Raw genomic sequence first — 90,596 nt, forward strand, 5'->3', positions numbered from 1 at the left:
GCGGCACGACATCTTCGTCGAGGAGCGCCACTGGGAGGCACTTCGCAAACCTGATTGCCGCGAGATCGATTCCTTTGACGACGAGGACACCGTCTATCTGCTTGCGCTGGAGGGGCGGCGCGTCATCGGCGGTCACCGGCTCTACCCGACCACCAAGCCTTCAATGATGAGCGAAGTCTTCCCGCATCTGGCGGCGGTGCGCGGCTGCCCGGCGGATCCGCTGGTCTGGGAATGGTCGCGCTACTTTGTCGTGCGCGATCGCCGCGACGGCGCGCTCAACCTGCAACTGATGGCGGCGGTGCAGGAGTTCTGCCTCGGTCAGGGGATCGCGCAAGTCAGCGCGATCATGGAAACCTGGTGGTTGCCGCGCTTTCACGAGGCCGGCTTCATCGTGACCCCGCTCGGTCTGCCGGCTCTGGTGGAGAACGCATGGACCATGGCGGCGACGATCGACATTCGTCGGGAAACGCTCGATGCCCTGCATGATCGCATCGGCATGCCATCGATCGTGCAACAGCACGGCCCGCGTCTGGACGCCGTCGCCCGTGCCAACCTCTGCGGCCTCGCCGCGCAACGAAAGAGCGCTTGAAATGTCGAACATGATGCGGAACAGCCAGATCATGGCGCAGACCAAGGACGAGAATCTCGGCTACATGTCCGACATGGCGCTCGAGCTTGCGCAGATGGCGGAAGACACCGGATTGGGGACGCTCGCCTATCTGTTCCGGATGGCGGCGCTGGAGGCCTCGACGGCCAACAGCGTGCTCGCTGAACCGGATAACCTTTCCCGGCAGATGACGTCGCACTAGGCGCCATCCTTCCTGACGTTGCGACGAATTTCACACCCTTCCTCCGGCAACGGGGGAGGGTGATCGTTAGGGTGCGGCAGGTTGACCCATCCCGCGCGGCAGCCTTCTTGCACGGCGCTTTGCACGGCGGCGCTCGATCGCATGCATCGGCATGCAACAAAGTGCATGTTTGGTGTCAAATCGCTCTTGCCTCGGAACGATACTGCCATTACCCATTTTTCCGCCTTGTACAGGCAGGGGGAGCTCTTTCACTGATGGCGACCGTGTTCGAACATCGGCGCGAACCTGCGTGTGCCTGAAAGAGTTTTGATGCTGCTCGTCGTCGAACAGTTCTTGAACGGATTGCAGTTCGGCCTGCTGCTGTTTCTGCTCGCCGCCGGCCTGACGCTGGTGTTCGGGATCATGGATCTCGTCAACCTCGCGCACGGCTCGCTCTACATGATGGGCGCCTATTTCGCCGCGACCTTCGCAGCCTGGACCGGCAGCTTCCTGCTCGGCGCGCTGCTGGCGCTCGGCGCGACGCTCGTGCTCGGCATCGTGCTCGAGATGACCGCGCTGCGGCATCTCTACGGACGCGACCATCTCGACCACGTGCTCGCGACCTTCGGACTGATCCTGTTCTTCAACGAAGCCGTGCGGCTGATCTGGGGGCCGGCCGGCCTTGCGCTGCCGCTCCCGGCCTGGCTCACCGTGCCGGTGCCGATCCTGCCCGGCATTCACTATCCCGCCTATCGCCTCGCCATTATCGCGGTGGCGCTGCTGGTCGCGCTCCTGCTCTATCTCGGCGTGATGCGCACCCGCATCGGCATGCTGATCCGTGCCGGCGCCTCCAATCGCGAGATGATCGGCGCGCTCGGCATCAACATCAAGCTGCTCTACACCCTGGTGTTCGGCCTCGGTGCCGCGCTCGCCGGCCTTGCCGGATTGATGCAGGCGCCGATCCTCACCGTGCAGATCGGCATGGGCGAGAACATCCTGATCCTCGCCTTCGTCATCATCGTGATCGGCGGCATCGGCTCGATCCGCGGCGCCTTCCTGGCCGCGATCTTCGTCGGCATGATCGACACGCTCGGCCGCGCCTTCCTGCCCAATCTGTTGCGGCAGGTGCTGAGCGGCGCCGCGGCCTCCACCGCCGCGCCCGCGCTGTCGTCCATGCTGATCTATCTGCTGATGGCGATCGTGCTGGTGGTGCGGCCGGAGGGGCTGTTTCCGGCCAACCGTCGATGAAGACTTTCACTGTGAGCAAGGCCGTCACGGCCCTGATGCTGGCGGGCCTCGTGCTGCTGCCGCTCTATTCGCAAGCCTCCGGCAACATCTTCATCCTGACGCTGTTCACTCGCATCGTCATCCTGGCGCTGGCGGCCGCGAGCCTCAACCTCATCATGGGTTTTGGCGGCATGATGAGTTTTGGCCACGCCGCCTATCTCGGCATCGGCGGCTATGCGGTCGGCATGCTGGCGCAGGAAGGCGTCGGAAGCGGCTTCATCCAGTTTCCGGTCGCGCTCGCGGCCTCCGCTACTTACGCGCTGGTGATCGGCGCGCTCTCCCTGCGCACCCGCGGCGTCTATTTCATCATGATCACGCTCGCCTTCGCGCAGATGGCCTATTACGTCGCCTCGGGGCTGGCGCGTTACGGCGGCGATGACGGCCTCACCATTTACAAGCGTAGCGACTTCTCCGGGCTGATCAATCTGTCGAATCGCACGCAGTTCTATTATCTCTGCCTCGCCTGCCTGTTCGGCGTGGTCTTCCTGATCTGGCGCATCGCCAATTCGCGCTTCGGTCTCGTCTTGCAGGGCCTGCGCTCCAACGAGCAGCGCATGCAGGCGATCGGCTTTCCCTCGAAACGCTACCAACTGGTCTGCTTCGTCATCTCGGGCATGATGTGCGGCCTCGCCGGCGCGCTGCTCGCCAACAATACCGATTTCGTCAGCCCGGCCGTGATGTACTGGACGCGTTCCGGCGACCTCATGGTGATGGTGATCCTCGGGGGCATGGGCACGCTGTTCGGTCCGGTCATCGGCGCGGTGGTATATTTGTTGCTGGAAGAGTTCTTGTCGCAGCTCACCGAATACTGGGCGCTGATCATGGGCCCGCTGTTGCTGCTGGTCGTGCTGTTCGGCCGCGGCGGCATCATGGGCCTGCTCGGGAGGCTCAACCGTGGCTGAACCGCTGCTCCGCGTCGACAAGCTGGTGCGCCGCTTCGGCGGCATCATTGCCACGGACAACGTCTCCCTCGACGTCGCGGCAGGTGAGCTGCACGCCATCATCGGCCCGAACGGTGCTGGCAAGACCACGCTGATCAGCCAGCTCACCGGGCATCTGGAGCCGCATTCCGGCAGCGTCTCTCTCGGCGGTCGCGACATCACCTACTTGCCGGCCTATCGCCGCTACGCGCTGGGCCTGGCGCGTTCGTTCCAGATCACCTCGCTGCTGCTTGATTTCACCGCCGCCGACAATGTCGCACTGGCGGCGCAAGCGCATGCCGGCACCTCGTTCAGCTTCTTCGCCGATGCGCGCAAGGAAAAAGGCCTGCGCGATGCCGCGCATGCCGCGCTCGACCGCGTCGGTCTCGCCCATCGTGCCGATGTCCTGGTGTCCAGGCTCAGCCATGGCGAGCGTCGCCAGATCGAGCTTGCGGTTGCGCTGGCAAGCAAGCCGAAGCTTTTGCTGCTCGACGAGCCGATGGCGGGTCTCGGCGTCACCGAGTCCCAGCGCATGGTGCAGCTGCTCCAGGAGCTGCGGAAGGAAGTTTCGATCGTGCTGGTCGAGCACGACATGCCCGCGGTGTTCGCGCTCGCCGACCGTATCTCGGTACTGGTCTATGGCCGCGTCATTGCCTCCGGCGATCCGGCCGCGATCCGCGCGAACGAGGACGTCAAGCGCGCCTATCTCGGCGAGGCGCATGTGGTGACGCACCATGTCTGAAAAAGTTGCGGCTGACACGCTGCTCGAGGTCGACGGCATCGAGACCTGCTACGGCCTGTCCCAGGTGCTGTTCGGCCTGTCGCTGTCGATCAAATCAGGCGAGATGGTCTCGCTGATGGGCCGCAACGGCATGGGCAAGACCACGACCATCCGCTCCATCATGGGCCTGACGCCGGCGCGCGCGGGCACCATCCGCTTCGCGGGCTCGGAAGTGCGGACGCAGCCGTCCTACCGAATCGCAAAACTCGGTGTGGGCCTCGTCCCCGAGGGACGTCAGATATTCCCGAACCTCACCGTGCGTGAAAATCTGGTCGCGGCCGCCGCCGATCGCTTTGGCAGCGCCAATCCCTGGACGCTGGCGTCGATCTACGTGATGTTTCCGCGCCTCGCCGAGCGCGCCTCCAACATGGGCAACCAGCTCTCCGGCGGCGAGCAGCAGATGCTCGCCATCGGCCGCGCGCTGATGACCAACCCGAAGCTCCTCATTTTGGATGAAGCGACCGAAGGCCTCGCGCCGCTGATCCGCGAAGAGATCTGGAACTGCCTGTCGTTGCTCAAGAGCCGGGGACAGTCGATCCTGGTCGTCGACAAGAACGTCGACCACCTCGCCCGCATCTGCGACCGCCACACCATCATCGAGCGCGGCAAGACGGTGTGGAGCGGCACTTCCGAAGAGCTGATGGCGGAACCCGATCTGCAGCACAGATATCTGGGAATTTGAGCCTCCGCTCTCTCCCGTCGTTACGTGCGCAGCGAAGCAATGACGGGGAGAAAGCCGAGGTCAAAACACCTCGAAATATTCGCGATGCTCCCAGTCGGTCACCTCAGACAGGAAGCGGTCGATCTCGGCGTTCTTGATGTGGGTGTAATAGTTGACGAACTCGGCGCCGAGTTTTTCGCGGAAGAACGGATCGTCCTTCAGCGCGCTGACCGCATCGCGCAGGGACTTCGGCAAGAGCGGCGCCTTGGTCTCGTAGGGCGTATCGGCGGACGGGCCGGGATCGAGCTTGCGGTCGACGCCGTCGAGGCCTGAGAGAATCTGCGAGGCCATGTAGAGATAGGGATTGGCGGCGGGCTCGCCGATGCGGTTTTCCAGGCGCGTGGCGGCATCGCCGGCCGCGCCGAGCACGCGGATCATCACGCCGCGATTGTCGCGGCCCCAGATCGCGCGGTCCGGCGCCAGCGAATAGGAGCGGTAGCGCTTGTAGCCGTTGATGGTCGGGGTGGTGAACACTGTAGATGCGCGGGCGTGATCGAGCAGGCCGGCGAGCCAGGCCCGGCCGAACGCGCTGAGCGGTTCGCCGCCCTCCTTGGTCGTTTCCTTGGCCATGAACTGGTTGTCGCCGCTCGTGCGGGAGACGACCGATTGGTGGAGATGCCAGCCGCTCGCGAACAGGTTCGGCAGCTTCGGCCGGCACATGAAGGTGGCGTGATAGCCGTGGCGGTGCGCGATCTGCTTCACGGCAGAGCGGAACAGCACCATATTGTCGGCGGGCTCCAGTCCTTTCTTCGGCGCGAAGGTGAATTCGCACTGACTTGGCCCGAACTCGACCTCGACCGAACGCAAGGGCAGCCCGAGCGCGACGATGTCACGCCGCAAAATCTCCAGCACCGGCTCCATCTGATCGAAGCGCTGCTCGGTGAGGTACTGATAGCCGTGGCTGAGCAGGCTCACCGAGGGCGGCGTGCCTGGCTGTCCCGCATCCTCCGGGCGCATATGCGCGTCGTCGAGCTTGAAGATGTGGAATTCGACCTCGAGGCCCGCCACGAAATCGTGGCCGCGGCGTCCAAGCTCGTCGAGCGCCTTGCGATAAAGCGCGCGCGTCGCAAACGGCACGGGACGGCCGTCATTGAAATAAAGATCGCAAAGCACCCAGCCCGTCGCCGACGCCCATGGCAGCACGCGGAACGTGGTGGGATCGGCGACCATCAGCACGTCGGCCGCGCCCTCCATCTCCTTCATGCCGAAGCCGCCGCCTGACGTGAACACCGGAAACACCGTGCGGTGCGAGGTGTCCTTGGCGAGCATGGTCGTGGTGATCGAACAGCCGCTTTCCAGTGAGGCGATCGCCTCGGAGGCGATGATGGTCTTGCCGCGCAAAATGCCGTGCTGGTCGGGGAAGGCGAGGCGGATGACTTCGAGATTTTTCTCCTCGACGAGACGGCGCATGCGCGTCGCCGCGTCCTTCTGCTCATCCGACCACAGCGCATGACGCGCGACGAAACTCACTATGTTTGCTCCTTCAGTCACCGATGCACGACGGGTGCAAGACGCCTGCCACATTCTCCGTCATTGCGAGCGCAGCGAAGCAATCCAGTATCCCTCCGCGGAGACAGTCTGGATTGCTTCGCTTCGCTCGCAATGACGAGGATGGGCCGTCACCCTTACTCCGCCGCCGTCAGCCGATGCACATTGTCCGCGATCTCCTTCGGCACCGGTGCCGTCCACGGCGCGCCGCGGCGGCGCTTGACGTCGACTTCCATCCAGTAGGTCTCCCAGCCACGTGTCGGCCCGATGCCGTCCATGGTCGCCGGACCCTGGATGCTGCGTGCGGTGCTCTCGTCGAGATGCAGCATCGGCTTCTCGCCGCCCGCGACCTTCTCGATCTCCTGCCGCAGCAGGCGGCGGTATTGCACGATCGCCTTGTCGCTCGTGCCGAGGTGCTCCTTGGTGCGGTCCTGAATCGCGCCCATCGACTCCACCGCCCACTGGTCGTGGACGTTGATGTCGGTGCCCATGCCGGTATAGGTCGCCGTCTGCTGCTCGTGCGGATCGAAGCCGTAATCGTTGTTGCTGTTCTTGCGCGATTTGTAGTCGGGCAACTCGTAAAGCTCGAGCCGCTGGTCGCGCATCTTCTGCTTGTCGACCGGGTTCGAATAGCTGGTGAAGATCGCGTACCAGTAGCAGTTCTCGTCGTCGACCGGCACGTGCCACTGCGTGATCGTCATCTCCGTGCTCATGGGGATGACGAAACCGTGCGGGAAGAGCTGGTTGGTGACGCGCACATGCGTCCGCTCCTCGTCGATCTCGCGCAGCGCGATCAGCCGCAGGCCGTATTCGGTGTGCTCGACATTGATGATCGGGCGGTCGTACTCGCGCAAAATCTTCGTCATCGGCAACTCGCTGCCTGCGGAGGCGCCGCGGAACTGCTTGCCATACGCCGTGGACGTGTCCTCGTCCTCGAAGAAGCGATGCAGATAGGACGCATGCGCGGGATCGATGCCGACTTCGAGTGCCTGGAGCCAGTTGCAGGCCATATGGCCTTTGAACGCAAAGGTGTGGGTGCCGGGCGCGACAAAGCAATCGAGTTCGGGAAATGCCGGCGGTTCACCTTCGCCAAGCCAGGCCCAGAGGATGCCGCTCTTCTCCACCACGGGATAGGAGCGCTGGCGAATGTTCTGGCAAAGCTTTGAGTCCTTCGGCTCGGCCGGCGTCTCGATGCATTGTCCGGTCGCGTCGAACAGCCAGCCGTGGAACGCGCAGCGCAGGCCGCCATGTTCGAGCCGTCCGAAGGCGAGATCGGCGCCGCGATGCGCGCAGTGGCGATCGATCAGGCCGTAGCGTCCGGTCTCGTCGCGAAACAGCACCAGGTTTTCGCCGAGCAGCTTGACGGGGCGGATCGGACGATCGCCTTCGAGTTCGTCCACCAGTGCCGCCGGCTGCCAATAGCTCCGCATCAGCTTTCCGCAAGGGTTCTTCGGACCGGTGCGTGTGATCAGGTCGTTCTGCTCCTGGCTCATCATGGCGAGTGCATCCTTGTGGAGTGGCGTTTGTTCGCCTATTGAACGAATGGGCGAATTATGACATGCCTTGGATCGGCAGCAAGCACTATTTTGCAGGAATGTCCCGACGCCATGCCCAAGCTGAAGCGAAGCGAGAGCGACGATCGCGCGACGGATTTCGTCGAGAGCCTCGATCGCGGCCTGCGCCTGCTGCAATGTTTCGGCACCGCGGCCGGTCCGATGACGCTGAGCGATCTCGCCCGCGCCGCCGATCTTCCGCGTGCCACCGCGCGGCGCATGCTGTTCACGCTCCAGCGCGGCGGCTTCGTCGCCGGCGACGGCAAGCTGTTCTCGCTGACGCCGCATGTGCTGACACTGGCCGCATCGTATCTGCGGTCCAGCCAGCTCGTCACGGTCCTGCAACCGGTGCTCGATCGCGTCGCGACAGCGGCCAACGAGATCTGCTCGCTCGCGGTGCTCGACGGCGATGAGGTCGTGTTCATCGCGCGCAGCAGCCCGGCGCGCATGTTCTCAGGCGGGCTCGAAATCGGCTACCGCCTGCCAGCGTTCTGCACCTCGGTCGGCCGCGCCATGCTCGGCCAGCTCGACGACGCCGAGCTTGTTGCGCGCCTGAAAGCGATAAAGCGTGAGGCGCTGACACCGCAGACGGAGACCGATCCCAAGGCGTTGCTCGCGCGCATCGTCGCCGACCGCGCGCAGGGCTATTCGCTGGTCGATCGCGAAGCCGAGCCGCATTTCCGCTCGATCTCGGTCCCTGTCCGCCGCTACGACGGCGTGATTGTCGCCGCCATCAACATGGGCGCTCATGTCGACCGGGTGCCGGCGCAGGAATTGGTCGGCCGCTTCCTGCCGCTGTTGCGGGACGGTGCGGAGTCGGTGCGTTCGCAGCTGTTGTAGCTGAGGCCAGGAGAGCAAAAGCCCAGAGAGCAAAGAGGTGGGTTTCGCTCGTCCTGCCTGGCAGGCTATAATGCGCGCGGCAAAAAAGAGAACAGGGAGGACGCCATGCACCATACCATGGTTCCCAGTGATCGCGTGGAGCATGTCGCCGTCTACGGGCGCGGCGGCACCAAGCTCGGCACGATCGAGCGGTTGATGCTCGACAAGGTGAGTGGAACGGTCGCCTACGCCGTGATCAAGACCGGCGGGCTGCTCGGCACCCACCATCATTATCCTCTGCAGTGGAGCGCACTGAGATATGATCCAGGACGTCAGGTCTTCCAGGTCGAGCTGACGCCGGAGCAACTGAGCAGCGGCCCCTGCGAGGTCGATGGCGATGAATTCGACTGGGGTGACCGCTCGCGGCCTTACCCGCATCCGAATTACTGGTCGATCTAGTCGCGTCGCAAGTCTCATAGTCCGGGTCAGCGAAGCGGTGCCCGGAACGCCACACGTCGGCCTTGATCGACGCTTTTACGGCCGGTTGCGCATCCAGTCGGCGAGGCCCGACAGCGCGCGGTCAAGATCCTGCCGTGCGACAGCGTCCACGACAGTTTCCTCCAACGCGACGCGCATGCAGAGCATCCATGCATCACGCTCGGCGTCGCCGATGGCAAAGCCGATGTGGCGCTGGCGCAGCCGCGGGTGGCCCTTCTCGACCGAATAGAGTTTAGGGCCGCCGGTCCATTCGGTGAGATAGCGCTTCAGCACGTCCCTGATCGCGCCGAGATCGGCGGCGTGCATCGCGCGGATGACCTGCGCCTCCGGCAGTGTGTCCATGCGATCGTAGAAGCGATCGACCAGCCGATCGATCGTGGCACTGCCGCCGATCCGCTCGAACATCGAGATTGCGACGTCGCTCTCGGTCATCCGCGTTCCGGCCTACAGCGCCACGCTGCGCAGCCCAAAGCTGCGGGCTTCGTTCTGCAGCACCGGCCGCACCGCATCGATCAGGCGCGCCGCGGCGGCATCGACGGAAAGTCCCGCCGTGTTCACTACCGCCGTCGCGCGCGCATACAGCGGCTCGCGGCTCAAGAGGATGTTGCGCAGCTCCGCCATGGCGGAGCGGTCGTCGGCCATCGGCCGCAAATCGCCCTGACGGCGGACGCGGGCCATGTGCTCCTCGGGCTCGGCCTTCAGCCAGATCGTGTAGAACGACGACAGGATCTGGTCGAAGGTCAAGGGCTCCGAGACGATGCCGCCGCCGGTCGCCAGCACCATCAGCTCGTTCCGCGCGAGCAGCTGTTGCAGCGCCGCCTGCTCCATGCGGCGAAAGCCTTCCTGGCCGTAGAGCGCGATGATCTCGGCGACCGAGAGGCCGTTCTGCTGCTCGACCTCCTTGTTGAGCTCGACAAAATTCCAGCCGACCTTCTTCGCCAGCATCCTGCCGAGCGTGGACTTGCCGGCGCCCCGCAGGCCGATCAGCGCGATGCCGCAGAACGGCGCGCGCCGCGGCGCCGATGCGCTGCCGCCGGCGAGCAAATCCTTGGCTTGCGCGATCTGCGCAGGCGTCGCCTTGCGCAAGAGATCGCGAAACATCTGCCAGTCCGGGGTTGGATCGGCCGAGGGAAGCAAATCTTCCAGATGCGCGCCCATCGCGTCCGAGACGCGGCGCAGCAGCACGATGGAGACGTTGCCCTTGCCGCTTTCGAGCTGCGCGATGTAGCGCTCCGAAATTCCTGATACCTTGGCGAGCACTTTGCGCGACATGCCGCGCAGCGCGCGCATGGTGCGCACGCGCTGGCCGAGCTGTTCGAGAAATCGGGATTCGGCGTCGGGACTGTCGGTCATGGACTACGGATCACGGGCCTTCTTGAGCGGATGTCCTGCGGCGCATATTAGTGAAACATAGTGCCTGCTGGCATTGACAGCAAGCCGCCACAGTGTCTTTCTATGAATTATAATTCTAAATTCGGGGGAGAAGTCCGTGAGCGAGGGATCCTATAACGCGGTGACCTGGCTGCTCGACCGGAACGTCGAGGAGGGTCGCGGCAACAAGACCGTGTTCGACGACACCGTCTCCCGGCTCACCTATGGCGAGCTCCAGCACCAGACCCGCCGCACCGCCAACATGCTGCGCCGGCTCGGCATCCGCCGCGAAGAGCGCGTGGCCATGATCATGCTGGATACGGTCGATTTCCCCGTCGTGTTTCTGGGTGCGATCCGCGCCGGCATCGTGCCGGTGCCGCTGAACACGCTGCTGACATCAGATCAATACGCCTACATCCTCGCCGACTGCCGCGCGCGCGTGCTGTTCGTCTCCGAGGCGCTCTATCCCGTCATCAAGGACGTCGTCGGCCGCATGCCCGATCTCGAGCATGTCGTGGTGTCCGGCGCCAAGCTCAACGGCCACAAGCAGCTCGCTGAAGAGCTCGCGGGCGAGAGCGACCAGTTCACGACCGCCGCGACGCATCCCGACGAGCCGGCGTTCTGGCTCTATTCCTCAGGCTCGACCGGCATGCCCAAGGGCGTGCGCCACATCCATTCGAACCTGCAGGCGACCGCCGATACTTACGCGAACCAGGTGCTTGGCATCCGCGAGAACGACGTTTGTCTTTCTGCGGCAAAGCTGTTCTTCGCCTACGGCCTCGGCAATGCGCTGACCTTTCCGATGTCGGTCGGTGCCACCGTGGTGCTCAACAGCGAACGGCCGACGCCGGCGCGCATGTTCGACCTGATGAACCGCTACAATCCTTCAATCTTCTACGGCGTCCCGACATTGTTCGCGGCGATGCTCAACGACGAGGCGATGAAGAGCGAGCGTGGCGGCAAATCTTTGCGCATCTGCACCTCGGCCGGCGAGGCGCTCCCTGAATCCGTCGGCAACAGCTGGAAGGCGCGCTTCAACGTCGACATTCTCGACGGCGTCGGCTCGACCGAGCTGTTGCACATCTTTCTGTCGAATGCGCCTGGCGACATCAAATACGGTTCCTCCGGCAAGCCGGTGCCGGGCTATGCAGTGCGGCTCGTCAACGAGGCCGGCCAGGATGTCGCCGACGGCGAGGTCGGCGAGCTGTTGGTTGACGCGCCCTCTGCCGGCGAGGGCTACTGGAACCAGCGCCACAAGAGCCGCCGCACCTTTGAAGGTCCGTGGACCCGCACCGGCGACAAATATGTCAGGGATGGCGAGGGCCGCTACACTTTTTGCGGTCGCGCCGACGACATGTTCAAGGTCTCCGGCATCTGGGTCTCGCCGTTCGAGGTCGAGAGCGCGCTGATCACGCATCCCGCCGTGCTGGAAGCCGCCGTGGTGCCCGAAGCCGATCCGGAAGGGCTGCTGAAGCCGAAGGCCTTCGTCGTGCTGCGTCCGGGCGCGACGACGACGGACTTGCAGGAGATGCTCAAGGACCACGTCAAGCAGAAGATCGGCCCATGGAAATATCCGCGCTGGATCGACGTGGTGGACTCGCTGCCGAAGACGGCGACGGGCAAGATCCAGCGGTTCAAGCTGCGGGACGGGGCGAGCTGAGCGCGCGGAGACGTCTCGTTCTCATTGCTGGAAGAAAATGCGCATGACCGACCTCACCCCCACCGGCTTCCTCAGCATCGGCAACGCCAGCCTCGACTACAAATGGCTCGCGCCACAAACCGCGGACGCACCGACCATCGTCATGCTGCATGAAGGCCTCGGCTCGGTCGGGCTCTGGGGCGACTTCCCGGAAAAGCTGCAGCAGGCGACCTCCGCCGGCATCTTCGTCTATTCGCGTGCGGGCTACGGCCAGTCGAGCAAGGTCGTGCTGCCGCGGCCGCTCGACTATATGGAGCGCGAGGCGCTGGACGTGCTGCCGAAGGTGCTCGATGCGATCGGCTTCAAGCGTGGCCTCCTGCTCGGCCATTCCGACGGCGCCTCGATCGCGACGATCTATGCCGGCGCGCATCAGGATCATCGCCTGAGCGGGCTCGTGCTGATCGCGCCGCATTTCATCGTTGAGGACATCTCGGTGAAGTCGATTGCGGACATCAAGACGGCATTCGAGACCACCGATCTGAAGGCAAAACTCGCGCGCTGGCACAAGGACGTCGACAACGCCTTCCAGGGCTGGAACGGCGCCTGGCTCGATCCGAAATTCCGCGACTGGGATATTTCCGAGTCTCTTGCCTACATCCGCGTCCCTTTGCTGATCCTGCAAGGCCGGAATGATCAATATGGGACATTGCGTCAGCTCGAAATCGCGCAGGATGAGTGTTATTGTCCGGTAGATTTGAAAGTCATTTCAGACGCGGGACATTCCCCGCATCGTGAAGCGCCGGGGGCGACGCTTGACGCTATTGAGCAATTTGCAAAAGCCGCCCTGCGCGACGATCAGGGACTCCAGGGACGCGCCGCATGACGTTGCGGAAGGCACATCGATGAAATGTGCCGCCGATCGCGAGTGATCCAATGCGCGCGCTGAACTCGCGCAGCGCTTTCCGGTCCCGGCGCTGACGGCCTGCTTCAAGCCAAGCTCGGCAGGCCGCAACTGTCCAAAGCCGACTGGATCGCGCTCAGCGCCGGCGCGTGATCCCAGCGGGTGTCATGAAACAAAGTGCATGCCTCGTCCGTTAAGGGCTAGACGCGCCCAAAAAAGTGCACTATTGTGCATCTAACGCGACAGCCAACACGCATAATCAAGCTCAAGGGTGGCTCATGGCCGGGGAAGATCGGCGCCTCGCAGGCGGCGCGACATTCATCGATTTCCAGACCGAACCGTCCCGCTACCGGCACTGGAAGCTCGCTGTCAATGGTGACGTCGCCACCCTGATCATGGACGTCGACGAGAATGGCGGCCTGTTCGAGGGCTATCTGCTCAAGCTCAATTCCTACGATCTCGGCGTCGACATCGAGCTTGCCGACGTGGTGCAGCGGCTGCGCTTCGAGCACCCCGAGGTGAAGGTCGTGGTGATGCGCTCGGCCAAGAACCGCGTGTTCTGCGCCGGCGCCAACATCCGCATGCTCGCGGGTTCGACTCACGCCCACAAGGTCAACTTCTGCAAGTTCACCAACGAGACCCGCAACGGCATGGAAGACTCGTCGGAAAATTCCGGCCAGCGCTTCATCACTGTCGTGAACGGCTCGGCCGCCGGCGGCGGCTATGAGCTTGCGCTGGCCACCGACTACATCATGCTCGCCGATGACGGTGCGTCTGCCGTTGCCTTGCCCGAAGTGCCGCTGCTCGCGGTGCTGCCGGGCACCGGCGGCCTCACGCGTGTGGTCGACAAACGCAAGGTGCGCCGCGACCATGCCGACTTCTTCTGCACCATCGAGGAAGGCGTCAAGGGCAAGCGCGCCGTGCAATGGCGCCTGGTCGACGAGATCGCGCCGAACAGCAAGCTCGAAGGCAGGGTTGCCGAGCGCGCCAGGGAGTTTGCGGCTGCGTCGAAGCGCAACGGAAGCGGCAAGGGCATTGCTCTCTCCCCGCTCAAGCGCGTCATCGACGAGACCAGCCTGCGCTATGGCTTTGTCACCGTCGATATCGACCGCGCCGCGCGCATCGCCACGATTTCGATCAAGGCGCCTGAAGCCGCGCCGCCCGCCGACATCGACGGCATGATGGCGCAGGGTGTCGCGTTCTGGCCGCTCCAGGTCGCGCGCGAGATCGACGACGCGATCCTGCATCTGCGCATCAACGAGCTCGAGATCGCCATGCTGGTGTTCAAGAGTCACGGCGATCACGCCCATGTGCTCGCCTGCGATGCCTTCCTCGAAGCCAACAAGGCGCATTGGCTGGTCAACGAAATCAGGCATTACTGGAAGCGCGTCTTGAAGCGCATCGACGTCACCTCGCGCACGCTGGTGACGCTGGTCGAGCCCGGATCCTGCTTCGCAGGCACGCTCGCCGAGCTCGTCTTCGCCGCCGACCGCTCCTACATGCTGATCGGCACGCGCCAGGGCGACAACCGCCCGCCGCCGTCGATCGAACTGTCAGCGATGAATTTTGGCCCGTATCCGATGAGCCATGGCCTGACGCGGCTTCAGTCGCGCTTCCAGGCCGACCCGTCCGACGTGCAGCGCGCGGAAGCCACGATGGGCACCGCGCTCGACGCCGAGCAGGCGGAAGAACTCGGTCTCGTCACCTTCGCGCTCGACGACATCGACTGGGACGACGAGGTCCGCGTGTTCCTGGAGGAGCGCGCCAGCTTCTCGCCCGACAGCCTCACCGGCATGGAAGCGAGCCTCCGCTTCGTCGGCCCCGAGACGATGGAGTCGAAGATCTTTTCGCGCCTGACCGCGTGGCAGAACTGGATCTTCCAGCGCCCCAACGCCGTCGGCGAGGAGGGCGCGCTACGCCGCTACGGGAGCGGCCAAAAGCCGAAATTCGATATGACGCGGGTGTGACGACTTTCGTGTCCCGGGCGCGCTGCGGCACGAAGTGACGCTGCGCAGAACCGGGACCCATTACGGACCGGACAATAGGTCCCGGCTCAGCAGTGCAGCACTTCGCGCCGCACTGCATCCGGGACAAGAGATCGCAAGGAGCACGGCCATGAGCATGAACATCATGAACGTCGACTACTCGACCAAGATTCCGAACAACGTCAATCTCGCCGAAGACCGCCAGGTGCTGAAGGCGCTGGAAGGCTGGCATCCCGGCTACATGGATTGGTGGAGCGACATGGGGCCGGAAGGTTTCCAGGAGTCGCTGGTGTATTTGCGTACCGCCTACTCCGTCGATCCGCGCGGCTGGGCCAAGTTCGACTATGTGCGGATGCCCGACTATCGCTGGGGCATTCTTCTGGCGCCCCAGGAGGAGAATCGCGTCGTGCCGTTCGGCGAGCATTTTGGCGAGCCGGCCTGGCAGGAAGTCCCGGGCGAATATCGCGCCATGCTGCGCCGTCTGATCGTGATCCAGGGCGACACCGAGCCTGCCTCGGTCGAGCAGCAGCGCCACCTCGGCAAGACCGCGCCCTCGCTGTACGACATGCGCAATCTGTTCCAGGTCAATGTCGAGGAAGGCCGTCACCTCTGGGCGATGGTCTACCTGCTGCAAAAGTACTTTGGTCGCGACGGACGTGAAGAGGCTGACGATTTGTTGCGCCGCCGCTCGGGTGACGCCGACTCGCCGCGCATGCTGGGCGCCTTCAACGAGGCGACGCCGGACTGGCTGTCCTTCTTCATGTTCACCTATTTCACCGACCGCGACGGCAAGATGCAGCTGCACTCGCTGGCGCAGTCCGGCTTCGATCCGCTGTCGCGCACCTGCCGCTTCATGCTGACCGAGGAAGCGCACCACATGTTCGTCGGCGAGACCGGCATCACCCGCGTCGTGCAGCGCACCTGCGATGCGATGCGCGAAGCCGGCATCACCGATCCGTCCGACATCGCAAAAGTCCGCGCGCTCGGCGTGATCGACCTGCCGACCATCCAGAAGAAGCTGAACCTGCACTATACGCTATCGCTTGATCTGTTCGGCTCGGAAGTCTCGACCAACGCGGCCAACGCCTTCAACACCGGCATCAAGGGCCGCTATCACGAGACCCAGATCGACGACGATCACCAGCTCAAGAACGCGACCTATCCGGTGCTGAAGTTCATCGACGGCGAGATCAAGCTGGTCGACGAGCCGGCGCTGACCGCGCTCAACATGCGCCTGCGCGACGATTACAGCCAGGATTGCGTCAAGGGCATGCTGCGCTGGAACAAGGTGATCTCGACCGCGGGCTATCAGTTTGAGCTCAAGCTGCCCAACGTCGCTTTCCACCGCCATATCGGCGAGTTCAAGGCCATCCACGCGACGCCCGACGGTCTGCTGATCGACGACGCCAATTGGGCCAAGCGCAAGGATGATTGGCTGCCCTCGACCGCGGACGGCGACTTCATCACCTCGCTGATGCAGCCCGTCACCGAGACCGGCGTGTTCGCATCCTGGATCTCGCCGCCGAAGGTCGGCATCGACAACAAGCCGGGCGATTTCGAGTACGTGAAGATCGAGTCGTAGGGGTCAGGGTCTGACGCTCTCGCAATACAAATGGTGTCATCACCCGCGAAAGCGGGTGATCCAGTATTCCAGAGGCAGCGAGGCCTAGAACCGATAGGCCGCAGCGTACTGGATGCCCCGCCTGCGCGGGGCACGACACTGAGTATGAGGCGAGGGCACGCCGCCCTCGCGGCAACCCTCAGCTATCCCACCCGCTCCCCTTGATCCCCGGGTTTGCGTAAACAATTCCACCATCCACCGCGATGGTTGCGCCCACCACATAGTCGCCCGCGCGCGAGGCGAGATAGATCGCGGCACCCGCCATGTCCTCGTCGGTGCCGATGCGCCCCGCGGGCACGCGGGTCGAGACCTCGTCGCTGTGGTCGCGCGCGGCGCGGTTCATGTCGGATTTGAACGGGCCCGGCGCGATCGCGGTGACCACGACATGGTCGGAGATCAGCTTCACGGCCATGCGCCGCGTCAAATGGATCAGCCCGGCCTTGCTCGCCGCGTAGGAATAGGTCTCGCCCGGATTAACGAAAATGCCGTCGATCGAGGCGATGTTGATCACCTTTGCTGGCCGCTCTGCCGAGGCCGCCGCGCGCAGCATCGGCGCCAGCGCCTTGGTCAGGAAGAACGGCGCCTTGAGGTTGAGGTTCAACACCTTGTCCCAGCCGCTCTCCGGAAACTCGTCGAACTCCGCGCCCCAGGCCGCGCCCGCATTGTTGACGAGGATGTCGAGTTTTGGCTCGCGCTTCCCAAATTCACTCGCGAGCAGCTCGGCGCCGGCCAGTGTCGAGATGTCGATCGGCAGCGCGATGCACTCGCCGCCATACTGCGCGGTGAGCTCGTTCGCGGTCGCTTCGCAAGGCCCGGCCTTGCGTGCGGTGATGTAGACCTTCGCCGCGCCGGCGCTGAGAAATCCCGCCGCGATCATCTTGCCGATGCCGCGCGAGCCGCCGGTCACCAGCGCGACGCGGCCTTTGAGCGAGAACAGATCGTTGAACATGATGCCTCCCTTGGTTTGGGCTGGTTGTGAGCGGGGTGGGGAGGGGAGTCAACTCAGCTCGTCATCAGCTCCGCCCTCATCCTGAGGAGCGCGTCAGCGCGTCTCGAAGGATGCGGGCGGCCCATCCTTCGAGACGCGCTCCTTCGGAGCGCTCCTCAGGATGAGGTCTGAGTGTGCGGCTGGATCAAGCCGCCGCGATCTTTCGAAAGCCATTCCACATCGCGGTCGCGGCGCCTGAGGTCAGCACCGGCAAAATTCGCGTGTCCTGGTAATTGCCGTTGAGCGAGACGCGTGGCAGCGCGGTCATGTGGCCGGCGTTCTCGGCGAACAGCATACCGGGCCGCGTCGTCACCGCGGTCTTGAAACCGGCGGCCGCCGCAAGGGCGAATTCACGCTCGCCTGCGGCTTGGCGGTCGCCATAGGGATAGGCAAGATGCTGGACATTGCGGCCGAGCGCCTGCTCGATCCGCGCGCGGCTCACGGCTATCTCTTGCGTGGCGATCTCTTCGCTTTGCTTGGCGAGATTGCAATGGCTGATGGTGTGGGCACCGATCGTGACCAGGGGATCGGCGGCAAATCTCTTCACCTCGTCCCAGGACAGGCAGAGGCCGCGGCACAACGCCGCCATATCGACGCCGTACCTGGTGCAGAGCGCCTCGATCTCGCGCTTGAGATCGTGCTCGCCCGGCAATGCACGGAGCCAGTCGTGCACACGGTCGAACGCCGCCTGCTTGGCAGCCGGCGTCGTCGCATCGAGCCGCAGCGCGGCATTGCCGATTTTGACCTCGATCTGCTCGGTCTTGGCGATCACGGCTTCCAGCGCCTCCCACCACAGCCGCCCCGTGCCCTCGGCGAAATCGCTGGCGACATAGACCGCCAGAGGCGCGTCAAATTCGCGCAGAACCGGCAGCGCATAGTCGAGATTGTCGCGATAGCCGTCGTCGAGCGTGAAGGCGGCGAAGCGGCGGTCGAACCGGCCCCGCACCAGCCGCTCATGCAGCTCGTCCATGCTGACGATGTCGATCTCGTGCGAGCGCAAATGGCTGAGCGTGGCGCGCAGGAATTCGGGGGTGACTTCGAGATGCCGGTTCGGCTGGAATGCGGCGTCGCGGCCCGGCCGCACGTGGTGCAGCATGAAAATAGCGCCGACGCCCGACAAAAGCGGCCGCAACAGGTGGTGCGCCCCGCTGAAATAGAGTGCTCCCAGCCCGGCGCGGATGACGTTGTTTCGGAGTTGTTTCATGACCGGCGGGCGGACTCTGGCATTCCGGATTCAACTTACGGAAGAACCCTTGAAGAAAAAGTTATTCCAATTGTCCATGCGGGGCCTTTGGAAGGGCGTCATTTCCGGTTTGACAGCCTGCCAAGGGTTTGTTTTGTCTCCGGTTCCAGAGTTCGGGTCGTCGAATGCAGAAGCTTTTCAGGTGGGCCAGCAAATGGTGGCCGGGGTTAATCCCGCTGGCCGTCATGTGGGGATTTGCGGCCTGGAATAATACCTTGCCGGTCGAGGCGGACCTTTCCGCCCGGAGTTCGGCCGCCCTCAAGGACACCGTTCTGGACAAGACCCGGATCGCGGTGGACGGCCGCGACGTCAGCCTGGCCGCGGACGCGTTTTCCGAGGAGGGGCGGCGCGACGCCGTGGTGGCGGTCGAGACCGTCCCCGGCGTGCGCCTGGTCGACGACCGGACCCGCCTCGTTCCCGAGGCCAAACCCTTCGCCTGGAACGCCGAACGCGACGTGGTGCGGGTGACGCTGTCAGGCTCCGCGCCCTTGCCGTCGATCAAGGGCCGCCTGACCGAGGCGGCCCGCAAAGAGCTCGGCGGCGTCGAGGTGGCCGATCAAATGGGGCTGGCGCGCGGCGCGCCGCCGCGGTTCGAGGCGGCTGCGACGCTGCTACTCGACCAGATCGGCAAGCTCAAGGACGGCAAGATCACGATAACGGACACCAAGGTCAATCTGTCGGGCATGGCGCGCGACCTCGGCGGCCGCGAAGCGGTCGCAGCCGCGCTCAAGAACCTGCCCGAGGGCTTCTCGATTGCTGCCAACGACGTCAAGGCGCCGCCCTACGTCTTCCAGGCCTACAAGGATCCGGTGGCCGCGACGGTGACGCTGACCGGTTATGTTCCCGACAACAATGTCCACACGGCAATCGTCACCAGCGCGTCGCGGAAATTCTTCAACGAAAAGGTCGTCGACAATCTCAAGGCCAGCCTCGGCGCGCCCGGCGCCTTCAACCCCGCCGTGGTCGCAGCGCTCGGCGGGCTGTCGCGACTGTCGACCGGCACGCTCGTCGTATCCGATCGTGAGGTAAAGCTGTCGGGCGATGCGCTCTATGAAGGGGCCGCCAACGACATCCGGGCAGGCCTCGGCAAGGATTTCCCGAAAAACTGGCAGTACAAGCCGGAAATCACGGTGAAACCCGCGGCCGGCCCGGTCGACGGCACCGTGTGCCAGCAATTGTTCTCGGAGCTGCTGGCCAAGGCCAAGATCCGCTTCGGGGCGAAGCGCGCCGACATCGATCCGGATTCCGCCGGCATTCTCGATCATCTGATCGAGACGGCGCTGCGATGCCCCACCACCAATATCGAGGTCGCCGGGCATACCGATGCCGACGGTGAGGACGCCTTCAACCAGGCTCTCTCGCAGAAGCGAGCGCAGGCGGTGATCGATTATCTGGTCAAGGCCGGCCTTCCCGCCAGCCGCTTCACCGCGGTCGGCTATGGCAGCACGCAGCCCGTCGCCGGCAACGCCACCGAAGACGCCAAGGCGCAGAACCGCCGCATCGAATTTCTGGTGAGGTGACGATGCCCTATCTCGTCTCGTTTCATCTGGGCTGGTTGATCGGCTCACTACTGCTCGGCTTTTGCATGGGCTGGATCTCGGTGGTCCAGCGCGGCAACGGCACCTCGAAAGTGACCGCGCGCTGGCTCGCCATGCTTGCGGCCGCCCTGGTCGCCGTCTCGTTCGCGCATGTGGTCCCCGGCCGTTTCGGCTACTGGCTCGACCTCGCCCTGATCATGTTCGCCTGCTATCTCGTCGGCTGCACCATCGGCGCCTGGCTGCGCGACCGCGTGGTCTCGCGCACCGCGCCGCCGGCCGCTCTATGATGTTGCCGTGCCCCCTGACCACGGGAGTAAGGGGGCGGACTGCGCGGCCGTTCGGCACATCGGAAAACCGCGATCAAGCGCTCAAGTCACCCCTCTTTCAACAGGTGGGTGCGGCCCATAGATTGACGTCGGCTTAAGCCGTGACGGAACATTGTGCGGTCGAAATCATCAAAACTTCATGGCGACTGCGCAGGATCGCCATGGAGATTCGCGTCAGTCTTGCCGCCGAAAGCGCCAAACCGTGCACCAGGAGCCCGCAACCCTGTCTAAAATACTGAAGGCACGAGTTTTTGTTCGAATTGCCGAATTCCACTCCGCCCGAAAACGCGCTAGGGGAGAGGAAGGGGGCCTGCGCGATGCCGGAGCCGGCGGCGAAGGTTCGTTGAGCGCCTGCGTGTCGTCCGCCTGTTCGCCGGCCTCCCTGGCCGCTGAAGCGTTGTTCGAGGTTTAGATGCTGGAAGCCATACGCAGAGCGATGTCGTTTCTGCGCCAGAAGCAAATCCTGCATAAGCTTGGAGTTGTGATCAGCGTCGCGGTCATCGGCATCGCTTGCTACGTGCTCTACCACATGCTGCGCGGCATCGATGTCAACGAGGTCCTTGAAGCGATCAAGAGCACCGAGCCGAGCCAGATTGCGATGGCGGGGCTGTTCGTCGCCGCGGGTTATTTCACGCTGACCTTCTACGATTTGTTCGCCGTGCGCGCGATCGGCCACGCCCACGTGCCCTATCGCATCAACGCGCTCGCCGCCTTTACCAGCTATTCGATCGGCCACAATGTCGGCGCCAGCGTCTTCACCGGCGGCGCAGTGCGCTACCGCATCTATTCGGCCTACGGCCTGAACGCGATCGACGTCGCAAAAATCTGTTTCCTCGCCGGCCTGACTTTCTGGCTTGGCAATGCCGCCGTGCTGGGCCTCGGCATCTCCTATCATCCGGAGGCCGCCGCGGCGATCGACCAGCTGCCGCCGTGGCTGAACCGGGCGCTGGCGATGATGATCATCGTCGGGCTGGTCGCCTATGTGGTCTGGGTCTGGACCCAGCCGCGGATGGTCGGCCGCGGACCCTGGACCGTGATGCTGCCGGGCGGCCCGCTGACGCTGCTCCAGATCACTATCGGTATCATCGATCTCGGCTTCTGCGCGCTCGCGATGTACGTGCTGGTTCCGGACGAGCCCAATCTCGGCTTCGTGGTGGTCGCGGTGATCTTCGTCTCGGCCACCTTGCTCGGCTTTGCCAGCCATTCGCCCGGGGGCCTTGGCGTGTTCGACGCCGCCATGCTGGTCGGCCTCTGGCAGATGGACCGCGAGGAACTGCTGGGCGGCATGCTGCTGTTCCGCGTGCTCTATTATCTGTCCCCCTTCGTCATATCTGTAGTCTTGCTGACGTTTCGCGAGGTTATCATCGGCGCACGATCGAAACGTTTGCAGCAGGCCGCGCTCAAGCTCGACCCCGGCCCCGCGCCTGAAGCCGCTTATGTGAGAAAGCGCAGCGACAGCGGTGCCTGACCGGCGCAAGTCTTGAGCCTAAAAGCCCCTTGGAGAAGCCCGCCCCGATGGCGATCGACGCCCCATCGTCTCCCACCGCCCGGCCCTGGTCCGACCGGCTGCGGCACTCGACCATCATCCTGATCGCCGCAGCGCTGGCGCTGTCGGTGGTGGTCTCGCTCGGCGAATTGTCGATGATGCGGGCGGCGACAGTGTTCCTCTGCATCGCGGCCGCAGCGCTGATCCCGTGGCGCCTGCACGATACTGCCGCCTCGCGCGAAGACACCCGCCGCGTCAACCCCGTCGAGAGCGCGGCGGTGGCCGCGGTTGTTGCCGGAATGCCCGATCCTGCGGTGCTGCTCGACCGTGCCGGCCGCGTCATCCATCTCAACGCTGCGGCCGCCCAGCTCGCGCCGGCGCTGCGCCGGAACGAGCTGGCCCAGTTCGCGCTGCGTTCACCGGAGATCATCACCGCTCTGCGCGAGTCGATCGCGACCACCGAGCCGCGGCGCGCGACCTATCTCGACCATGTCCCGGTCGATCGCTGGATGGAGCTGACCATCACGCCGGTGCCGGTGCCGACCACCTTCGGCGGCGCCGACAAATGCATGCTGATGACCTTCCACGACCAGACGCCGCTGCGCCGGGTCGAGGAAATGCGCGCCGACTTCGTCGCCAATGCCAGCCACGAGCTCCGCACGCCGCTGGCCGCACTGTCCGGCTTCATCGACACGCTCCAGGGCCAGGCCAAGGACGATCCCAAGGCGCGCGAGCGCTTCCTCGGCATCATGCACAACCAGGCCACCCGCATGGCGCGCCTGATCGACGATCTGCTGTCGCTGTCGCGGGTGGAACTGTCGGCCCATGTGCGGCCCGATACCCTGGTCGACCTGCTGCCGATCATCTTCCAGGTCGCCGACGGGCTCGAGCCGCTGGCGCGGGAACGCCGGGTCGAGGTCGAGACCCATCTGCCGGAGACGCCGGTGATGATCGCGGGCGACCGCGAGGAGCTGCTCCGCCTGTTCGAGAATTTGATCGAGAACGCGCTCAAGTACGGCGCCTCGGGCGGCCGTGTCGTCGTGTCGCTGACGTCCAGTCCTGCCATTGATGGAACTCAGGAAATCCGGGTCCTGGTCCGGGATTTCGGCCCCGGCATCGCGCCGGAGCATTTGCCGCGGCTGACCGAGCGCTTCTACCGGGTCGATATCGGTGACAGCCGCTCGCAGGGCGGCACCGGCCTCGGATTATCGCTGGTGAAACATATTCTTAACCGCCATCGCGGCCGGCTTTTGATCGAAAGCGTGCCCAAGCAGGGCGCCACTTTTACCGCCTGTTTTCCCCAGGTGAAGGCCTTGATCCAGAGCTGAAATACAAGCGATTCCAATTGCTTGTCTCCGTCATCCAGCTGTCACGAAAGCTTCGTAAAAGCTCAGCTGTCCGCTCCTAAAGGAGCGGCACGGGGAGCGCGATCGGGCGCGGATGGCGCTTCGCTCCCCTGCATGGAGACCAACATGAATTTCCTCAAAACGATCGTCGCTGCTGGCTTGGTCGCCGCATCGACGACGGCGGCCTTTGCCGCCGATATCACCGGTGCCGGTGCGACGTTCCCGTTCCCGATCTATTCGAAATGGGCTGACACCTACAAGAAAGAGACTGGCAACGGTCTGAACTACCAGTCGATCGGTTCCGGCGGCGGTATCAAGCAGATCCAGGCCAAGACCGTGACCTTCGGCGCCAGCGACGCGCCGCTCAAGGCCGAGCAGCTCGAAAAGGACGGCCTCGTCCAGTGGCCGATGGTGATGGGTGCCATCGTTCCCGTCGTCAACATCGAGGGCGTGAAGCCCGGTGAGATGGTGTTCGACGGCGAGACCCTCGCCGGCATCTATCTCGGCAAGATTACCAAGTGGGACGACGCCGCGATCAAGAAGCTCAATCCGAACCTGAAGCTGCCGTCGGAGGCGATCACCGTGGTCCGCCGTTCGGACGGTTCGGGCACCACCTTCAACTTCACCAACTATCTCGCCAAGGCCAGCGCTGACTGGAAGAGCAAGGTCGGTGAAGGTACCGCCGTCGAGTGGCCGGTCGGCGTCGGCGCCAAGGGCAACGAAGGCGTGTCGGGCAACATCAGCCAGACCAAGAACTCGATCGGTTACGTCGAGTACGCCTATGCCAAGCAGAACAAGCTGACCTACACCGGTCTCGTCAACAAGGCCGGCAAGCCGGTGCAGCCGACCGTCGAAGCCTTCCAGGCAGCCGCCTCCAACGCCGACTGGGCCAAGGCTCCCGGCTACTACGTCATCCTGACCGACCAGCCCGGCGAGAAGTCCTGGCCGATCACGGCGGCGACCTTCATCCTCATGCACAAGGACGCCACCGACAAGGCGGCCTCGCAGGAAGCCATCAAGTTCTTCCGCTGGGCCTTCAAGAACGGCGGCAAGGCGGCTGAAGAGCTCGACTACATCCCGATGCCCGAGGGCGTCGTGACCCTGGTTGAGAAGACCTGGGCTGCCGAGATCAAGAGCTAAGCTCGCGATGCTCGTGTCCCGGACGCGCTGCAGCCTGAAACGCTGCCGCGCAGAGCCGGGACCCACAACTGTGCCCCGGATCAGCGTCGCATCCGGGGCGCGGACCAACAAAAAACGTACACTATTTGGTACAGGGGATCGGCGTGGCAGAGATGGCCGTTCAGAGCGATATAATCGACGACGCCGGACCGTATGATCGCGCCAAGGCCTTGAGCGCGTTCAAAGTCGGGGACGTCACCTTCTACTGGATCACGCGGCTCTCCGCGATCTCGGTGCTTCTGATCCTCGGCGGCATCATCCTGTCGCTGATCGTCGGCGCCTTTCCGGCGATGAAGGAATACGGTCTCTCCTTCCTGTGGACGCAGCGCTGGGCGCCGTCCGCCGATCCGCCGGTGCTCGGCGCGCTCGGGCCGATGTACGGCACGCTCGTCACCTCCTTCATCGCGATGCTGATCGCCATCCCGGTCGGTCTCGGCATTGCGATCTTCCTCACCGAGCTCTGCCCGCAATGGCTGCGCCGCCCGATCGGCATGGCGATCGAGCTGCTCGCCGGCATCCCCTCGATCATCTACGGCATGTGGGGCTTCTTCGTGTTGGGTCCGTTCCTCGCCAACACATTCCAGCCCTTCATGATCAAGATATTCGACGGCGTGCCGGTGCTGGGCGCGATCTTCGCAGGTCCCCCGTCCTATCTCAGCCTGTTCAATGCCGCGCTGATCCTCGCCATCATGGTGCTGCCCTTCATCACCTCGATCTCCGTCGACGTGTTCAAGACGGTGCCTCCGGTGCTGAAGGAAGCCGCCTACGGCGTCGGCTGCACCACCTGGGAAGTCGTCCGCAGCGTGGTGATCCCCTACACCCGCGTCGGCGTCATCGGCGGCGTCATGCTGGCGCTGGGCCGCGCGCTCGGCGAGACCATGGCGGTGACCTTCATCATCGGCAACTCGTTCCGCATCTCGACGTCGATCTTTTCGCCGGGCACCACGATCTCGGCGGCGATCGCATCCGAGTTCGCCGAGAGCGACGGCCTGCACCAGTCCGGCCTGATCCTGCTCGGCCTGCTGCTGTTCGTGCTGACGTTCTTCGTGCTCGCGGGCGCGCGGCTGATGCTGATGCGTTTGGAAAAGAAGGCGGGAAACTAACGCCATGAACCCGATCTATTCACGTCGCCGCCGCAAGGACTTCGTCATCCGCGGGCTCTGCATCGCCGCGACCGCATTCGGCGTCACCTGGCTTGCGCTGATCCTGATCACGCTGCTCTACAACGGCCTGGCTGGCCTCAATGTCCAGCTGTTCACCGAGAACACGCCGCCACCCGGATCGAACGAGGGCGGCCTGCTCAACGCAATCGTCGGCTCGCTGATCATGACCGTGATCGGCGTCGGCATCGGCGCGCCGCTCGGCATGTTCGCCGGCACCTATCTCGCCGAATACGGCCGCAACGACCGGCTGACCTCGGTGATCCGCTTCATCAACGACATCCTGCTGTCGGCGCCCTCGATCATCATCGGCCTGTTCATCTACGGCGCGGTGGTGGTGCCGATGCGCGGCTTCTCGGCGATCGCCGGCAGTCTCGCGCTCGCGGTCATCGTCATCCCGGTGGTGCTGCGCACGACCGAGGACATGCTGCTGCTGGTGCCGAACGCGCTGCGCGAGGCGGCCTCGGCGCTTGGCCTGCCGCGCTCGCTGGTGATCAAGCGCATCGCTTATCGTGCTGCCCGATCGGGTCTCATCACCGGCGTGCTGCTTGCGACTGCCCGCGTCGCCGGCGAGACCGCGCCGCTGCTGTTCACCGCGCTGTCGAACCAGTTCTTCAGCCTCGGCCTGAACAAGACGATGGCGAACCTGCCGGTCACCATCAACAACTTCGTGCAGAGCCCCTACGCCTATTGGAAGCAGCTGGCCTGGAGCGGCGCGCTGCTCATCACCCTGACCGTTCTTGCCCTGAATATTGGCGCGCGCATCCTTGGCGCCGAGAGGACCGCAAAATGAGTGATCTTTCCGTATCGATGAGCGCGGCCGGCGGACTGCCCCACGCGCCGGTGCTGCCCGAGGCGCCCCCCAAGGTGACCGTGCGCAACCTGAACTTCTATTACGGCGAGCACCACGCGCTGAAGAACATCAACCTGACGCTCGGCGCCAATCGCGTCACGGCGTTCATCGGCCCGTCGGGCTGCGGCAAGTCGACCCTGCTGCGCATCTTCAACCGGATGTACGACCTCTATCCGGGCCAGCGCGCCACCGGTCAGCTCATGCTCGACCAGACCAACATCCTCGACCCCAAGCTGGACCTCAATTTGCTGCGCGCCCGCGTCGGCATGGTGTTCCAGAAGCCGACGCCGTTCCCGATGACGATCTACGAAAACATCGCGTTCGGCATCCGTCTCTACGAGAAGATATCAAAGTCCGAGATGGACGGCCGGGTCGAGAAGGCGCTGCGCGGCGGCGCGCTGTGGAACGAGGTCAAGGACAAGCTCAACGCCTCCGGCCTGTCGCTCTCCGGCGGCCAGCAGCAACGCCTCTGCATCGCCCGCACCGTCGCGGTGCGGCCCGAGGTGATCCTGTTCGACGAACCCTGCTCGGCGCTCGACCCGATCTCGACCGCCAAGGTCGAGGAGCTGATCCAGGAGCTTTCCGAGGACTACACGATCGCGATCGTCACCCACAACATGCAGCAGGCGGCGCGCGTCTCCGACAAGACCGCCTTCATGTATCTCGGCGAGCTGATCGAGTTCGACGACACCAACAAGATCTTCACGTCGCCGACCGACCGGCGCACGCAGGATTACATCACCGGCCGGTTCGGCTGAGGAGACGCGACATGGGTTCTGAACATACCGCAAAGGCCTTCGACACCGACCTCCAGGAACTCACCCGGCTGGTTGCCGAGATGGGCGGCATCGCCGAGCGCATGATCGTCGATTCCGTCGACGCGCTGATCCGCCGTGACGTTCCGCTCGGCCAGCGCGTCGTCACCATCGACACCGAACTCGACGCGCTGCAGAAGCGCATTGAGGAGCGCGCCGTGCTCACCATCGCCCGCCGTCAGCCGATGGCGGTCGATCTGCGCGAGATCGTCGGCGCCATGCGCGTCGCAACCGATCTCGAGCGCATCGGCGACCTCGCCAAGAACATGGGCAAGCGCGTCGCGGCGCTGGAGACGGATTTTCATCCGCTCAAGCTGTTCCGCGGCCTGGAGCACATGACAGACCTCGTGCAGCAGCAGGTCAAGTCGGTGCTGGACGCCTATGCCGCACATGATTTGCCGGCGGCGATGGCGGTGTGGAAGGGCGACGAGGAAGTCGACGCCATCTGCACTTCGCTGTTCCGCGAGCTCCTCACTTACATGATGGAGGATCCGCGCAACATCTCGTTCTGCATCCATTTGATGTTCTGCGCCAAGAACATCGAGCGGATCGGCGACCACGCCACCAACATCGCCGAGACCGTGTTCTACATGATCGAGGGCCAGGCGATCACCGACAAGCGGCCGAAGGGCGATATGACGACCTTCGCCAGCTCGATACCGAACACCTAGGGAGCAACGACCCAGATGGGCGCACGCATTATGGTGGTTGAGGACGAGGAAGCCCTGACCGAGCTTCTCCGCTACAACCTCGAAGGCGACGGCTATGACGTCGAGACGGTCATGCGCGGCGACGACGCCGACACCCGTCTCAAGGAGCACATTCCCGATTTGATCGTGCTCGACTGGATGCTACCGGGCCTGTCAGGCATCGAATTGTGCCGGCGGCTTCGCACCCGTCCCGAGACCAAGCAGCTCCCGATCATCATGCTCACCGCGCGCGGCGAGGAAAGCGAGCGGGTGCGGGGTCTTGCGACCGGCGCCGACGATTACATCGTCAAGCCGTTCTCGGTGCCGGAGCTCCTGGCGCGCGTGAAGGGCCTGCTGCGGCGCGCAAGCCCCGAGCGGCTCGCCGCCGTGCTCGCCTTTGGCGACATCGAGCTCGACCGCGACAAGCGCCGCGTGGCGCGCTCGGGCCGGCCGATCGATCTCGGCCCGACCGAATATCGCCTGCTGGAGTTCTTCCTGGAGCATCCGGGGCGGGTGTTCTCGCGCGAGCAACTGCTCGACAGCGTCTGGGGCCGCGACATCTACATCGACGAGCGTACCGTCGACGTGCATATCGGCCGCCTGCGCAAGCTGCTCAATCTGGGCCGCGAGCAGGACCCGATCCGCACCGTCCGCGGCGCCGGCTACGCGCTGGATGATCGTTTTGCCAAGGCGGAGCAGCAGGCGTAACTCGCTTCAAGCTCCGCCGTCGTTCCGGGTCGGCACGCGCTTTTGGCACGCTTGTCCGGGACGACATCACGTGGGCCGAGGCGTCATCGTGTGACGGCGCCGCCCTTGCAGTCAGCTAAATCCGCTAGCTCAGCGCGGGCCCGGCTTCACTGGTGCGCGGCGCCGATCCGACGCCGGCTGATATGCGACGCGCGAGTGCTGGGCGCAATAGGGCAGCCCGGAAAGCGCCTTGCCGCCGCAGAAGAAGAAATCCGGCGTCGAGGGATCGCCGACCGGCCAGTGGCAGGTCGCCTCGTTCAGCTCGAGCAGCGATAGCCGCTGGCTCATCGGCACCACGTTGTCGTAGGTGACCGGTTCGGCCTCCACTTCGACCTCGAAGGCCTGTGCCAGCGCGGTGTTGCCGCGCGAGATCGGACGGGTCACCCGCATCATATGCTGCGCGGGGCGCGCCTTGCGCGGCCGGGGCGCTGCCGATGAAGGGCTCTTGGCGCGACCCGACAGGCCGAGCCTGTGCACTTTGCCGATCACGGCATTGCGGGTCACATTACCGAGCTCAGCCGCGATCTGGCTGGCCGAAAGTCCGGCCTCCCAGAGCTTTTTAAGCTGCTCGACGCGATCATCGGACCAGGTCAAAACTGTCATTGCACCCTTTCCCTCGCTGCCGGCCTGCCATCCTGGCGCCTCGCAGCGAATGCCTAAGCCTTTAAAAACCCGTGCCGCCAGAATCCCTTAAGGCTCGCCGGGCGTGACTAGAACGCCCGAACGTTTACGCCGGTACATAAGGACTTAGAGATCAGAACCACTGCACGAGATGTCGTATCTGACAATCCAAACGCTACAATATGGCGTGACTCCCGCGCAAGAGTCCGCCGACTCGCTTCCACATGTTCCGTGGTGAAATCCGCGAAATCAGCACCGCAAGACTACGGATTCAGCGTTTCGCGAGGCTTTCCGGGGCGGCATTGACACCCGTCTTCCCAAGCATAAGATAGTGACACGTGCCGCCCCGAAAAGGCGGCACGTTTCGTTTTCCGGGCCGGTCAATGGTGCGTTGCGCAATGCACGCGTCACACCGTCCGCAACATCCAAGTGACATCATGACCAACAGCGCAGCGCCGCATTTGCTCCCCGTTTTCGCCAGAACCGACCTCGGTTTCGAGCGCGGCGAAGGCTGCTGGCTGATTGCGATCAATGGCGAGCGCTATCTCGATTTCTCCTCGGGTGTCGCGGTGAACGCGCTCGGCCATGCCCATCCCGCGCTGGTCAAAGCGTTGCAGGAGCAGGCCACGAAGCTCTGGCACATGTCGAACCTGTTCCAGAGCCCGGATGGCGAGAAGCTCGCCAACCGCCTCTGCCATGAGAGTTTTGCGGACTTCGTGTTCTTCTGCAATTCCGGCGCCGAGGCGCTGGAGGGCGTGATCAAGCTGGTCCGCCATCATCACTTCTCCCAAGGGCATCCGGAACGTTACCGCATCATCACCTTCGAAGGCGCGTTCCACGGCCGCACGCTGGCGACGCTGGCCGCGACGGGATCTGCAAAATATCTGGAAGGTTTTGGTCCGCCGATGGATGGCTTCGACCAAATCCCGCATGGCGATATCGAGGCCGTGAAGAAAGCGATCGGTCCGCAGACCGCCGGTATCCTGATCGAGCCGATCCAGGGCGAGGGCGGCGTGCGCTCGGCAACCCCGGCCTTCCTCAAGGCGCTGCGCCAGCTCTGCGACGACAAGGGCTTGCTGCTCGCGTTCGACGAGGTGCAGACCGGCATGGGCCGCACCGGCGATCTGTTCGCACACCGCCGTCTCGGCGTGACGCCCGATGTGATGTCGCTGGCGAAGGCGCTCGGCGGCGGCTTTCCGATCGGCGCGGTGCTGGCGACCGCGGATGCGGCGGCCGGCATGGGGCCCGGCTCGCACGGCTCGACCTTCGGCGGCAATCCGCTCGCGATTTCGGCTGCGAACGCCGTGCTCGACGTCATGCTCAAGCCCGGCTTCTTCGACCACGTGCAGAGAATGTCGCTGCTGCTCAAGCAGAAGCTCGCCTCCGTGATCGATCGTCATAGCGATGTCGTCAGCGAAGTGCGCGGCGAGGGCCTGCTGATCGGCATCAAGGCGGTGGTGCCTTCAGGCGATCTCGTTGCAGCCTTGCGCGAAGAAAAACTGCTCACTGTCGGCGCCGGCGACAATGTCGTGCGTTTCCTGCCGCCTTTGATCGTCACCGAAGCCGAGATCGAGGACAGCGTTGGGCGGCTCGAACGCGCCTGCACCGCGTTGTCCGGCAACAAGCGGGCGGCAAGCTGATGAGCAAGTCGCCCAATAAAGCACCGAAGCACTTCCTTGATATCGACGCGCTGCCGCTGTCGGAGCTCAAGAGCATGCTGGCCGCGTCCTCCGCGATGAAGGCGAAGCAGAAGGCGCATCAGCCGGTCAGGCCGCTTGAAGGCAAGACGCTGGCGATGATTTTCGAGCGCCCCTCGACGAGGACGCGGGTGTCGTTCGATGTCGCCATGCGCCAGCTCGGCGGCGAACCCATCATGCTCACCGGCGCGGAGATGCAGCTCGGCCGCGGCGAGACCATCGCCGACACCGCGCGCGTGCTGTCGCGCTATGTCGACGCCATCATGATCCGCATTCTCAATCACGATGCCCTGCTCGAGCTCGCGGCGAACGCCACCGTCCCTGTCATCAACGGCCTGACGCGGCGTTCGCATCCCTGCCAGGTGATGGCTGATCTCATGACCTATGAGGAGCATCGCGGCCCGATCGAGGGCAGGACTGTGGCCTGGACCGGCGACGACAACAACGTGCTCGCCTCCTGGGCGCACGCCGCCGAACGCTTCAAGTTCCAGCTCAACGTCGCGACGCCCCCGGAGCTCGCGCCGAAAAAGGCGATGCGCGATTTCATCAAGGCGACCGGCGCGCCGATCATGCTCGGCAGCGATGCCGAAGCCGCCGTGCGCGGCGCCGATTGTGTCGTCACCGACACCTGGGTGTCGATGGGCGACAAGGAAGGCGAGCATCGCCACAACGTGCTCAAGCCTTATCAGGTCAACGCCCAGCTGATGTCGCTGGCCAAGCCCGATGCGCTGTTCATGCACTGCTTGCCGGCCCATCGCGGCGAGGAGGTCACCGACGAGGTGATCGACGGTCCGCAATCCGTCGTGTTCGACGAGGCCGAAAACCGCCTGCACGCGCAGAAGGGCATTCTGGCCTGGTGCTTCGACGCGGTGAAGTAGGCGCGGGGCGCGCGGTGAAGGCGAAGTCGGTTTGTTTCGCCGTCCTGGATTTCGCCGGGACGGCACCGAACTTGCAGTATCGTGTGTAACTATAACTGCGCCCGGAACACGCGGCCCGCGCCCCCTTCCATTTCCGCCCTCCGACCCCAGATAAAGCGCCATGATTTCCCAATCCCCTGACATGAAAACCGGGCCCGAAGGCCCGGTTCGCGCACCATCCGCGGTTCCGGTCGACGACGCCGTGCTGCCCTACGAGGTCGACGCGCTCGACGTGCGCGGTCGCCTGGTGCGGCTTGGTCCGGCGCTTGACGATATCCTGACCAGGCACGATTATCCGGCGCCTGTCGGCAAGCTGCTCGGCGAGGCCATCGTGCTGACCACGCTACTCGGCTCGGCGCTGAAGTTTGAAGGCCGCTTCATCCTCCAGGCCCAGACCGACGGTCCGGTGTCGTTCCTGGTCGTCGATTACATGGCGCCGGATCGCCTGCGAGCCTACGCACGTTTCGACGCCGCGCGCCTCGGCGATGCCAAAGATTCCGGGGCGCTGCTGGGCCACGGTCATCTCGCCATGACCGTCGACCAGGGGCCCGAGATGAGCCGCTACCAGGGCCTGGTCGCGCTCGACGGCGGCAGCCTGGAAGACGCCGCTCACGAATATTTCCTGCGCTCCGAGCAGATCCCGACGCGCGTGCGTCTCGCCGTCGGCGAAGAGTGGCGTTCGAACGATGGCGGCAAGCATCGCTGGCGCGCCGGCGGCATGCTGATGCAGTTCCTGCCGAAGGCGCCTGAGCGCGCGCGGCAGGCCGATCTGCATCCCGGCGATGCGCCCGAAGGCGTCGAGGTGCATAGCGTCGCTGAAGACGATGCCTGGGTCGAGGCGCGCTCGCTGATCGAAACCGTCGAAGACGTCGAGTTGATCGATCCCGAGCTCTCCGGCGAGCGGCTGCTCTACCGTCTCTTCCACGAGCGCGGCGTGCGCGTGTTCAATCCACTGTCCTTGAAGGCGCAATGCTCCTGCTCGCGCGATGCAGTCGCATCGATGCTGAAGAGCTTTTCGTCCGACGATCGCGCCGCCATGGTCAAGGACGACAAGGTCGTCGTGACCTGCGAGTTCTGCTCGTCGGTGTACGATTTCACGCCGCACGAGGCCGGCGTGGAAGACGCTTGAGGCATTGGACCGTGTCGCCATCCGGGTCCCGGCTCCGCGCAGCAACGCTCGCGCGTTGCAGCGCGTCCGGGACACGAGAGTAATGACGCCGTCGGGGAAGCCGCGCCCCAAAAGGCCGCGCCGCCGCCTACCTCAGTTCAACACCCGCTTGTTGTCCGGGCTGTCCAGCGAGAATGTCGGCACCTCGACCTCGAAGCGTTCGCCGCTGGCGCTGACCATCTGGTAGCGGCCGGTCATGAACCCCGAGGCGGTCGTGAGTGGCACGCCGGAGGTGTATTCGAAGCGTTCGCCGGGGGCGAGCGTCGGCTGCTCGCCGACGACGCCCTCGCCCTTCACTTCCTGCTGCCGGCCGGTGGCGTCGGTGATGATCCAGTGTCGCGTCTTGAGCTGCACGGTCTCGTCGCCGGAATTGATGATGACAATGGTGTAGGACCAGAAATAGCGGGAGCGGTCGGCCGACGACTGCTCCGGAACAAAGTTCGGCTCGACGGTCACTTCGATCTGGCGGGTCACGGCGCGGTACATGATTGCCATCATACCGAAATCCGCCGGGGAACCAAACGCCGGAGGCGGCCTTGTGACATCGTCCCGCCAGAATTCGAAAGGAAGTACACATCCAGGTGTATTTTCAGGTGTATTTGCAAGTGTACTTGCATGTGATGCGGTCGCTTTGCGAGATGACGGCCGGACCGGTACACTCCTTGCCACGTCTTACCAAGTCGCGATTTTGCGGAAGGGTTTTTAGGCCCCGATGACCATTGCCGACCAAGTGACGGGATCGATGATCGCGGGAACCGCCAAGCCTGTGCAGGCCAAGCCTGCAGGTGCCAGGCCGCGCACGGCCTCGCCGGCTATTTCGCTGCCGGCCATCGGCGAGCGCGAGCTCCGGCTCGATCTGTTCCGCGGCCTCGCGCTGTGGCTGATCTTCATCGACCATTTGCCGCCGAGTCTTCTGACCTGGTTCACGATCCGCAATTACGGCTTCAGCGACGCCACCGAGATCTTCATCTTCATCTCAGGCTATACCGCCGCCTTCGTCTACGGTCGGGCGATGCTGGAGTCCGGCGTCGTCGTCGCCACCGCGCGCATCCTGCGGCGCGTCTGGCAGATCTATGTCGCCCACGTCTTCCTGTTCACGATCTTCCTTGCCGAAATCTCCTACGTCGCGACCAGGTTCGAGAACCCGCTCTACACCGAAGAGATGGGCATCATGGACTTCCTCAAGCAGCCCGACGTCACGATCGTGCAGGCGCTGCTGCTGCGCTTTCGTCCCGTCAACATGGACGTGCTGCCGCTCTACATCGTGCTGATGCTGGCGCTGCCGTTGATCCTGTGGCTGATGAAATGGCGCCCCGACGTGACGCTCGGCCTCTCGGTCCTGCTCTACGCGGTGACCTGGGAATACGACCTCTATCTGTCGGCCTATCCGAACGGCTTCTGGGCGTTCAATCCCTTCGCCTGGCAATTGCTGTTCGTGTTCGGTGCCTGGTGTGCGCTCGGGGGAGCGCGACGCATGTCGCGCATTCTGGCTTCGCGGGTGACGATGTGGATCTCGATCGCCTATCTGGTCGCGGCATTCTACGTGACGCTGACCTGGTATGTGCCGCAGCTGTCCCAATTCATGCCGAAGCTGCTCGAGCAGTGGATGTATCCGATCGACAAGGCCGATCTCGACGTGCTGCGCTTCACGCATTTCCTGGCGCTGGCCGCGATCACCGTGCGCGTCCTGCCGCGGGACTGGCCGGGCCTGAAATCGCCCTGGCTGCGGCCTCTGATCCTGTGCGGCTCGCATTCCCTGGAGATATTCTGTCTCGGCGTCTTCCTTGCCTTTGCCGGCCATTTCATCCTGGCCGAGGTCGCGGGGGGCCCGGCCCTGCATGCGCTGATTAGCCTCTCGGGAATCCTGATCATGTGGGCCATGGCCTGGGTGATTTCGTGGTACAAGCGCGTGGCTGACAAAAGCGGTTCGAAAACCAAAAGCGCCGTCGGCAGCGCCGATATGGCGGGAGGGGGCTGATGAAGGCGAAGGTTTTCCTGAGCCTGATCCTGCTGTGCGGTGGTCTCGCCGCGCCTTCGGCGCGCGCGGGCGATGCTGCGCCTGCTGCTTCGGCCGCGCCTCCAGCCTGCGAATTGCCGTCCTATCTGCTCACCAGCGAAAGCCAGCTTCCCAAGGTCGCCGATGCCGTCAAGGCCGGCAAGCCGCTCGAAATCCTGGTGATCGGCAGCCGCTCGACCACGATTCCAGCCTCCGAGGACGCCTCCTATCCGGCGCGGATGCAGGCCATCCTGAAGGACAAGCTGCCGCCGTCCGAGGCCGTGCACGTCTCCGTAGAAATACAGAGCAAGAAGACAGCAGAGGAAGCGGCCACCAGCTTCGTTAAGCTGATGGAAGCAAAGACGCCTACTTTGGTCATCTGGCAGACCGGGACTGTCGATGCTATCCGAGCCATCGATCCCGATGATTTTCGTAGCGCGGTAACCGAAGGGGTTGCTGCGCTGCAAAAGGCAGGGGCTGACGTCGTCTTGATGAATTTGCAGTACAGCCCGCGCACCGAAACCATGATCTCGGTGCCGCCATACCTCGACAATATGCGGGTGGTGGCGCAGGAGCACGATATCCCGCTGTTCGATCGTTTCGCGATCATGCGGCAGTGGAATGATCAGGGGCAGTTCGACCTGTTCAGCCCGTCGCGCGGGCTTGAGCTGGCGAAACAGGTCCATGATTGCCTTGGCCGGGCGTTGGCACAGTTCGTCATCGACGCTGCCCATCTGGAGCCGGCCCAGCAGCAAAATTGAGGTCTAGCGTTAATGAGTTCTCTCCGCCCTTTTTGCCTGACGGCATGGCTGGCTGCGCCCGCTGCGGCGGCGTTGCTGTTGCTAACGCCTGTATCGCAGTCGCGCGCGCAGGCGCAGGCAACGCCGGCCCCACAGCAATCGGCTAATCCCGCTTCCGCTTCACCGTCCCAGACCACCGTCGCCGCGACGTCCCCCGACCAGCGCGGCATCACGGCGCGCGCCATCGACAAGGTGAAGCAGGTCGCGAAATCCGCCGGCGACATCTTCAGCCGCGTCCCCTGCCTGTCGCCGAAGGGCGGCGCGAAGGCGATGGGCACGCTGCCGCATGTCGCGGGCAAGCTCGTCGCCGGCCAGCCCGTCGTCATCGTCGCGTTCGGCTCGTCGTCGACCGCAGGATTCGGCGCGAGCTCGCCGGAGTTCAACTATCCCAATCGCCTTGCCGCGCAGCTGCACCGGCATTATCCGACCGCCGATATCACGGTCGTCAATGCCGGCGTCGGCGGCGAGGACGCGCCCGAGATGATGAAGCGGCTCCAGAAGGCGGTGATCGACGTGCATCCGGATCTCGTGATCTGGCAGGTCGGCACCAATGCCGTGCTGCGCAATCTCGATCCCGGCGAGACCGCGAAGATGGTCGAGGACGGCATCGGCCGCATCCAGGCCGCCGGCGATGCCGACGTCGTGCTGGTCGATCCGCAATATTCGCCCGCCGTCAACCAGCGCGCGGAGAGCGCCGGCAAGATGGTGAAGCTGCTCGGCAAGGTCGCCGAGCTCCGTCACGTCGGCATCTTCCCGCGCTTCGAGGTGATGCGCGACTGGCACGAAAAGCAATCGCTTCCGGTCGAGAGTTTTGTGATCGCCGACGGCCTGCACATGAACGATTGGGGCTACGCCTGCTTCGCCCAGCTCCTCGGCGACGACATCATCCGTTCCGTCGGCCAGATCAAGCTCGGTGTGAACGTGCCGGCGGACGTGCGGACGTACCGACCGATGTAATGGTCGTCCCGGCCTAGTGCGCAATTGCGCACGGGGGCCGGGACGACCAGCACCTCACGCCTTCTCCAGCGCCGCGGTCAGATCTTCGATCAGATCATCCGGATGCTCGAGCCCCGCCGAGAAGCGGATAAAACCCTCGCTGATGCCGAGGGCGGCACGATCCTCCGGCTTCAGGCGCTGATGCGTCGTCGTGGCGGGATGCGTGACGAGGCTCTTGGCGTCGCCGAGATTGTTCGAGATCTTGGCCAGCTTGAGCTCGTTGAGCGCGCGGAACGCACCCTGCTTGCCGCCCTTGACCTCGAAGCCGACCAGCGTCGAGCCGCCGCGCATCTGCTTCTTCACCAATGCAGCCTGCGGATGATCGGCGCGGCCGGGAAACACCAGCCGCGAAATCTTCGGATGGCTCGCCAGCACGTCCGCGATGCGCGCCGCCGTCTCGGTCTGCGCGCGCACGCGCACGCCCAGCGTCTCCAGGCCCTTGAGCAGGACCCAGGCGTTGAACGGCGAGATCGACGGCCCGGTCTGGCGCATGAAATTGTGGATGTGCTCGGCGATGAACGCTTCCGAGGACAGGATGATGCCGCCGAGGCAGCGGCCCTGGCCGTCGATGTGCTTGGTCGCGGAATAGACCACGACGTCGGCGCCGAGCGCGAGCGGGCTCTGCCAGATCGGGGTGGCGAACACGTTGTCGACGATCAGCCGCGCGCCGCCGCTGTGCGCGATCTCGGCAATCCCGGGAATGTCGAGCACGTCGAGCGTCGGATTGGTCGGGCTCTCCAGGAAGAACGTCTTGGTGTTCGGCTTCACCGCGCGCTGCCACTGGTCGAGATCGAGCCCGTCGACCAGCGTCGTCTCGATGCCATAGCGCGGCAGCAAATCCTGCACGACGTAGAGACACGAGCCGAACAGCGCGCGCGAGGCCACGACGTGATCGCCGGCCTTGAGCGGCGCCAGGATCGCGGTCGTCACCGCGGCCATGCCGGTCGCGGCCGAGCGCGCCGCTTCGGCGCCTTCGAGCTCGATCATGCGGCGCTCGAACATCTGGATGGTCGGGTTGGAGTAGCGCGAATAGATGAAGCCGGGGTCCTCGCCCTTGAACCGCGCCTCGCACTCCTCGGCGCTGTTGTAGACGTAGCCTTGGGTCAGGAACAGCGACTCCGACGTCTCGCCATATTGCGAGCGCAGGGTACCGGAATGGACCAGACGGGTTTCGGGACGGTATTGTGCGGTTGGCGCCGGGGACTTCGACATAGGACCTCCTCTGCGTGACCATCGAAAATGGTCACAAAAAAACCGGCCTGGAATATCTCCACGGGCCGGGATCACAGAGGTCCCCGGCCTGTTTAGCGACTTATTTAACGTGGCTGCAAGCCGGCCGGCTCAAATCACCACGGGATAAGTCATGCTCATATTCCGCAATGCCCTTTCCGTCAAGACGTCCATCGGATAGCCGTAAAACGCTAGTATTTCCCGCATGTCGGGATGCATTTGCCCCCCTGATGAGGACCCTCGGTTGACTTTCACGGTTGCCGCCGACGCCAATGGTATCCTGCCCGACCGCATGATCGCGGCAATGGCGGAGGGCGGTCTCATCCTGCCCGCATACGACTTCGTCGAAAGCCAGATCCAGCCGGCAAGCCTCGACCTTCGCCTCGGCGACATCGCCTATCGCGTTCGCGCCAGCTTCCTGCCCGGTCCCGGCGCCACCGTCGCCGAGCGCATCGACGAGTTGAAGCTGCACGAGTTCAGCCTTGCCGACGGCGCGGTGCTGGAGACAAACTGCGTCTACATCGTGCCGCTGCTCGAAAGCCTCGCGCTGCCGCCGGAAATCGTCGCGGCCGCCAACCCGAAGAGCTCGACCGGCCGGCTCGACGTTTTCACCCGCGTGATCGCCGACGGCACCCGCCGCTTCGACATGATCGGCGCCGGCTATCACGGCCCGCTCTATGCCGAGATCAGCCCGAAGACGTTCCCGGTGCTGGTCAGCGAGGGCTCGCGCTTGTCGCAAGTACGCTTCCGCACCGGCGATGCCATCCTCAACATCGACGAGCTCGAGGCGCTGCACGCGACCGAGCGTCTCGTCGACGTCGACGATGCCGATCTCACCGGCGGCGTCGCGGTGTCTGTCGATCTCTCCGGCGAAAAGAGCGGCGGCTTTGTCGGCTACCGCGCCAAGCGCCACACCGGCGTCATCGACGTCGATCGCCGCGCCGGCTACGCGGTTGACGATTTCTGGGAGCCGATCGCGGCGCGTCCCGACGGCAATTTGATCCTCGATCCCGGCGAGTTCTACATCCTCGCGTCGAAAGAGGCCGTGCAGGTGCCGCCCGATTACGCCGCAGAGATGGTGCCGTTCGATCCGCTCGTCGGCGAGTTCCGCGTGCATTACGCCGGATTTTTCGATCCCGGCTTCGGCTATGCCGGTGCGGGCGGGCTGGGATCGCGCGCCGTGCTCGAGGTCCGCTCGCGCGAAGTGCCTTTCATCCTCGAGCACGGCCAGATCGTCGGCCGGCTCGTCTACGAGAAGATGCTGGCCCGCCCCGACGCCATGTACGGTCAGCGCATCGGCTCGAACTACCAGGCACAGGGCCTGAAGCTGAGCAAGCACTTTCGGGTGTAGTGATCATCCGGGCCACGAGGTGTTGACATGACCAATTCATCCCAACTGGACGCACATATTGTCAACGACGTCGCCGACGCGCTGATCTATTCCGATCCGTCGGGCACGATCACGCGCTGGAATCGTGCATCGACCGCGCTGTTCGGCTTCGCCGCCGACGAAGCGCTGGGCCAGAATCTCGACCTGATCATTCCCGAACGTCTGCGCGCCGCGCACTGGAAGGGCTTCGAGGCTGCGTTTGCCAGCGGCGCGATGAAGCTTGCGGGCAAGCCGACACTGACCCGCGCGCTGCACAAGAGCGGCCGCAAGCTCTACATCGAGATGACTTTCGCGCTGGTGCGGGACGCCGGCGGCGCGGTGCAGGGATCGGTCGCCATGGCGCGCGACGTGACCGAGCGCGTCGAGCGCGAGCGCGCCGCCAAAGCCACGCACAATTCGTGATGCGGAATTGGCGGGCCGGCACGCAGGGCGCCCTGCGTGCGGTTCAGGTTGTCCGTCACCCAATGCAGTGACACACTCGATCAAAATAACGATCGGGAGCGAATATGTCCGCCGCATCAGACCCCGCGCAGGAAGCTCAATGGAAACGCTGGCGCGCGGTTGCCGATCTCTATCACGCCTACTTCACCGGCCTGATCCTCACCGTCGTCACGCGGCGCGGCACGGCGGATGCGGCGGAGTTCGTCTTCCGCGTGTTCCGCCGCCAGCAGCAGGAGCGCTTCCTGCCGGGGCTGGAAAAGCTCGGGCTGAGCCTTCTGCCGCCGGCCGTCGCCGCTGCGCAATATCACTACCTCTCGAACTGGATCGGCGGCGTGCATGTCGAATACATGCATGAGAGCGACACCAAAGCCTGGATCCGCTATCCGCCGCCGCGCTGGATCTGGAAGGGCACCGCGATCTGCGGCGTGCCGGGCGAAGTTTCGCGCGCGATGCTGCGCGGCTGGCACGCCAACAACGGTGTCGCGCTCGGTGATCTCCGCCTGGGCTTCGTCTGCACCAAGCAGAGCGTCGATGGCCAGGATGGGCTCGAAGGCTATTACCATCAATACGACCAACCGCTCGAGCTCGACCAGCGCCTCGTGTTCGCGCGGCATCTCGAAGCGCCATTGTTCGATGCGAAGTCCGCGCCGGCTCTTCCTGTCGCGAGCTGGCCAAAGCCGCGGCTCGAAAAAGCCTACCGCAACTATGCGATGGAATATGTGCGCACCGCCGCGCCCGTGATGGTGCAGTTGTTCGGACCGGAGGATGCCGGCTATCTCCTGCATCTCACGGGTAAGCTGATAGGGATGCAATATTTCGATGAGGTCGCTGCGGCGCTGTCGATGGGCCGTGGCGGGGCGAGCGAATTCGCGACGTTCCTCAACGCGCTGTTTGCCGCGCAGGGCGATGCGGCCGAGGTAACGCCATCCGAAGGCACCTTCGAAATCCGTCAGCAGAGCTGGAAGTTGATGGACGACGTCGCCGACTGTCACCCCGCCTGCGCCAAGGTGCTGGAGGGATTGTTCGAGGGCCTCGCTGCAGGATGCGGGCGGCACATCGGCGTTCACCTGCGCCCGCCCGCAGGCGGCCGCCCGCCGCTGGTCTGGCGCGTCGGGTAATTCCACCATGAAATGCGCTGCCGCAGGGCACGCCTGCATCCTGCGCAGGAGGAATCGCTGCGTGGTGTGCTAACAAGCCGCTCGTTGCGCCCTGCGCGCGAATAAATTTATTGGCACACCTACTCATTGCGGCGCCGCAAATGGCGCTCGTGCCCCGGAGAGGACATGTCCGACATCGCCGAAATCCCGGTCGATGAACAAGAGCGTCCGCTGCCGCCGCCTCCACGCCCCGTGAAGAGCGCGCTGTTGGACGGCCCGATTCTGCGCACGCTGCTCGGGCTGGCCTGGCCCAACGTGGTTGCGCTCTCCGCCGGCACCTGCACCGTGATTGCGGAGACCTCCTATATCGGACGTCTTGGTGTGGAAGCGCTTGCCGCGATGGCGCTGGTGTTTCCGACCGTGATCCTGACCATGACGATGTCGGGCGGCGCGATGGGCGGCGCGGTGGCCTCCGCCATCGCGCGTGCGCTCGGCGCCGGCGATCGCGAGCGCGCCGGCACGCTCGCCGCGCATGCGCTGCTGATCGGCATCAGCTTCGGCCTCGTCTTCATGCTGGGTATGCTGGTCTTCGGGCCGCGCGTTCTGGAAATGCTCGGCGGCCGCGGCGATGTGCTGACACATGCGATTGCCTACACCCAGGTATTTTTCGGGGGCGCGGTGCTGCCCTGGCTGCTCAACACCATGGCGGGCGTCCTGCGCGGCACCGGCAACATGAAGCTGCCGTCGCTGTTGATCCTCAATTCCGCGGTCTGGCAGATATTGCTCGGCGGCACGCTCGGCCTTGGGCTCGGCCCCGTGCCGCAGCTCGGCATGCGCGGCGTCGCGGCCGGCGCGCTGATCGCCTATTCCATGAACATCTGCGTGATGGGCTGGTACCTGTTTTCCGGCCGCGCCCGCGTTACGCCGAAGCTGCGCGGCCTGCGCATCCAGTGGGCGATGTTTTTCGACATCCTCAAAGTCGGCGCCATCGCCTGCCTCTCGCCGCTGCAATCGGTGCTGACGATCTCGATCTTCACCCACATGCTGGCGAAATTCGGCACCGCGATCCTCGCCGGCTACGGCATCGGTGCGCGGCTGGAATTTTTGCTGACCTCGATCGCGTTCGCGTTCGGCATCGCCTCGGTGCCGATGATCGGCATGGCGGTCGGCGCCGGCCGCATCGCCCGCGCCCGGCGCATCGCCTGGATCGCGGGCGCGAGCGCCTTCGTCGCCGTCGGCGCACCTGCGTGCCTGGTCGCGCTCTTCCCCGATCTCTGGGTCAATATTTTCACGGACAGCGAGATCGTGCGCGCGACCAGCCATCAATACTTGTCGACGGTGGCGCCGTTCTACGCGTTCATTGGCCTCGCCTCGACGATGTACTTCTCGTCGCAGGGGGCTGCGAAAGTGATCGGCCCGGTGCTGGCGCAGACCGCGCGGCTGATCTACATCGCAGCGGTCGGCTGGTGGCTGTCGACGCACGATGCCACCGCGCAGAACTTCTTCTGGCTGGCCGCCAGCTCGATGGTCGTGCTCGGCCTGCTCTCGTGCTCCAGCGTGGTGCTGACCCGCTGGGGACCGCGCGAGAGCAAGGCCGCGATCAGGCGCGCTCTTTCGGCCGCGGCGGACTAGCGATGTCTGTGGCGGCGATGGCCGCCACCGCCGCCGACCTTGGCGAGCCGCATCAGTTGCGGGATCATCGCCATCATGTCGCCGCCGCCGGCGCTGCCGAGCATGCCCATGATATCGCCGCCGCCAACGCCGCCCATTCCGGTTGGCATGGTGCCGCCGTAATTGGGCGCACCGAAACCGCCGCCGAGATTACCGGCGTTGAGGCCGCTAAATCCGCCGCCGCCATTCTCCATCATGCGGCTCATCATCGGGCCCATGGTCTGCATCATCATGGCGAAGCGGCGCTTGCCCATCTTCGCCTTCATCATCTCCAGCATCGGCGCCATCTGGGTCATCATGTCCTCGCCGCCGGCACCTCCGCCGCCGAGGAATTGCGCCTTCGCGGGGGCGCTCGAAATCGACAACACCAGCAGCACGGCGGCCGCCTGGCAGATCACCTTGTCCGCACCTCTCATGGCCTGCTCCTCGCGTGCGTGGCGCCGCCGGGAGAGCGGAGCCAACCGGACGCACGTCGCCATGGTTACGGCGGACGAGGGCTGGGTCTGTGAGAAAGATCACGCAGCTGCGGGCATGATCCGGAAAAGTGTGCAGCGGTTTTCCGAAAGGATCATGCTCAAATAAATAAACTAAGCCGGAAACGCTTTGTGGATGGCGATCACGGCATCCCCGGTCTGGCCCTGTACGTAAGCTGCAAGCTCGTTCGGCAGCATGTCGATGATCCAGACCAGGCGGCATCTCGCATCGCCCTCGGCGATCACTTGCACCGAGGCGCTGTAATGCTTCAGCCGCTCGCTGTTGATCGCGTAGACCAGCCGCTGCCGCGCATCGTCGCAATCGACCAGCACTTCGCGCGCTACCGAGCCATTGGCAAAGGTGACGACGCGCGCATCGCCGTCGATCGTGCAGGCGGTGACGAAGCCCGGCGCCAGCCGCCGATGCAGCGCGCCGAAATCGCGCACCGCGTCCCAGACGTCGTGCGCCGAGGCGGGGAGGGGAATGTCATTGTGGATGGAGGCCATGAAAGTGTCCTTGATTATGTTAGGTGTTGGCCGTGGACTCCGTGATCGCGAGCGGCTTGTCCGCCGAAGCTCGCAGAGCGAAGGCGGGAGCGAAGCAATCCAGAAATGCTTCCGCGGCTACGGTCTGGATTGCTTCGCCGCAAGAGCTCCTCGCAATGACGGAGAGAACTCACACACAAACCGCCTCGACATTGTTGCCATCGGGATCGATCAAAAATGCCGCGTAGTAAGTCGGGCTGTAATCCTTGCGCGGGCCGGCACCGCCATTGTCGCGGCCGCCGCTCTTCAGGCCTTCGTTGTGGAACGCCTTGACCGCGTCATGATTCCCGGCGCGAAACGCGATATGCGCGCCATCGGCCTTCCGTCCCTTGTTCAGGTGCAGCCACAGCGCCGGCGCGCCCTTTGGCCCGAAGCCGGCATAACCGTCGCCGCTCGAACACAGGACGTAGCCGAGCGGCGCCAGCACCGCGGTGTAGAAGCGCGTGGCGGCGTCGAGGTCGGCAACGCGCAGCCCGATATGGTCGTACATGATCGTCTCCATTTCCAAAGCGCGCGCCGCAACTGGCGCGCACCGGAGACGAACCTAGTCAGTTGAGGGCAAGCTGCTCTTGGAGAATCTTGCGCTTCCCCTTCGAGGCCTGACGGAATTTGGTCGGCGACACGCCGGCGGCGCGGTGGAAGGTGCGGACGAAGTTGGAGAGGTCGCCGAAGCCGACGTCATAGGCGATATCGGTGACCGCGATGTCATCGTCAGTAAGCAGCCGCGCCGCATGCCGCAGCCGTGAGCGCACCAGATATTGATGGGGGGTGACGCCGAGCACGCTCGAAAACACCCGCAGGAAATGGAACGGGCTGAGGCCTGCCTGCCGCGCCGCCTGTTCGAGGTCGACCCCGGCATGCGAATTGGCGTCGATCCACAGCGCGGCTTCCACGGCGCGGCGGCGATCGCGCGCAGTGGGCGTTGTCGGCTTGCGCGCCTTGCCCGAGACGACATCGATGAAGCGGCCGGCGAGGATTTGACCGACCTCGTCGAGACCGAGATCGCTGTTGCCATCTGCCGCCGTCTGGGCGAGCTCGTCCAGCACCATCAGCTCGGGCAGCGGCGGCGTCGCGCCGATCTGCCAGATGTCGCGACGTGCCCCGAGGGCGTCAACCAGATCCTCGCCCAGGAAAAAGGACAGGCAGACGTCGCCGGAGACATGCTCATGGGTGCAGGTGTATTCCTCGCCCGGTGCGCCGACCAGCATCGAGCCCGCCACCAGCTCGAAGAAGCCGGCGCGGCAGTGGCAGCCGAAGCTGCCCGCGCGGACATAGGCGATGGAATGGCCGGTGCGGCACTCCGCAAACGACGCGTCGTCCGGTCCCGCATCGCAGCGAAACTCGGAGACCGTCATCGCGGGCGTCGTCAGCAGCGTGGTCGCATCCATGCCGCCTATCTAGGTGGAGGGTCTCGGCAGGGCAACGGGCAGCAGCACCTCGAAAAGCGTCTTGCTGGCGACCGGATGAGCGCCCTCGAGCGACAGCAGCCGCCGCTTGGAGATCACCCCGCCATAGGGCGAGAGCCGGTCGGTGTAATTGCCCGCCTCCAGCACCCGGTGGCAGGGCACGATCAGCATGTAGGGATTTTTCGCGATCGCCTGCGCCACCGAATGCGCGGCGCCGGAGACGCCCAGCGCCTTGGCGATCTCGTGATAGGTGCGCGTCTCCCCGCGCGGAATCGTGCAGGCGAACTCGTAGACGCGCCGGTTGAAGTCGGGCACGCCGCCCGCATCCAGGCTGACCTCGGAAAAATCAGGATCGTTGCCTTGCAGCAGGCCCACGATGCCCTCGATCGCAAGCTCGGCGTTCGCGGACGGCCGCTGTTCGCGCGCCTCGGGATGGACCTGGAAAATCCGGCGGCGGGTGTCGATCTCCCGCGCCTCCGGCAATTGCACAGCGACCACGCCAGTGCTGCTCCAGATAATGGCGCAGCACCCTATGGTCGTGTCGAATATCGCGTAGCCACGCCCCACCATGCACACGCCCCACTCAGTGCACGTCTCTCCCCAGACAGGCGATCATAACACCGCCACAATCCGGCGCACCCAAAATCTTACCGGAAAGTTAAGAAGCGGCAGGCCGGCTGCGCCAAAGCGCTTGGCGGCACGCGCCGTCTCGGCTAATCAGAGGCGCGCAGGCTTGCGCATCAGCGGGTGTAGTTCAATGGTAGAACGGCAGCTTCCCAAGCATAAAAACGCCGTTTACCTCATCCCGCCAAAGTCACCCAAAATACGTCAGAGACCCTTATTTTTAAGGCATTTCGTGCTATCCCTCGCCTCGTCGCACAGCGCGGGAGCCGGTCCAAAAGCCGGAAACTGTCCACATGATGGCCACACGAAAACTGGCGCTTCGAAAGCCCCGCAAGGCTCCTGAGCGGGCGCCACGGAAGTTCACAGACGACCATATAGAAGCGCTCCGCGAATTCGCTGACAGCGACGTGGCGGATCGCAGGACCCTCGGTAGCGAGGCGGAGCGGTCGGAAGGCGTTGAGTACCCGGACAGCATCGTAAAGGGGCTCTTCGTCTTCGTGGGGGCCAATCGAACGATCTGGCGCTTTAGGCGACGCCGTCGCGAGAAGGGGGTTCGCACCACCATTTTCCGGACGCTCGGCGAATGGCCGATGATGAACACTGAGGATGCACGCAAGGCCGCCGAGATCGCGGTCGGCAACGTACATAGCGGTGAAGCGGCTCCGAACAAGCGCAGCTCGGTTCGGTTCGAGATCGCGTTTGCTGCCTACTTGGAATATCTGAAGAGCAAGGCAGAGAAGCGCGGAAAGCCGCCGCGTTGGTACTACAACGTCAAAAAGCTTGGCGACGGGATCATTTTGCCGAAGTTCGCGAAGTGGACGCTGGCGGAAATGGCTATGAGCCCCGGTGCCGTTTCCTCGTGGCACGCTGGGGTGACGAAGAAAAACGGGCCGGTCTCAGCAAACCATTGCGCCCGCGTCATCCGTGCGACCTACAAGCGGGCTTCTCGACTTGACGTGACGCTCCCGCAGCGTCTGCCGACCTCTGCCGTCGAGTTCAATGAAGAAAGCGCTAAGCAAAACGCGCTCCCGTTCAAGAGCTTTCCAGCATGGCTGAAGGCGTGGCGGAAAATCGACAATGCAGTCCGCCAAGCTTACCACCTCACCGCGCTACTAGTCGGGCCTCGGCCCGGTGAATTGGCCCGGCTGCGCTGGGAAGCGTATGCCGACAATGAGCGGACGCTTGTGATCGCTAAAGCAAAGGCCGGCAAGGATATCGTGATCCCGGTCAGTGAAGAGATTGTCGCTGCACTAAACATGGCTCGCGAAGCCGCAGAGGCGGCGGGCTACTCAGTGACGCCGGATGCACTCATGTTCCCCGGTTGTGCGCAGGCAGGACACCGAGACGATTTGCCGGCACGGGGCAATATGCTGCGGCACACCTATTCGACCGTTGCGGCCGATCTCGGCATTGACGATCTCATCCGCCATTTCTTGATGGGGCATGCCCCGGAGGGCATTTCACAGAAATACATCGCCACCCTGATCCTAGCCAACGGTCCGAAAATGCGGGAGGAACAAAACCGCATGAGCAAGCGGATGGTCGAGCTGCTCGGCCTCAACGCGCGGACATTTGAAGCTGACATAGACGCTGGCCTTGCACAATCGGCCGAAGCAGCAAGAGCACGGACAGAGGATGCCGCACAGGCGCTCGCTCGCGCTCAGCGTGCTTCGGTCCGAAGCCGCCGTGAAAGCGCGAGAAAGCGCTAAGCTCAAAAGGCTTCGCTCTTATAAGAAATCTGAGCCGGCATCGGTGCGAGCAATGGGCCAGCCCCGCTTGTCGAGCTTCAATGAATGGCAGGCCCCGAGCCCCAGCTCCATGAGGTCTCGGTCGATCACGAAGTATTCCGGCAGAAGTTCATCGTTCAAGCGGATGCCCGCGAAGACGGGTTCCTGACCGCCATCAGTGTTGCGTCGTCGGTCATCGAGGTTGAAGAGATCGTAGAGGTCTTGGCTGAATTTTGGCTTGGTCTTTGTGACGTTGAATCCGCTTTGACGGCAGAACGTTTTGAATGCATCGTACAGGACATCCTTATCTGTCTCCGCCCCCGCTTCCACCCTGCAACATTCGGCGACGAAGCCGTGCACAGGGTTGGATTGCAGCAAAAGATTGCGCTTCGAGACCTTGCTGTCTTCCGGCTCGACGAAGCGCCCGCGCCGTTTGAGTGTGTCCAGCCCGTCAAGCGCCCAGTTCAAGATCCCGGAAAGCTCAGCGTGGAGCTTGCTGTCTAGATCGAAGTCCTCGCGGCCCTCGAATGACACATCGAAGGGAATGATTAGCAGCCTCGCGGCTAACGCATCGGTGTTCGTTCCGAAGTTGGGCATGCGGTTGCTGATCAGGAGGAAGCGCGCCCCCAGCCTCCCAATCCAATCGGTGTGGAATTTTCGCGGAATCGTTTGCGTGTCTTCGCCGGAGATGCCGTTGATGACGCTGCCCGCTTCGCTCAGCGCGTTGCTGTTGTCGCAATTCATGTCGCTGATCGCGGCGAGTGGTTTTCCGATCAGGCTCTGCATGCCGAACTGACTGGGCAGGTTGCGAATGGTTGGCGTTGCAATGTTTTTCCTGCCGATCAATTCCTCCAAGGTGCGGAGGATCGTGCCCTTACCGGCTCGACGCTTACCTCGGAAGAAGAAGACTTTCTGCAAAGAGGTGTCGCCGCACACGAGATAACCGGTCATCTCCTGCAAGAGGTCGATTAGCGGTTGACGCTCGGCTGTGACTTCGCCGAGAAAGCTCAGGAAGCGATCCGGTCGCGGGGCGGTTGGATCAAAATCGATATCGAGGCTGGTGCGCGTGAAAAACTGCGGCGTCGGCCGGTACAGCTTCCGCGTTGTGATATCAACCAATCCATTTTTGCACGAGATGAGGTTGCGCGGATTGAGACCAGCGTATTGTTGATCCGTACCGTCAAGCCAGCAGGGTGGTTCCATCGTTTCGGGCGGGACGTGGAAATTATCCTTGAGTGCTTTATAGACCTCGTCGACATCATTCCGCTTTGGGCGAAAGATCGTAAGATCCTCCACTATCTCTCCGCGAACCTCTTTGATACGTTTTTCAGAGCAAGCTTCGAGGAAAGTCCGGACCTCAGATTGAATGGTGTCATCGTCCAGCGACGCATAGGCCGCGCCGTTCCAAACCAACCACTCGTCTTGATGGTTGATCAACGTGGGCCTGCGCATCTCCCGAAACAGTTTTGCCGCGCTGCCCGGATCATGCGGTTGGATAAGGATCGGCTCAGGGGACTTTGTCATGCGGGGACTCCGACAGATTCGAACTTCCGCCAAAGCTGGCGGACGAGCGAGATGGTTTCAGTAGACGCGTGGCGACGGATGAGAAAGCGGTACAATTCCGGCCAGGCGTTCACCTGAGGAAAGACGCCAGCGTTGATCAGTGTCTTCGCCTCAGCGATGAACGCGCCGCGAGGGGAGTCGGTAACGTTCCGCGTTTGTAGGAACTCTGTGAACGTCATTGGACGACCCTCATAACCGGCATCCGGACGCCATCAACCATTTTATATCGACCTGTGCGGACGCAGCCGTCTGACACGGCGCGGTGCTTGCCGCGGGATAATCCTTTGCTGTCCTGAAGCCATGCGCGCTTGTCAGCAAGAGCCTGAAGGATCATGCCTGCACGCTCCTCGGCCGCGGTTGCTTCGCAGCGTTCACGCATCGAGAAAACGCCGAGATCATAAAGGCCTTCGACCGTCGCGAGATGACTTGTAGTTTGAGCGGCGAGATGGAGGGCTTTGTTATAGCGCCGTCGGCTATATGGACCGTCCTCGACCCGTTTGAGCTCAAGAAAGCTCTTTTCACGGAGCGCACCGAAGTAGGCTCTCCCGGCGCGATGGTGAAGTAGGCTTGTAGCGGAGCTAGCATCGCCAGCGTCGACTCTGATTTGTAAAGCGTCAAGTTCGGCGCCGAGCTCAGACATGAGTAAACTAGCCAACGTGACCTCCTGTGGCTGGCCGGAGGGGGACGGCATGGTTGAGATACGCGCATGCGAACGCGCGCCGCGAAAGTTTTTGCAACTTTGCGATGTTCGTCGTTGACGAAGATTCTGAAATTCGGTAGGTGAGAGTCATGGATGCGGTCGTTTCGCGTCTGTCGCGCCCGAGACCCAGCAAGGTCGTCGTGCACTCATTCAAAGGTCGTCGGGATGTCGAGCCCCGGCGGCCTTTTTGATTTCAGGGATGTCATTGAGAGGCTGATCTGGCCCTAGCCGCGGAGGAGCGGCACGCACGGACCCATGTCCGGCTTCAGCGATCAGCGTTGGAACAATAGCACAGCGGCGCTAAAGTTCATTGCGGATTATTTTCCGACGGCGTTGGAACTCTTATTAAAGTTCGTCCACCCAGAGTTGGCCGCACGAGAAGGCCCTCTGAGCGGTTTTTGAAGCCGCGCGGCAGCGACGCATTCCTCCCGTATACCCGCCAGGGTCTCCCCAGAATCCGGGCGCGGCTCCCGTAGGATCGGGCAAACCCGTGCGTGACCTCGCGCCGTCCACTTCGTACCGCAGGGCGGCACTCATTTCCGGCCTCGCCCGTCCCGACCGGTCGTGTGAGGCATCCGGGCGCGCGGCTGCACGGCGTCGGCGCCGGGAGCTTGTTGCCTTGGTCCGGCGCTCTCCAAACCGGCAAAGTAAGCTTCCTCCAGCTCGTCGCGGTGCGCATCAAAGACCGCGCTAACGCGCTCGACACTCCATGTCAGCGCAGTGTCGACGCTGACGGACGTGAGCGAGTCCATCGCAAGTCTAAACTGTGTCTCATTTTCGAAGGCGACCTCGCCGGTATCCGGATCAACGGCTTCGAAAACGACCTGCGGGACGCCGGCGGTGCGCAGATAGACCCTCTCTTCAACGTGCATGCACTGCCCCGTTGGCGATTTGTCTGGGACCACGAGCACGTGGGCGGAGACCAACGCCGCGGACACGGTATTGCCGAGCGGACCTTCGTCGGCGCCTCCGCCAATCAGATCGTCGAAGATATCGGGCATGGGCCTAGACCATCTTGATTGCATTAGCGGGTGGGGCCGACCCCGCGCCCGTGCGTCTAGGATCGAGATCATCAGCCTCCGGCCTTCCGACGTTCGGCATTACAACGGCGGAAGCGCGAGCAGCGCCCGGGCGCCGAGCCAGCCGATCCAGCAAATCACGCTGGAGCTCAGAAAGCGGCTTCGCCGGTTGCCCCGGTGGAGGTGTTGCACCGGTGGGAAGAGTCGGCGGTGGCGGCGTGACGGGCTCTGCGGACCGCGGCGCTTCGCCGAGAACATCGCTCAGGTCGTCAGGTTCGGTGTCGCTGAGATCGTTGGTTACGATATCAGTAGCCTCGGCATCAATCGGTGCCTCGATCGTGGCAATGGGCGGAGCCGGCGCGATCTCCTGCACGGGACGTGGCTTTGGTGCGAATTGATGCTTGACGACCTGCACGCCGGTCGTCCGGCTATTGACCTCGATAGTCTGCTTATTTCCGAAGAGGCTGCCGTACTCAGCCGCAAGCAGAGCAAGGACGCCTTGCATGACTGGTTCATGATGGATCAGCTCGGGCATGAAATCACCGGTCAGTGGGTCGCGCTTATACCGCTCAAGACCCACCTCGCGGATTTCGTCGTCGCTCCAGCCGTCTAATTCAGGGAAACGCTGAAAGACCGTTTTTCCTTGAAATCTGGCGACTTCGTCCGTGCCGTGTAGCATTCGGTAGCGGAAGTTTTCCAATATCTCAAAGCTGACCGCCCGCTGGGCGCTCCTCACTGCGTTGTGGAATAGCATCGGCTCATCGCCGATCGAAACCATAAACTCTTCGTCGCCGATCGTGGTTGATTGCTTGCACCAATTGAAAAACGCACCATTGCTCACGCCGTGCATGCGGCATGCATTCTTGATCGTGCCAGTCTCAGTAATTCCGTCGATCAGCTTCTGTAGAAGCTCAGGGTCGCGCTTCATCGCCAAATGCTCCGCACCCGACGCGTGTTGCCAGTGACATCGCAAGCGCCGCGGCGCGGCGCGGCCTGCATGATGGCGTCGAGCTTGCTGGCCGGCTTGAGCTCAACAGGCTTCGCCGGCTCGTGCTTTGCGAGCGCGGCGAGATGCGCGCGATAAACTTCGTCGCTTGAGAGAGGGGGCGAAGCGCGCATCATTTCAGCATGCACGGCAGCGAACGCGGCACTCTTTTCTTTCAACACAGCCTTGGCAGCGGCGAGCCGCTTGATGGCTTCCTGAGTTGCCAGCGCTTTCTTGGCGATCTCCAACGTATAATTGACGACAGGCTTGGCAGAGGTCGCTTGCCCGCGCATCCGACCGCTCGCCCGGACTTCGTCACGGGACACGGCTCTGCCGACGATGGCTTTCACCGCCGCGAGCGAGGGCTCGCCGGAATCGGTCCAATGAGTCGGATTTTTATCGTTAAGCTTGGAGAGGTCGAGGTCGGACATGAGATTTCCTTCGAGAGAAATGAGGCGGCCGGATATGAGACCCAAAACTCGACCCGACCGCCTCAGGTTTTGCACCGGCTGCTTGAAGACCGGGGCAATGGGATTACCGACTACTGGTTCGCAGCGATGACGGCCCTCAGAGCGTCGATACGATCTTGAGCGGGATCAGATTGGGCCGCTAAAATTGCCGCATCTTCCTCGCGCTGACACTGCCGCAGAACGCGCTCGGCCTCACGCACTGCATCCGCGGCCTCCTCATCATCTAGCGCGGCCGCGATGTACCGTGGCGCGATTTCTTGCTCTGCTTGCGGAAGGGCCGCCAATTCCTCAGCGGTGATATCGCGGCGGACTCGTGAGCCGCTCGCATCGAAGATGTTAAACATGTAGGATTCCTTTCGAGAGGGCAGGCGCCCGCGGCGTGGACATCTTCCGGAGGTCTCGCTGCGGGCCGCCTGATCAGCGATCAAAGGTGGCTAAGATCGCTGAAGCGGAATTCACCTCGGATGGAGCAGGTGTCTTGCAACTGTCGTTGGAGCTGCTTCTCAGAGCGAAGGCTTCGTGGCACCGACGTACGAACGTACAGCCTTGGCAACGCCTTGGGCCTTTTCTAATCCGATGGCCCGGATCAGGCTGCCCTGAGCCGTTAAGTTCCATCCGGCCTTGCTCCACGGGTTGTTTGCCTTTGCCGCACCTTCGGGCGAGCGATCCGTTTCCTTGGGCGAGGGGCCGGGCGATACTCCGTTTTTGGTATGCGTCGCACCCCAACGCACCATCAGCTCAGTGTAGAGCGGGGTGCCAACTTCCTTCATTAGCTCGCCGCGGGCCTTCAAGTTGATCGTCGGCCCGCCGAACGCCTGTTCTTCGAGCGACACGATGCTGTCAGCGAAAAACCAGTGCGGCTTAGCTTTCTTCAGATGCTCTGACGCGCAGAACTCTTCGATGGTCATACCCTCGAACCGGCCTTCGGAGCCGCGATACAAAAGCTCGCCGTCCATATTCTTGAATTGCGGGCCAAATAGTTCGATGGCTTCGCGAACGGCTGAGGGTTGGCAGCCTGCCTTAACCGTCAAGTCTTCGATTGTGAGGCAGGGATCACGGTACTCAAATGCAATCGGCATTGTTGGCTTCCTTTCGTCTCTGGCGCCGCTTGGGATGGGGCCAGCTCTCGATCCACTGCTCCAACTGATGCAGCGTCACACGGACGGCTTGCCCGCGCTGATGCGCTGGCAGCTCCTGAGAACGCACCGCGTTGGCGATGTGCCGCGCATCAATGCCGAGAAGTTTAGCCGCTTGCACAGGGCTAACGGCAATGATGGGCAATTTTTGAGGATCAATTGTCATGCCTTAGATTCTAAGGCTGCAACACTCGACAAACAACTAGCGTTTTGCGTTCGTTTTCTGCACGTGCTCCGCACGCGTTTTACTCTGCAAATCGCGATGTTTATACGAGCCGGCGATCTGTTGCCGACGGCCGAGACGGTCGAGTCGTTTATGTGTGCGATCGATCCACGGCAGACATTTGGGAGCTATGTCTGCTTGATCTCGGACAGCGGACTAGGCCGGAAGCGCTCGGGAGTTCACTAAGGGCCCAGGCCGTGTAAGAATCGCGTAATTTGTGGCGCTGATTTTGTCGCTCGGAGGGCCGACCTCACGCCCGCATCGCCTCCAGCAATCCGCCCACGCCCACGATCGTCATTACGCGCTTCATATTGTAGGCGGGGACATTGAGCGCCATCTCGGTGGCCACCTTTGGCAGATTTCTCGTGAGAAAGTGTGTTGCTCCCATCCAACACTTTATCGTGCCGAACGGATGCTCTACTGTCTGACGGCGGACACCCATTGCGTTGGGGTTGTGGTCGAGCCGCGTCTGAACTCTCTCCAAAACAGCTTCGTGCTCCCAGCGTGAGATGCGGCGCTCGGCGCCTGTCGTGCATTGAGCTTTTAGCGCGCAGGTTTTGCATGCGCTTGTCCAATAGGCGACATTGGGAGACGGCTTGATCCGTTACGTCGCGATCGGTAGCGCAGCGCGTCCACGACTGCGGTCGCACAGCTTTAGCGCCTCGTCGCCCCAAACGGCACCTCATGCGAAGGCTGTGAGCGCATCGCCAACTTCGTCATGTGGAGCCCTCCGTCCATCCACGCCTCTCCTATCTTCGTTGAATAGCCAGAATTTGCGCAAGGGCCTATTATCAGACTAGCGGCCCGGAGAGACAATCGGCAGACAACCAGGAGGAGATAATTATGCCAAAGACGTTGCGACATTCTTTGCAATTCGCACTTGCACTCGTCGCCTCGGGTTTCGCCATGAGTCAGGCGCTGCCGCAGGCTAAAGCTCAGGAAGCGGGCTGGATCACGCTGTTCGACGGCAAAGACCTCGAACAATGGGATCAAGTCGGGAAATCCAATTGGCATCTGGCGGACGGCACAGTAATTGCCGACAAGATGGAAGACAAAGAGGCCGGTTATCTCGTCAGCAAGAAGCCGTACAAGGATTTCGTGCTGCGCGTCGAATTCTGGCCGAGCGATGATGCAAACAGCGGCATTTATTTCCGCTGCCTCGACGCCAAGAAGATCACCGACCGTACCTGCTACGAAGCAAATATCTTTGACCAGCGGCCCGATCCGAGTTACGGCACTGGCGCGATCACACGTTACGTCGAGATCAATCCGATGCCGAAAGCCGGCGGCAAATGGAATACCTTCGAGATTACGGCGAAGGGGCGCGACATCACGGTCGTGCTCAACGGACAGAAAACGGCCGAGCTGCGGAACGGAATGTTCGATGAAGGCTCGATCGCCCTGCAACACGGCGCGGGAGCGATTAAGTTCCGCAAGGTGGAGATCAAGCCCTTGTAAGGCGGGTGTACGCTACGGCACGAGACTGCTACGCCTCGAAATTTCGATTAGGCGAATGTCGCCTATAGGTCACAAGCGCCTCTGGCCTCCACGCCGGACGACTTCCGCTCGACTCCCACTCCAGACCTGCCGATGCACTGCGCCGACCGACGCGATGGGCCAAGACCTGACGAATGCAACGCAGCAAACCGCCACCTCAATCAACCACTCGTCAAATCCGTTCTGAAGTCACTTGGCGGGTTTGAAGATGTCGACTGCGATCAAAGTGACGGGCTCCTTACCGTCGTTATGATGCCAATGAGTAGTGTTTTTTGCGGCAGAAGACGTATCTCCCGGACCAAAGGTCCTCGACGTGCCGTCCGCAAGGGTGACCGTATCGTGCCCCTCGAGGAAATAAACTACGGCGGGCCTGTCCTTGTGACTGTGCAATCCGATATGACCTCCCGGTTCAATAGTGAGCAATCGTAGTCGTAGTTGTCGCCCCGTCATTCCCTCAATTTCAGGACCCAGGTCGACAACGGTTGTCTTGCTCGCCGTAAATCCCCTGTTGTCCTTAGGAGCATCTTCGGAAGAGGCAACAATTGGGCATCCAAGGACAATTGCCAATGATAGCAAAGCAAAAACTATATTGCCTGATTTCATCACGTCCTCCCTTCGAACAAAGAAGCCCGCCCGCAGAGATTATTGCAAAACGGCAATTCGCAAAATACTTGCACAATAGTCTAACACTTAGAGGTTGGCTGGCAGGGCGATTGTCGGCTGTGGGTCAAAGGCGGCGGTCCGCACTGGAGGCGATGACTTCTGCTCTGCCCCTGACTCCCGACCTGCCGGTGCACTGCGCCAACCGACGCGATGGGCCATGAGCGGACAATAAGCTGGAGGTCAATTACGAATGTGCCGAGGCGCCAGAAGAATGATTGAGGACCGCAAGGACTCCATCAACGAACGCCTGGCATTCCGCGTGAGTTTTGAAAGTGCCTTTGTAACTTCCCAATAGGAAGACGGTGCGTCCATGGCCCTTCCCGAAAAAGTATTGGCCCACGTGTCTCCCGTCTTCGTCCTTGAGTGCCATACTGTCGATGCGTTGCGTTGCCTTGAGATCGGTCATGGGAAGCTTGATCTGCACGATGTGCCCCCGTGCGGTCGGCCCAAGTTCAGTATGCTGCCTATAATAGCTTTCGAAATAATCTGCCGTCTTAGCCAAGAAAAAGCCCGGCCAAAGGATAGCCGGGCTTAGTTGACTGGGTGGGTATTCAGAAGCTCAGTACCTGGTTACGCCCGCGCCGCCCCAATTGAAGCGATAGTTCACGCCCGCCTTGACCAAATCCAATTTTGTGGAAGAGTCGACAAAGGTGGCAGCTCCAACCGTCTGGTTAACCGTGACAATCTTCGACCCGAGGTCAATGTGATTGTACTCGACTTTCGCAGACCAGTTCGGCGCGAAGCCCCATTCGACGCCCGCGCCGACGACCCAACCATCGCGATCTACGGAGGTAGACGTATTAGAGAACGGGGCACCCGCGACAGTTACAAGGCCATTCGAGCCGCCATGGGTCCAGGCCCAGCCGCCCTTCGCGTAAAACAACCATTCATTCGCGGCGTAACCGATGCGGCCAGTTACCATCGCGATGTCGTCGGTCTTGACATTCGTAGAGGTTACGACGGCCGGGAACAGCGGACTTACAGTGCTAGAGCTGCCCTTTATATCGGTCCACGTATATTCGCCTTCGATGCCGAGAACCAGGCTATTAATTTGCCAGTTGAAGCCGCCTTGCACGCCGCCAAGGAAGCCGTCCGTGTCGGTCCGATTGAGTGGCGTGCCTGTAGGAAATGAAACGGTGCCCGGCGCGGCAATAGTGCTGTCAACCTGACCCCAGCCCCAGCCGATATGACCGCCGACATAAAAGCCGGACCAATTGTAGACTGCAACGACGGGCGCGACCGGTGCCTTCGTGTAAGGACGGGCCGCCATATCCGCTGCACTTGCTGGAACAGATAGGCTCAACACCATCATGCTAGCTGCAGCCAAAAGAAGTTTCTTCATGTGTCTCTCCCCAAAAATTCGATAACGACGAAAAACGTCTGCCATCTTGGTCATGATAATGTGATCGCGGGGTAATGCTGTAGCCCGCCTGCAACAGCTATCGGCGAAACGTACATGATTAATTCAATGTTTCGAAGGGTTTAGCGGAACCTAAAGCCCGTTTGCGTGCATATTAGGAAAGGGAACCCGCCATCGTCCTATCTGACGGCCCGGCCGCACTCAAAAAGAGTTTTTGCAGCCGAAGGGAGCAGTTGGCGACTGAATGTCTGCAATGGGTCTCACTTGCAGGCAGTTTCGTGGGTTCTCGCAAAGGTCCGCTCTAGGACCAAATGGCGACTCAAGGGGCCTGTCCCGGCCTACAGCGTTCGCCACTCTTCCCGAGACCCGTTATGCCTCACTGAGGGGTGCCGTGTGGTGGCGCGCTTGCGCGAAAGTATTCGATCGCCATGAGGTGGCCCGCGTAGCCGAACATCCCCGCGAGAGGAACGAAGACCGCGCAGGTGAGAAACGACGCTTTGACCGTCAGCAAGAGAAAGAGTGCTCCAGACGCCCACGCCACGCCCAACAACGCGCAAACGAAGTTGCTGTCCTCGCTGCTCAGTCGGGAAATCAGGACGAACACCGCCGTTAAGCAGACGCCCGTGATGAGAGCTGCATCCCAGCTCCAATGATACCACACGACCAGACAAACAACTACGATCTCGGAGTAAAGGAAATCGGTGCTCGATCGCCTACTGTTAGAAGTGCTCATCCTCGGCCTCGCCCAGCGGTTGCTACCTTCAACCCTCGCACGAACTGATGTCGACGCAAGCGGAACGCGACGCAGAGGTTACCGATCCATTATTGGGAGGCGTCGAGCGCGAATGTCAGGAGTTCTAGCCTCCTGTTGCTGCGGCTCGGCAGGGCCGATCGTGCGCGGCTTCATGAGGTTGTCGCCTCCGGCCCATCCGGCCGGCGACAGCGCGCAAGCTATTGAGTTTTGATTAAATGCCGGAGGGAGAATGAGTAAGGCAGGTAGGGCATTTGAGCCCATGTAGACATGTATTTCACACACGTACGCGTAACTGAGGTCTCAATACCCCACTTACCTCACTCGATAAGGACTTTTTCCGTTTAATCAAAACGCTCGGGTCTCGGGCTCGCGGTGAATTGGCTTGTGGGTGGAGGAAGTGGAGTCGCTGTGTTCGATTACGCTCGAATTCGCTTCTGCGTCGGATGAAAATCCGGGCCGTTAACTATCTTTATTAACCTTAACGACACTCGAACATTGGCGAGATCAAAAGCTCACCTTCGGACAACCCGAAACATACGGTAGAAGTTCGGGCAAGACGAAGTCCCACTGGATCGTTCGTGCACATACGATCTCAACCGACGCGAGCGTTAACGAATCCCTAATGCGCCGGGCACATGGCTTGGGCTGTTTCGGCAGAGCTATGCATTTGCCCATCAAAGAGGCTGGCACGCGGCTTGCGCGAGCCCGAAAAGATTCCATAACGGGTACTATGCGAAACCGCTTAACCATGTTCGGCCATGCTGCCTCCGCCTTGGGCAAGATCATGGTGAAGGAAGCGTTGACGCGAATGAACAGTGATCTTGCGCCGCGCTGTATCGGGCGGCCGAGCGCTGGGGCGAATTCGGAAGGGCGGAAGTGGGTGGATCGAGCTAGCGGGTAGGACCCTAAATCGCAGGGAGTGGCCAAAAGCTTATGTGCCCATGCGCAAGCTCGCGATTTGTCGGGAGGGTCGGAATTCTGAAAAAGAGAAACGAGTTTTGAAATCCAAACTCGCCACCGGGGGGTTGATTTGTAGAGAGCAGGACTGACGACAGACGGCTGTATGCTGAATTAACCACGCCTTGAGATGGCGTCCCCGGCCGCTTGCGAACGCGGTCTTGTCCTGCTTACATGGCTCTTGCATCAAGAGCGTCATCTGTCGGTGACGCATGTGGCAACCTAGGCGAGCTTCCCGCCCAAGGTGCTTTCTCAAAGATGATGCGGCTCCGGGATAGTCCCGGCGCAAAAACAAACGAGAGGTGACACCATGATGACGAAGTCGAACTTGAGGCTGAACCAGTTTCTCGGGAAACATGGCGTTGATCACATATCGTTCGCGCGAAGCGAATTGCTCCTGAAAGGTTTTGGCGGCAAGAGTTTTGTCGACCTTGTCGATATGGGGTTTACGCCTAGCCAGGCATTTGTTGTCGCTGGCGACTTCCTCGGGTCGATTGGTGGGCAGGGTAGCGACGAAAAGGTGCTCGATCACTATTCGGTTGACGAACTGCATGCCCGCTTCAATGCGACAATCGAAGCGGCGCGCACTACGATGAGGACACGTAAGGCGCGCCGTTAAGCCGGGCGGCCGAAACTACTGGACCTTGAAACCGGCCTCGCCGCGGCCAAGCATCACCAACTCCGGTTGCCCGAAGAGATGGCTCTCAAAGACGCGCCCCAGCGCGCCTTAGAGATCGCAGCGTTGCGCAAATCGACGCGGATCGTCCTCCTGCCGGAATAGCTACTCATCGGGCTTAGCCGAACTGGTCCGCCCAACCTGCCAGATCGATCACCTCACAGCCCATTCCATCATAGTAGGGCGCCTGCGACGCGCTCGTGATCAGCGGGTACTCGTTCAGCGACGCAATCGCTGCGGTGTATAAATCTGTTTCGCCGTCGTAAGGGCCGCGTGAGAAGCCCGAATTCAATCTGTCTGCGATTCGAGCCGCGCCCACCCGATACTGCTTTTTCATAGGTATCTTGTAGACCACAGACGGTTCAAGCTCTTCCGCTTCATCTTCGTAGAGCTCTTTAAATTCTTTCCATACCACCGCGGGGACACCAATCTCACCGGACGCAAGTGCGTCGATGAGCGGCTTCTTCAAATTGTTAGATCGGGTATTTACGAGTTCATGAAGTCCGGAGCAGTCGATGACGCACTTACACTCTTGCGTGTCATCAGTCATCATCGAGCCCCAAATCTTGGAGTTCGTCTGATGTTAGAGACCGTGCAAAATCGAAGTAGGCCTTCTGAAACTTAGGCTTGAGGCCGCTCGACCTATACAGGTTAATTTCGCTTAGTGAGCCGCTTTCCAATAGCGGAGCGAATGCCGTGGCGAAGTTGAAGCCAAAGCGGGCGAGCTTCACCTTTTCCTGCGGGGGCGGACCATTGGCGCCGCCGCCCTTCTCAGAAAAATCCGGATTGCCAAGATTATGGATCGCCCTTAGCCACTTCTCGTGACTGCCGTCTTTGAAGACCTTCAGCTCCTCAAGGCGTAACACAGTCGCCTGCTGGCTGATCTTCAAAGCGCGAGCACAGCGCGCTACCATGTTCACATCAGGATCGCTATTCGGAGTGATCTTGGCGAGCAACCTGCCTACAAACCTTTCAGGCACCAAGAAGCTACCAGCAAAGCGATTGCACAGCCGTTCAACGCGGTTCGCGTGGACGAACGGGTCCGAAATCCCGGTGACGCCCATAAGCACGTGCGCAAGTTCGTGCACCAAGGTGAAGAGGCGTCGGCCGCGAGTTTGCTGTTTAGTATTGACGAGAATGACCGGATAAATCGGGTGAGATAGGCAGAAGCCGCTGCCATCCTTCTCCGGAAAGCTGTCTTGAAGGACAAAGATGCCTCGGTCCTCAATCTTTTTCCGCACGATCACGTAGAACGCTTTCGCGTCCTTCGCCGCCAGTTGATCTTCGACCGAAATGCCAAAGAAGCTGCGAGCCAACAAGGCGAAGTCGTCGACTTCGCGGTTTGTCTTGGCGTTAAAATGGGGCAGCGCATCAGCGCCGCGGGCGAGGCCCTCTATTGCTGCGCGCTGCACACCTTCGGCAAACTGAATTGATTCAATCGTCTCCCTAGACTTGGGCCGCGGCTTTGGGTCGTCGGACCTGAAATCAGGAATGACGTCGTGCAGCTTCGGAGCGCGCTCCATGAAGAAAACAAATGATGGAAGAGACAACTCATGGGCGATATCGTTCAACAAGCCCTGCTTCGGCTCGGGCTCGCGCTCAAGCTCGCGATTTAGTTCCTCATCGTCTATGTTTAGGCGGCGCGATAGTTGGCGGCGCGTCAACGAGCGCGAGCGCAAGACGGAATCGAGAATGGCGGGGTTGAATGTCACGAATCACAGTCCGGCGTTGAGGGCGGCAAGATGAAATATGGTGATTTCTCGAGCATAGTGCAACTAGGAGTTGGTCTGCATATTGGCAGTGCCGTTCTCCAACTTTACGGTGAGATTGGAGCAGAACCTCTCGTCCGCACGCTAAGCCGCATCAGGGCAAGCATCGATGACCTAGACAAAGCCAAGGGGCAAGAAGCTCGCGAGGAGTATGAACAGCTTGCGAGCGACTACGACATTTTCAAAATTCGCCTTTTCAATGAATACAAGAACTACGTCAAAATCAATTCAGTCGTTGCTTTAGGGCTGTTTATCGTGCTCGTGATCATTGCATTCAAGAATGACGACCCAATTGAAGGTGACTGGGCGATGATCGCAATACCGATTGTCGCTCTAGCCGTTCTGCCTGCACTCGTTACGCTCGGAAGCCTCTGGGTCGACGCATCTCGCTTAGCAAGTGCAATGATGGTGCGAGCCGATGCTCTAGAGCAACGTGTGCTCAGGTTAGGCCTCTCGTAGCCACGATTCATCGGGCGAATGGTTACCCCGTCTGCCATGCCGGTGACCAGCTCGCTAAGGCGGGTGGAGTCAAGTCAGGTGCCGCAGACATCTCTTTCCATGGCGCTTCGCTTCCCGTCAGGTACAGGCCACCTATTAGAAAGGCCAATCACCGCCGCGACGATGCCTGTCAAAAGAGTGGATTTCGCAGAAAGCGTCCAGCCGCTCGAAGTCGGTAGGAAATGCCGTTCAAAGACGATCCTCTTCCAAAGTTGGTCAAGCTTCGCGACGGCGGTCTGCCAGAAGACTCGATCTCACTCCGCGCGCTTGACCGGTGCCGAGCTCGAAAAGAGGTGGCGTGCAGTGCGGCGGGCTCTCCGCCACGCGTCAACCTCATTGGCAAGCGCGCCTATCGTACGCTCACCATGGCGGGGTGATTGGGCCATCATAGCGCAAGATAGTCCGCGGCGAACGCGTCGCTATCGCCGCCCTGTCGCTCGATATCTATAGCAATTTGTTTAATGCGGCGCTCACGCACTGCTCTATCTGCCTGCCCCAGGCTCGCCAGCCTAGAACGGGCAAGCGCGGAGTCAAGCGTCCGATTCACCATAGCGATACTTTCGATTTGACCCCTTCGTTGGGACGACCTAGATCAGAACCGTTACCCGCGTAGAGAGCCCAGACTTCTGACGGATTGGTCTGGCGGCCGGAAGGTGCCCCGTAGAAAACGCAGTGATGTTCCGCTTGGCATCGCAAGGGTGACGGGAAAGCGGTTCCCACTTCAAACCGATGAACTGCCCGACCGGCGTCGTCTCCACTGAGGAGAACCCGCGTCTTTGTTCACGACTGTCGCAGCACGTCGCCGCGCCAGAACAGTCATGGTCACGGTGGGCGATATGCTCGCTGGAATTCGTAGCTCATTAGGAGGTCTAGATGGCCGAATACGAACCGCACGTTCTTCTTGCCTTAGAGAAGTACAACCAGATCGCTGCTCGGTTGCCGAAGAAACATAAGCGGCGGAGCCGCGCAGAGATAATCGCCGAGAAGGCGGAGATCACCGAGCGTAGGGCGCGACGCGAGAAAGTGAAGGCGCTGCAAAAGCGAGATGGCGAGCGTTACGATGCACGCGAGAGCAAGATTGAGGCTGCACGCGACGCAGCCGAGCGTGAATGGCTAAAGACGAACAGGCCCGACATAAAGCGCTTGCTCGATCGGCATGAGGGATGCTTGCCGCCTGAACTCGGCCATCTGAGCCCGCGGTGTTGGCATAATCCGACTATTGAGGAAGCGGCCGAAGAGGCTGCCAAGGATGCCGCCGCCGAGGCGTACGCTACCGCCTACATCGAAGTCTTCACCGATGGGATGAAGCAGGTCTTGATGGCACAGTACGCCACGATCGATCCGCTCGATTAGCGTCTAGCGCAAGGCGCCGGGCTCCATAGCCGGCGTCCATTGCTCGCAGGAGAATGAATATGTCAGCATTTAAGAACGTCGGTGAAGCGATTGCGCGCCGGGACGGGCTGATTACGAAACTGGCCGCAAATCGTGACGTGTTGCAGAAGTCCCGAAACGCAAAAGAGAGTCCCAGCAAAGCCGCGTCGGTGGCAGCTGCTGAAGCAGCGCACGACAAAGATTGCGGCGCCTTTGCGGATGCCCATATCTACGTTGTGGCCAACCGTGGCTAGGGACCGTCCCGCGCACGGATCAATCTTGATCCGCGCGGCCAGCAGGGTATGGTGACGGTAGATCAGCGGCCACACGATGGCCACATGGTCAAAAGTCGCGGAATCAGGTAACGCATTGATTTAGCAGCGATTTGCGGGCGTAGTTCAATGGTAGAACGGCAGCTTCCCAAGCTGCATACGAGGGTTCGATTCCCTTCGCCCGCTCCAATACCTAGCCGAAGTTCGCTCGACGGTTTTGCCGGCAGTTTTGCTGGATTTGTGCAATCTTTGGCCTCCATCTTCTTGATTCTAGCCTTTATGGCGGCCGTCCGATCGACATAGCGTTCGATGATCTTGTTGACGGACCGCTCTTCCCACGCGAGCGCTTCTGCGATCTCGCGCTCGTTGAAGCCAGCAATGTAGAATTTCGTGGCTGCTGTTCCCCGCAGATCGTTGAAATACAGATCCCGCTCCCGCATGCCGGCATCAATCTTTGCCTTGTTGAACGAGCTGCCGAAACCGTCGACGGTCCAAGGTCGACGCCGACTGCTAGTCAGGATCGTGGTTGCGCGCGTTGGTATGCGCGCGAGGATAGCTCGGTGGAGCCGGCAGGGAGAATGCGCCTCCGCAAGCCTTGGGCGATCTGTACGTCGTCCGCTTTCGATCTCGGTATATTCGGAGATCAGTCGCCCCGGCCGCGTAGACGCTCAATTACGGCTTGCCGTTGGGCCTCTAACCCGAGCCCGAATCGCCCTTGGCGCTGTGTGCTGACGCGGTAGTAAGCGACGTATCAATTGGATTTCACGGCCTAGGGCTCCGAAACGTGTCGTGCAACGGTGGTCGCAAATAGCGTTACAGATCGGGCCCTACTAGAAAAATCAACGATTGTAACAACTTGCGGCTGTGTCGTAGTCCAGGTTAGGCTCGTCCGCGATTCTGATTGGGAAAAATCATGCCTTTGACGCCTAGCGAAAGACAGATGTGGGATGCAGTCCTTGATGAGGCTGAACTCGGAAAGGACGATAAGGCGATCAATGAACGTTACGCTCGGGGTGAGGGCCGCATCGTTATCGAGACCAACCGGGAGAAACTTCCCGGATTTGTTCTTGCTCTGAAGAAGACAAACTATATGGATCTGATGCCGTTCTATCAGCGGCGTCCTCGCTGGGATGCTGCGAAGCAGAGTTTGCTGATCGAATCGTTCTTAATGAACATTCCCGTGCCTCCGGTCTTCCTCTATGAGAAGGACTATAATTCCTACGAGGTTATGGACGGACAACAACGCATTACTGCGCTCAGAGATTTTTACGATAATAGATTGAAGCTTACGGACCTTCAGATGTGGCCAGAGCTGAATGGTCGATACTATCATAACCTGCCTGACAGCCTTAAGGCGGGCATTGATCGTAGGTCGATTACATCAATCGTGTTGCTCAAGGAGTCAACCGCGGACGAAGCGGAGGCATCTTATCTGCGCGAAACAGTCTTTGAGAGGTTGAATACTGGCGGGGTCGCGCTCGAACGTCAGGAAATTAGAAACGCCCTTTACCGCGGTCCCTTCAACGATCTCCTTACGGAGCTGTCCCGCTTGGACTTGTTTCGGAAGGTATGGGGGATTCCCAGGTACGTTGAAAACGAGATCGACATCAATCCCAGCCTTCTCCAGAACAGTTTTTTTTCAAAGATGGGAGACTTGGAGTTAGTGCTTCGCTTTTTCGCTCTTCGCCACGCAGAGAAGTATCGGCGCGGAATGCAGGGCTTTCTCGATCTGTATATGACAAAAGCAATGAAGTTCAAAGTCGATGATCTTCAGATGCTGCGCCAGGATTTTATTACGACGATGAACGTCGCCGTGGAGATTTTTGGCGACAAAGTGTTCTGTCCGTACAACGTCCGAGAAAAAGCGTGGGAGACTAAGCCACAGAAGGCGTTCTACGATGCGGTGATGGTCGGTTTATCTGAGCGCCTTGGCAAGATTGCTGAGATGGTTCCAAAGCGTGAAGAAATCATAGAAGGCACCAAGACACTATTCCTTGCTCATGAGGAGGGAACGTTCACAGGAAGGGGCAACAGCAAAAAGGATGTACAGGAGCGCATTCAGCTGTTCGGCAAAAAGCTCGATAGCGTTTTGAGCCAATAATGTACGAGCCCTACATCGAGCGCCTTGCGCGCAATATTGCATCCATAAAAAAACATCTCGAGCTGTCTGCTTTAGTAAGGTCGATGATTAGTGATCGTTCGATAAGTTGTTCGAAGGGTTCTAGCCTGTGTTTCGATGTGGGCGCGATGTACGCTTCGTCGCCTGACCCAACCGACTGGAAAATCATCGATCACTGTTCAGTTGTGACAAGGCTCTATGCGGTTTTTGAAAGGTTTGTCGAAGACATCTTGGGTGCGCATCTCCAATTCTTGGAGGCAAATGTTGCGTACGATCAGTTGGATGAAAAGTTCCGCTCGCATCACCGCAAGTCGGTGGGGCAAATGCTGATCGACCTCGATAAGGATCGCTACAAGGACAGTATAACGTTCAATTCGATTTTGAGTGATATCGGAGGAATTTTCCGCGGCGAGAGATACCGGCTGTTGCCGGAGGCAATGCTTTCCCATGATCAAAATCTTAGGATGAAGGATCTGGTTTCGTTGTTCGACCGGTGTGGAATTCCGAAACTCGCAGAATGGATTGGTCGTCATCGAGCCATCAAGATTTTTTTTAAAGGTGGCCGACAATCGGACAAGGCTGATGCGGAGTTAGATCAACTTGTGCAGTACCGAAATGAGGCCGCGCATGGTGGTATCGAGGTCACTGATGTGTTGGGGACAGATATCTTAATTGAGTACGCAGATTTCGTAGAAGCCCTTTGCTCGGCTTTGGCCGAATGCGTTCAACGCAATTGCATTGCGAGAGCTGAAGAACTTGGGAAGACGCGCCGTACCGGTGTAATTACCGAAATCTTCTCAGATCGAAGGGTGGTAGCCATCGTTGGAGGCGGGACGTTCAAGGTCAGCGACCGACCATACTTATGCGGCGAGGGGTTTTGTTATCGCGCGACGATCGAAAGCATCCACCATGATGATAGTCCGGTTCCGTCTGTCACTCTCCTGAACGACACCGAGATTGGTTTTGCGCTTGACGTTGAGCCGGTGAAAAGGGCCTTGATCTACTATTACTAGCGACGCGATGTGATCGCTCTGACGCCATGCTGGTGACTTTGTGGAAGGCCGCAATAGCCCTCGGGGTCGAGGCGGCGCCCCCGCTCGCAAGGGGCGGCCACCGAGCTTCCCGTCAAGAAGAAGCGAGGTAAGCGCCGGGCCAACTAAGTTGCAGGGACCTGCAACGGTTCACCCCACTTACCCATGGGCCGTTCTTTCGGGGCCAGTTTGGCTTTCGAGGCTTGCTCGCTTTGCATTGTAGGCGCAACCCTTTGATGGAATTAGTTGCTGTTAGGGGCAGTTTTGTACGTAAAGCATTGGGTTGCTCAGGAACGGGCAGCTTCCCAAGCTGCATACGAGGTTCGATTCACTTCGCCCGCTCCATCCTAGCCAAGGTGCTTCCAAGACTTTGATATTTCGGCAGCGCGAAGCAGGATGCCTCTTCGCCGTGCGCCGCGCAAAGATTCTAATATATTAGCCCCTTGCTTCCGGCGTTCGCCGCCGCCCGCGCTAAGCTCCTTTGGCCCAGGCAGATGCGGTCCTCTTGCCCGGCGATGTCTGGATGAAAGCCATGGACCAGCAGAAACTCGATCGTGCGATCGGTCGTCGCTTGAAGACGCTTCGGACGCAGGCCGGCATGACGCTGAGCTTTGCGCCGCGCTCGACGTGTCGCTCAGCGACGTCGTCGCGCTGGCCGAGAAACCGCCGGAGCGACTGGTGCGGCTTGCCGACCAGCCGCACTGGCGCGATCCCGAGAGCGGCTGTCGACGGCGACACGCCTCGCCGACGGACGCGGCGAGCGGCATCGAGATCATCGTCGTCGACCTGCCGGCCGGCGCGCGGGTGCCGTACAGTCCGTGGGGCCGTACCGCCTTCACCCAGCAGCTTCTGATGCTGGAGGGCGCGATCGCCGTGCACATCGACGCCAAGGCGGTGCGCCTGCGCGAGGGCGACTGTCTGGATTTCGACGTGATGCGCGCGGCGATGTTCGAGAACGAGACCAGACAGGATGCGCGCTACGTCATCATCACGCGCCGCGGGCGCTTCCTATGGAAAAATGTAATGGTGCTGATGCGATATGAAATCCTGGAGTGAACCTGACAATGCAGATCCGCACCGGCGACACCTTTGATCCGCGCGTCATCGCGCTGCTCGATCATCACGTCACCGCCGCGCGGGCGCAGACCGCGCCGGGCAGCGCCCATGCGCTCGATCTCGCCGGGCTGCGCGCAGCGGACATCGCGTTCTGGACCGGCTGGGATGGCGAGACGCTGGTCGCGGTCGGCGCGCTGAAGACGCTCTCGGCCGAGCATGGCGAGGTGAAGTCGATGCACACGCTCCAGACCACGCGCCGGCGCGGCTTTGGCGGTGAGATGCTTCGCCACATCATCACGGAAGCCCGCGCGCGCGGCATGGCGCGGCTCAGCCTCGAGACCGGCTCGTGGGACTATTTCAAGCCGGCGCTCGCGCTGTACCGGGCGCATGGCTTTGTCCTCTGCGGCCCGTTCCAGGGCTATGTCGAGGATCCCAACAGCCTGTTCCTGACCCTGGATCTGTCGGCGGGCCGATAGCTCAGGAGCGTGTCTCCTCGATCCTGTCGAGCACGCGCTCGGGGGCGATGTCCCGGCTTGCCTCCTCCAGATCGCCCTTCGAGTCGGGCTGGACGTCGAGCCGCTCGGCGATTTGCGTGAGGAGGCGGGCAACCTTGGTCAACTCGTGCTCGGCGAGCAGGCTGATCTGGAGATCGAGATCGGCGCGCCTGTCCGCTGCCGCGGTCATGCGGTTCTGCGAGATCAGCACGAATGTCGACAGGAAGATTGCCTCGACCGAAGCAACCATCGCCAGCACCACGAAGCTCTCGTCCCAGGCCGGGATCCCCGGCAGCCAGTGCAGATTGGCGATGATCCAGAAGCCGAACACCGCGAGATGCAGGTAGACGAAAATCATGCTGCCGGTGAAGGCCGTGATCGCATCCGCGACCTTTTCCTGACCCCTGGCCGCGCGCCGCTCCCGGAGGCGGCGCTCGACCAACGCCTGGATGTTGCGCTCGAGCGTCGGGCTCAATCCCTCGCCGGGATCATGGGTGATGTCGTTATGCACGCGGCGGCAACGGCCGACTGAAGAGGCCGTTCCTAGCAACAGCGACTGAAAAATGCCTGCTGCCCCTCAAAATGAGTTGCGTACCTCAAAAAACCTCTGCTAGCCTTCAGTCATGGCCGAGACACTCACCACGACCGCGCTGACGCTGAAGGACATCGCCCGCCAGGCGGGCGTCAGCCTCGCGACGGTCGACCGCGTTCTGCACAATCGTCCGGGTGTGCGGCCGGATACGGTCCGGCGCGTCAAGGAAGCGATTGAGCGCAACGCCTTCCAGCCGCATGTGGCCGCCGCCGAGCTCGCCCGCGGCCGCGCCCGCCGTTTCGCCTTCGTGATGCCGTCGGGACCGAACCCGTTCATGCAGCAGATCGAGGCCTATCTCGGCGAGATGTCGGCCTGGCTCTCATCCCGCCGCCTCAGCGTCGAGATGGTCGCAACCGACGTGTTCGATCCGTCGGTGCTCGTTGCTTCGCTGGAAGGGCTCTCGGACGATTATGACGGCATCGCCGTGGTGGCGCTGGACCATCCCGGCGTCCGCGCCGCGATCGACGATCTCGTTGATGCCGGGACCAAGGTCGTGACGCTGGTCTCGGACGTGCCGTCGTCGCGCCGCCACCATTATATCGGCATCGACAACATCGCCGCGGGGCGCACCGCTGGCGCGCTGGTCGGGCGGCTGGTCGGACAAAGGTCGGGCAAGGTCGCGATCATCGCGGGATCGCAGGGCCTGCGCGACCATGCCGAGCGCATTTTTGGCTTTATCCAGGTGATGGCGTCGGAATTCCCTGGGCTCAGCGTGCTGCCGGTATTGGAAGGGCGCGACGAGGACGCGCGTTCGGAACAGGTCTTGGCGCGGCTGTTGGGCAGGCATGCTGACATTGTCGGCCTTTATAACGTCGGCGCCGGCACGCAGGGCGTGGCCAACGCGTTGAGCGAGAAGGCGCTGAGCGATGCCGGTCGCGACAGGCAGGTGGTATTCGTCGGACACGACGTCACCGCGCTGACGCGCCGGCTGCTGCTGCAAGGCGTGATGGATGCCGCGATCTCACAAAATCCCGGACACGAAGCGCGCGCCGCCGTGCGCGTGCTGCTTGCGCTCGCCCGTGGTGAGCCGATCTTGCGCGAACAGGAGAAGATCAGGATCGACATCGTGATGCGGGACAATCTGCCTTAGCGGCAAGTGGATTCAAAACGACCCGTTGTGGCAAGGCGACTCTGAGCTCGCGCACCGCAACAGACGACAGGGAGGATGGCGTGGATCTCGGAATCGACATCGGCACATCCGGTGTGAAAGCGGTGCTCGTGAGCGAAGCCGGCGCGGTCCTCGCGACGGCGGCGCGCGAGCTGTCGCTGTCGCATCCTGCGCCGCTGTGGTCCGAGCAGGATCCCGATGCGTGGGTCGATGCGGTGATCGGCGCGGTCGACGACCTTGCCGCCCGCCATCCGCGTGAGGTCGCGCAGGTGCGCGGCATCGGGCTATCCGGCCAGATGCACGGCGCGACGCTGCTGGATGAGGATGGACGGCCGCTGCGTCCCGCGATCCTCTGGAACGATGGCCGCTCGCACGCCGAATGCGTCGCGCTGGAGCGGCGCTGCCCATCGCTGCACACGATATCAGGCAATCTGGCCATGCCCGGCTTCACCGCGCCGAAGCTGCTCTGGGTCGCCAGGCACGAGCCGAAAATCTTCGCGCGGATCGCAAAGGTGCTGCTGCCGAAGGCCTATGTGCGCTATCGCCTGACCGGCGAGATGGTCGAGGACATGTCGGACGCGGCTGGCACGCTGTGGCTCGACGTCGGTCTGCGCCGCTGGTCGGCCCTGCTGCTGCATGCCACAGGGCTCGATCTCCATCATATGCCGCGCCTCGTCGACGGCAGCGATGTCAGCGCGGTGCTCGCGCCGGACTACGCGCAACGCTGGGGCATGGCTCGCGAGGTCGTGGTGGCCGGAGGAGCCGGCGACAACGCCGCGAGCGCGATCGGGCTCGGCGCAATCGCGCCGGGCGATGCGTTCCTGTCTCTGGGAACCTCAGGTGTGGTGTTCCGCGTTACCGATCGGTTCGCGCCGGCGCCGGCCTCGGCGGTGCATGCGTTCTGTCACGCGCTGCCTGGCCGCTGGCATCAGATGGGCGTGATGCTGTCGGCTGCGGCATCGCTGGCCTGGCTCGCGGGCGTTATGGAGACGCCTGCGCCTGCGCTGCTGGCGCCGCTCGGCGAGCGTGTCGATGGACCGAGCCCGGTCAAATTCCTGCCCTATCTCGACGGCGAGCGCACGCCGCACAACGATGCCGCCGTCAGCGGCGCCTTCGTCGGCCTGCGCGGTGCGACCGGCCGCTCCCAGATCGTTCAGGCCGTGCTCGAAGGCGTCGCCTTCGCCGCGCGCGACAATCTCGCGGCGCTGAGCGCGGCGAGCGGGCCGCTTCCCGAAGTCGATCTCGTCGGCGGCGGCTCGCGCTCGCCGCTGTGGGCGCAGATCTGCGCCGATGTGCTCGGCATTCCCGTCCACCGCGTCGAAGAAGGCGAGGTCGGCGCGGCGCTCGGCGCCTCCAGGCTCGGCCGGCTCGCCGCCACCGGCGAAGACGCTGCTGCGGTTTGCACCCGTCCGCGGCGGCTTGCGAGCTTTACGCCTCGCGCATCCGTCGGTGCAGCCTATGACGAGGCCTATCGCCGCTGGCGCGAGCTTTATCCTGCGTTGAAGGAGTGTGCCTGAGTGAACGCGTCAGTGAAATTCTTCGATGCAAGCGCGCCTGTCGCCTTCGCCGGCAAGGATGCGGGAAACACGCCCGCCTTCCGCTGGTACGACAAGGACCGTCTCGTCCATGGCCGCAGGATGGAGGACCATCTGCGCTTTGCGGTCTGCTACTGGCACTCGTTGTGCTGGCCGGGCGGCGATCCCTTTGGCGGCGAGACGTTCCTGCGGCCCTGGCACCAGGGCACCGATGCGATGGCGCAGGCGCGCGCCAAGGCCGACGTCGCTTTCGAGCTGTTCCGCCTGCTCGACGTGCCCTTCTTCACCTTCCACGACGTCGATGCGGCGCCGGAAGGCGCTTCGCTCGGCGAGTCCGTCGCCAATCTCAATGCGATCGCCGACCTGTTCGAAGCGAAGATGGCGTCAAGCAAAGTGCGCCTGCTCTGGGGCACCGCCAATTTGTTCACGCATCGCCGCTACATGGCGGGCGCGGCGACCAATCCGGACCCGGAGATATTCAGCTATGCCGCCGGCCAGGTCCGCGCCGCGCTGGAGGTGACGCACCGGCTCGGCGGCCAGAACTACGTGCTGTGGGGCGGGCGCGAGGGCTATGAGACGCTGCTCAACACCGATCTCAAGCGCGAGCTCGACCAACTCGGCCGCTTCGTCTCGCTCGTCGTCGAGCACAAGCACAAGATCGGCTTCAAGGGCCCGATCCTGATCGAGCCGAAGCCGAAGGAGCCGACCAAGCATCAATATGATTTCGACGTCGCCACCTGCTACGGCTTCCTCGCGCGCTACGATTTGCTGAAGGACGTCAAGCTCAACATCGAGCAGAACCACGCGATCCTCGCCGGTCACTCCTTCCATCACGAGGTCGCGCTTGCCGAGGCGCTGGGTGTGTTCGGCTCGCTCGACATCAACCGTGGCGACGATTTGCTCGGCTGGGACACTGACCAGTTCGCGATGAACGTGCCGGAGCTCGCTTTGGTGTTCCACGAGGTGCTGAACCGTGGCGGCTTCACCTCGGGGGGCCTGAATTTCGACGCCAAGATCCGCCGCCAGTCGATCGACCCTGATGATTTGATCCATGCCCATGTCGGCTCGATGGATGCCTGCGCGCGCGCCCTCCTCGCTGCCGCGGACATGCTCGACGCCGGCGCCCTCACTGCGCCGCTTGCGAAACGCTACGAGGGATGGGCCGGGCCCGAGGGCCGCGCCATTCTTGGCGGCCAGCGCTCGCTCGCCGAACTTGCCGACCGCGCGCTCGGCCCGGGCTTCGACCCGCAGCCGCGCTCGGGCCGGCAGGAATATCTGGAATCCCTGGTCAACCGCTACGTCTGAGGAAGGCCGCTGATGACAAATACTGAAGCGACACCGGTCCTCGAGCTGACCGGCATCGGCAAGGAGTTCGGCGCAATCCGCGCGCTTCACAGCGTCGACCTGCAGGTCCTCCCCGGCGAGGTCGTCGGCCTGATGGGCGACAACGGTGCGGGGAAGTCGACGCTGGTCAAGATCATCGCCGGAAATTTCCGCCCCAGCCACGGCGAAATCCGCTTCGCCGGCAGCGCGGTCCATTTCAACCGGCCCGTCGATGCCCGCGGCGTCGGCATCGAGGTCGTCTACCAAGACCTTGCGCTCGCCGACAATCTGACGGCTGCCGCCAACGTCTTCCTCGGCCGCGAGCTGAAGCGCAGGTTCGGCCCGCTCGCGTTGCTCGATCACAAGGCGATGGCGGCGCGTGCGCTGGAGCTGTTCGGCGAGCTGCGCTCGGAGACGCGCCCCGACGATCTCGTCAAGCAGATGTCGGGCGGACAGCGCCAGGCGGTTGCGATCGCGCGGACGCGGCTCTCCAACGCCAGGCTGGTGATGATGGACGAGCCTACGGCCGCGATCTCGGTCCGCCAGGTCGAGCAGGTGCTCGGCCTGATCCACCGGCTGAAGGAGCAGGGCGTTGCCGTGATGCTGATCTCGCACCGCATGCCCGACGTGTTCGCGGTGTGCGATCGCGTCGTCGTCATGCGCCGCGGCGAGAAACGGGCCGACAAGCCGATCCACCAGACCTCCCCCGAGGAGGTCACCGCCCTGATCACCGGCGCGAAGGAGGCGGCGTGATGGCCATGCCCTTGGAATCCCCGATCAGCTTCACCAATGTCGGCCGGATCAGATGGTGGCAGCGCGGCATCTTTGCCTCCCAGACCGGCTATGTCCTGCTGGCGCTGGCGGTGCTGCTGGTGGTCATGCATTTCGCCAGCCCGTATTTCTTCACCGAAGGCAACATCCAGAACGTGGCGAAGAACTTTTCCTTCATCGCCATCGCCACCCTGGGCGTCACCTTCGTGATCATCACCGGCGGCATCGATCTGTCGGTCGGCTCGATGATGTGCTTCTCCGCCATGGTCACCTCGATGGTGATGACCGAGCTGTCGTCACCCGGCTCGGCCGCAGGCTCCCTGTTCGTCCACATGGCGGCCGACGGCAAGACCGTGCTGGCCAATGTCCCCGGCCTGATCCTGCTGCTCTCGATCCTCGCCGGCCTCGGCGTCGCGCTGCTCGCCGGCCTCGTCAACGGCTTCTGTATCGCTGTGCTCGGCCTGTCGCCCTTCGTCACCACGCTGGGCATGCTCTCGATCGTGCGCGGGCTCGGCTATGTCGTCTCCAACGGCCGCGGCAGCTTTCCTGGTCGACCGGATGCCGATTATTTCTACGCACTCACCTCGGGCGACGTGCTCGGCGTGCCCGTGCCTTTCATCTATCTCGTGGTCCTCGCGCTGGCGATGGCTGTGGTGCTGCACCACACCGGCTTCGGCCGCCACGTGTTCGCGCTCGGCGGCAACGAGAAGGCGGCCGAACTCACCGGCATCCCTGTCGTGCGGGTGAAGATCGAGGTCTATGTGACCTGCGCGCTCGCCGCGGGCCTCCAGGGCATCATCATCTCCGGCTGGCTTGGGTCGGCGCCGGCCAACATGGCGACGTCCTACGAGCTCAACGTGATCGCCGCGGCCGTCATCGGCGGTGCCAATCTCGCCGGCGGCATCGGCGGTCCGTTAGGGGCCATCGTCGGCTGCGTGCTGCTCGAGGTGATCCGCAACGGCCTCGTGCTCGCCCAGGTGAGCTCCTACTGGCAGCAGACGCTGGTGGGCGTGATCATCATCCTGGCCGTGCTGGTCGACCGCATCCGCTCGCGGATGATCTGAAATGACGTCGTTCCGGGAAGGCAACGAAAATGCCGCCTGTCCGCTTCCCGGACGATCTTAAGAGGATGGGCGCCAGAGAAGGGTGGAGGAGACGATGAAGAAATTTCTTCTTGCCGGCATCGCCGTCGTGATGATGGCAACGCCGGCGTTTGCTGCGAACTACCGTTTCGTGATCGTGCCCAAGGCGATGAACAATCCGTTCTTCGACTTCGCGCGCGACGGCTGCCTGAAGCGTGCCAAGGAGCTCGGCAATATCGAGTGTATCTACAAGGGGCCCGTGGAGCACGAGCCGGCGACGCAGGCCCAGATCATTCAGGACTTCGTCACTCAGAAGGTCGACGGCCTCGCGATCTCGGTCGCCGACGTCGCGGCCATGTCGAAGTCGATCGAGGCGGCGACCGCGGCCGGCATCCCGGTCATCACCTTCGATGCCGATGCACCTGGCTCCAAGCGGATCGCCTATATCGGCACCAACAACAAGGAGTTCGGCGTCGCACTCGGCAAGCAACTGTTGAAGCTGCGGCCCGACGGCGGCAAATACGCCATGGTCTCGGGTGGTCCCGGCGCCAAGAACCTCGCCGAACGCGTCGACGGCGTCCGCGAGGCGCTGAAGGGCTCGAAATGGACCGAAGTCGCGGGCTCTCCGACGTTCTGCAACGACGATCCCGCGCTGGCGGTTCAGCAGATGACCGACATGCGCACTGCGACGCCCGACCTCGCCGCGATCGTTCCCATCGGCGGCTGGCCGATGTTCGCCCCCGAAGGCTTCAAGGCCTTCGCCTCCAGGTACAAGAAGGATATCGATTCCGGCAAGTTCACACTTGTCGTCGCCGATACGCTGAAGATGCAGCTCGAGCTGTTGCGCGATGGCTATGCCAATGCACTGGTTGGTCAGCGTCCCCTGGAGATGGGCGAGAAGGCGATGGATACGCTGCTCGCCATCAAGAAAGGCGAGAAGGTGCCGGAGATCGTCTATACCGGCCTCGATCTCGTGACCAAGGACAACGTTGCGCAGATGTTGAAATAGGAGCGGCCCCAGCCCCGCGCTCCTGCGTGCCTCTCCCGCTTGCGGTTTTCGCAAGCGGGAGAGATGATCTTGGCTGTTGGAACCGATACTTTCGGAAGCCGGACTTTCGAAAGCAGGCTCTTGGAAGGCAATGGGAATGAAAAGGTCGCGGCTCGGCTCTCTCGACGTCACGTCACTCGGCCTCGGTTCCGCCCCGCTCGGCGGATTGTTCACCCCCGTCAGCGATGCCGATGCGGAAGCGACGATCGCCCGCGCCTGGTCGCTCGGAATCCGCTTCTTCGACACCGCGCCGCTGTACGGCTTTGGCCTCGCGGAGCGACGCCTTGGCGCATTCCTGCGGCAACAGCCGCGTGACTCCTACGCCATCTCCACCAAGGTCGGCCGTCTGCTGCGTGCGCCCGATGGCGCTGCCGCCGAGGACGCGCATTACAAGGGCACGTCGCGCGAGCGGCCGGTGTTCGATTTCAGTTATGACGGCGTGATGCGATCGGTGGAGGAGAGTCTGGCGCGTCTTGGGCTCGACCGCGTCGACGTCTTGCTGGTGCATGATCCCGACGATCACTATGACGACGCCGTGGCCGGTGCCTTCCGCGCGCTCCAGCGCCTGCGCGCCGACGGCACGGTCAAGGCAATCGGCGCCGGCATGAACCAGTCGGAAATGCTGGTGCGGTTTGCGGAGGCCGTTCCGGTCGACTGCTTCCTGCTCGCCGGCCGCTACACGTTGCTCGATCAGGGCGCGCTGGATGCGCTGTTCCCGGTCTGCGCCGCTAAGAACATCGGCATCCTGCTCGGCGGCATCTACAACAGCGGCATTTTGGCCAATCCGCACACGAGCGCGAAGTTCGACTATCTGGACGCCGATGCGGCACTCGTTGCCCGTGCGCTCGCGCTCGACGAGCTCTGCCGCAAGCACGGCACCGAGCTGAAAGCCGCCGCGCTGCAGTTCTGCATGGCCCATCCGGCCGTGACGGTCGCCGTGATGGGCGCGCGCAATGCCGCGGAAGTTGCCGACAACATCGCGATGTCGGAAAAGACGGTGCCGGCGGCGTTCTGGCAGGAGCTGCGTGCGCGAAACCTGGTCGACGTCCGCGCACCATTGCCGGGCGGAGCGTAAGGCATGATCATCGACGGCCATCAGCATTTCTGGGACCCGGCGCGCGCCGACTATCCCTGGATGGACGCGCCCGAGCTCACGCCGATTCGCCGCGCCCTCGGTCCGGCCGATCTCGCGCCGTTGTTGGAAGCGAACGGCATCGACGCCAGCATCGTGGTGCAATGCCGCTCCGCGCTGGAGGAGACCGAGGATTTTTTGCGGATCGCGCATGAAAACCCATTTGTGGTTGGCGTCGTCGGCTGGGTTGATCTGACCGATGCTGCACTTGGTGAAACGCTCGACCGGCTGGGCGCTTCGCCCGGCGGCGACAAGCTGGTCGGCATCCGCCACCAGGTGCATGACGAGGCCGATCCGGACTGGCTGCTGCGCGAGGACGTCCAGCGTGGCCTCACGGCGGTGTTCGCACACGATCTCGCCTACGATTTCCTCGTCCGAGCCCGCGAGTTGCCGGCGGCGATCGCAACCGCACAGGCCTTCCCGCAGGCGCGCTTCGTGCTCGACCACGCCGCCAAGCCGCCGATCGCGGACGGTGGAAGCAACGAATGGTCCGATCGCATCGCCGCACTTGGGGCCTGCGGCAACGTCTGGTGCAAGGTCTCGGGGCTGGCGACGGAAGCGGTGTGGAACGATTGGGATGCGGAGCGGCTGTTTCCGTTCGTCGCGCACGCCGCGAAATGCTTTGGCGAGGATCGCCTGATCTTCGGCTCGGATTGGCCGGTGTGCCTGCTTGCGGGCAGCTACGGCGAGATCAAGGATGCGCTGGAGGCGTGCCTGATAAGGCTCGGCGCGCATGTGCGCGACAAGACGTTCGGCGTGAATGCGAAGGCTGCGTATCGGTTGGCGTGATTGCGGCGGTCGCTCTGAAGCGCGATGATATTTCATCGCGCTTCAGCCGCGCGTAAATGTTGTCGTAAGCTTACTTCGCCGCGGTGACCATGATCTCGACGGTGTATTGCGCCGCTGCGAGCTTGGCTTCGACGGTGGCGCGCGCCGGGGTATTGCCGGGCGAGACCCAGGCGTCCCACACCGCGTTCATCTCGCCGAACGTCTTCATGTCGGTGATGTAGATCGTGGCCGAGAGCAGTTTCGACTTGTCGGTGCCGGCCTTGGCGAGATGGCTGTCGATGGTCGCCAGGATGTCCTGGGTCTGCTTGGTCACGCTTTCGCCGGCGGCGTTGTTGGCGACGACACCGGCGAGATAGACGGTGTTGTCGTGCACGACGACCTGGCTCATGCGCGGGCCGGCTTCAAGACGCTGAATGCTCATTGGGGGATCTCCTTTGAATGGCGGCCCTGTCTAGCGCAGCGGCTTGCTCCGTGCCACCCCGAGCACGCATGCGCCGCCGTCGATGCATGCACTCCCTACGGAAACTGGCTGAAAAAAGTCCAGATCGTCTCGGCGCCGTCGATGTCGCCGTTCTGCGGCCCGAGCAGGCCGGCTGCGACCTTCGGGAAGCGGGCATCCGGAGAAAATCCGGGCATGCGGTGACCGCCTCGATTGATGCGATAAAGCACGACGTCGTGCCCATCAGGACAGCGCGAGGAGATCCGTGTGACCGTGGACTGGTCTGCGGGCGCCTTGTCGGGCAAATCGGTCATGTCGGCATTATCGGTCTCGCAGCCGTTGAGCTTGCGCCAAAACGCCAGCGTCTCGTCGGTGGACCAGAACCCGTCTGCGGCATAATAGCTCGATCCACGGCCGCCTTCGTAGGGGACCAGCGGGTCGGCCGTACCGTTCATCAACAGCATCGGCAGCGGCCGCGACGGATGGCACGTGACGGCGGCCTCGTCGGTGAGATTCATGATCACGCTCGCGCCGGCAGCAAACAGATCGGCGCGGGCGCAGACCAGCGTCATCGCCATGGCGCCGCCATTGGAGATGCCGGTGACATAGACGCGGCGAGGGTCCGCGGTGCCGTTCGCCACCAGCTTCTCGACGAGCTTTGCGATGAAGGCGACGTCGTCGGTGCCTGCGGGCGGGCCACGGAGCGCGGGTCCCGCCTTGGTCCTCGCGTCGGCCCAGGCGTGGTTGAGGCCATCGGGAAAGACCACGGCAAACCCTTCGCGCTTTGCGACCTGCGGCCATGCCGTCCGCGTCATCATGTCGGCGCCGCGCTGGGTCTTGCCATGCAGCACGACCACGAGCGGCACAAGCCGCTTCGCCGGCAGTTGCGCGGTGTAGGACCGCTTCACGCCGTCGATGTCGATCGTATCGGCGGACGCAGCCGAGGCGGCGGCCAATGCCGCAACAAGCGCCGCGATGCGCATCCACCGCCGCATGATCTAGCTCACCGCCTTCGCCGCCGCGCGTCCGGCATTGCGGCCCGAGAACAGGCAGCCGCCGAGGAACGTGCCTTCCAGCGAGCGATAACCGTGCACGCCGCCGCCGCCGAAGCCGGCGGCTTCGCCCACTGCGTAGAGGCCCGGAATGACGCTGCCCTCCTCGCCGAATACGCGTGAGGAGAGGTCGGTCTCGAAACCGCCCAGCGTCTTGCGGGTGAGGATGTTGAGCTTGACCGCGATCAGCGGTCCCTGCGCGGGATCGAGGATGCGGTGCGGGGGAGCCGTGCGGATCAGCCTGTCGCCGATATAGCGCCGCGCATTGTGGATGTTCATCACCTGCGCATCCTTGACGTAAGGATTGGCGATCTCGCGGTCGCGCGCCTCGATCTGCATCCTGATGTGCTCCAGCTTGAGGAGGTCGCTGCCAGCGAGCTTGTTCATCGCCGTAACGAGATCCTCGATCTTGTCGCGCACGATGAAGTCGACACCATGGTTTTTGAACGCTTCCACCGGCGCCGGCGCGCCCTTGTTGATGGCGCGGCGCAAGGTCATCCGCCAGCTCTTGCCGGTGAGATCGGGGTTCTGCTCCGAGCCCGACAGCGCAAACTCCTTCTTGATGATGCTCTGGGTCAGGATGAACCAGGAATAATCATAACCGGTGGACATGATGTATTGGAGCTGGCCGAGCGTGTCGGAGCCGGGGAAGAGCGGCGCCGGCAATCGCGTGCCGGTGGCGTCGAACCACATCGAGGACGGGCCGGGCAGGATGCGGATGCCGTGGCGCGGCCAGATCGGATTCCAGTTCTGGATGCCTTCGACATAATGCCACATGCGGTCGCGGTTGATCAGCCGCGCGCCTGATGTCTCGGTGATGCCGATCATGCGGCCGTCGACATGCTCGGGCACGCCGCAGATCATGAATTTCGGCGGCGCGCCGAGTCGCTTCGGCCAGTTCTGCCGCACCAGCTCGTGATTGCCGCCGATGCCGCCGGACGCCACGATCACGGCCTGCGCCTTCAGCGCAAACTCGCCGACGACATTGCGCGACGAGCTTTTGCCCCGCTCGACATTGTCGGGGGTGAGAACGGCGCCGCTGACGCCATCCACCGTGCCGTTGGTGACGGACAGCGCATCGACGCGATGCCGGAACCTGAAGCTCAGCCGGCCGCCTCTGACGGCCTCGCGCGCGCGGCGCTCGAATGGCTCGACGATGCCGGGCCCGGTGCCCCAGGTGACATGAAAGCGCGGCACCGAATTGCCGTGGCCCATCGCGTCATAGCCGCCGCGCTCGGCCCATCCGACCACGGGGAAGATGCGATGGCCCATCGCACGCAGCCAGTCGCGCTTCTCGCCGGCCGCGAATGCCACATAAGCCTCGGCCCATTGGCGCGGCCAGAAATCCTCGTCGCGGTCGAAGCCGGCGGTCCCAAGCCAGTCCTGCAGCGCAAGCTCGTAGGAATCCTTGATGCCGAGCCGGCGCTGCTCCGGCGAATCGACCAGAAACAATCCGCCGAACGACCAGAACGCCTGGCCGCCGAGCGACTGCTCGCCCTCCTGGTCGACCACGATCACGCGCTTGCCCGCATCGGCGATTTCGGTTGCGGCCACGAGGCCCGACAATCCTGCGCCGACGACGATGACGTCTGTCTCTTCAGCCATCTGTTTAGCCAAGTGTTTCCCCTCCATCGGTTCCCCCTGTAGTTGCCCGGATTGAAGCCAGCGGTTGCAACTGAGATCAAGAGTATGGCGCGTAAGCCATCGTTAACTTGTTCCACCTCGGGAAAAAGACCGCCCGAGTGCAGCGCGGGCGCAACACTGGATTTGAATTTGTTTTGAGCGAGCCGGCATGCCTAGACAAAGCCGCGGTTACGACGGACCCTAGCAGGGCATCACCACCTGACACACAGATTCGAATTCGACTGGGGCGGGGGATAATGAAATTTCTGACGGGGTTGCTCGCGGCGGTTCTCCTGATCGCGAGCATGGGGGCTTCTCACGCGGTGGTCCGGATCGCAGATGACCGCGGCGGCCGGATTGGAACCTACGTCGACAGATACCAGGATCTGCGACAATCAGGCGACACCGTCATCATCGACGGCCTCTGCGCCTCGGCCTGCACCATCGTCCTCGGGGCCATCCCGCATGACCGTATCTGTGTGACCTCGCATGCGACGCTGGGCTTCCACGCCGCCTGGGATTTCGGCACCAATGGCCGCGCCGTCACCAATTCCGAAGCGACCCAGATGCTCTATGCGATGTATCCGTCGCAGGTGAAACGCTGGATCAATCAGCGCGGCGGCCTCACCCCGCATATGCTGTTCCTGAGGGGCAGACAGCTCCAGGCCATGTACAAGCCCTGCTACCTGGACGCGCAGGCCTCGGCGATCAAGCCGCCGTCGCGCCGGTCTCTGCCGGAAGCGGGACAGCTCGAGTCCGCTCGGGGTCAGGTCTTTCACTGAGATCCTCAGCATGACGGGATCCTTTTGGGTCGCCAGCGGTGCCTTGCCCCCAGGCGGCCCAAAGCCTATCTGAAAGCCTGGGAACCAGGGCCTTCGCCCCGATCGTTGTCATGGCTCAACCACTGCACCCTACCCATCCTGTATCGGACAATTCGCCCACTGCCGGCCGGACGCCGTTCGTGCTGCTGTTGGCAGGTGCTGGCGTCGGCGGCCTGGTCGTGCTCGGCGTGCTCGCGCTCTGGTTCCACTATGGCAGCCAGGTGTTCTTCGAAATGATCAGGACTGGCTTTGCCGCCTGCTTCTGACCCGCGACAGGAAGTTTTCCGCCCATGAGTTCAGCCGCCCGTCCGCTGGTAATCGCGACCGCCTTCGCCGCAAGCCTCGTCCTCGGGCTCCTGATCGTATTCTGGGCCATGGGCGGGGTCAGCAAGGTGGCGCAGCCGGCCGCGATCGGCGGCCCGTTCCAGCTCACCGACCAGAACGGCAAGGCCTTCACGGACAAGAACCTGAAGGGCAAGCCGACCCTGATCTTCTTCGGCTACACCCATTGCCCCGATGTCTGCCCGACCTCGCTGTTCGAGATCTCGGAAGTGCTGCGCGCGCTGGGCAAGGATGCCGACAAGTTCAATGCCGTCTTCATCTCGGTCGATCCCGAACGCGATACGACCGCAGCGATGAAGGACTATCTGTCGAGCTTCGACCCGCACCTCGAAGGCCTCAGCGGCGATCCCGCCGAGACCGCCAAGGTGATCACCTCCTACCGGGTCTACGCCAAGAAGGTCCCGACCAAGGACGGCGACTACACCATGGACCACACCGCGCTGATCTATCTGATGGACCGCGACGGCCGCTTCGTCTCGCCATTCAACCTGAAGCGCACGCCGGAAGAGGCCGCGGTCGAGTTGAAGCGGTATCTCTAGTTAGGCGGACGGATCGCGCCGCATCCTCGGTGTAACCTCTCCCGCTTGCGGGAGAGGTCGGCGCAACGCGCCGGGTGAGGGCTCTCTCCACGTAGGGGCTCTCTCCTCCGGAGACACCCTCCCCCCGACCCTTCCCGCAAGCGGGGGAGGGAGCGCACCCTGGCCACAATCCGCCCTCGCGTTCCCGGCCGGATGGGCTATAAGGCCTTCCGATCCCAACGAAATTCGTTCATTTTCAGCCGATGGCTCCATCGCAACAGGCGAAATCGTCCAAATCCGGCCGTGGCTTGATGACCGGGCTGGTCGTCGGCGTTTGTCTGCTCGCGGGCCTGTCCGGCGCAAAAGCCCAGACGCCGGCCAAGCAGCCTTCCGCGGCGCCCGAAGCCACACCGCAGGCGAGACCCCAGGCGGCCCCGCAGGCCGTGCCCGGCTTCTGGGACCCGCGACGGCGGCCGGAGCGGCCGGACCTGTCGCGTCTGACCGTGATCCGTTTCCTGACCGAGACCGACTATCCGCCCTTCAACTACACCGGCGCCGACGGCAATCCGGCCGGCTTCAACGTCGATTTCGCCCGCGCGCTGTGTGAGGAGATCAAGGTCACCTGCACGGTGCAGATGCGCCGCTTCGAGACGCTGGTGGACGCGCTCGCCTCCAACCGGGGCGATGCCATCATCGCTTCGATGGCGGTGAGCCCGCAGCTCCGCGCCCGCGTCGACTTCACCGATCCCTATTACCGCGTGCCGGCGCGCTTCGCCTCGCGCAAGGACGCGGTGATGCCGGAGATCCGGCCCGAATATCTCGAGGGCAAGAAGGTCGGCGTCATCGCCGGCTCCGCGCATGAAGCCTATCTCAAGGCGATGTTCACCGACGCCGAGCTGCACCCGTATCCCAACGACGACGTTATGCGGAGTGCTTTACGCAAGGGTGAGGTCGATTTCATCTTCGGCGACGCCATCTCGCTCGCGTTCTGGATCAACGGCTCCGATTCCGGCGATTGCTGCGCCTTCTCCGGCGGCCCCTTCGTCGAGAGCCGCTTCTTCGGCGAGGGCATCGGCATCGCCGTGCGCAAGGGCAACGACGTGCTGCGCCAGGCCCTGAACTGGGCGATGTTCCGTGTCTGGGAAAAAGGCCGCTACACGGATCTGTGGCTGCGGTACTTTTCGGTGAGCCCGTTTTAGTCCCACGCGCCGTTACCAATTCCTCATCCTGAGGAGCTTGCGCAGCAAGCGTCTCGAAGGATGAAGGCCCCGCTGGTGGCCTCGCCCTTCGAGACGCGCGCGAAGAGCGCGCTCCTCAGGGTGAGGGTCTCGCAAAATTGCATTCTGCCCGGAAATCGCTATTTTCCGCGGCCCGGAGGCTCCTAGATGTCCGTTATCGATCTTGCCGCGAATCCGAGCGATCTGCGTGCGCTCGCCGAACAATCCAATGCCTGGCCGTTCGAGCAGGCGAAGGCCATTGTCGCGCGGCTGAAGAAAAGCCCGAAGGACGAGGTGCTGTTCGAAACCGGCTACGGCCCGTCCGGCCTGCCGCATATCGGCACCTTCGGCGAGGTCGCGCGCACATCGATGGTGCGGCACGCCTTCCATGTGCTGACCGAAAACAAGATCAGGACGCGCCTGCTCGCGTTCTCCGACGACATGGACGGGTTTCGGAAAGTGCCCGACAACGTCCCCAACAAGGAGATGCTGGCCGCGCATCTCGGCAAGCCGCTGACGCGCGTGCCGGATCCGTTCTCCAACGAGTACCCGTCGTTCGGGCACCACAACAATGCGCGGCTGCGCGCCTTCCTCGATCATTTCGGCTTCGACTACGAATTCGCGAGCTCGACCGACTATTATACGTCCGGCCGTTTCGACGCGACGCTGCTCAAGATGCTCGCGGCCTACGACAAGGTGATGGCGATCATCCTGCCGACGCTCGGACCCGACCGCCGCGCGACCTATTCGCCGTTCCTCCCGATCAGCAAGACCACGGGTGTCGTGCTGCAGGTGCCGATGATCCGCCGCGACGTTGCGGCCAGCACGGTGACCTATGTCGACCCCGATACCAACCAGGAAGTCGAGACGCCCGTGACCGGCGGCAACGTCAAGTGCCAATGGAAGGCCGATTGGGCGATGCGCTGGGTCGCGCTCGGCGTCGATTACGAGATGGCCGGCAAGGACCTGATCGATTCCGTAAAACTCTCCGGCGCGATCGCGAGGGCGCTCGGCGCCACGCCGCCGGAAGGTTTCAACTACGAGCTCTTCCTCGACGACAAGGGCCAGAAGATCTCGAAGTCGAAGGGCAACGGCCTCACCATCGACGAATGGTTGCGCTACGCCTCGCCGGAATCGCTGTCGCTGTTCATGTATCGCGAGCCGAAGGCGGCCAAGCGGCTGTATTTCGACGTCATCCCGCGCAACGTCGACGACTACCAGCAGTTCATCGACGGCTTTGCCAAGCAGGACGCCAAGCAGCAGCTCGGCAATCCGGTCTGGCATGTCCACAGTGGCAACCCGCCGAAGTTCGATATGCCCGTCACGTTCCAGCTCTTGCTGACGCTGGTGTCGTCGTCGAACGCGGAGAATGCCGAGACGCTGTGGGGTTTCATTGGCCGTTATCGGCCCGGCGTGAGCCCGCAGACGCATCCCAAGCTCGATGCGATGGTCGGCTATGCCATCAACTATTATCGCGACTTCGTGGCGCCGACGAAGACGTTCCGCGAACCCACCGAGACAGAGCGCGCAGCGCTCCAGGATCTGCGCGACGCGCTATCTCAGCTTTCCCAGGACGCAACGCCGGAGGACATCCAGAACGTCGTCTACGAGATCGGCCGCCGCGATCCCTTCCTCGACCAGGTCAAGAAGGGCAAGGACGGTCGTCCGGGCGTGACACTCGACTGGTTCAACATGCTCTACCAGGTGCTGCTCGGCCAGGAAAAGGGCCCGCGCTTCGGCTCCTTTGTCGCGGTGTATGGCGTGCAGAACGCGATGAACATGATCGACGGCGCGCTGGCGCGGAGTGCGTAGCCGCATTCTCAATGTCATCGTCCGCCCCAGTGCGCAATTGCGCACTGGGGCGGACGATCCAGTATTCCAGAGACAGCTATGATAGAGTCGAGAGGCCGCGGCGTACTGGATTCCTCGCTTTCGCGGGGAATGACAGCGGCGCAAGCTTACTGGCTTGCCCATACGATCCTTGCGACCCATGCCACGTCGCTCGCCGCCATCGTGCGCTCGGCCTGTGAGGCATCGAGCGGCTGCAACTCCAGGGCCTTTGCCGTGCGGCGCTTCAGCGTCGCCACCGTGACCTCGCCCGCTCTTGTCTTCACGACCACGCGATCGCCTTTGCGGATCGGCGCGCCGCGCGAGACCAGGATGACGTCGCCGTCGCGATAGGCGGGCTGCAGCGCTTCGCCGGAAATGTGCAGCGCGAAGCTGCGGTTGTCCTCGGCGGTGGGAAGCGCAAATTCGGTCCAGCCCTTGCCGATGGGAAAGCCGGACTCGTCGAAGGCGCCGCTCGCGCCCGCCAGCGCGAAGCCGAGCAGCGGTACCGAGTGGCCGCAGCCGGCCTCGTCGTCGACCAGCCTGGCAAAAATATCGATCGACGAATCCGCCGCCGCCAGCGCTTTCGCGATCGATTCGGTCGAGGGCCAGCGCTCGCGGCCGTCGGCGGTGACGCGCTTGGACTTGTTGAAGGTGGTGGGGTCGAGCCCGGCGCGCTTGGCAAGGCCGGACGGTGACAAGCCGGCACGCTCGGCCAGCCGATCCAGTGCGACCCAGATCTGGTCGTGAGTGAGCATCCTCTGCGCTTTGGCCTGCCTGACCATGGAAGGTCCAGCCCGTCGCAACTCAGGAAAACTATCCTCAAATCAACCGGTTTTCCGTTTCTTGCGCAAGGGGGCGGGAAAGCGTTTTCAAGCGAAGTGGATGCCGGTTCGCGCAAAGAAAACGCGTCAAACAAGAATTTAGAGTCCCGGTTCGATTTCATCGGACCGGAAATGGCTCTAACTCTTGAGTTCGGACGGGGGCGCCATTACGGTCGCGCCCGGGTTTTAAGACCCGCAAGAGACGAAAAAACCCAAGCAACTCAAAGGGCTCCGTAAGCGGTGGTCAAGATCTACAAAATCTGTCCGGCCTCGGCCTGGCGCGAGGCGGAACGGCAGGGTGTCTACCGCGGCAGCGCGGACGATGCGCGCGACGGATTCATCCATTTCTCCACCGCGGCCCAGGTTCCCGAGACCTTGCGCAAGCATTATTTCGGGCAGCGCGCGCTGTTCCTGGTCGAGGTTGACGGCGATGCGCTCGGCAGCGAATTGCGCTGGGAGCGCTCGCGCAATGAGGAGCTGTTTCCGCATCTTTATGGCGAGCTCGATTTCGGCGCGGTGATCGCGGTGATCAACCTCAACACGCGCTCCGATGGCGGCCATGACGTCCCGGAGCTTGCCCCGTGATCCGCGCTTTCGACGCTTTCTCGCTGCCGGTGTTGCGCTGGCTCGATCCGGAGGATGCCCATCGCCTCGCCATCCAGGGCCTGCGTTTCCTGCCGCCGATCAAACCGCGCGCTGACGACCCCAAGCTCGCGGTGCGCGCCTTCGGGCTCAACTTTTCCAATCCGATCGGCATGGCCGCGGGCTTTGACAAGAGCGCCGAAGTGCCGGATGCGCTGCTGCGGCTCGGTTTCGGCTTCGTCGAGATCGGCTCGGTGACGCCGAAGCCGCAGAGCGGCAATCCGCGGCCGCGGCTGTTTCGTCTGGAGCGCGACGAGGCCGTTATCAACCGCATGGGCTTCAACAATGACGGCGCGGAGATCGCGCTGCGCCGGCTCGCGGCCCGCGCGCAGCATGGCGGTATCGTCGGCGTCAATGTCGGCGCTAACAAGGACTCGCCGGACCGCGTCAATGATTACGTCAAGTTGATCGAGACCTTTGCGCCGGTGGCGAGCTATTTCACCGTCAACGTCTCTTCGCCGAACACGCCAGGCCTGCGCAATTTGCAGGAAGGCGCGCTGCTCGACGATCTGCTCGCCAGGGTGATCGACGCGCGCGAGCGGGTGCGCCAGAAGGCCGGCGACACGCCGGTGCTGCTCAAGATCGCGCCGGACCTCAGCCTCGCCCAGCTCGACGACGTCGTGCAGGTCGCGCGCTCGCGCCGGGTTGACGGCATGATCGTGTCGAACACCACGATCGCGCGGCCGAGCACGTTGCGCGAGGAGATGCGCGCCAAGGAGCAGGGCGGGCTGTCCGGCCGGCCGCTGTTCCGGCTGTCGACGCGCATGGTCGCGGAGACATATGTGCGGGTCGAGGGCGCATTCCCGCTGATCGGTGTCGGTGGTGTCGATTCGGGCGGCGCCGCGCTGACGAAAATCCGCGCCGGCGCGAGCCTGATCCAGCTCTATTCGTCGCTGATCTACAAGGGCCTCGGCCTCGTCGACGAGATCAAGCGCGACCTCACCTCGACGCTCTTGCGCACCGGGAGGGATTCTCTCTCCGAGATCGTCGGCGCCGACGCCGCGACGCTGACGGCGGAAGACTGGCCGGGGATGTAGCCAATCGGGCTACGGCTTGGAAAACGTCTTCCTGAATTGCGCCGGATAGCGCGCGGCCTGCAAGCCGCCGCGCGAGACGTAGGAGGCAATCAGCGCGCTCCACAGTCCGGCATTGCCGAACGATTGCAGCGCCCACCATGCGGCGAAGAAGATCGCGAGCGAGGCCAGCATCAGATTGCGCATCTCGCGCGCCCAGGTCGCGCCGATATAGATGCCGTCGAAGCCGAAGGCGAACACGCCGGGAATGGGTGCAAGCACGACGAACGGCAGGAATTCCCGCGCGCCGCGACGGACGGCTTCGCTCGCCGTCATGAAATCGATCAAGCTCGGCCCAAACAGCGCGAACAGCGCGGACACGACCAACGCGAAGCCGAGCCCCCATAGCAGCACCAGCCGGGTCGAATCCGCAAATCCCTTGGCGTCGCGTGCGCCAAGCGTGCGGCCGCAAAGCTGCTGGGCTGCGTTCGCAAGACCATCGAGGAAGAAGGCGCTGACCAGCAGAAAGTTGTTAAGCACGGAATTGGCGGCCAGCGTGACGTCGCCGGCCCGCGCGCCCTTGGCGGTGAAAAACAGGAACACGGCGATCAGCGCTGCGGTGCGGATCAGGATGTCGGAATTCACCGCCAGCAGCCGCATCAACTTGGCCCGGTCGAACAGGGCCGCGTATGGCACCGCGAACCCACCGTCCGCATAGCGGCGGCAGACGATCAGACCTAGTCCGAATCCGGCCGCTTCAGACAGCAGCGCCGCAATCGCAGCACCCGCGATGCCGGTGTCGTAGACCAGCACCAGCAGGATCGTCGCCGCCGCATTGACGAGATTGATGACGACCTGGAGCGCGAGCGCCGGATTGGCGCGGGCCTGGCCGACCAGCCAGCCGAGGATGACGTAGTTCGCGAGCGCCAGCGGCGCCGACCAGATCCGGATCACGAAGTAGGTTTTGGCCGCGCGCGTGACGCCTTCGCTGCCGCCCATCAGGTTGAACAGCACGGCGGCCAGAGGCAGTTGCAACACGATCAGCGCTATGCCGATCAGGCCGGCCACGATGAAGCCGCGCACCAGGATAGCGGTCAGCTCGCGCGTCTCGCCGGCGCCCAGCGCCTGCGCCGTGAAGGCGAGCGTGCTCATGCGCAGGAATCCGAACAGCCAGAACAGGCAATCGAAGATGACGGACGCGATGGCCACGCCGCCGAGCAGCGCGGCGTCGTCCAGCCGTCCGATCGCGGTGGTCGAGACCACGCCGATCAGCGGCGTGGTGAGGTTCGCGACCATCGCGGGACCTGCGATGGCGAACACCTGGCGGGAGCCGATCCCTAAGTGAACGGGGGCGTGCATGTCAGAACACGAGCACCATGCCGTCTTCGGCAGCGAGATGGGCGATGTCGTCGAGGCGCGACAGCACGTCCTCGCTCATATGGGTGAGGACGAGGCGTTTTGCGCCGATATCCGGCAGATGCTGTTCCAAGGTCTTCAGGCTGAGGTGATTCTTGACCACCTTCTCGTACATATAGGCTTCCGCAATGAAAAGATCCGCGCCACGCGCCAGTGGAATGAGCGTCTCCGTCCATTCGGTATCGGCGCTGTAGGCCAGCGTGCGGCCCTCGGCCTCGACGCGATAGGCGAGGAAGGGACCGCCGGATTCGCCGTGCACGACGGGGTAGGGCGTCACCGTCACCGCGCCGAAGCTTCGGCTTTGCTCGGGCGCGAGCTCGACGACGGACAGCTCGAAGCGCTGTTTCGTCTTCGATGAGTGCTCGAACAATGCCTCCATCACCTCACGCAGCCGCGTCTCGATGCCCTTGGGGCCGGCGATCGTGAGCGGCCGCGTCCGCCGCGAGAATTGCGCGTCGAGCAGGACAAACGGCAGCCCGGCAAAATGGTCGCCATGGAAATGCGTGATCAGGATGAGATCGATATCATCGCAGTCGATCTCGAGTCGCTTCAGCGCCGGCAGAGCCGACGCGCCGCAATCGATCAGGAAGTTGGCCTCGCGCCCCGAGACGTGGAAGCAGGTGTTGAGCCTGCCGCCTGAGCCGAAGGCGTCGCCGCAGCCGACAAAGCGCAATTGCATTGGCTGCTGGCTCCCCAAGTCCTTATCTGCGCGGCGTGCCGAAAACGCGCATCAGCAGCCAGATCGGGATCACGATGACGGCGCCGAGCAGGAAGTAGCGCCACAGCCAGTTCACGGTGTCGAAGCCGAGATCCCACAAGCGCTGGAACAAGAGACGAATGCTGGTGATGATATTCCAGGGATCGAAACCGATCGCCGCCAGCACGACGCCGACGAGGATCGAGAGCAGGACCAGGCGAAACGCGACCGCCAGCGGCGAGCCGCCGAGAAAGCGGTTCAGGCCATCCGTGCGGCCGGCCGGCAAATCTCTGACGTCGTGAGCCATCTCAAACTCCTTGGGCGGATTCGACCGTATCATAGGGCACGGCGGGGGACATGGGGAACCCGCAACGACGCGTCAATCGGCTTACGGGATTTTAATTCGGGCGGCGCCCGAAGAACCTCGGATGTGTTACGCCGCCAGCCGCGGGCCCGGTCACCTCTCCCGCAAGCGAGGCTATCGGATTCACACATCGGCCATTCGCAGTGAGGCGCCAAATTTGATGCGCTGGAAGGCTTCGAGCCCCAAGCGCATGGTTTTTGGTCCCGGCTTGCCATAGTAGCCGTCCCATCCGCCTAAGCGGGCAATGACCCAGGCAGCGAAGGCGA

Annotated in this window: 92 protein-coding genes, 1 tRNA gene, 1 pseudogene and 1 riboswitch (1 of these 95 cut by a window edge); of the genes and pseudogenes, 58 read left to right on the forward strand and 36 right to left on the reverse strand. The window is 62.8% G+C overall.

Annotated elements, in window-relative coordinates:
• The 6 genes from ABIB06_RS11655 to ABIB06_RS11680 form a co-directional block, all read left to right on the forward strand.
• Nucleotides 1–589: the 3' portion of an acyl-homoserine-lactone synthase gene (locus ABIB06_RS11655; RefSeq protein ID WP_354048284.1), read on the forward strand. Its footprint begins 68 nt before the window's first position; the window shows 589 of its 657 coding nt (coding positions 69–657); its start codon lies beyond the left edge, outside the window; the stop codon is at nt 587–589.
• Between the two features lies 1 nt (nt 590).
• Nucleotides 591–809, forward strand: coding sequence for a hypothetical protein (locus ABIB06_RS11660; RefSeq protein ID WP_247338742.1), 219 nt, complete (start codon nt 591–593; stop codon nt 807–809).
• Nucleotides 810–1,118: 309 nt separating this feature from the next.
• Nucleotides 1,119–2,036: a branched-chain amino acid ABC transporter permease gene (locus ABIB06_RS11665; RefSeq protein WP_354048286.1), complete on the forward strand. Its 918-nt coding sequence runs from the start codon at nt 1,119–1,121 to the stop codon at nt 2,034–2,036.
• Nucleotides 2,033–2,977, forward strand: coding sequence for a branched-chain amino acid ABC transporter permease (locus ABIB06_RS11670; RefSeq protein ID WP_354048288.1), 945 nt, complete (start codon nt 2,033–2,035; stop codon nt 2,975–2,977). The genes ABIB06_RS11665 and ABIB06_RS11670 overlap by 4 nt, the downstream gene beginning before the upstream one ends.
• Entirely contained in the window at nt 2,970–3,737 is a 768-nt protein-coding gene (locus ABIB06_RS11675; protein WP_354048290.1) for an ABC transporter ATP-binding protein, read from the forward strand. The genes ABIB06_RS11670 and ABIB06_RS11675 overlap by 8 nt, the downstream gene beginning before the upstream one ends.
• Nucleotides 3,730–4,458, forward strand: a complete 729-nt coding sequence (locus tag ABIB06_RS11680; protein ID WP_354048292.1) for an ABC transporter ATP-binding protein — start codon at nt 3,730–3,732, stop codon at nt 4,456–4,458. Before ABIB06_RS11675 ends, ABIB06_RS11680 begins: the two co-directional genes overlap by 8 nt.
• 60 nt (nt 4,459–4,518) lie before the next feature.
• Here the strand turns inward: ABIB06_RS11680 and ABIB06_RS11685 are convergent, their stop codons facing one another.
• Together ABIB06_RS11685 and ABIB06_RS11690 are read right to left on the reverse strand one after the other, a co-directional pair.
• A complete protein-coding gene (locus ABIB06_RS11685) occupies nt 4,519–5,967 on the reverse strand; it encodes a glutamine synthetase family protein (RefSeq protein ID WP_354048294.1) in 1,449 nt (482 codons plus the stop codon).
• 155 nt (nt 5,968–6,122) lie between these two features.
• On the reverse strand, nt 6,123–7,481 hold the full coding sequence (locus ABIB06_RS11690) for an aromatic ring-hydroxylating dioxygenase subunit alpha (protein WP_354048296.1): 1,359 nt from the start codon (nt 7,479–7,481) through the stop codon (nt 6,123–6,125).
• 111 nt (nt 7,482–7,592) lie between these two features.
• Between ABIB06_RS11690 and ABIB06_RS11695 the strand changes: the two genes are divergently transcribed.
• On the forward strand, nt 7,593–8,378 hold the full coding sequence (locus tag ABIB06_RS11695) for an IclR family transcriptional regulator domain-containing protein (protein WP_354048298.1): 786 nt from the start codon (nt 7,593–7,595) through the stop codon (nt 8,376–8,378).
• A 105-nt stretch (nt 8,379–8,483) separates the two neighbouring features.
• A complete protein-coding gene (locus ABIB06_RS11700) occupies nt 8,484–8,816 on the forward strand; it encodes a PRC-barrel domain-containing protein (RefSeq protein WP_354048300.1) in 333 nt (110 codons plus the stop codon).
• 75 nt (nt 8,817–8,891) lie between these two features.
• On the opposite strand, the gene ABIB06_RS11705 is transcribed toward ABIB06_RS11700, so the two are convergent.
• Together ABIB06_RS11705 and ABIB06_RS11710 are read right to left on the reverse strand one after the other, a co-directional pair.
• Nucleotides 8,892–9,287 (reverse strand): group II truncated hemoglobin, encoded by a 396-nt coding sequence (locus ABIB06_RS11705; RefSeq protein ID WP_354048302.1) that lies wholly within the window; start codon nt 9,285–9,287, stop codon nt 8,892–8,894.
• 12 nt (nt 9,288–9,299) lie between these two features.
• Entirely contained in the window at nt 9,300–10,208 is a 909-nt protein-coding gene (locus tag ABIB06_RS11710) for a helix-turn-helix transcriptional regulator (RefSeq protein WP_354048304.1), read from the reverse strand.
• Nucleotides 10,209–10,344: 136 nt separating this feature from the next.
• Here ABIB06_RS11710 and ABIB06_RS11715 point away from each other — a divergent pair, with 136 nt between their 5' ends.
• From ABIB06_RS11715 to boxB, 4 genes are all read left to right on the forward strand, one after another.
• Nucleotides 10,345–11,886 (forward strand): benzoate-CoA ligase family protein, encoded by a 1,542-nt coding sequence (locus ABIB06_RS11715; protein ID WP_354048306.1) that lies wholly within the window; start codon nt 10,345–10,347, stop codon nt 11,884–11,886.
• 43 nt (nt 11,887–11,929) lie between these two features.
• Complete coding sequence (locus ABIB06_RS11720) at nt 11,930–12,748, forward strand: alpha/beta fold hydrolase (RefSeq protein WP_354048308.1); 819 nt, start codon at nt 11,930–11,932, stop codon at nt 12,746–12,748.
• Nucleotides 12,749–13,044: 296 nt separating this feature from the next.
• Nucleotides 13,045–14,733 (forward strand): 2,3-epoxybenzoyl-CoA dihydrolase, encoded by a 1,689-nt coding sequence (gene boxC, locus ABIB06_RS11725; RefSeq protein ID WP_354048310.1) that lies wholly within the window; start codon nt 13,045–13,047, stop codon nt 14,731–14,733.
• 148 nt (nt 14,734–14,881) lie between these two features.
• The gene (gene boxB / locus ABIB06_RS11730; protein WP_247338724.1) at nt 14,882–16,333 is read left to right on the forward strand and encodes a benzoyl-CoA 2,3-epoxidase subunit BoxB; all 1,452 of its coding nucleotides are present in this window, start codon (nt 14,882–14,884) and stop codon (nt 16,331–16,333) included.
• Between the two features lie 178 nt (nt 16,334–16,511).
• On the opposite strand, the gene ABIB06_RS11735 is transcribed toward boxB, so the two are convergent.
• Together ABIB06_RS11735 and ABIB06_RS11740 are read right to left on the reverse strand one after the other, a co-directional pair.
• Entirely contained in the window at nt 16,512–17,321 is an 810-nt protein-coding gene (locus tag ABIB06_RS11735) for an SDR family oxidoreductase (RefSeq protein ID WP_354048312.1), read from the reverse strand.
• A gap of 184 nt (nt 17,322–17,505) precedes the next feature.
• Nucleotides 17,506–18,564 (reverse strand): polysaccharide deacetylase family protein, encoded by a 1,059-nt coding sequence (locus ABIB06_RS11740; RefSeq protein ID WP_354048314.1) that lies wholly within the window; start codon nt 18,562–18,564, stop codon nt 17,506–17,508.
• 164 nt (nt 18,565–18,728) lie between these two features.
• On the opposite strand from ABIB06_RS11740, the gene ABIB06_RS11745 reads away from it, so the two are divergent.
• The 10 genes from ABIB06_RS11745 (at nt 18,729) to phoB (ending at nt 28,703) form a co-directional block, all read left to right on the forward strand.
• Nucleotides 18,729–20,123: an OmpA family protein gene (locus tag ABIB06_RS11745; protein ID WP_354048316.1), complete on the forward strand. Its 1,395-nt coding sequence runs from the start codon at nt 18,729–18,731 to the stop codon at nt 20,121–20,123.
• Nucleotides 20,124–20,125: 2 nt separating this feature from the next.
• Nucleotides 20,126–20,428 (forward strand): hypothetical protein, encoded by a 303-nt coding sequence (locus ABIB06_RS11750; RefSeq protein WP_354048318.1) that lies wholly within the window; start codon nt 20,126–20,128, stop codon nt 20,426–20,428.
• Between the two features lie 451 nt (nt 20,429–20,879).
• On the forward strand, nt 20,880–21,935 hold the full coding sequence (locus tag ABIB06_RS11755) for a putative bifunctional lysylphosphatidylglycerol flippase/synthetase (protein WP_354048320.1): 1,056 nt from the start codon (nt 20,880–20,882) through the stop codon (nt 21,933–21,935).
• Nucleotides 21,936–21,982: 47 nt separating this feature from the next.
• Nucleotides 21,983–23,281 (forward strand): ATP-binding protein, encoded by a 1,299-nt coding sequence (locus ABIB06_RS11760; RefSeq protein WP_247338715.1) that lies wholly within the window; start codon nt 21,983–21,985, stop codon nt 23,279–23,281.
• A 144-nt stretch (nt 23,282–23,425) separates the two neighbouring features.
• Nucleotides 23,426–24,439, forward strand: a complete 1,014-nt coding sequence (gene pstS, locus ABIB06_RS11765) for a phosphate ABC transporter substrate-binding protein PstS (protein WP_247338713.1) — start codon at nt 23,426–23,428, stop codon at nt 24,437–24,439.
• A 152-nt stretch (nt 24,440–24,591) separates the two neighbouring features.
• The gene (gene pstC, locus ABIB06_RS11770; RefSeq protein WP_247338767.1) at nt 24,592–25,581 is read left to right on the forward strand and encodes a phosphate ABC transporter permease subunit PstC; all 990 of its coding nucleotides are present in this window, start codon (nt 24,592–24,594) and stop codon (nt 25,579–25,581) included.
• A gap of 4 nt (nt 25,582–25,585) precedes the next feature.
• Complete coding sequence (gene pstA / locus ABIB06_RS11775) at nt 25,586–26,431, forward strand: phosphate ABC transporter permease PstA (RefSeq protein WP_247338711.1); 846 nt, start codon at nt 25,586–25,588, stop codon at nt 26,429–26,431.
• Nucleotides 26,428–27,249 (forward strand): phosphate ABC transporter ATP-binding protein PstB, encoded by an 822-nt coding sequence (gene pstB, locus ABIB06_RS11780; protein WP_354048322.1) that lies wholly within the window; start codon nt 26,428–26,430, stop codon nt 27,247–27,249. Before pstA ends, pstB begins: the two co-directional genes overlap by 4 nt.
• Before the next feature lie 11 nt (nt 27,250–27,260).
• Nucleotides 27,261–27,977 carry a phosphate signaling complex protein PhoU gene (gene phoU, locus ABIB06_RS11785; RefSeq protein WP_354048324.1) on the forward strand — a complete coding sequence of 239 codons (717 nt, stop codon included), beginning with the start codon at nt 27,261–27,263 and terminating at the stop codon, nt 27,975–27,977.
• A gap of 15 nt (nt 27,978–27,992) precedes the next feature.
• Nucleotides 27,993–28,703, forward strand: coding sequence for a phosphate regulon transcriptional regulator PhoB (gene phoB / locus ABIB06_RS11790; RefSeq protein WP_247338705.1), 711 nt, complete (start codon nt 27,993–27,995; stop codon nt 28,701–28,703).
• A gap of 129 nt (nt 28,704–28,832) precedes the next feature.
• Here the strand turns inward: phoB and ABIB06_RS11795 are convergent, their stop codons facing one another.
• Entirely contained in the window at nt 28,833–29,345 is a 513-nt protein-coding gene (locus ABIB06_RS11795) for a GcrA family cell cycle regulator (protein ID WP_354048328.1), read from the reverse strand.
• 455 nt (nt 29,346–29,800) lie between these two features.
• On the opposite strand from ABIB06_RS11795, the gene ABIB06_RS11800 reads away from it, so the two are divergent.
• The 3 genes from ABIB06_RS11800 to ABIB06_RS11810 all read left to right on the forward strand — a co-directional run bounded on the left by ABIB06_RS11800 (nt 29,801) and on the right by ABIB06_RS11810 (nt 33,106).
• Nucleotides 29,801–31,003 (forward strand): aspartate aminotransferase family protein, encoded by a 1,203-nt coding sequence (locus ABIB06_RS11800; protein ID WP_354048330.1) that lies wholly within the window; start codon nt 29,801–29,803, stop codon nt 31,001–31,003.
• Nucleotides 31,003–31,938: an ornithine carbamoyltransferase gene (gene argF, locus ABIB06_RS11805; RefSeq protein WP_247338700.1), complete on the forward strand. Its 936-nt coding sequence runs from the start codon at nt 31,003–31,005 to the stop codon at nt 31,936–31,938. The genes ABIB06_RS11800 and argF overlap by 1 nt, the downstream gene beginning before the upstream one ends.
• 160 nt (nt 31,939–32,098) lie before the next feature.
• Nucleotides 32,099–33,106 (forward strand): Hsp33 family molecular chaperone, encoded by a 1,008-nt coding sequence (locus ABIB06_RS11810; protein WP_354048332.1) that lies wholly within the window; start codon nt 32,099–32,101, stop codon nt 33,104–33,106.
• Between the two features lie 132 nt (nt 33,107–33,238).
• Here ABIB06_RS11810 and apaG read toward each other — a convergent pair whose 3' ends face one another.
• The gene (gene apaG / locus ABIB06_RS11815; protein WP_354048334.1) at nt 33,239–33,643 is read right to left on the reverse strand and encodes a Co2+/Mg2+ efflux facilitator ApaG/CorD; all 405 of its coding nucleotides are present in this window, start codon (nt 33,641–33,643) and stop codon (nt 33,239–33,241) included.
• Nucleotides 33,644–33,857: 214 nt separating this feature from the next.
• Between apaG and ABIB06_RS11820 the strand changes: the two genes are divergently transcribed.
• Genes ABIB06_RS11820 through ABIB06_RS11830 form a run of 3 tightly spaced genes read left to right on the forward strand, consistent with a single transcriptional unit; the run spans nt 33,858 to nt 36,898 of the window.
• Nucleotides 33,858–35,123, forward strand: coding sequence for an OpgC domain-containing protein (locus ABIB06_RS11820; protein ID WP_354048336.1), 1,266 nt, complete (start codon nt 33,858–33,860; stop codon nt 35,121–35,123).
• A complete protein-coding gene (locus ABIB06_RS11825; protein WP_354048338.1) occupies nt 35,123–35,902 on the forward strand; it encodes an SGNH/GDSL hydrolase family protein in 780 nt (259 codons plus the stop codon). Before ABIB06_RS11820 ends, ABIB06_RS11825 begins: the two co-directional genes overlap by 1 nt.
• Before the next feature lie 12 nt (nt 35,903–35,914).
• On the forward strand, nt 35,915–36,898 hold the full coding sequence (locus ABIB06_RS11830) for an SGNH/GDSL hydrolase family protein (protein ID WP_354048339.1): 984 nt from the start codon (nt 35,915–35,917) through the stop codon (nt 36,896–36,898).
• 54 nt (nt 36,899–36,952) lie between these two features.
• On the opposite strand, the gene ABIB06_RS11835 is transcribed toward ABIB06_RS11830, so the two are convergent.
• On the reverse strand, nt 36,953–38,149 hold the full coding sequence (locus ABIB06_RS11835; protein WP_354048341.1) for an O-succinylhomoserine sulfhydrylase: 1,197 nt from the start codon (nt 38,147–38,149) through the stop codon (nt 36,953–36,955).
• 71 nt (nt 38,150–38,220) lie between these two features.
• A riboswitch (SAM riboswitch) is annotated at nt 38,221–38,300 on the reverse strand.
• Between the two features lie 72 nt (nt 38,301–38,372).
• On the opposite strand from ABIB06_RS11835, the gene ABIB06_RS11840 reads away from it, so the two are divergent.
• From ABIB06_RS11840 to ABIB06_RS11855, 4 genes are all read left to right on the forward strand, one after another.
• The gene (locus ABIB06_RS11840; RefSeq protein ID WP_456651781.1) at nt 38,373–39,518 is read left to right on the forward strand and encodes a 2'-deoxycytidine 5'-triphosphate deaminase; all 1,146 of its coding nucleotides are present in this window, start codon (nt 38,373–38,375) and stop codon (nt 39,516–39,518) included.
• Between the two features lie 27 nt (nt 39,519–39,545).
• Nucleotides 39,546–39,959 (forward strand): PAS domain-containing protein, encoded by a 414-nt coding sequence (locus tag ABIB06_RS11845; protein ID WP_354048343.1) that lies wholly within the window; start codon nt 39,546–39,548, stop codon nt 39,957–39,959.
• A gap of 104 nt (nt 39,960–40,063) precedes the next feature.
• A complete protein-coding gene (locus ABIB06_RS11850; protein WP_354048345.1) occupies nt 40,064–41,116 on the forward strand; it encodes a hypothetical protein in 1,053 nt (350 codons plus the stop codon).
• A gap of 165 nt (nt 41,117–41,281) precedes the next feature.
• Complete coding sequence (locus tag ABIB06_RS11855) at nt 41,282–42,727, forward strand: MATE family efflux transporter (protein ID WP_354068715.1); 1,446 nt, start codon at nt 41,282–41,284, stop codon at nt 42,725–42,727.
• On the opposite strand, the gene ABIB06_RS11860 is transcribed toward ABIB06_RS11855, so the two are convergent.
• The 5 genes from ABIB06_RS11860 to ABIB06_RS11880 all read right to left on the reverse strand — a co-directional run bounded on the left by ABIB06_RS11860 (nt 42,724) and on the right by ABIB06_RS11880 (nt 45,761).
• Nucleotides 42,724–43,182 (reverse strand): hypothetical protein, encoded by a 459-nt coding sequence (locus tag ABIB06_RS11860; RefSeq protein ID WP_354048349.1) that lies wholly within the window; start codon nt 43,180–43,182, stop codon nt 42,724–42,726. The two genes, ABIB06_RS11855 and ABIB06_RS11860, sit on opposite strands and share 4 nt — an antisense overlap.
• Before the next feature lie 171 nt (nt 43,183–43,353).
• Nucleotides 43,354–43,746, reverse strand: a complete 393-nt coding sequence (locus ABIB06_RS11865; RefSeq protein ID WP_247443534.1) for an SRPBCC family protein — start codon at nt 43,744–43,746, stop codon at nt 43,354–43,356.
• A gap of 169 nt (nt 43,747–43,915) precedes the next feature.
• The gene (locus ABIB06_RS11870) at nt 43,916–44,275 is read right to left on the reverse strand and encodes a VOC family protein (protein ID WP_354048351.1); all 360 of its coding nucleotides are present in this window, start codon (nt 44,273–44,275) and stop codon (nt 43,916–43,918) included.
• A gap of 58 nt (nt 44,276–44,333) precedes the next feature.
• Nucleotides 44,334–45,173, reverse strand: coding sequence for a helix-turn-helix transcriptional regulator (locus ABIB06_RS11875; protein WP_354048352.1), 840 nt, complete (start codon nt 45,171–45,173; stop codon nt 44,334–44,336).
• Nucleotides 45,174–45,182: 9 nt separating this feature from the next.
• On the reverse strand, nt 45,183–45,761 hold the full coding sequence (locus ABIB06_RS11880) for a methylated-DNA--[protein]-cysteine S-methyltransferase (protein WP_354048353.1): 579 nt from the start codon (nt 45,759–45,761) through the stop codon (nt 45,183–45,185).
• Nucleotides 45,762–46,108: 347 nt separating this feature from the next.
• Here ABIB06_RS11880 and ABIB06_RS11885 point away from each other — a divergent pair, with 347 nt between their 5' ends.
• Nucleotides 46,109–47,524: an integrase arm-type DNA-binding domain-containing protein gene (locus ABIB06_RS11885; RefSeq protein WP_354068713.1), complete on the forward strand. Its 1,416-nt coding sequence runs from the start codon at nt 46,109–46,111 to the stop codon at nt 47,522–47,524.
• Between the two features lie 18 nt (nt 47,525–47,542).
• Here the strand turns inward: ABIB06_RS11885 and ABIB06_RS11890 are convergent, their stop codons facing one another.
• From ABIB06_RS11890 to ABIB06_RS11930, 9 genes and pseudogenes are all read right to left on the reverse strand, one after another.
• Nucleotides 47,543–49,066 carry a DNA primase family protein gene (locus ABIB06_RS11890; protein WP_354068711.1) on the reverse strand — a complete coding sequence of 508 codons (1,524 nt, stop codon included), beginning with the start codon at nt 49,064–49,066 and terminating at the stop codon, nt 47,543–47,545.
• A gap of 214 nt (nt 49,067–49,280) precedes the next feature.
• Entirely contained in the window at nt 49,281–49,760 is a 480-nt protein-coding gene (locus tag ABIB06_RS11895; protein ID WP_354053090.1) for a hypothetical protein, read from the reverse strand.
• A 578-nt stretch (nt 49,761–50,338) separates the two neighbouring features.
• Nucleotides 50,339–50,806 (reverse strand): hypothetical protein, encoded by a 468-nt coding sequence (locus ABIB06_RS11900; RefSeq protein ID WP_354068709.1) that lies wholly within the window; start codon nt 50,804–50,806, stop codon nt 50,339–50,341.
• Nucleotides 50,807–50,810: 4 nt separating this feature from the next.
• Nucleotides 50,811–51,752 (reverse strand): hypothetical protein, encoded by a 942-nt coding sequence (locus ABIB06_RS11905; RefSeq protein ID WP_354068707.1) that lies wholly within the window; start codon nt 51,750–51,752, stop codon nt 50,811–50,813.
• On the reverse strand, nt 51,749–52,240 hold the full coding sequence (locus ABIB06_RS11910; protein ID WP_354053093.1) for a hypothetical protein: 492 nt from the start codon (nt 52,238–52,240) through the stop codon (nt 51,749–51,751). Before ABIB06_RS11910 ends, ABIB06_RS11905 begins: the two co-directional genes overlap by 4 nt.
• A gap of 110 nt (nt 52,241–52,350) precedes the next feature.
• A complete protein-coding gene (locus ABIB06_RS11915) occupies nt 52,351–52,623 on the reverse strand; it encodes a hypothetical protein (protein ID WP_354068705.1) in 273 nt (90 codons plus the stop codon).
• Between the two features lie 159 nt (nt 52,624–52,782).
• Nucleotides 52,783–53,358 (reverse strand): hypothetical protein, encoded by a 576-nt coding sequence (locus tag ABIB06_RS11920; RefSeq protein ID WP_354053095.1) that lies wholly within the window; start codon nt 53,356–53,358, stop codon nt 52,783–52,785.
• Nucleotides 53,342–53,581 (reverse strand): helix-turn-helix domain-containing protein, encoded by a 240-nt coding sequence (locus ABIB06_RS11925; protein WP_354053096.1) that lies wholly within the window; start codon nt 53,579–53,581, stop codon nt 53,342–53,344. Before ABIB06_RS11925 ends, ABIB06_RS11920 begins: the two co-directional genes overlap by 17 nt.
• Nucleotides 53,582–53,888: 307 nt before the next feature.
• Nucleotides 53,889–54,215, reverse strand: a pseudogene (locus tag ABIB06_RS11930) (transposase); the annotation flags it as partial.
• 266 nt (nt 54,216–54,481) lie between these two features.
• On the opposite strand from ABIB06_RS11930, the gene ABIB06_RS11935 reads away from it, so the two are divergent.
• Entirely contained in the window at nt 54,482–55,096 is a 615-nt protein-coding gene (locus tag ABIB06_RS11935) for a 3-keto-disaccharide hydrolase (protein WP_354053097.1), read from the forward strand.
• Between the two features lie 228 nt (nt 55,097–55,324).
• On the opposite strand, the gene ABIB06_RS11940 is transcribed toward ABIB06_RS11935, so the two are convergent.
• The 3 genes from ABIB06_RS11940 to ABIB06_RS11950 form a co-directional block, all read right to left on the reverse strand.
• Nucleotides 55,325–55,738 (reverse strand): cupin domain-containing protein, encoded by a 414-nt coding sequence (locus ABIB06_RS11940; protein WP_354053098.1) that lies wholly within the window; start codon nt 55,736–55,738, stop codon nt 55,325–55,327.
• Between the two features lie 619 nt (nt 55,739–56,357).
• A complete protein-coding gene (locus ABIB06_RS11945; protein ID WP_354053099.1) occupies nt 56,358–57,140 on the reverse strand; it encodes an outer membrane protein in 783 nt (260 codons plus the stop codon).
• A gap of 394 nt (nt 57,141–57,534) precedes the next feature.
• Nucleotides 57,535–57,891, reverse strand: a complete 357-nt coding sequence (locus ABIB06_RS11950; RefSeq protein ID WP_354053100.1) for a hypothetical protein — start codon at nt 57,889–57,891, stop codon at nt 57,535–57,537.
• 1,288 nt (nt 57,892–59,179) lie between these two features.
• Between ABIB06_RS11950 and ABIB06_RS11955 the strand changes: the two genes are divergently transcribed.
• Nucleotides 59,180–59,488, forward strand: a complete 309-nt coding sequence (locus tag ABIB06_RS11955; RefSeq protein ID WP_354068703.1) for a hypothetical protein — start codon at nt 59,180–59,182, stop codon at nt 59,486–59,488.
• Between the two features lie 175 nt (nt 59,489–59,663).
• Here the strand turns inward: ABIB06_RS11955 and ABIB06_RS11960 are convergent, their stop codons facing one another.
• Both ABIB06_RS11960 and ABIB06_RS11965 read right to left on the reverse strand, forming a co-directional pair.
• On the reverse strand, nt 59,664–60,014 hold the full coding sequence (locus tag ABIB06_RS11960; RefSeq protein WP_354068701.1) for a hypothetical protein: 351 nt from the start codon (nt 60,012–60,014) through the stop codon (nt 59,664–59,666).
• Nucleotides 60,015–60,087: 73 nt separating this feature from the next.
• A complete protein-coding gene (locus ABIB06_RS11965; protein ID WP_354068698.1) occupies nt 60,088–61,257 on the reverse strand; it encodes an ImmA/IrrE family metallo-endopeptidase in 1,170 nt (389 codons plus the stop codon).
• 30 nt (nt 61,258–61,287) lie between these two features.
• Here ABIB06_RS11965 and ABIB06_RS11970 point away from each other — a divergent pair, with 30 nt between their 5' ends.
• The 8 genes from ABIB06_RS11970 to ABIB06_RS12005 all read left to right on the forward strand — a co-directional run bounded on the left by ABIB06_RS11970 (nt 61,288) and on the right by ABIB06_RS12005 (nt 68,137).
• Nucleotides 61,288–61,773: a hypothetical protein gene (locus ABIB06_RS11970; RefSeq protein WP_354068696.1), complete on the forward strand. Its 486-nt coding sequence runs from the start codon at nt 61,288–61,290 to the stop codon at nt 61,771–61,773.
• A gap of 912 nt (nt 61,774–62,685) precedes the next feature.
• Nucleotides 62,686–63,165 (forward strand): hypothetical protein, encoded by a 480-nt coding sequence (locus ABIB06_RS11975; protein WP_354068694.1) that lies wholly within the window; start codon nt 62,686–62,688, stop codon nt 63,163–63,165.
• A gap of 59 nt (nt 63,166–63,224) precedes the next feature.
• Nucleotides 63,225–63,437: a hypothetical protein gene (locus ABIB06_RS11980; protein ID WP_354068692.1), complete on the forward strand. Its 213-nt coding sequence runs from the start codon at nt 63,225–63,227 to the stop codon at nt 63,435–63,437.
• A gap of 133 nt (nt 63,438–63,570) precedes the next feature.
• Nucleotides 63,571–63,644 (forward strand) — tRNA-Gly (locus ABIB06_RS11985).
• Nucleotides 63,645–64,368: 724 nt separating this feature from the next.
• Nucleotides 64,369–65,556 (forward strand): GmrSD restriction endonuclease domain-containing protein, encoded by a 1,188-nt coding sequence (locus ABIB06_RS11990; RefSeq protein ID WP_354053104.1) that lies wholly within the window; start codon nt 64,369–64,371, stop codon nt 65,554–65,556.
• The gene (locus tag ABIB06_RS11995) at nt 65,556–66,587 is read left to right on the forward strand and encodes an MAE_28990/MAE_18760 family HEPN-like nuclease (protein WP_354053105.1); all 1,032 of its coding nucleotides are present in this window, start codon (nt 65,556–65,558) and stop codon (nt 66,585–66,587) included. Before ABIB06_RS11990 ends, ABIB06_RS11995 begins: the two co-directional genes overlap by 1 nt.
• Before the next feature lie 645 nt (nt 66,588–67,232).
• Nucleotides 67,233–67,661 carry a cupin domain-containing protein gene (locus tag ABIB06_RS12000; RefSeq protein ID WP_354053106.1) on the forward strand — a complete coding sequence of 143 codons (429 nt, stop codon included), beginning with the start codon at nt 67,233–67,235 and terminating at the stop codon, nt 67,659–67,661.
• 8 nt (nt 67,662–67,669) lie between these two features.
• Complete coding sequence (locus ABIB06_RS12005; RefSeq protein ID WP_354053126.1) at nt 67,670–68,137, forward strand: GNAT family N-acetyltransferase; 468 nt, start codon at nt 67,670–67,672, stop codon at nt 68,135–68,137.
• Nucleotide 68,138: 1 nt separating this feature from the next.
• Here the strand turns inward: ABIB06_RS12005 and ABIB06_RS12010 are convergent, their stop codons facing one another.
• The gene (locus tag ABIB06_RS12010; protein WP_354053107.1) at nt 68,139–68,666 is read right to left on the reverse strand and encodes a DUF1003 domain-containing protein; all 528 of its coding nucleotides are present in this window, start codon (nt 68,664–68,666) and stop codon (nt 68,139–68,141) included.
• A 112-nt stretch (nt 68,667–68,778) separates the two neighbouring features.
• Between ABIB06_RS12010 and ABIB06_RS12015 the strand changes: the two genes are divergently transcribed.
• The 8 genes from ABIB06_RS12015 (at nt 68,779) to ABIB06_RS12050 (ending at nt 77,535) form a co-directional block, all read left to right on the forward strand.
• Nucleotides 68,779–69,837, forward strand: coding sequence for a LacI family DNA-binding transcriptional regulator (locus ABIB06_RS12015; RefSeq protein WP_354053108.1), 1,059 nt, complete (start codon nt 68,779–68,781; stop codon nt 69,835–69,837).
• A gap of 80 nt (nt 69,838–69,917) precedes the next feature.
• On the forward strand, nt 69,918–71,372 hold the full coding sequence (xylB, locus tag ABIB06_RS12020; RefSeq protein ID WP_354053109.1) for a xylulokinase: 1,455 nt from the start codon (nt 69,918–69,920) through the stop codon (nt 71,370–71,372).
• Nucleotides 71,373–72,695 (forward strand): xylose isomerase, encoded by a 1,323-nt coding sequence (xylA, locus tag ABIB06_RS12025; RefSeq protein WP_354053110.1) that lies wholly within the window; start codon nt 71,373–71,375, stop codon nt 72,693–72,695.
• 12 nt (nt 72,696–72,707) lie between these two features.
• The gene (locus tag ABIB06_RS12030; RefSeq protein WP_247448370.1) at nt 72,708–73,466 is read left to right on the forward strand and encodes an ATP-binding cassette domain-containing protein; all 759 of its coding nucleotides are present in this window, start codon (nt 72,708–72,710) and stop codon (nt 73,464–73,466) included.
• The gene (locus ABIB06_RS12035) at nt 73,466–74,548 is read left to right on the forward strand and encodes an ABC transporter permease (RefSeq protein WP_354068690.1); all 1,083 of its coding nucleotides are present in this window, start codon (nt 73,466–73,468) and stop codon (nt 74,546–74,548) included. Before ABIB06_RS12030 ends, ABIB06_RS12035 begins: the two co-directional genes overlap by 1 nt.
• Nucleotides 74,549–74,642: 94 nt before the next feature.
• Nucleotides 74,643–75,575 carry a sugar-binding protein gene (locus ABIB06_RS12040; protein ID WP_354053111.1) on the forward strand — a complete coding sequence of 311 codons (933 nt, stop codon included), beginning with the start codon at nt 74,643–74,645 and terminating at the stop codon, nt 75,573–75,575.
• 136 nt (nt 75,576–75,711) lie between these two features.
• On the forward strand, nt 75,712–76,689 hold the full coding sequence (locus tag ABIB06_RS12045) for an aldo/keto reductase (protein ID WP_354053112.1): 978 nt from the start codon (nt 75,712–75,714) through the stop codon (nt 76,687–76,689).
• Between the two features lie 3 nt (nt 76,690–76,692).
• Complete coding sequence (locus tag ABIB06_RS12050) at nt 76,693–77,535, forward strand: amidohydrolase family protein (protein WP_354053113.1); 843 nt, start codon at nt 76,693–76,695, stop codon at nt 77,533–77,535.
• 70 nt (nt 77,536–77,605) lie between these two features.
• Here ABIB06_RS12050 and ABIB06_RS12055 read toward each other — a convergent pair whose 3' ends face one another.
• The 3 genes from ABIB06_RS12055 to ABIB06_RS12065 form a co-directional block, all read right to left on the reverse strand.
• The gene (locus ABIB06_RS12055; protein ID WP_354053114.1) at nt 77,606–77,956 is read right to left on the reverse strand and encodes a RidA family protein; all 351 of its coding nucleotides are present in this window, start codon (nt 77,954–77,956) and stop codon (nt 77,606–77,608) included.
• A 95-nt stretch (nt 77,957–78,051) separates the two neighbouring features.
• Complete coding sequence (locus ABIB06_RS12060; RefSeq protein WP_354053115.1) at nt 78,052–78,969, reverse strand: CE1 family esterase; 918 nt, start codon at nt 78,967–78,969, stop codon at nt 78,052–78,054.
• Nucleotides 78,970–78,972: 3 nt separating this feature from the next.
• Nucleotides 78,973–80,631, reverse strand: coding sequence for an FAD-binding dehydrogenase (locus ABIB06_RS12065; protein ID WP_354053116.1), 1,659 nt, complete (start codon nt 80,629–80,631; stop codon nt 78,973–78,975).
• A 275-nt stretch (nt 80,632–80,906) separates the two neighbouring features.
• On the opposite strand from ABIB06_RS12065, the gene ABIB06_RS12070 reads away from it, so the two are divergent.
• The 5 genes from ABIB06_RS12070 (at nt 80,907) to ABIB06_RS12090 (ending at nt 85,359) form a co-directional block, all read left to right on the forward strand.
• Entirely contained in the window at nt 80,907–81,431 is a 525-nt protein-coding gene (locus tag ABIB06_RS12070; protein WP_354053117.1) for a hypothetical protein, read from the forward strand.
• 110 nt (nt 81,432–81,541) lie between these two features.
• A complete protein-coding gene (locus ABIB06_RS12075; protein WP_247338648.1) occupies nt 81,542–81,736 on the forward strand; it encodes a hypothetical protein in 195 nt (64 codons plus the stop codon).
• A gap of 24 nt (nt 81,737–81,760) precedes the next feature.
• On the forward strand, nt 81,761–82,351 hold the full coding sequence (locus ABIB06_RS12080; protein ID WP_354053118.1) for an SCO family protein: 591 nt from the start codon (nt 81,761–81,763) through the stop codon (nt 82,349–82,351).
• 242 nt (nt 82,352–82,593) lie between these two features.
• Nucleotides 82,594–83,529 carry a transporter substrate-binding domain-containing protein gene (locus tag ABIB06_RS12085; RefSeq protein WP_354053119.1) on the forward strand — a complete coding sequence of 312 codons (936 nt, stop codon included), beginning with the start codon at nt 82,594–82,596 and terminating at the stop codon, nt 83,527–83,529.
• A gap of 186 nt (nt 83,530–83,715) precedes the next feature.
• Nucleotides 83,716–85,359, forward strand: a complete 1,644-nt coding sequence (locus tag ABIB06_RS12090) for a lysine--tRNA ligase (RefSeq protein WP_354053120.1) — start codon at nt 83,716–83,718, stop codon at nt 85,357–85,359.
• 146 nt (nt 85,360–85,505) lie between these two features.
• Here the strand turns inward: ABIB06_RS12090 and ABIB06_RS12095 are convergent, their stop codons facing one another.
• A complete protein-coding gene (locus ABIB06_RS12095) occupies nt 85,506–86,159 on the reverse strand; it encodes a S24 family peptidase (protein WP_354053121.1) in 654 nt (217 codons plus the stop codon).
• 279 nt (nt 86,160–86,438) lie between these two features.
• Here ABIB06_RS12095 and ABIB06_RS12100 point away from each other — a divergent pair, with 279 nt between their 5' ends.
• Together ABIB06_RS12100 and ABIB06_RS12105 are read left to right on the forward strand one after the other, a co-directional pair.
• Nucleotides 86,439–86,783 carry a DUF952 domain-containing protein gene (locus ABIB06_RS12100; RefSeq protein ID WP_247338639.1) on the forward strand — a complete coding sequence of 115 codons (345 nt, stop codon included), beginning with the start codon at nt 86,439–86,441 and terminating at the stop codon, nt 86,781–86,783.
• Nucleotides 86,780–87,877: a quinone-dependent dihydroorotate dehydrogenase gene (locus tag ABIB06_RS12105; protein ID WP_354053122.1), complete on the forward strand. Its 1,098-nt coding sequence runs from the start codon at nt 86,780–86,782 to the stop codon at nt 87,875–87,877. Before ABIB06_RS12100 ends, ABIB06_RS12105 begins: the two co-directional genes overlap by 4 nt.
• Nucleotides 87,878–87,886: 9 nt before the next feature.
• Here the strand turns inward: ABIB06_RS12105 and ABIB06_RS12110 are convergent, their stop codons facing one another.
• From ABIB06_RS12110 to ABIB06_RS12120, 3 genes are read right to left on the reverse strand one after another with little or no spacing between them, the layout of a single operon-like run.
• Nucleotides 87,887–89,212, reverse strand: a complete 1,326-nt coding sequence (locus ABIB06_RS12110; protein ID WP_354053123.1) for an MATE family efflux transporter — start codon at nt 89,210–89,212, stop codon at nt 87,887–87,889.
• Between the two features lies 1 nt (nt 89,213).
• Entirely contained in the window at nt 89,214–89,948 is a 735-nt protein-coding gene (locus ABIB06_RS12115; protein ID WP_354053124.1) for an MBL fold metallo-hydrolase, read from the reverse strand.
• A gap of 22 nt (nt 89,949–89,970) precedes the next feature.
• Nucleotides 89,971–90,273, reverse strand: coding sequence for a DUF6460 domain-containing protein (locus ABIB06_RS12120; RefSeq protein ID WP_354053125.1), 303 nt, complete (start codon nt 90,271–90,273; stop codon nt 89,971–89,973).
• Nucleotides 90,274–90,596 lie beyond the last annotated feature (323 nt).

The organism is Bradyrhizobium sp. LB8.2 (assembly GCF_040548035.1).
Lineage (GTDB): Bacteria > Pseudomonadota > Alphaproteobacteria > Rhizobiales > Xanthobacteraceae > Bradyrhizobium.

What these genes read in the sequence shown, in the direction of transcription:
- ABIB06_RS11660 (WP_247338742.1), top strand. Translation starts at nt 591, where the DNA reads ATGTCGAACATGATGCGGAACAGCCAGATCATGGCGCAGACCAAGGAC.
- ABIB06_RS11665 (WP_354048286.1), top strand. Translation starts at nt 1,119, where the DNA reads ATGCTGCTCGTCGTCGAACAGTTCTTGAACGGATTGCAGTTCGGCCTG.
- ABIB06_RS11670 (WP_354048288.1), top strand. Translation starts at nt 2,033, where the DNA reads ATGAAGACTTTCACTGTGAGCAAGGCCGTCACGGCCCTGATGCTGGCG.
- ABIB06_RS11680 (WP_354048292.1), top strand. Translation starts at nt 3,730, where the DNA reads ATGTCTGAAAAAGTTGCGGCTGACACGCTGCTCGAGGTCGACGGCATC.
- ABIB06_RS11690 (WP_354048296.1), bottom strand. Translation starts at nt 7,481, where the DNA reads ATGATGAGCCAGGAGCAGAACGACCTGATCACACGCACCGGTCCGAAG.
- ABIB06_RS11695 (WP_354048298.1), top strand. Translation starts at nt 7,593, where the DNA reads ATGCCCAAGCTGAAGCGAAGCGAGAGCGACGATCGCGCGACGGATTTC.
- ABIB06_RS11700 (WP_354048300.1), top strand. Translation starts at nt 8,484, where the DNA reads ATGCACCATACCATGGTTCCCAGTGATCGCGTGGAGCATGTCGCCGTC.
- ABIB06_RS11705 (WP_354048302.1), bottom strand. Translation starts at nt 9,287, where the DNA reads ATGACCGAGAGCGACGTCGCAATCTCGATGTTCGAGCGGATCGGCGGC.
- ABIB06_RS11710 (WP_354048304.1), bottom strand. Translation starts at nt 10,208, where the DNA reads ATGACCGACAGTCCCGACGCCGAATCCCGATTTCTCGAACAGCTCGGC.
- ABIB06_RS11720 (WP_354048308.1), top strand. Translation starts at nt 11,930, where the DNA reads ATGACCGACCTCACCCCCACCGGCTTCCTCAGCATCGGCAACGCCAGC.
- boxC (WP_354048310.1), top strand. Translation starts at nt 13,045, where the DNA reads ATGGCCGGGGAAGATCGGCGCCTCGCAGGCGGCGCGACATTCATCGAT.
- boxB (WP_247338724.1), top strand. Translation starts at nt 14,882, where the DNA reads ATGAGCATGAACATCATGAACGTCGACTACTCGACCAAGATTCCGAAC.
- ABIB06_RS11735 (WP_354048312.1), bottom strand. Translation starts at nt 17,321, where the DNA reads ATGTTCAACGATCTGTTCTCGCTCAAAGGCCGCGTCGCGCTGGTGACC.
- ABIB06_RS11740 (WP_354048314.1), bottom strand. Translation starts at nt 18,564, where the DNA reads ATGAAACAACTCCGAAACAACGTCATCCGCGCCGGGCTGGGAGCACTC.
- ABIB06_RS11745 (WP_354048316.1), top strand. Translation starts at nt 18,729, where the DNA reads ATGCAGAAGCTTTTCAGGTGGGCCAGCAAATGGTGGCCGGGGTTAATC.
- ABIB06_RS11750 (WP_354048318.1), top strand. Translation starts at nt 20,126, where the DNA reads ATGCCCTATCTCGTCTCGTTTCATCTGGGCTGGTTGATCGGCTCACTA.
- ABIB06_RS11755 (WP_354048320.1), top strand. Translation starts at nt 20,880, where the DNA reads ATGCTGGAAGCCATACGCAGAGCGATGTCGTTTCTGCGCCAGAAGCAA.
- ABIB06_RS11760 (WP_247338715.1), top strand. Translation starts at nt 21,983, where the DNA reads ATGGCGATCGACGCCCCATCGTCTCCCACCGCCCGGCCCTGGTCCGAC.
- pstS (WP_247338713.1), top strand. Translation starts at nt 23,426, where the DNA reads ATGAATTTCCTCAAAACGATCGTCGCTGCTGGCTTGGTCGCCGCATCG.
- pstC (WP_247338767.1), top strand. Translation starts at nt 24,592, where the DNA reads ATGGCCGTTCAGAGCGATATAATCGACGACGCCGGACCGTATGATCGC.
- pstA (WP_247338711.1), top strand. Translation starts at nt 25,586, where the DNA reads ATGAACCCGATCTATTCACGTCGCCGCCGCAAGGACTTCGTCATCCGC.
- pstB (WP_354048322.1), top strand. Translation starts at nt 26,428, where the DNA reads ATGAGTGATCTTTCCGTATCGATGAGCGCGGCCGGCGGACTGCCCCAC.
- phoU (WP_354048324.1), top strand. Translation starts at nt 27,261, where the DNA reads ATGGGTTCTGAACATACCGCAAAGGCCTTCGACACCGACCTCCAGGAA.
- phoB (WP_247338705.1), top strand. Translation starts at nt 27,993, where the DNA reads ATGGGCGCACGCATTATGGTGGTTGAGGACGAGGAAGCCCTGACCGAG.
- ABIB06_RS11795 (WP_354048328.1), bottom strand. Translation starts at nt 29,345, where the DNA reads ATGACAGTTTTGACCTGGTCCGATGATCGCGTCGAGCAGCTTAAAAAG.
- ABIB06_RS11800 (WP_354048330.1), top strand. Translation starts at nt 29,801, where the DNA reads ATGACCAACAGCGCAGCGCCGCATTTGCTCCCCGTTTTCGCCAGAACC.
- argF (WP_247338700.1), top strand. Translation starts at nt 31,003, where the DNA reads ATGAGCAAGTCGCCCAATAAAGCACCGAAGCACTTCCTTGATATCGAC.
- ABIB06_RS11810 (WP_354048332.1), top strand. Translation starts at nt 32,099, where the DNA reads ATGATTTCCCAATCCCCTGACATGAAAACCGGGCCCGAAGGCCCGGTT.
- apaG (WP_354048334.1), bottom strand. Translation starts at nt 33,643, where the DNA reads ATGATGGCAATCATGTACCGCGCCGTGACCCGCCAGATCGAAGTGACC.
- ABIB06_RS11820 (WP_354048336.1), top strand. Translation starts at nt 33,858, where the DNA reads ATGACCATTGCCGACCAAGTGACGGGATCGATGATCGCGGGAACCGCC.
- ABIB06_RS11825 (WP_354048338.1), top strand. Translation starts at nt 35,123, where the DNA reads ATGAAGGCGAAGGTTTTCCTGAGCCTGATCCTGCTGTGCGGTGGTCTC.
- ABIB06_RS11830 (WP_354048339.1), top strand. Translation starts at nt 35,915, where the DNA reads ATGAGTTCTCTCCGCCCTTTTTGCCTGACGGCATGGCTGGCTGCGCCC.
- ABIB06_RS11835 (WP_354048341.1), bottom strand. Translation starts at nt 38,149, where the DNA reads ATGTCGAAGTCCCCGGCGCCAACCGCACAATACCGTCCCGAAACCCGT.
- ABIB06_RS11840 (WP_456651781.1), top strand. Translation starts at nt 38,373, where the DNA reads ATGTCGGGATGCATTTGCCCCCCTGATGAGGACCCTCGGTTGACTTTC.
- ABIB06_RS11845 (WP_354048343.1), top strand. Translation starts at nt 39,546, where the DNA reads ATGACCAATTCATCCCAACTGGACGCACATATTGTCAACGACGTCGCC.
- ABIB06_RS11850 (WP_354048345.1), top strand. Translation starts at nt 40,064, where the DNA reads ATGTCCGCCGCATCAGACCCCGCGCAGGAAGCTCAATGGAAACGCTGG.
- ABIB06_RS11855 (WP_354068715.1), top strand. Translation starts at nt 41,282, where the DNA reads ATGTCCGACATCGCCGAAATCCCGGTCGATGAACAAGAGCGTCCGCTG.
- ABIB06_RS11860 (WP_354048349.1), bottom strand. Translation starts at nt 43,182, where the DNA reads ATGAGAGGTGCGGACAAGGTGATCTGCCAGGCGGCCGCCGTGCTGCTG.
- ABIB06_RS11865 (WP_247443534.1), bottom strand. Translation starts at nt 43,746, where the DNA reads ATGGCCTCCATCCACAATGACATTCCCCTCCCCGCCTCGGCGCACGAC.
- ABIB06_RS11870 (WP_354048351.1), bottom strand. Translation starts at nt 44,275, where the DNA reads ATGTACGACCATATCGGGCTGCGCGTTGCCGACCTCGACGCCGCCACG.
- ABIB06_RS11875 (WP_354048352.1), bottom strand. Translation starts at nt 45,173, where the DNA reads ATGGATGCGACCACGCTGCTGACGACGCCCGCGATGACGGTCTCCGAG.
- ABIB06_RS11880 (WP_354048353.1), bottom strand. Translation starts at nt 45,761, where the DNA reads ATGGTGGGGCGTGGCTACGCGATATTCGACACGACCATAGGGTGCTGC.
- ABIB06_RS11885 (WP_354068713.1), top strand. Translation starts at nt 46,109, where the DNA reads ATGATGGCCACACGAAAACTGGCGCTTCGAAAGCCCCGCAAGGCTCCT.
- ABIB06_RS11890 (WP_354068711.1), bottom strand. Translation starts at nt 49,066, where the DNA reads ATGACAAAGTCCCCTGAGCCGATCCTTATCCAACCGCATGATCCGGGC.
- ABIB06_RS11900 (WP_354068709.1), bottom strand. Translation starts at nt 50,806, where the DNA reads ATGCCCGATATCTTCGACGATCTGATTGGCGGAGGCGCCGACGAAGGT.
- ABIB06_RS11905 (WP_354068707.1), bottom strand. Translation starts at nt 51,752, where the DNA reads ATGAAGCGCGACCCTGAGCTTCTACAGAAGCTGATCGACGGAATTACT.
- ABIB06_RS11910 (WP_354053093.1), bottom strand. Translation starts at nt 52,240, where the DNA reads ATGTCCGACCTCGACCTCTCCAAGCTTAACGATAAAAATCCGACTCAT.
- ABIB06_RS11915 (WP_354068705.1), bottom strand. Translation starts at nt 52,623, where the DNA reads ATGTTTAACATCTTCGATGCGAGCGGCTCACGAGTCCGCCGCGATATC.
- ABIB06_RS11920 (WP_354053095.1), bottom strand. Translation starts at nt 53,358, where the DNA reads ATGCCGATTGCATTTGAGTACCGTGATCCCTGCCTCACAATCGAAGAC.
- ABIB06_RS11925 (WP_354053096.1), bottom strand. Translation starts at nt 53,581, where the DNA reads ATGACAATTGATCCTCAAAAATTGCCCATCATTGCCGTTAGCCCTGTG.
- ABIB06_RS11935 (WP_354053097.1), top strand. Translation starts at nt 54,482, where the DNA reads ATGCCAAAGACGTTGCGACATTCTTTGCAATTCGCACTTGCACTCGTC.
- ABIB06_RS11940 (WP_354053098.1), bottom strand. Translation starts at nt 55,738, where the DNA reads ATGAAATCAGGCAATATAGTTTTTGCTTTGCTATCATTGGCAATTGTC.
- ABIB06_RS11945 (WP_354053099.1), bottom strand. Translation starts at nt 57,140, where the DNA reads ATGAAGAAACTTCTTTTGGCTGCAGCTAGCATGATGGTGTTGAGCCTA.
- ABIB06_RS11950 (WP_354053100.1), bottom strand. Translation starts at nt 57,891, where the DNA reads ATGAGCACTTCTAACAGTAGGCGATCGAGCACCGATTTCCTTTACTCC.
- ABIB06_RS11955 (WP_354068703.1), top strand. Translation starts at nt 59,180, where the DNA reads ATGATGACGAAGTCGAACTTGAGGCTGAACCAGTTTCTCGGGAAACAT.
- ABIB06_RS11970 (WP_354068696.1), top strand. Translation starts at nt 61,288, where the DNA reads ATGAAATATGGTGATTTCTCGAGCATAGTGCAACTAGGAGTTGGTCTG.
- ABIB06_RS11975 (WP_354068694.1), top strand. Translation starts at nt 62,686, where the DNA reads ATGGCCGAATACGAACCGCACGTTCTTCTTGCCTTAGAGAAGTACAAC.
- ABIB06_RS11980 (WP_354068692.1), top strand. Translation starts at nt 63,225, where the DNA reads ATGTCAGCATTTAAGAACGTCGGTGAAGCGATTGCGCGCCGGGACGGG.
- ABIB06_RS11990 (WP_354053104.1), top strand. Translation starts at nt 64,369, where the DNA reads ATGCCTTTGACGCCTAGCGAAAGACAGATGTGGGATGCAGTCCTTGAT.
- ABIB06_RS11995 (WP_354053105.1), top strand. Translation starts at nt 65,556, where the DNA reads ATGTACGAGCCCTACATCGAGCGCCTTGCGCGCAATATTGCATCCATA.
- ABIB06_RS12005 (WP_354053126.1), top strand. Translation starts at nt 67,670, where the DNA reads ATGCAGATCCGCACCGGCGACACCTTTGATCCGCGCGTCATCGCGCTG.
- ABIB06_RS12015 (WP_354053108.1), top strand. Translation starts at nt 68,779, where the DNA reads ATGGCCGAGACACTCACCACGACCGCGCTGACGCTGAAGGACATCGCC.
- ABIB06_RS12030 (WP_247448370.1), top strand. Translation starts at nt 72,708, where the DNA reads ATGACAAATACTGAAGCGACACCGGTCCTCGAGCTGACCGGCATCGGC.
- ABIB06_RS12035 (WP_354068690.1), top strand. Translation starts at nt 73,466, where the DNA reads ATGGCCATGCCCTTGGAATCCCCGATCAGCTTCACCAATGTCGGCCGG.
- ABIB06_RS12040 (WP_354053111.1), top strand. Translation starts at nt 74,643, where the DNA reads ATGAAGAAATTTCTTCTTGCCGGCATCGCCGTCGTGATGATGGCAACG.
- ABIB06_RS12045 (WP_354053112.1), top strand. Translation starts at nt 75,712, where the DNA reads ATGAAAAGGTCGCGGCTCGGCTCTCTCGACGTCACGTCACTCGGCCTC.
- ABIB06_RS12050 (WP_354053113.1), top strand. Translation starts at nt 76,693, where the DNA reads ATGATCATCGACGGCCATCAGCATTTCTGGGACCCGGCGCGCGCCGAC.
- ABIB06_RS12055 (WP_354053114.1), bottom strand. Translation starts at nt 77,956, where the DNA reads ATGAGCATTCAGCGTCTTGAAGCCGGCCCGCGCATGAGCCAGGTCGTC.
- ABIB06_RS12060 (WP_354053115.1), bottom strand. Translation starts at nt 78,969, where the DNA reads ATGCGGCGGTGGATGCGCATCGCGGCGCTTGTTGCGGCATTGGCCGCC.
- ABIB06_RS12065 (WP_354053116.1), bottom strand. Translation starts at nt 80,631, where the DNA reads ATGGCTGAAGAGACAGACGTCATCGTCGTCGGCGCAGGATTGTCGGGC.
- ABIB06_RS12070 (WP_354053117.1), top strand. Translation starts at nt 80,907, where the DNA reads ATGAAATTTCTGACGGGGTTGCTCGCGGCGGTTCTCCTGATCGCGAGC.
- ABIB06_RS12075 (WP_247338648.1), top strand. Translation starts at nt 81,542, where the DNA reads ATGGCTCAACCACTGCACCCTACCCATCCTGTATCGGACAATTCGCCC.
- ABIB06_RS12080 (WP_354053118.1), top strand. Translation starts at nt 81,761, where the DNA reads ATGAGTTCAGCCGCCCGTCCGCTGGTAATCGCGACCGCCTTCGCCGCA.
- ABIB06_RS12085 (WP_354053119.1), top strand. Translation starts at nt 82,594, where the DNA reads ATGGCTCCATCGCAACAGGCGAAATCGTCCAAATCCGGCCGTGGCTTG.
- ABIB06_RS12090 (WP_354053120.1), top strand. Translation starts at nt 83,716, where the DNA reads ATGTCCGTTATCGATCTTGCCGCGAATCCGAGCGATCTGCGTGCGCTC.
- ABIB06_RS12095 (WP_354053121.1), bottom strand. Translation starts at nt 86,159, where the DNA reads ATGGTCAGGCAGGCCAAAGCGCAGAGGATGCTCACTCACGACCAGATC.
- ABIB06_RS12110 (WP_354053123.1), bottom strand. Translation starts at nt 89,212, where the DNA reads ATGCACGCCCCCGTTCACTTAGGGATCGGCTCCCGCCAGGTGTTCGCC.
- ABIB06_RS12115 (WP_354053124.1), bottom strand. Translation starts at nt 89,948, where the DNA reads ATGCAATTGCGCTTTGTCGGCTGCGGCGACGCCTTCGGCTCAGGCGGC.
- ABIB06_RS12120 (WP_354053125.1), bottom strand. Translation starts at nt 90,273, where the DNA reads ATGGCTCACGACGTCAGAGATTTGCCGGCCGGCCGCACGGATGGCCTG.